The sequence below is a fragment of the Butyricimonas faecalis genome (assembly GCF_003991565.1).
Classification (GTDB): domain Bacteria; phylum Bacteroidota; class Bacteroidia; order Bacteroidales; family Marinifilaceae; genus Butyricimonas; species Butyricimonas faecalis.
The window spans coordinates 3682024-3797366 of record NZ_CP032819.1 but is presented as its reverse complement, the minus strand read 5'-3'; the positions used below and the strand labels follow the sequence as shown (position 1 = coordinate 3797366).

The 115343-nt window shown below is 50.9% G+C and carries 116 protein-coding genes and 1 riboswitch (2 of these 117 only partly in view); of the genes, 37 read left to right on the top strand and 79 right to left on the bottom strand.

Annotated features, from left to right (window positions below; genetic code table 11):
• From D8S85_RS16435 to D8S85_RS16220, 46 genes are all read right to left on the bottom strand, one after another.
• Window positions 1–211 carry the 5' portion of a glycoside hydrolase family 88 protein gene (locus D8S85_RS16435; protein ID WP_004293521.1) on the bottom strand. Its footprint begins 983 nt before the window's first position, so 211 of the gene's 1194 nt are visible here — the first part of the coding sequence; the start codon lies at window positions 209–211; its stop codon lies off the left edge, out of view.
• Between the two features lie 9 nt (window positions 212–220).
• The gene (locus D8S85_RS16430; protein ID WP_004293522.1) at window positions 221–709 is read right to left on the bottom strand and encodes a serine O-acetyltransferase; all 489 of its coding nucleotides are present in this window, start codon (window positions 707–709) and stop codon (window positions 221–223) included.
• Between the two features lie 11 nt (window positions 710–720).
• The gene (locus tag D8S85_RS16425) at window positions 721–1149 is read right to left on the bottom strand and encodes an acyltransferase (protein ID WP_004303995.1); all 429 of its coding nucleotides are present in this window, start codon (window positions 1147–1149) and stop codon (window positions 721–723) included.
• Window positions 1146–2228, bottom strand: coding sequence for a glycosyltransferase family 4 protein (locus D8S85_RS16420; protein ID WP_004293524.1), 1083 nt, complete (start codon window positions 2226–2228; stop codon window positions 1146–1148). The genes D8S85_RS16425 and D8S85_RS16420 overlap by 4 nt, the downstream gene beginning before the upstream one ends.
• A 122-nt stretch (window positions 2229–2350) precedes the next feature.
• Window positions 2351–3592, bottom strand: a complete 1242-nt coding sequence (locus D8S85_RS16415; protein ID WP_004293525.1) for a hypothetical protein — start codon at window positions 3590–3592, stop codon at window positions 2351–2353.
• Window positions 3576–4832 (bottom strand): oligosaccharide flippase family protein, encoded by a 1257-nt coding sequence (locus tag D8S85_RS16410; protein WP_004303994.1) that lies wholly within the window; start codon window positions 4830–4832, stop codon window positions 3576–3578. Before D8S85_RS16410 ends, D8S85_RS16415 begins: the two co-directional genes overlap by 17 nt.
• 96 nt (window positions 4833–4928) lie before the next feature.
• Window positions 4929–6134: a UDP-N-acetyl-D-mannosamine dehydrogenase gene (wecC, locus tag D8S85_RS16405; RefSeq protein ID WP_004293527.1), complete on the bottom strand. Its 1206-nt coding sequence runs from the start codon at window positions 6132–6134 to the stop codon at window positions 4929–4931.
• Complete coding sequence (locus D8S85_RS21590; RefSeq protein WP_004293528.1) at window positions 6131–6292, bottom strand: hypothetical protein; 162 nt, start codon at window positions 6290–6292, stop codon at window positions 6131–6133. The genes wecC and D8S85_RS21590 overlap by 4 nt, the downstream gene beginning before the upstream one ends.
• Window positions 6293–6355: 63 nt before the next feature.
• A complete protein-coding gene (locus D8S85_RS16400; protein WP_004293529.1) occupies window positions 6356–7051 on the bottom strand; it encodes a tyrosine-protein phosphatase in 696 nt (231 codons plus the stop codon).
• Window positions 7052–7140: 89 nt separating this feature from the next.
• Complete coding sequence (locus D8S85_RS16395; protein WP_004293530.1) at window positions 7141–7374, bottom strand: hypothetical protein; 234 nt, start codon at window positions 7372–7374, stop codon at window positions 7141–7143.
• A 79-nt stretch (window positions 7375–7453) separates the two neighbouring features.
• Complete coding sequence (locus D8S85_RS16390; RefSeq protein WP_004293531.1) at window positions 7454–9871, bottom strand: GumC family protein; 2418 nt, start codon at window positions 9869–9871, stop codon at window positions 7454–7456.
• A gap of 14 nt (window positions 9872–9885) precedes the next feature.
• On the bottom strand, window positions 9886–10677 hold the full coding sequence (locus D8S85_RS16385) for a polysaccharide biosynthesis/export family protein (protein WP_004293532.1): 792 nt from the start codon (window positions 10675–10677) through the stop codon (window positions 9886–9888).
• A 13-nt stretch (window positions 10678–10690) separates the two neighbouring features.
• Entirely contained in the window at window positions 10691–11812 is a 1122-nt protein-coding gene (locus tag D8S85_RS16380) for an MraY family glycosyltransferase (RefSeq protein WP_004293533.1), read from the bottom strand.
• 34 nt (window positions 11813–11846) lie between these two features.
• Window positions 11847–12242: a hypothetical protein gene (locus tag D8S85_RS16375; RefSeq protein WP_004293534.1), complete on the bottom strand. Its 396-nt coding sequence runs from the start codon at window positions 12240–12242 to the stop codon at window positions 11847–11849.
• Window positions 12243–12514: 272 nt separating this feature from the next.
• On the bottom strand, window positions 12515–13063 hold the full coding sequence (locus D8S85_RS16370; RefSeq protein ID WP_004293535.1) for a UpxY family transcription antiterminator: 549 nt from the start codon (window positions 13061–13063) through the stop codon (window positions 12515–12517).
• Between the two features lie 1236 nt (window positions 13064–14299).
• Window positions 14300–15052 (bottom strand): hypothetical protein, encoded by a 753-nt coding sequence (locus D8S85_RS16365; RefSeq protein ID WP_004303991.1) that lies wholly within the window; start codon window positions 15050–15052, stop codon window positions 14300–14302.
• Between the two features lie 128 nt (window positions 15053–15180).
• Entirely contained in the window at window positions 15181–15582 is a 402-nt protein-coding gene (locus tag D8S85_RS16360; protein ID WP_004293537.1) for a hypothetical protein, read from the bottom strand.
• 20 nt (window positions 15583–15602) lie between these two features.
• On the bottom strand, window positions 15603–16499 hold the full coding sequence (locus D8S85_RS16355) for a DUF5106 domain-containing protein (protein WP_120096608.1): 897 nt from the start codon (window positions 16497–16499) through the stop codon (window positions 15603–15605).
• Between the two features lie 71 nt (window positions 16500–16570).
• Entirely contained in the window at window positions 16571–19732 is a 3162-nt protein-coding gene (locus tag D8S85_RS16350) for a hypothetical protein (RefSeq protein WP_240648711.1), read from the bottom strand.
• A 14-nt stretch (window positions 19733–19746) separates the two neighbouring features.
• Window positions 19747–22104: a fimbrial tip adhesin FimD gene (fimD, locus tag D8S85_RS16345; protein ID WP_120096611.1), complete on the bottom strand. Its 2358-nt coding sequence runs from the start codon at window positions 22102–22104 to the stop codon at window positions 19747–19749.
• A gap of 6 nt (window positions 22105–22110) precedes the next feature.
• Window positions 22111–23676 carry a fimbrial protein gene (locus D8S85_RS16340; protein WP_120096614.1) on the bottom strand — a complete coding sequence of 522 codons (1566 nt, stop codon included), beginning with the start codon at window positions 23674–23676 and terminating at the stop codon, window positions 22111–22113.
• Window positions 23677–23694: 18 nt separating this feature from the next.
• Window positions 23695–24600 (bottom strand): FimB/Mfa2 family fimbrial subunit, encoded by a 906-nt coding sequence (locus tag D8S85_RS16335; RefSeq protein ID WP_007750260.1) that lies wholly within the window; start codon window positions 24598–24600, stop codon window positions 23695–23697.
• Between the two features lie 73 nt (window positions 24601–24673).
• Entirely contained in the window at window positions 24674–25840 is a 1167-nt protein-coding gene (locus tag D8S85_RS16330) for a hypothetical protein (RefSeq protein WP_118944680.1), read from the bottom strand.
• Between the two features lie 60 nt (window positions 25841–25900).
• Window positions 25901–27382, bottom strand: coding sequence for a DUF3868 domain-containing protein (locus tag D8S85_RS16325; RefSeq protein WP_008860763.1), 1482 nt, complete (start codon window positions 27380–27382; stop codon window positions 25901–25903).
• Between the two features lie 13 nt (window positions 27383–27395).
• Window positions 27396–27971, bottom strand: a complete 576-nt coding sequence (locus tag D8S85_RS16320) for a DUF3575 domain-containing protein (protein ID WP_008860764.1) — start codon at window positions 27969–27971, stop codon at window positions 27396–27398.
• An 843-nt stretch (window positions 27972–28814) separates the two neighbouring features.
• Window positions 28815–28967 (bottom strand): hypothetical protein, encoded by a 153-nt coding sequence (locus tag D8S85_RS21585; protein ID WP_172726529.1) that lies wholly within the window; start codon window positions 28965–28967, stop codon window positions 28815–28817.
• Window positions 28968–29032: 65 nt separating this feature from the next.
• A complete protein-coding gene (locus D8S85_RS16315) occupies window positions 29033–30241 on the bottom strand; it encodes a site-specific integrase (RefSeq protein ID WP_008860766.1) in 1209 nt (402 codons plus the stop codon).
• A gap of 153 nt (window positions 30242–30394) precedes the next feature.
• Complete coding sequence (locus D8S85_RS16310; RefSeq protein ID WP_118944683.1) at window positions 30395–30988, bottom strand: DUF6549 family protein; 594 nt, start codon at window positions 30986–30988, stop codon at window positions 30395–30397.
• A complete protein-coding gene (locus D8S85_RS16305; RefSeq protein ID WP_008860768.1) occupies window positions 30981–31187 on the bottom strand; it encodes a hypothetical protein in 207 nt (68 codons plus the stop codon). The genes D8S85_RS16310 and D8S85_RS16305 overlap by 8 nt, the downstream gene beginning before the upstream one ends.
• Before the next feature lie 22 nt (window positions 31188–31209).
• Window positions 31210–31509 (bottom strand): hypothetical protein, encoded by a 300-nt coding sequence (locus D8S85_RS16300; protein WP_004322861.1) that lies wholly within the window; start codon window positions 31507–31509, stop codon window positions 31210–31212.
• A gap of 3 nt (window positions 31510–31512) precedes the next feature.
• Window positions 31513–31671 carry a hypothetical protein gene (locus D8S85_RS21580; protein WP_165859739.1) on the bottom strand — a complete coding sequence of 53 codons (159 nt, stop codon included), beginning with the start codon at window positions 31669–31671 and terminating at the stop codon, window positions 31513–31515.
• A complete protein-coding gene (locus tag D8S85_RS16295) occupies window positions 31652–32173 on the bottom strand; it encodes a hypothetical protein (protein WP_127075386.1) in 522 nt (173 codons plus the stop codon). The genes D8S85_RS21580 and D8S85_RS16295 overlap by 20 nt, the downstream gene beginning before the upstream one ends.
• The gene (locus tag D8S85_RS16290; protein ID WP_009316565.1) at window positions 32142–32501 is read right to left on the bottom strand and encodes a hypothetical protein; all 360 of its coding nucleotides are present in this window, start codon (window positions 32499–32501) and stop codon (window positions 32142–32144) included. The genes D8S85_RS16295 and D8S85_RS16290 overlap by 32 nt, the downstream gene beginning before the upstream one ends.
• Window positions 32498–33265: a 3'-5' exonuclease gene (locus D8S85_RS16285; protein ID WP_127075384.1), complete on the bottom strand. Its 768-nt coding sequence runs from the start codon at window positions 33263–33265 to the stop codon at window positions 32498–32500. The genes D8S85_RS16290 and D8S85_RS16285 overlap by 4 nt, the downstream gene beginning before the upstream one ends.
• A gap of 6 nt (window positions 33266–33271) precedes the next feature.
• Window positions 33272–35449: a helix-hairpin-helix domain-containing protein gene (locus tag D8S85_RS16280; RefSeq protein ID WP_009316564.1), complete on the bottom strand. Its 2178-nt coding sequence runs from the start codon at window positions 35447–35449 to the stop codon at window positions 33272–33274.
• Window positions 35446–35988 (bottom strand): HNH endonuclease, encoded by a 543-nt coding sequence (locus D8S85_RS16275; protein ID WP_004322855.1) that lies wholly within the window; start codon window positions 35986–35988, stop codon window positions 35446–35448. Before D8S85_RS16275 ends, D8S85_RS16280 begins: the two co-directional genes overlap by 4 nt.
• Window positions 35981–36748 (bottom strand): DNA-methyltransferase, encoded by a 768-nt coding sequence (locus tag D8S85_RS16270; RefSeq protein WP_009316563.1) that lies wholly within the window; start codon window positions 36746–36748, stop codon window positions 35981–35983. The genes D8S85_RS16275 and D8S85_RS16270 overlap by 8 nt, the downstream gene beginning before the upstream one ends.
• Complete coding sequence (locus D8S85_RS16265) at window positions 36714–38285, bottom strand: PHP domain-containing protein (RefSeq protein ID WP_228423355.1); 1572 nt, start codon at window positions 38283–38285, stop codon at window positions 36714–36716. Before D8S85_RS16265 ends, D8S85_RS16270 begins: the two co-directional genes overlap by 35 nt.
• 182 nt (window positions 38286–38467) lie before the next feature.
• Complete coding sequence (locus D8S85_RS16260) at window positions 38468–39508, bottom strand: toprim domain-containing protein (protein ID WP_004293559.1); 1041 nt, start codon at window positions 39506–39508, stop codon at window positions 38468–38470.
• A gap of 634 nt (window positions 39509–40142) precedes the next feature.
• Window positions 40143–41498: a DnaB-like helicase C-terminal domain-containing protein gene (locus tag D8S85_RS16250; protein ID WP_004293560.1), complete on the bottom strand. Its 1356-nt coding sequence runs from the start codon at window positions 41496–41498 to the stop codon at window positions 40143–40145.
• Complete coding sequence (locus D8S85_RS16245; protein ID WP_008672745.1) at window positions 41495–42112, bottom strand: hypothetical protein; 618 nt, start codon at window positions 42110–42112, stop codon at window positions 41495–41497. The genes D8S85_RS16250 and D8S85_RS16245 overlap by 4 nt, the downstream gene beginning before the upstream one ends.
• On the bottom strand, window positions 42090–42707 hold the full coding sequence (locus D8S85_RS16240) for an RNA polymerase sigma factor (RefSeq protein ID WP_008672743.1): 618 nt from the start codon (window positions 42705–42707) through the stop codon (window positions 42090–42092). The genes D8S85_RS16245 and D8S85_RS16240 overlap by 23 nt, the downstream gene beginning before the upstream one ends.
• 129 nt (window positions 42708–42836) lie before the next feature.
• The gene (locus tag D8S85_RS16235) at window positions 42837–43322 is read right to left on the bottom strand and encodes a crossover junction endodeoxyribonuclease RuvC (protein WP_004293563.1); all 486 of its coding nucleotides are present in this window, start codon (window positions 43320–43322) and stop codon (window positions 42837–42839) included.
• Window positions 43297–45621 (bottom strand): AAA family ATPase, encoded by a 2325-nt coding sequence (locus D8S85_RS16230; protein WP_117974427.1) that lies wholly within the window; start codon window positions 45619–45621, stop codon window positions 43297–43299. The genes D8S85_RS16235 and D8S85_RS16230 overlap by 26 nt, the downstream gene beginning before the upstream one ends.
• Window positions 45609–46676 (bottom strand): metallophosphoesterase family protein, encoded by a 1068-nt coding sequence (locus tag D8S85_RS16225; RefSeq protein ID WP_127075382.1) that lies wholly within the window; start codon window positions 46674–46676, stop codon window positions 45609–45611. Before D8S85_RS16225 ends, D8S85_RS16230 begins: the two co-directional genes overlap by 13 nt.
• Before the next feature lie 74 nt (window positions 46677–46750).
• The gene (locus D8S85_RS16220; RefSeq protein WP_004293566.1) at window positions 46751–48010 is read right to left on the bottom strand and encodes a hypothetical protein; all 1260 of its coding nucleotides are present in this window, start codon (window positions 48008–48010) and stop codon (window positions 46751–46753) included.
• Window positions 48011–48024: 14 nt separating this feature from the next.
• Between D8S85_RS16220 and D8S85_RS21575 the strand changes: the two genes are divergently transcribed.
• Window positions 48025–48183, top strand: coding sequence for a hypothetical protein (locus D8S85_RS21575; protein ID WP_008672739.1), 159 nt, complete (start codon window positions 48025–48027; stop codon window positions 48181–48183).
• 108 nt (window positions 48184–48291) lie between these two features.
• Here the strand turns inward: D8S85_RS21575 and D8S85_RS22000 are convergent, their stop codons facing one another.
• From D8S85_RS22000 to D8S85_RS16175, 10 genes are all read right to left on the bottom strand, one after another.
• A complete protein-coding gene (locus tag D8S85_RS22000) occupies window positions 48292–48651 on the bottom strand; it encodes a hypothetical protein (RefSeq protein ID WP_224241394.1) in 360 nt (119 codons plus the stop codon).
• A gap of 34 nt (window positions 48652–48685) precedes the next feature.
• Window positions 48686–48898, bottom strand: a complete 213-nt coding sequence (locus tag D8S85_RS21995; RefSeq protein WP_191835317.1) for a hypothetical protein — start codon at window positions 48896–48898, stop codon at window positions 48686–48688.
• Between the two features lie 2 nt (window positions 48899–48900).
• On the bottom strand, window positions 48901–51483 hold the full coding sequence (locus tag D8S85_RS16210) for a hypothetical protein (protein ID WP_117974425.1): 2583 nt from the start codon (window positions 51481–51483) through the stop codon (window positions 48901–48903).
• 6 nt (window positions 51484–51489) lie between these two features.
• Window positions 51490–51948 carry a hypothetical protein gene (locus D8S85_RS16205; protein ID WP_240648709.1) on the bottom strand — a complete coding sequence of 153 codons (459 nt, stop codon included), beginning with the start codon at window positions 51946–51948 and terminating at the stop codon, window positions 51490–51492.
• Window positions 51949–52039: 91 nt separating this feature from the next.
• Window positions 52040–52933 carry a hypothetical protein gene (locus D8S85_RS16200; RefSeq protein WP_004293574.1) on the bottom strand — a complete coding sequence of 298 codons (894 nt, stop codon included), beginning with the start codon at window positions 52931–52933 and terminating at the stop codon, window positions 52040–52042.
• Entirely contained in the window at window positions 52930–53862 is a 933-nt protein-coding gene (locus D8S85_RS16195) for a hypothetical protein (protein ID WP_004293575.1), read from the bottom strand. The genes D8S85_RS16200 and D8S85_RS16195 overlap by 4 nt, the downstream gene beginning before the upstream one ends.
• Window positions 53855–54532, bottom strand: coding sequence for a hypothetical protein (locus D8S85_RS16190; RefSeq protein WP_004293576.1), 678 nt, complete (start codon window positions 54530–54532; stop codon window positions 53855–53857). The genes D8S85_RS16195 and D8S85_RS16190 overlap by 8 nt, the downstream gene beginning before the upstream one ends.
• A gap of 110 nt (window positions 54533–54642) precedes the next feature.
• Complete coding sequence (locus D8S85_RS16185; RefSeq protein WP_004293577.1) at window positions 54643–54966, bottom strand: hypothetical protein; 324 nt, start codon at window positions 54964–54966, stop codon at window positions 54643–54645.
• A gap of 5 nt (window positions 54967–54971) precedes the next feature.
• On the bottom strand, window positions 54972–55259 hold the full coding sequence (locus tag D8S85_RS16180) for a hypothetical protein (RefSeq protein WP_004293578.1): 288 nt from the start codon (window positions 55257–55259) through the stop codon (window positions 54972–54974).
• Window positions 55260–55310: 51 nt separating this feature from the next.
• Window positions 55311–60080: a hypothetical protein gene (locus D8S85_RS16175; RefSeq protein WP_004293579.1), complete on the bottom strand. Its 4770-nt coding sequence runs from the start codon at window positions 60078–60080 to the stop codon at window positions 55311–55313.
• 91 nt (window positions 60081–60171) lie between these two features.
• A riboswitch (cobalamin riboswitch) is annotated at window positions 60172–60359 on the top strand.
• A gap of 157 nt (window positions 60360–60516) precedes the next feature.
• Here D8S85_RS16175 and D8S85_RS16170 point away from each other — a divergent pair.
• The 9 genes from D8S85_RS16170 (at window position 60517) to D8S85_RS16130 (ending at window position 72065) form a co-directional block, all read left to right on the top strand.
• The gene (locus D8S85_RS16170; protein ID WP_004293580.1) at window positions 60517–61476 is read left to right on the top strand and encodes a DUF4465 domain-containing protein; all 960 of its coding nucleotides are present in this window, start codon (window positions 60517–60519) and stop codon (window positions 61474–61476) included.
• Between the two features lie 53 nt (window positions 61477–61529).
• Window positions 61530–63338 (top strand): PKD-like domain-containing protein, encoded by a 1809-nt coding sequence (locus D8S85_RS16165; RefSeq protein ID WP_004293581.1) that lies wholly within the window; start codon window positions 61530–61532, stop codon window positions 63336–63338.
• Window position 63339: 1 nt separating this feature from the next.
• A complete protein-coding gene (locus D8S85_RS16160) occupies window positions 63340–65466 on the top strand; it encodes a receptor L domain-containing protein (RefSeq protein WP_004303979.1) in 2127 nt (708 codons plus the stop codon).
• A gap of 71 nt (window positions 65467–65537) precedes the next feature.
• Window positions 65538–66608, top strand: coding sequence for a glutaminyl-peptide cyclotransferase (locus D8S85_RS16155; protein ID WP_004293583.1), 1071 nt, complete (start codon window positions 65538–65540; stop codon window positions 66606–66608).
• Window positions 66608–67105, top strand: coding sequence for a transposase (locus D8S85_RS16150; RefSeq protein WP_004303978.1), 498 nt, complete (start codon window positions 66608–66610; stop codon window positions 67103–67105). The genes D8S85_RS16155 and D8S85_RS16150 overlap by 1 nt, the downstream gene beginning before the upstream one ends.
• Window positions 67102–69159 (top strand): TonB-dependent receptor, encoded by a 2058-nt coding sequence (locus D8S85_RS16145; protein WP_004293585.1) that lies wholly within the window; start codon window positions 67102–67104, stop codon window positions 69157–69159. Before D8S85_RS16150 ends, D8S85_RS16145 begins: the two co-directional genes overlap by 4 nt.
• Before the next feature lie 24 nt (window positions 69160–69183).
• Window positions 69184–70323 carry an ABC transporter substrate-binding protein gene (locus D8S85_RS16140; protein WP_117974421.1) on the top strand — a complete coding sequence of 380 codons (1140 nt, stop codon included), beginning with the start codon at window positions 69184–69186 and terminating at the stop codon, window positions 70321–70323.
• On the top strand, window positions 70324–71304 hold the full coding sequence (locus D8S85_RS16135) for a FecCD family ABC transporter permease (protein WP_004293587.1): 981 nt from the start codon (window positions 70324–70326) through the stop codon (window positions 71302–71304). It abuts the gene before it with no gap.
• The gene (locus D8S85_RS16130) at window positions 71301–72065 is read left to right on the top strand and encodes an ABC transporter ATP-binding protein (RefSeq protein WP_004293588.1); all 765 of its coding nucleotides are present in this window, start codon (window positions 71301–71303) and stop codon (window positions 72063–72065) included. Before D8S85_RS16135 ends, D8S85_RS16130 begins: the two co-directional genes overlap by 4 nt.
• A gap of 85 nt (window positions 72066–72150) precedes the next feature.
• On the opposite strand, the gene D8S85_RS16125 is transcribed toward D8S85_RS16130, so the two are convergent.
• The 5 genes from D8S85_RS16125 to D8S85_RS16110 form a co-directional block, all read right to left on the bottom strand.
• On the bottom strand, window positions 72151–73461 hold the full coding sequence (locus D8S85_RS16125; protein ID WP_117974419.1) for a hypothetical protein: 1311 nt from the start codon (window positions 73459–73461) through the stop codon (window positions 72151–72153).
• Between the two features lie 4 nt (window positions 73462–73465).
• A complete protein-coding gene (locus D8S85_RS21990; protein ID WP_240648706.1) occupies window positions 73466–74881 on the bottom strand; it encodes a hypothetical protein in 1416 nt (471 codons plus the stop codon).
• A 329-nt stretch (window positions 74882–75210) separates the two neighbouring features.
• Window positions 75211–75414: a hypothetical protein gene (locus D8S85_RS21985; protein WP_240648703.1), complete on the bottom strand. Its 204-nt coding sequence runs from the start codon at window positions 75412–75414 to the stop codon at window positions 75211–75213.
• 325 nt (window positions 75415–75739) lie between these two features.
• Window positions 75740–77428, bottom strand: a complete 1689-nt coding sequence (locus D8S85_RS16115) for a hypothetical protein (protein ID WP_127075380.1) — start codon at window positions 77426–77428, stop codon at window positions 75740–75742.
• Window positions 77425–78315, bottom strand: coding sequence for a hypothetical protein (locus D8S85_RS16110; protein WP_117974413.1), 891 nt, complete (start codon window positions 78313–78315; stop codon window positions 77425–77427). The genes D8S85_RS16115 and D8S85_RS16110 overlap by 4 nt, the downstream gene beginning before the upstream one ends.
• Window positions 78316–78386: 71 nt before the next feature.
• On the opposite strand from D8S85_RS16110, the gene D8S85_RS16105 reads away from it, so the two are divergent.
• Window positions 78387–80177, top strand: a complete 1791-nt coding sequence (locus tag D8S85_RS16105; RefSeq protein WP_198418188.1) for a DUF262 domain-containing protein — start codon at window positions 78387–78389, stop codon at window positions 80175–80177.
• Window positions 80178–80381: 204 nt separating this feature from the next.
• Here D8S85_RS16105 and D8S85_RS16100 read toward each other — a convergent pair whose 3' ends face one another.
• The 5 genes from D8S85_RS16100 to D8S85_RS16080 form a co-directional block, all read right to left on the bottom strand.
• On the bottom strand, window positions 80382–81707 hold the full coding sequence (locus D8S85_RS16100; RefSeq protein ID WP_117974409.1) for a hypothetical protein: 1326 nt from the start codon (window positions 81705–81707) through the stop codon (window positions 80382–80384).
• A complete protein-coding gene (locus D8S85_RS16095; protein WP_004293595.1) occupies window positions 81698–82675 on the bottom strand; it encodes a DUF6046 domain-containing protein in 978 nt (325 codons plus the stop codon). Before D8S85_RS16095 ends, D8S85_RS16100 begins: the two co-directional genes overlap by 10 nt.
• Before the next feature lie 12 nt (window positions 82676–82687).
• Entirely contained in the window at window positions 82688–86530 is a 3843-nt protein-coding gene (locus D8S85_RS16090; protein ID WP_117974407.1) for a phage tail tape measure protein, read from the bottom strand.
• 93 nt (window positions 86531–86623) lie between these two features.
• Window positions 86624–86809: a hypothetical protein gene (locus D8S85_RS16085; RefSeq protein ID WP_004293597.1), complete on the bottom strand. Its 186-nt coding sequence runs from the start codon at window positions 86807–86809 to the stop codon at window positions 86624–86626.
• Window positions 86810–86820: 11 nt separating this feature from the next.
• The gene (locus D8S85_RS16080) at window positions 86821–87177 is read right to left on the bottom strand and encodes a hypothetical protein (protein ID WP_008860783.1); all 357 of its coding nucleotides are present in this window, start codon (window positions 87175–87177) and stop codon (window positions 86821–86823) included.
• 224 nt (window positions 87178–87401) lie between these two features.
• On the opposite strand from D8S85_RS16080, the gene D8S85_RS16075 reads away from it, so the two are divergent.
• From D8S85_RS16075 to D8S85_RS16065, 3 genes are read left to right on the top strand one after another with little or no spacing between them, the layout of a single operon-like run.
• Window positions 87402–88379 (top strand): hypothetical protein, encoded by a 978-nt coding sequence (locus D8S85_RS16075; RefSeq protein ID WP_004303975.1) that lies wholly within the window; start codon window positions 87402–87404, stop codon window positions 88377–88379.
• Window positions 88373–89155, top strand: coding sequence for a hypothetical protein (locus tag D8S85_RS16070; RefSeq protein ID WP_004293600.1), 783 nt, complete (start codon window positions 88373–88375; stop codon window positions 89153–89155). Before D8S85_RS16075 ends, D8S85_RS16070 begins: the two co-directional genes overlap by 7 nt.
• Window positions 89152–89916, top strand: coding sequence for a metallophosphoesterase (locus D8S85_RS16065; RefSeq protein ID WP_004293601.1), 765 nt, complete (start codon window positions 89152–89154; stop codon window positions 89914–89916). Before D8S85_RS16070 ends, D8S85_RS16065 begins: the two co-directional genes overlap by 4 nt.
• Before the next feature lie 84 nt (window positions 89917–90000).
• Here D8S85_RS16065 and D8S85_RS16060 read toward each other — a convergent pair whose 3' ends face one another.
• The 10 genes from D8S85_RS16060 to D8S85_RS16015 all read right to left on the bottom strand — a co-directional run bounded on the left by D8S85_RS16060 (window position 90001) and on the right by D8S85_RS16015 (window position 98873).
• Window positions 90001–90492 (bottom strand): DNA N-6-adenine-methyltransferase, encoded by a 492-nt coding sequence (locus D8S85_RS16060; protein ID WP_004293602.1) that lies wholly within the window; start codon window positions 90490–90492, stop codon window positions 90001–90003.
• 6 nt (window positions 90493–90498) lie between these two features.
• Complete coding sequence (locus D8S85_RS16055) at window positions 90499–90954, bottom strand: hypothetical protein (protein ID WP_004293603.1); 456 nt, start codon at window positions 90952–90954, stop codon at window positions 90499–90501.
• A 3-nt stretch (window positions 90955–90957) separates the two neighbouring features.
• Window positions 90958–92310, bottom strand: a complete 1353-nt coding sequence (locus D8S85_RS16050) for a DUF2586 family protein (protein WP_004303973.1) — start codon at window positions 92308–92310, stop codon at window positions 90958–90960.
• On the bottom strand, window positions 92310–92657 hold the full coding sequence (locus tag D8S85_RS16045; protein ID WP_004293605.1) for a hypothetical protein: 348 nt from the start codon (window positions 92655–92657) through the stop codon (window positions 92310–92312). Before D8S85_RS16045 ends, D8S85_RS16050 begins: the two co-directional genes overlap by 1 nt.
• A gap of 75 nt (window positions 92658–92732) precedes the next feature.
• Entirely contained in the window at window positions 92733–93782 is a 1050-nt protein-coding gene (locus tag D8S85_RS16040; protein WP_004293606.1) for a hypothetical protein, read from the bottom strand.
• Window positions 93783–93908: 126 nt separating this feature from the next.
• On the bottom strand, window positions 93909–95147 hold the full coding sequence (locus tag D8S85_RS16035) for a Clp protease ClpP (RefSeq protein ID WP_004293607.1): 1239 nt from the start codon (window positions 95145–95147) through the stop codon (window positions 93909–93911).
• A 283-nt stretch (window positions 95148–95430) separates the two neighbouring features.
• Window positions 95431–96135: a hypothetical protein gene (locus tag D8S85_RS16030; RefSeq protein ID WP_004293608.1), complete on the bottom strand. Its 705-nt coding sequence runs from the start codon at window positions 96133–96135 to the stop codon at window positions 95431–95433.
• A complete protein-coding gene (locus tag D8S85_RS16025) occupies window positions 96132–96710 on the bottom strand; it encodes a hypothetical protein (RefSeq protein ID WP_008860784.1) in 579 nt (192 codons plus the stop codon). Before D8S85_RS16025 ends, D8S85_RS16030 begins: the two co-directional genes overlap by 4 nt.
• Entirely contained in the window at window positions 96691–97326 is a 636-nt protein-coding gene (locus D8S85_RS16020) for a phage minor head protein (protein ID WP_008142943.1), read from the bottom strand. The genes D8S85_RS16025 and D8S85_RS16020 overlap by 20 nt, the downstream gene beginning before the upstream one ends.
• Before the next feature lie 224 nt (window positions 97327–97550).
• The gene (locus D8S85_RS16015) at window positions 97551–98873 is read right to left on the bottom strand and encodes a phage portal protein family protein (RefSeq protein WP_008142945.1); all 1323 of its coding nucleotides are present in this window, start codon (window positions 98871–98873) and stop codon (window positions 97551–97553) included.
• A gap of 288 nt (window positions 98874–99161) precedes the next feature.
• On the opposite strand from D8S85_RS16015, the gene D8S85_RS16010 reads away from it, so the two are divergent.
• From D8S85_RS16010 to D8S85_RS15985, 6 genes are all read left to right on the top strand, one after another.
• Window positions 99162–99614 carry a hypothetical protein gene (locus D8S85_RS16010; protein WP_004293612.1) on the top strand — a complete coding sequence of 151 codons (453 nt, stop codon included), beginning with the start codon at window positions 99162–99164 and terminating at the stop codon, window positions 99612–99614.
• A 10-nt stretch (window positions 99615–99624) separates the two neighbouring features.
• Entirely contained in the window at window positions 99625–99963 is a 339-nt protein-coding gene (locus tag D8S85_RS16005; RefSeq protein WP_004303967.1) for a hypothetical protein, read from the top strand.
• Window positions 99950–101083, top strand: a complete 1134-nt coding sequence (locus D8S85_RS16000; RefSeq protein ID WP_004303966.1) for a phage antirepressor KilAC domain-containing protein — start codon at window positions 99950–99952, stop codon at window positions 101081–101083. Before D8S85_RS16005 ends, D8S85_RS16000 begins: the two co-directional genes overlap by 14 nt.
• 2 nt (window positions 101084–101085) lie before the next feature.
• The gene (locus D8S85_RS22280; RefSeq protein WP_004293615.1) at window positions 101086–101523 is read left to right on the top strand and encodes a hypothetical protein; all 438 of its coding nucleotides are present in this window, start codon (window positions 101086–101088) and stop codon (window positions 101521–101523) included.
• Between the two features lie 156 nt (window positions 101524–101679).
• On the top strand, window positions 101680–101919 hold the full coding sequence (locus D8S85_RS15990) for a hypothetical protein (RefSeq protein ID WP_004293616.1): 240 nt from the start codon (window positions 101680–101682) through the stop codon (window positions 101917–101919).
• Window positions 101858–102349 carry a hypothetical protein gene (locus D8S85_RS15985; RefSeq protein ID WP_229032689.1) on the top strand — a complete coding sequence of 164 codons (492 nt, stop codon included), beginning with the start codon at window positions 101858–101860 and terminating at the stop codon, window positions 102347–102349. Before D8S85_RS15990 ends, D8S85_RS15985 begins: the two co-directional genes overlap by 62 nt.
• A 151-nt stretch (window positions 102350–102500) precedes the next feature.
• On the opposite strand, the gene D8S85_RS15980 is transcribed toward D8S85_RS15985, so the two are convergent.
• From D8S85_RS15980 to D8S85_RS15970, 3 genes are all read right to left on the bottom strand, one after another.
• Window positions 102501–103133 carry an RloB family protein gene (locus D8S85_RS15980; RefSeq protein ID WP_004293618.1) on the bottom strand — a complete coding sequence of 211 codons (633 nt, stop codon included), beginning with the start codon at window positions 103131–103133 and terminating at the stop codon, window positions 102501–102503.
• Window positions 103108–104355, bottom strand: a complete 1248-nt coding sequence (locus D8S85_RS15975) for an AAA family ATPase (protein ID WP_004293619.1) — start codon at window positions 104353–104355, stop codon at window positions 103108–103110. The genes D8S85_RS15980 and D8S85_RS15975 overlap by 26 nt, the downstream gene beginning before the upstream one ends.
• 534 nt (window positions 104356–104889) lie before the next feature.
• On the bottom strand, window positions 104890–105681 hold the full coding sequence (locus D8S85_RS15970) for a hypothetical protein (RefSeq protein WP_004293621.1): 792 nt from the start codon (window positions 105679–105681) through the stop codon (window positions 104890–104892).
• A gap of 1478 nt (window positions 105682–107159) precedes the next feature.
• Here D8S85_RS15970 and D8S85_RS15955 point away from each other — a divergent pair.
• From D8S85_RS15955 to D8S85_RS15875, 17 genes are all read left to right on the top strand, one after another.
• Complete coding sequence (locus D8S85_RS15955) at window positions 107160–107360, top strand: hypothetical protein (RefSeq protein WP_127075377.1); 201 nt, start codon at window positions 107160–107162, stop codon at window positions 107358–107360.
• Window positions 107361–107603: 243 nt separating this feature from the next.
• The gene (locus D8S85_RS15950; protein WP_117917425.1) at window positions 107604–108176 is read left to right on the top strand and encodes a hypothetical protein; all 573 of its coding nucleotides are present in this window, start codon (window positions 107604–107606) and stop codon (window positions 108174–108176) included.
• Window positions 108177–108343: 167 nt separating this feature from the next.
• Entirely contained in the window at window positions 108344–108613 is a 270-nt protein-coding gene (locus D8S85_RS15945) for a hypothetical protein (RefSeq protein WP_008143004.1), read from the top strand.
• Between the two features lie 270 nt (window positions 108614–108883).
• Window positions 108884–109276 carry a hypothetical protein gene (locus D8S85_RS15940; RefSeq protein ID WP_004303960.1) on the top strand — a complete coding sequence of 131 codons (393 nt, stop codon included), beginning with the start codon at window positions 108884–108886 and terminating at the stop codon, window positions 109274–109276.
• A 16-nt stretch (window positions 109277–109292) separates the two neighbouring features.
• Window positions 109293–109550, top strand: coding sequence for a hypothetical protein (locus D8S85_RS15935; protein ID WP_004303959.1), 258 nt, complete (start codon window positions 109293–109295; stop codon window positions 109548–109550).
• Window positions 109551–109699: 149 nt separating this feature from the next.
• Window positions 109700–109912: a hypothetical protein gene (locus tag D8S85_RS15930; protein ID WP_004293628.1), complete on the top strand. Its 213-nt coding sequence runs from the start codon at window positions 109700–109702 to the stop codon at window positions 109910–109912.
• Window positions 109913–109916: 4 nt separating this feature from the next.
• Window positions 109917–110156, top strand: a complete 240-nt coding sequence (locus tag D8S85_RS15925) for a hypothetical protein (protein WP_004293629.1) — start codon at window positions 109917–109919, stop codon at window positions 110154–110156.
• 5 nt (window positions 110157–110161) lie between these two features.
• Window positions 110162–110689 carry a hypothetical protein gene (locus D8S85_RS15920; RefSeq protein ID WP_117917424.1) on the top strand — a complete coding sequence of 176 codons (528 nt, stop codon included), beginning with the start codon at window positions 110162–110164 and terminating at the stop codon, window positions 110687–110689.
• A gap of 40 nt (window positions 110690–110729) precedes the next feature.
• Window positions 110730–111827, top strand: a complete 1098-nt coding sequence (locus tag D8S85_RS15915; protein WP_004293631.1) for a hypothetical protein — start codon at window positions 110730–110732, stop codon at window positions 111825–111827.
• 10 nt (window positions 111828–111837) lie between these two features.
• Entirely contained in the window at window positions 111838–112728 is an 891-nt protein-coding gene (locus tag D8S85_RS15910; protein ID WP_008860787.1) for a hypothetical protein, read from the top strand.
• Entirely contained in the window at window positions 112725–113183 is a 459-nt protein-coding gene (locus D8S85_RS15905) for a hypothetical protein (protein ID WP_004293633.1), read from the top strand. Before D8S85_RS15910 ends, D8S85_RS15905 begins: the two co-directional genes overlap by 4 nt.
• Before the next feature lie 15 nt (window positions 113184–113198).
• Window positions 113199–113474 (top strand): DUF3846 domain-containing protein, encoded by a 276-nt coding sequence (locus D8S85_RS15900; protein WP_008143017.1) that lies wholly within the window; start codon window positions 113199–113201, stop codon window positions 113472–113474.
• 4 nt (window positions 113475–113478) lie between these two features.
• A complete protein-coding gene (locus tag D8S85_RS15895) occupies window positions 113479–113958 on the top strand; it encodes a hypothetical protein (protein WP_004293635.1) in 480 nt (159 codons plus the stop codon).
• A gap of 5 nt (window positions 113959–113963) precedes the next feature.
• Complete coding sequence (locus D8S85_RS15890) at window positions 113964–114284, top strand: hypothetical protein (RefSeq protein ID WP_004303957.1); 321 nt, start codon at window positions 113964–113966, stop codon at window positions 114282–114284.
• Between the two features lie 10 nt (window positions 114285–114294).
• Window positions 114295–114474, top strand: coding sequence for a hypothetical protein (locus D8S85_RS15885; RefSeq protein WP_008143020.1), 180 nt, complete (start codon window positions 114295–114297; stop codon window positions 114472–114474).
• Between the two features lie 12 nt (window positions 114475–114486).
• On the top strand, window positions 114487–114732 hold the full coding sequence (locus D8S85_RS15880) for a hypothetical protein (RefSeq protein WP_004293638.1): 246 nt from the start codon (window positions 114487–114489) through the stop codon (window positions 114730–114732).
• Between the two features lie 28 nt (window positions 114733–114760).
• Window positions 114761–115343 carry the 5' portion of a hypothetical protein gene (locus tag D8S85_RS15875; protein WP_004293639.1) on the top strand. It continues 65 nt past the right edge of the window, so 583 of the gene's 648 nt are visible here — the first part of the coding sequence; the start codon lies at window positions 114761–114763; the stop codon falls past the right edge of the window.

Genomic DNA, 115343 nt, shown 5'->3' with positions numbered 1-115343 from the left:
ACTCTTTCGGAACGAAAGCCATCCGTCTCATATTGAAAGGGCAACGCTTGAAACCTTGTATGACCATCAATCTGCACAATACAGACTTTTTCAGCAGCGGAATTGCCTGAAAAATTTTAGAGTTGAGACCATCATACGGATCCCAACCCTTGAAATGTTCAGTCTCACAATAAATTTTTAGCTTATAAAAAGCATCTGCAATATCATTCATTGGTGTTATTCATTTTGTCAAGAATGGCATACGGCCATCTTTATACTTTGGGTTTGTCTCAATCGCATAATCAAGATTCTTTCTCCAGCCAATAATCTTTGCCGGACATCCTGCTACAATAGCACCTTTGGGAACACTTCGGTTGACAAATGAATTTCCAGCGATTACCACATCATCTTCTATTACAACAGGGCCAGCAATAATAACATTAGGTCCCACCCAAACATTATTCTTTAGACAAGGAACTTCTTTATATGGAAACTGCCGTACAGTAGAAAATCGCAATCCTAATACGCAATTTTCTCCGATTTCTGTTCCCGGTATTAAGACAGTGCTAATCCCTTTGCACACACAGTATGACCCTTTTCCTATTTTTGAATCAGCGGTTATTTTTGAATTGAAAATGAGAAAAATCAATAGTTGTACGATTTTGGGCAAAACCGGAATATGGCGTTCAAATAGCCAACGTTCTACCCTATAGAATGATATAATGTCCATATGAATTAATCCTACCGTTTTCTTATAAATTTTGCGGGATTTCCTGCCCAAACTTCATTGGCTGGTATATCTTTGGTCACAACAGAACCTGCTCCAATTATAGCTCGCTCTCCAATTGTTACAGGTTTTACCACCAAAGTATTCATTCCGAGATAGGCGCCTTTGCAGATATGAACCTTCCCCCTGTCGTAACTTCCAGTATTAGGATTCATGAAATGTGTTACTATTTTCACCCCCGATGTCAAACGAACACCTTCTTCGATAAAAATATCTTGTGGATAATTTGTGTCAAATATGACGCCCTCACCGATAAACGTTCTTTTGGGGCTGATTATCTGCACTCCACCCCATTTGCAAACTAATGGTCTCCATGCCCTTGATTTCATGGGTAGATGTTGGAGGTGTAAAAATATTAGCTTCTTGATTCTCAGAATATTCATAGCTCAATATATTTCTTTAGTGTATTTTCAAATTTTCGGACAACAACGGATGCAACAAAATGGGTTTTCGCATATTCGGAATTATATATTGATACACTCCTCATTTTAGCAGGATTCTCGATATATGGTTTCATTGCTTCTGCAAAAACTGCCGGATCTAACGAACTTGATATATATCCCATCTTTCCATTTTCAAAGAAATCTATTAGGCCACCCACTTTTCTGGTAAAAATAGGGAGTCCGAAAATCATTGCTTCCAAAACCACAGTTGGCATACCTTCCGTATAACTTAGAAACAAATACATATCGGCGTTAATGTATTCCTTTTTAAAATCTTCCCCACGTAACTCTCCAGTAAAACGGACATCCTTTATTTTCTTATTCTCAACATATTGTTTCAACATAGGAAGTTCTGAGCCATCACCGACAAAGGTCAATGTCAGATCCTTGTATTGTGACTTAAGTATTGAAAATGTATCGACTGTTTCATATACACCCTTGGCCTTTTCTATTCGCCCGCTATACATAATGTTTTCGGCTTTTCCTTGTCTCATCGAAAGGTCAAAACCTGAAATAAAATAATCGGGTACTTTTGTCGAAGTTAGATGTATATCAGATTTTATCCCCCTCCTTATCAATTCATTCTTGAAATCTTGGGATAACACAAAAATACACAAGGCCTTATTCAAATTGGCACTTATCCATTTCCAATCTGCATTTTTAGCATACTCGAAATTGAAACCATGAATAAATACGGATGTTTTCTTTCTGAAAAATCGGCAAATGTTTAAATATATAAAATCTCGTTTTAAGGCTTTATCTCCAAGCGATGGGTTAAGTAGTACTATATCAGGTTTAAAGCAAATCAATCGGATTATAAAACGGATAATTAAAAATGGATAAAATATATTACGCCAAGGCTTACGACCGAAATAAAAATATTCAATATTTTCTTTCCAATACTCTTTAATCCCTAAATAATAATTAGTTACTCCTCCATATCCGGATTTAGTGGGAACAGTTATTAATACCCTCATTGTTAGTGTTTCAATTGATATGATTAAAATAATTAAGAACATTGAACATCAACGGTTAATCTATTTTCGTTTTCTGATGTTATGCCTTTTTGGTTGTTCGTATTGGTAGCTATCCATAGACCATACATCAGCACGATGAGAAATTCAGATTACAAAATTTTTCATCATGAACATAGATTACTAAACCATAAGTTTAGTTGGAACAACATGTGCCTCTGTTCAACTAATGGTGTAACAATGAAATACAATACCGGTATAATTGTAACCATAGTTATTAGTAGCTGGGACTTAAAACTCAATTTGGATTGAATATCCATAACCCACATATATGTAAAAACATATAAGAATAGCACGGCAAGTTTGAAGAATCTATCATAAAAAGTCAAACTGACATATCCGAAATTGGCAAAAGACAATAGGAGAATACAGAACCCCCAGAATTTGACATTCTGCTCCCAAAATTCTTTCCCTATTTTTTTATATAGTATATAGATCACAGCCAAGACACCGAAAACGGCAATTGTTTCACGAAGCAAATAGAACTGATTACCATACTCGCGTATTTCCTCTGCATACTTTCCAACAGACTGTATGATATTTTGATTCCTAACGCTCTCTTTGACGTAGTTTTCAAATATGCCAAATTGTGCGATATTAGTGACAAACGCGATTTTCGCAAAGCGAACGATGAATGATACGATAAGAATTAAATAGTACACTTTAAACCTATATCGCAAGAGTAGGTTTAATACAGCCGCGACACATAAGGCGAGTAGTGAATAGTGAAAACAAATACATAACGCAGATAACCAAAGGTACTTAACGGCTCCTGAATTAAGGTATCTCAAATAGAAGCCAGTAAAAACAAATGCTCCGCTCCAAAAGCGAAAACCGAGAAACCAATAGTATTCTACAGTAAAAATCACTCCCAGGAAGAGTAGCCATGCAGGAATTGACATTTTCTGCATATATAATGGCTGGAGTGGTTTTACGACTCCAAATATAAATAGAGAAGTATATACCACACACGCACAAGCAGAGAAAAAATTCCGGTTATCAGCAATTAAACCAATGAAATATTTAAATAATACAGGATATATTTCTTTGCCATATTTTGATGTTCCAGAGTCCATCCATTGCTCAACCAATGATTTGTCGGCAATACGATGAAAATGCTCATAATGAACCAACAAATCCATTTGTGGCTCATAAAACCAACCAAAATAGAAAGAAAAGATAATAAATAGAATGGGGGCAAACCTTTGTCTGAAAAACATTAATGACAAACACAGTCCTACAAAAGGAATAAATGTCATTATTACAGACAAGATTACAATTAAGGCTAAAGAAATAGCCCAATGTCGAGAATTAGTATCTATATTGTATATCCTATTGTTTATCAACATTACCAACTCTTACTTTATTGGCTAAATATAGGCGCAAAACCAAACATCCCACGTTCGCTATAATCAAAGCCCAAATAACACTTCCTATGCTAATACTGTGAGTAAGAATCAAGACAAGGACAACAATGATGTATATGATTGCAGAATAAATGGTTGTCATATTTACCTCATTGATTTTTCCAAGTACGCCCAAATAAGGGAAACCGAACATGTCAGCTGGCACACTAATCGCCAATAAAAGCAAGAATAGGTTGAAATACGTGGTTATACTTGCTGTTTCAGTCTTAATAAAAATCGGTATAAGATACGGTGATAAGAAATATATACAAGCTAAAGCGATTGTATTGGCAATACATAAAAGCAATACCATCTTAGTCGCTCTACCCATATTTTTTATCCTTGTGAAATATGGGTAAAATATCTGAGATAAAAGCGGAGAAACAAATGATGAATACGCATTATGAAGTTTTTCCGCAGCTGTATATAATCCGACTGCAAAATCTCCAAGAATAAAGCCAAGCACTAAGGTATTCATTGTTTTATAGGCTCTCATCAAAAAAGTTGATGAGAAAAACGGAATACTATCCTTAAGATAAAATTTCACTTCTTGTGCCGAGACTATTTGAAGTTTGATCCCGTATCTTTTTTGGGCAATGAATAAAGCGACAATACCTGAAACAAATGTTTCAAGAGCATAGCACAACATCACCAATGCATAATCATCAGTAGACTTAACGATTAAAAAAATAGGCAATATACATAATAGCTTTATTGGCACGCTGATACGTGTTATATATTTAATGTCCTCCATTGAACGGAAAAGCCAATAGGGAGCAATGACAACCCCTATCAAACGAATAAAGGCTAATATATAAAGCGTGAGTTCATTCCTTAGTGAAGGAATCAACCCTACAACTAAAATATAAACAAATAGAGAACAGAGTATGAGAAAAAACTTACATTGCAGAATAGAAGAAACTATCCTTCCCAATTTTTCTTGATTGTCTCTATTATTGACGACATGCCTGACATTAGATAAATCGAAACCGAACTCATTGAATATCTGAAAGTAAAAGCTAAATATAATGGCAAAATTTACAAGACCGTATTTTTCTACTCCTATAACGTTCAACAAATATGGAATTAGTAGAATTGGTATAATGCTACTGAAACCATAAAGGAGAAACTGATTCCAAATATTTGACAACAATCTTGATTTGAAAACTTGGCTTAATGTCATCTTCTTAAAGCAATAGATTTTCTGTAAATCTGCAATCAGTATATGTGTACGTTTATTGGGAGGGTAAGTCTTGGTAAACTTAATGATTGTCTACCTCTATTGCTTAAATATTCCACAGAAATCAAGTATCACTTTATCATCTTTCCACGGTAGTTCTTTGAAAGGTGTATGGGCTGTAAGGAACACAACAATATCGGCTTTGTCATAAGCCTCTTTATAGTCTGTCAACTTGAACACGTTATGTTCTTTCACATTTGGCTCTACCACTAAAATGTTGGCATTATTACATCCTTGCATTACTTTAGTTGTGATATATTTTGCTGGAGATTCACGCAAATCGTCAATGTCCGGTTTGAATGCCAACCCCATCATTGCTACCACAGGCTTACAGTGATTTTTCAGTTCAAATTCAAACATGGCGTTCTTTACTTTTTCAGCACAATAGAACGATTTATAATTGTTGATTTCGCGTGCTGTAGAAATTATGCGACTTTCAACCGGAAAATCCGCTGTAATGAAATATGGATCGATAGCAATACAATGACCTCCGACTCCACAGCCAGGTTGCAGGATATTTACGCGCGGATGTTTGTTGGCAAGCCTGATAAGTTCCCAAACATTAATCCCTGCCTTGTCGCAAATCAATGAAAGTTCATTGGCAAAAGCTATCTGCACGTCACGACTGCTGTTCTCAGTCAGTTTGCACATTTCAGCGGTCTTGCAATTAGTCCGATGCAGCGTCCCCTGTACGAACTGCGAGTAGAACTCGATTGCTTTTGTTGTACTTTCTTCGTTCATACCGCCAATGACACGGTCGTTATGTACCAACTCATAAATCACATTGCCCGGAAGTACACGCTCGGGGCAATAGGCGATATAAATTTTACCTTCCAATTCAGGACGCTCAGCGAAAATTAAGTCACGCATTTTATCAGTCGTACCAACGGGTGATGTGCTTTCAATTACATATAAGTCACCTTCCTTGAGAAAAGGAAGTACAGCACGAGTTGCCGCCTCTACATACGAAATATCAGGCTCATGATTACCTTTGAACGGGGTGGGAACAACCATAAAGTAAGCGTCACTTGTCTCCGGCTTCGTGCTTGCGTGCAATGTCCCGTTTTTCACAACTTCTTGCAGCATTTCTTCCATCCCCGGTTCAATGATGTGGAGCTTACCTTGATTGGTCAGCTCTACAACTTTGGGGTTGATGTCAACACCCGTTACCTGTACTCCGTGCTTTGCTGCGATAATGGCTGTAGGCAATCCGATATAGCCCAAGCCCATAAAACATGCTTTCATAAAATTGAGTTTAATTGAAATTCTTTTGATTGGTCATTCATACTTTTGAACAGTTCATCCAGCTTTTTCACAAAATTGTCTTTTTGGCTATCGGAAAGTTCCTTATCTTTTAACTGCTCTATAATGGAATGATAAAGAGCCTTTTCTCCGCTTGTCATCTTGTTGTTTATTAATAGGAATTTTTGTTATAGCTTGGCTATCCATAGCCGCAATAATCTTGACTATAAATCAAGCAGTTTTTGTACGTTTCTTGTAACGCTTGTACAAATGAACTTTTGAAATATACTGTAACTGTGAATATCTGTCCCTATATAAGCAATAGCCTGTTCTCTCATAAGAAACATGGCCTTTTTCTTAATCCGGTTGCCATACATACCCGCTATTGATGGAAGATTAATCTGGAATTTCACACCCATGTCTTTTAGCTGTCGGTAATCCGATTCATCCATATAAGCATAACGCTCCGGATGGGCGAGAACAGGGTGGTATCCTTTAGATTTGATGCGAAGCAGGATATTTTTCAAGCCCATCGGAGGACTGAAATAAGAGGTTTCCACCAGCAGGTGGTCGCCATTCTCGCCTAAAGGTAGCAGGTCATTCTTTCCCAGCCGTTCCTCAAAGAGATTGTCAAGCATGTTTTCCGCTGCAAGGTGCAGTTGTACGCCACCTGTGTAAGCAGCCTGCAATTCTGCAAAACGGTCGCGAAGATGGGCAGTCGTATTGGGAATGTCTTCCATGATGTGCGGTGTGAGCCATACGGATTTGATCCCTTGCTCCTCATACAAACGTAGAATTTCCAAAGATTCGTCCATCGTTTGTACACCGTCATCCACGCCCGGAAGAATATGCGAATGATAGTCTGTAAAACCGATTAGCTTTATTATATTTTGTTTTTCCCTTTTTTTAAAAAACCACATATAATGACATAAAACTTTTTAATCATTCCCGATTCCACATGACATATATGCGGAATCCGGGAATGAATTGATTGTCCCGGTGATAAACTTCACCACCAGTTTCGCTTGCCGAAATGATTTATCAACCCGGCCCCAACACAAGCTAAACCGATACAGATAGCCGCAGGAGGACAGATAAATCCACCAGCCAATACTCCGGCTTTTGTTGCGGCAACCACTCCGACTCCTTTGGTAATCAATGCTGTTTTACCAAATACACCTACAGTAACCATACCCGCACCGAATAAGGTCGCTTTGTCTTCTGTAAAATCGTTCTGTGCCATAGTTGTGATTTTTAGTGAAACAATAGGGAAATCAAATTTACATTCTTACTCCGTATTTAATTGCTTGATAATCAACGATTTACTCTATATATTTTTCATCGGAACCATAGTGATATTCCGAACCGTAACCATAGTGATAACCATACCGATAGCCATAACGGTATCCGTAGCGACCACCGCTTCCCTCGGTTCCATTCAGGATCAGGGACATGTTCTTGTATTTTTTCTCCCCGTAGATTTTCTCCAGTTCAGCAAGCATACTCAGTTCAAGCAATCCTGCACGAACCACGAAAATAGTACGGTCAGCCAGCTTCTCGATTATCTGCGTGTCGGCCACCAGTTCGATGGGCGGACAGTCAATCAGCACATATTCGTATTGTTCCCTTACGGTATCTATTACCTGTTTCAGCCGGTCGTCGAACAACAGTTCGGTGGGGTTGGGAGGTATGGTGCCGACAGGAAGGATGTCCAGATATTTCTGTTTCGGATTGGTGACAATTATTTCATTGAGATTGTCAATCCTGCCGCCAAGATAGTCGCTCAACCCCTTGGTAGGAGAGTCGATATAGGATGACGCAGAGCCGTGACGCAGGTCACCGTCGATTACCAACACTTTCTTCCCTTTAATGGCAAAGCTCACGGCGATATTCATGGTCAGGAACGACTTGCCGCTGCCCGGATTGAACGAGGTCACGATGATGACATTCGATGCCTTATCCTTGCCAGTCATGAACTCCAAGTTGGTACGCAATACACGGAATGCCTCGTTGATGATGTCACGGCTGCCCTCCTTGACAACAATGGCCCTGACTTCCTGTGGTTTCTTTCTGAATATTCCTTTCTTCTTTCTTGTGAACAGCGGAATTTCACCGATGAACGGTACGGTTACGCTTTCCAGATCTTTTCTTCCCCGTACACGGGTATTCATGTTCTCACATATAAAGATAATGACTACCGGAATAAGCAGTCCCAAAGCACACGCGACCATTAAGATGTTTTTGCGCACGGGTGACATCGGCAACATGCTACCGTGGGGCGGGGCAACAATACGGGTATTGTAGGCCGTAAATGCCTGTGAGAGTTCGTTCTCCTCACGCTTTTGCAGTAAGAACAAATAAAGAGCCTCCTTTACCTTCTGCTGGCGTTCCACCGAGAGCAGGTATTTGGCTTGTGTAGGGTTAGCTGCTATACGTGATGTTGTCTGTTGCTCCGTCTGCCGCAAACTTTTTATCTGCGAATTCAAGGTTACTATCTGATTGTCGATAGACCTGATTATCGCCCCACGCATGGATGCCAGGGCCTGATCCATATCAACGACCAGCGGATTTTCCGTACTACTGTTCGCAACCAGGCTGTTGCGCTGCAACAGTTGTTTGTTGTATTCGGCAATCTGCGATTCAATATTGGCGCTTTCAATGCCGGAATTGGCCGGAAGCAGTTGGGTACGGTTGGCGTCATTGGACAAATAGTTCCGGATGTAGCGGGTCATGTAGAGCTGGTTGTTCAAAGCCAGAATCTGCGCATTCGTCTGGCTGCTCTGCGCCATATACATGCTCGAAGCCGCCTGCACGTCGGGTAACAGATGTTCGGACTTGTAGGATGAAATGTCCTCGTCCACGTTGCCCAGTTCCTGTTCGATTACGCCCAAACGCTCGTTGATGAACATCGAGGTGCTGATAGCGATCTGGTTCTTGTCCTTCACCCAGTTCTCATTATAAACGGAAATCAACATGCTCAATACATCCTCCGCCCGTTGTACAGAATTATCCCTGAATGACAGGTCGATAACTGACGCTTTCTCATTATTCAATGAAACGGACAGATTGGACGAGCAGGAGTTTACAGCATCATACAAACTGGATTTACCTACATACAATGTGTATGTCTCGCCTTTCACATAATTGGGGGTTGCATGGATAATGATTTTCCCTAATGGCGTAGTGATGGAGTCGAGCAAGCGGCCCTTTATATCCTTTCCGTCGAGCTCCGTCCCGTTACGTGTAAAGTCGGATAAGAGTAATGTGCTGTCTGGCTGTACTTCCAATGTAAACCCAGCCGATTCGTTTTCAGGAAAGTCACTTATCGTTACATCCACTGGTAATGTCAGTCCATAGGCCACCTGACGGTGGAATTTCCCCGGAACGAAGTAATTCATATCCAAACGAAATCGTTTAACTACCTCGGTCATTAAAGCCGGCGACTGAAAGGTGATGAGTTCGTTATTTACATTGGTGCTGGACTGGAACAACCCAAACTCCGAAAAGGATTCCAGATCCGGGGAGACCGACTTGCCTTTGGAATCCTCCTTGATCAACACCGAAGCAGTGCGTGTATATACGGCAGGGGTACACAGCAGATAGACAGCAGCAACACCTGTCGTTATCGCCAAAGACAGGACGAACCACTTCCACCTCGCGAGGCACAGGTACAACAGATCCTGTATCCGCAGGAAATCATCCGGCTGTCCCGGTTTTGTATTCTTTTGATTTACGGCCATATCAGATTCTATATTTATTTCACGATCAACACGGTAATGGTGGTCAGCAGCGAGGCCAACGATAACCAAAAAGAGGTAGACCGCACGTTGTTCCCATTGACTGTCGATTGTCTTGCCCTGACCGAGTTAGGTTCGACATAAACAATATCGTTCTGTTGCAGGTAGTACACGGGAGAAGCATAAAGGTCATATCCCGAATTCAGATTGACCCGGTACAGGGTCTTTTTGCCGTTTTCCTCCCGCTGTACCAGCACGTTCTCCCGTTTCCCGTAGACGGTAAGGTCCCCGGCCATGCTTAAAGCGTCCAGGAGCGTCAGCCTGTCCTTGTCGATATTGAAACGTCCGGGGTTGGCGACCTCACCCAACACGGAAACGGTCAGGTTCATGAATTCCACTGTTACTACCGGATCTTTTACGAGGTTTTTCGAGATCAACTCTTCTTTTATGCACAAGGCAATCTCCTCGCGTGTCATTCCCGCCACATGGATATGCCCCAGCACGGGAAAATCGATATTTCCATCCTTGTTTATCGTGTATCCTGACATTCCTTGATTGTTGGATGCTTCTGATCTTATACCGATTTGTCGGGATATAATCGGAAGGTTGAAAAGGTCCATCAACAAAGGGTCTTTGCTGTTGACCAATATGGAAATCTTGTCTTCGGGACGTACCCTGATTTCCAATGGATTAAGAACCTGCTCTGCCATACCCGGTTTCAGGTCCGTAAAATAAGCGACTTTCGGCGCGGCACATGATCCTAGCAGGGAAGCCACGGTCAATAAGAGTAAAATGTATCTGATTTTCATATTTCATTGATTTTTATTTGTTGGTTGCCTGTCTCGACTGAAGCTGTCCGATACGTTTCGTCAGTCGGATATTGGTGAAAGTCCATATCAGGATATCGACTAGTACGATCCAGTTTACATTCAGATAAAGGGAGAGAAGAATATTAAACAGTATGAATACGGTCGATACGGATATGACGATAATCATGACACTTCGCTGCTGCATTCCGACAGCAAGTAGTTTATGGTGGATATGGTTCTTATCCGGCAAGAACGGGTTCTTTCCGTTGCGTACCCGATGCAGATAAACCCGGACCACATCACAGCAAGGAATCAGCAGCGGGGAGAATGCCAGCACCATCGGATTTATATGTACCGTATTATCATCTGTCCCACACATAGTCAACTTGAGACTGAGAAGACAGAGCATCATGCCAACGGTCAGGCTGCCTGTGTCACCCATGAAAATCTTTTTTCCGTGCTCGGCATTCCCGAAAACATTGTAATAAAAGAACGGCACTAACACCCCTAATGTGGCGAACGCCAGCATGGCATATATATACTGGTGAAACATAAGAAAAGTCAACCCATAAAGCAAACAGGCAATACTGCATAGCCCGGAAGCCAGTCCGTCAATGCCATCGATCAGGTTGATGGCATTGATGATGAAGACCACGAACAGAATGGTCAGAGGATACCCCAGCCATAATGGAACCGAATGAATGCCTAGAATGCCGTACAGGTTATCGATATATATACCACCGGCGATAAGCATCATGCCGCACAGAATCTGGATAACGAACTTGGCTCGATAACGGATGCCGATCAAGTCATCGGCCATGCCAACCAGATACAGAACCATGATGGAGCAGAAGGCGAAAGCCAAGGGCCGAACATCGTTCTCGATTTCGGACAACATCTCCGAATGCCCCATAACCATATTGATCCCCAGCAACAAGGCTACGGTGAAAAACACTACCGGCTTGAATGCGATGCCGCCCAACCGGGGCACGGCACAATGATGAATCTTCCGTTCGTCGGGAAGGTCGAATAACCGCTTGCGGAAAGCGATCAACAAAATCTGGGGAATGATGATACCCGCACAGAACACACAGATCAGGAATGCAATACTGCAATTAACTATCCAAAAAATCATATTATGTCAGAATTTGTTCTTTACTTGTGCAAAGTCATGGAAGAGAAGAGAATTTCATCACCTCTTTTTTGTGCCATTCCTTGTACCGCTTCATCGAGATTCCTATCCCAACAAGTTCCCTGTACCCTGATACTTTCTTTCTGAAGATGTGATTTTTGCCGTAAGCCTGGAGTTCGTCATCCGAGATGCTGACCATTAAAACGGGAAATGGGTAAACTTTATGCCTGAGTACAGTTACATCGTGTGTCACGAACAGCTGACTCAATTGGTAGGCGGATTCTTCGAATGCGTGCCAATAGTCACCTGCTCCATACAGACGAATGAATCGTCCGGTTGTATCTTCTGTGTGAATGATGTCGAACAGGCATGTTTCGATGAGTTCCATCAATGGCATCCAGCAAGGCTCAGTTCCGGAATTGTAACCATTCATTACTTTCAAAAATGTTTCATCCGTTGTCGGGAATTAGCGTATATTCAATTTTACAAAGCCAGAAATGCAGGTTTTATCCTCATTGTAACATGCGCCGGGCTGTTCTGTACAGATGCATTTGTCAAAACAGATAACAGAAACCAGTACTCATCTTGTTCCGGAGCATAACCTTTAATATCCGCAGCTCGTCCGGCAGGTCATAATCAATGCACACCGCTTTAACTTTGGACCATATATCATCCAAAATAGAGTCGGGCTTACATATCATTATTTTATAATAGCCTGATATATTCGGGATTGACTTCCACCCCTACGGAAAAGAACTCGGGCAGCTCCACTAACAGACGTTTCGTTTTCGACCCGCGTACAGTCAGCAATTTTCCTTCATAACCGTCCAAAGGACCGCCTACAATACGGATGTGCCGTCCGCACATAGAGGGTGTCAATTCGCCAGGAAGATAATATTTCGGATTTTTCGACACACTTACAGCATGTATGAACCGCTCCATGTCCGCATCAGCGACAGTCATCGGATTTTTGTAACCACCTCCCTTCTGGAAACGATACTGTATCGTGGGATACTTTTCCACAAACGGATCAATAGCTTCCTGGGTATCATGAACAAAAAGCAAATCCTGGATAAAGGGAACTTCTTCCCGAGTCCGTTTGCCGCCATGAACACTCAACTGCTCTTTCATGGGAGTGAACACCTCGAAATGCTCGTTCAACAGTTGCTTGTATGCGGGCAACTTGGCATTGGCCCGTTTAAGGTCGCGCATCACGTACCAGCATGTCTGTTTTTCACCTTCCGAAGTAGCCATATTTTGGATTTAGGACAATTCTTCTAATCCTGCAAGATTGTAAATTATACTACATATCAAGCAGTTACAAACATTCTTTTCAAAAGCTGGAGAATAACTTCCCATGTCAGTATATCTGTTCATGTTTACACCATAAAAGATTCCGTTATCTCACACATGCACAAAATCTCTGAAGCCGTTTCCGGCTCCATCTTCTGCTACTTCTCTCCATAAGAGAAGTATTTGAATATAAAATTGGTTGTAATCAGCTAGTAAACAATATTTGTTTTATTTGCTTGGAAGACGATTCACTTAACAACTGTTGAGTAAAACCTATAACATCTGTTTGAAATGAGGCACTCGGTTGAAAATTATATCATTTTTATATTGTTATTTTCAGTGAATTGTATAATTTTGTATCCCAAATACTTCTCTTATGGAGAGAACGGAATTTTTGTCGAACAATCTCTCTATATAACTTACACTCAGACTTATTTGTAACAAAACCTTTTTTGCTTCATTATTGTTAGTCTGAACTTATCGGTCATACACTTCCCAATAATTAGACGTTTTCATACTATATATTATGTACCACTTTACAGCGCATGACGAGGATACTTGTTTTCATGCCAAATTTTTGTCACTTCATGCTAAGTAAGTCTAAACGGGTTTCAAATGGGCTACGTTCTGTAGATAAGGAGCAAGTTTTCTTTTACCCGCATTTAATTGCTTATTTCCTCTATAAACAGAGAAAAAATTTTTGTTTTCCCCAACAGATAGTAAGTAACTTAACTCTATCTGTTTATAGAGAAAGTATGGCGAAGTTGGAAGAAAGTTGGTTGACAGTAAATTGGTATATAGATTCCTTGTTTTTATAAATCAAGGTATAATGCTGGGTCCCCAATAACAGTATTTTGAGAGAAGATGTAGTATTTATCTGTATTTATCGCAACCGGATATTAAAAAATGTCCATGATGCTTGGGGGTTCCCCAAAAGTTGATAGTCGATTGAATAAGATTGTCAGCTGCGTTGAACCTAAATCGTTATCCGATATTATGCAACACTTAGGATTAAAAGACAGAAAAAAAATGCGATGAATGTCCATCTAACCTTGATGATTATTAGAGAGAGTGTATTGAAAAATGACAGAATCGGATAATCCTGCAAATCATTTTGATAGTAGGTATCCTAATTGAATTTTGTCAGACTGTCTATGACAGCTTATCTTCCGCAACGGAGCGGCATACGAAAGCCGGTTATTTATTTTGTTTTCCTTTTTTCTGGACGATTTCGTTGTGCTTTTCGACCAGTTCGGGGAAATTCCTTCTGATGAACTGCCCGAACGAGCAGTCGTTGAACCCGAACCGCCTGGCCAACGACTTCACGCTTTCGGTTGTCGTGCCGTACAGGTGCATGGCCTCGCTGTATTTCTCCATGCTGCGGCGGGACACCGCGCCGCCCGTATCCGTCCTGACCATTCCCTTCCGGGCATACAGTTCCGGCTCGTGTTCCTTCAGGTAGCTGCGGAACGCTTCGGGTTGCAGCCCGAACTCGGCGGCGACCTGTGCCGTCGGCAGCCCGCTTTCTTTCAGCCGGCGGATGGCTTCGGCATATTTGGCCTTTGTCGCGGGGTTGTATTTCCGGACTTTAGACCAGTCCACTAGCCGCCCTTCCTCGTAGGGGATATTCTTCCGCCTGCATACCAGGTCCAGATGCCACCTTTGCAGGTGCTCGTAGAATCCCTTCTTCGACACTCCCGTCTTCCCGGCTATCCGTGCGGCCGACATGGGTGTCGTGGCATACAGATGCACCGCTTCGGCATACTTCTCCACCAACTCCGGAGAGGGGGCGTGCACGGTACCCCGACCGGTGATTTCCCCTTTCCGCTGCCGTCGGAGAGCCTTCTTGCGTATCCTGATGCGCCGCTTCACCAGATCCTTATGGTAGAACAACAGGTGCTGTTCCAGTCCGGTATAGGAAAGCCCGCAGGAGTCGGCAACCTCCGGCACCGTGACATACGAGTTACCCTGCAAGAGCCTGACGGCCTCAGCATACTATTCCTTGCAGGAGCGGCGCGTGCCGCGCGGCAGCCCGTCACCGATACCCAGCCAATCGCGCACCTTCTCGCGCCATTCGATTATCTCGGGGTAGTGCGTACACGGCTGCCTGCCCAGATTCGTGCCTTCCAACCCGAATTTACGTGCAATCCGATATGCTCCATGCTCCCGCACGCCTCGATGGTATCCTTGTATTTGACACGGGTAGCGGGCAACTGTCCCCGGAGCTGTCCCAACTTAATCTGCCCGGCCTCTTCTTTGCTGCACAGTATAGCGTAACGGGCCAGCACGAGTTCACGGTGGTACTTGGTCAGGTAACACCGGAAACCCGATTCTGTCACTTCGCAGATACGGCATATCTCACAGCCGGAAAGCTCCGTGGAAGCGTACATCTCGATCGCTCGGCGGTATTTCTCCTCCGTCTCCGGCCTGATGCCCCTGAAACGGTTGCTCTCCTTACTGTCTTTTCCGGATGTCTTCATAGGCTTTCATGAGGCATCTTTCAGGACAACCGTTCTTCCACCTGCTCGAACGAAGCGTCCTTGAGTATCACCCGTTTTTCCGCATCGAGCAGGTAAAGGGTGGGCATCGCCTTGAGGTCGTACACCTGTTCGCGGGTAAGCCGCTGATCGGCATCATAACCATCTATCCAACCGGCGGGAAATTCCGCCTTTTCCCACGCGGGGGTCTTGCCCTCCACACACACGGAGAGGAGTTTCAGACGGCCGGACTCCAACAGGTCGTTCACAACCGGGGACAGGGTGAGCAATTCCTTCACCCGGCGGCAGTCCTCGCAATCGGGGTCGTTGAAATAGACGAGCACGTAACCGGCCTTTATGTCGGAAAGCCTTCTGCTTCTGCCGTCGCGGCAAACAACGGTGAAATCAGTTGCCACGTCTCCCGGGCGGTTTTTCAACGCCATTTCCAACAGGTGGCGGGGACGTATCCTGTCCGTCTCTTCCAGTCCGGGATGATTGACCAAGGCACGCAGAAAGAGGATATGCAGTTCCTCGTCGTGCATGGGAGAATTGGGTTCGTACAGGTACTTGTCGCCCAGCGAGATGAAATGATAGAGCATTTCCCTGTCGGCCAGGGCGCGGCGGAAAAGGGTATCGACCGCTTCCTGCGCCTTGGGAGTATAGGGCAGTATGCTGATGAAGTCCACAAACGCCTGCTCGGTGATTTCGGGGCGGGATATGAGTGACGTATCGGCAAAGTCGAAGTGGTCCCAGTAGTGAAGGGAAAGGTAGGCGGCACGGTCGCCGGGTGCCGTCAGCGTAACGGGCATGTCGGGCAAACGAAATTCCCTTGTCTTCTCCTGTTGCTTTTGGGCATACGCGCAGGATACGATTCCTGCACAGAAGAGACACGCGAAAAAGGTAAGGTTCAAAATTTTCATGTTTCGTATCGTGTTATGAAAAACTCCGGACGTGGAAGCGGCCGGAGTTTCCGTTTGTATTATTCAACCTGTCAGTTCCCCAATGTGAGTATCACGTCATCCTGACTTTTAAACAACTCAGACAAACTTTCGTATGTGCAGTGGTAAACCTTGCCGTTCAGTTTGTAATGGAACTGTACCGGATTGGTGTACCAGTCGAAGGTGTACTCCTTGCGCAGACGCAGTTCGTACCGACCATCGGCAGTCACGGTGACGGCACCGATACGGCTGCTGTTGCTGACACGCTCGAACGCGACAAACGCACTGGAAGGGATCGGTTGCAGGCTGCCGGATTCATCTTCGTAGTAGATGTTCCCGCCCATCGACTTGTTCGTCACGCGGAAGGTCTTGGAGTAGAACACGACCTTTTCCTCGTTGGAAGAGATGACGATGTCGCCCGCGCTCACGATGCTCTTCGTGGTGAAGTGCAAGGTCTTGCGTTCTCCCGACTGGTTCACGTTTTCACCGGGGGTATTATCCTCATTAATGACTTTCGAACCAGAGAAATAACTCCGTTCCGTCTCGCGGTCGGAATCCACCTTATAGACAAATCGTCCCGAACTTGCCTCGTAGAGTTTATCGTCCAAACCGGCATTGCTGCCCAATGCCAGCATGGGTGCATCGATATAGATTTCAAACTCCTCACCGAACGGGTCCACGGAATTGCCGTCCGAACCGGCAAAACTGGTTATGTCGATGGCGATGTCCACCGGTTTACCGGGTTCGTAGGTCCATTCCAACGGCGTAAGAAGCTCGGGCACTTCCTCGGTTTTTCCTTCCCTGTCCGGTTCTTTTCCTTGCTCACCTTCATTGTTATAGTTCAGCCTTGCCCCGAAGCGGAACGGGTTGTAATTTGCCAGCTCGAAGGTGACACTGCGGTAGGAATTGCCACCATATTCATTATTAACGCCATTATTATCTTCTGGTAACACCGCATTGGTTCCATTTATGTTAGAAGCTATGCATATGACCTCTGCACTTTTGGGGCGGTTGGATTTCATATAGATGGAGTACTTGCCAATACTACCGGTCGGTCTGTTGAGTATCTCCTTTTTCGGCTTGAACATCAGCATGCGTCCTCCGCTGGGGTTGTTGGTTTGCCACCACGCAGCCGATTCATCGGGATAGAATGTACAGTCGAACGCATCTACACCGGCCTGGCCTGTTTCATTATCTTCATAATAATCCAGATACCGCGAATAGAGCAGGAACTCATCCTTTTCTCCTGCATTGAATGGATCTCCTTTTTGGTGATCTTCCAAATCATCACCTGTTTTTTCCCGTAACTGCAAATCAAACTGTATGTTGGCATGTCTTTTCTGCGGCACCAGACGGTAAAGAATCAATTCATCATCGGGGTAACCCTCGATACCACCGCCCTGAGCATTGTAGGCTTTCAGCCCTTCCACCGTGATGGAGTTGCGGGTGTTGGAGTAAGTAAATACCCGTTTCATGGTCTCGAAGTGTTCCGCCTCGATATAGAGATGTCCCTGATAGTCCTCATTTTGAGACAGAATATTATGGAAATAAACACGCTGTACCCCGGGATGTTCTACGATGTAGAGATACTTGTAGTCCGGTTCCGGAGTGATGTCTCCGCTGCTGTACCAGTCTTTCTCGCCATCACGGACCACGGTAAGAGCCATGCCCGATTCCGGACGGATGTCAAGCCCGCCGACGGATATGTAAACCTTCAGCGGGAAGAGTTCCGCCGGGGCGGTCTCGGGGACGGTAAACATCACCGTCACGTGTGAGCGGTCCTTAGTCGGGTCTGACTGATCTATTTCGCCATAAATTTGTGTGTCCACCCACGAGGGGGCGAACGACTGTTCCTTCACCAGGATGACCTTTATCTTACGCTCCAACCGTCTGTGCTTCACGAGCAGGGTACCTTCCAGTTTTTCATTGGCACCCATTGAAAGCAGATTAATAATAATCGTGCCTCTGCCTACGCCATCGTCGCCAATTTTAAAAGTATTTGCAATTCCCTGCTGAGCCACGAGGTTGTCTATCCATGTCACCTCCGCCTTGTCAGCTTCTGTTATTTTTTTTCCGTCTTTGCCTTTGACGGTATATGAAAGCGTATATGCACTGCCGGCAAGCTCCGAGCCAAGCACGTAGTCGGTCTGTTCGACCGTGAGGATATATTCGCTGTCCTCCACCTCGTTCACGCGGTCGGAAATGGAGATCCACACGTTGTTCGTGGCAGCCGCCTCCAACGCTTCGGCAAAAGTAGTCTGCCCGAAAGAGAGTCTACCTGTAATATTCAACTGGTAATCATGGTTCCGCCTGATGAGTATCTGGTCTCCTTCCTCATCCACCAGCATCACGCGGTAATAGCGGTCTTCCGTATCTCCCGCATTGCGTCCATACAAGACGATGCTGACCGGATCGTCCGCACTGTTCTCACTCTCGAAAATATACTGTCCCATATTCGTGGTCACGTCCGTCACGTCGCTCAACTTGGCATCATTGGCAGGAATCGTGACGAAATCATCGTTCAGCCAGTCGGTTTCGGTGAAATTGAATCCTTTTTCAGGATGGTACGGAGCTACCGTACCGAACGCATTCGTATTATAGACCGCAAAGCCTTTCACTGTAAAATAGCCATTGTCTTCAGGGGCATTGACAGATACCTTGGCATGGTTGCGGAGCATTGTTATGCTGTTCCCTTTACCGCTCATCTGTTGGGCGATGGTCTGTTTCTTCAACTCATCGGTGGAATTGTCACAGGCGAAACGCGCCCAGTAGATCATGCGTCCGGACGAGCCTTCGAGCAATGCCATCACTTCCGCTTCCGACTTGCTGCGGAACTGATCCTGCTCGAAATCCGTCATCACCTGATTGGCGAGGAAATGCACGGTCCGGGTGTTCTCGGGCACTTGGGCCTGAAACGTACCGTTGCTAACATCCGTAGAAATGACCTCTGCCGTTACGGTCGTAATAAAGAGTCCGTAACTGTCGAAACAGAACAGCGTCATGTCCTGCACGCCGCCACCGTCGGGGTCCACCGCACGGGTGGCCACCTTCTCCATGGCCGGAACATCTGCGCTGAACCGGAGCGCCACATAGCCTTCGCGGGCTGCGGGTGACGGGTCGAACCACTCGTCCTCCCGGCAGGAGACCGACAGTACCGCTATGGCGGCCAAAGTCATGATCGCATGTATCCATCTTTGTATCATATTCTTATCCATATAAGTCCTCCTTTCTATTTACCGGTTTTCTTATCGTAGGCATCGCGTATGCAGCGGATAGCCCGGTCACTGGGGGATGATACTCCGGGTTTTGTTACAAGTCCGGAGGCGCTCCAATATCGGTCACCTGCAAGCACCTCGTCCATCACATCTGAAGCATTCTGGTATTTATAAATGATATTTATCTCCTCCCTTGTAGGCAAGCGCCAGTCATCATATACCGTTCCGTCTCGAGCCACCTCCACATATTGTTTGCAATGATCTGCAACAGCATCAAGTTCATCCTGAGCATTTTCATTTGAAATCCCAACTACAGCTCCCAACTGTGAGGCAAGCATGAATGACGGTGATACCAATACGGCATTGTCTGCACCGGGGTCAGTCTTGCCGTCGGTAATACGGGGGCGTCCCAAAGTGTATTCGCTTGAGGTGGCCGTAATGGTCACATGGTACATGCGGTGATTATTCAGACCAACAGATGCGGTTGATTCATTGTAAGTATATGTATAAGGTTGGTATCTGCTTCGGGTTTCTCTCCAACGCGCATATTCGATATCGGATAAACCGTCATCATCAACTGATACCACCACTTTAGAACTAAAGAATCCGGTTCCGTTCTTGCTGTAATTCCACCTATTATTCGAAGTGCTCCAAGAACACCCGCATATCCAAGCATTATCATTGTTATAAGGGACTTGTGCAGAACTATATTGTTGTCCCTTGTTTATTGCCTTTCCTGCCAACCGTTCCCAAGTAGTGACACCACGGGTTCCGTCTGAAGCAGTACTCACAAAATCATCGCGATAGGAATAATATCCTTCCACATTCGTGATATAGGTCAGCGGATACTGCGCCACCTTCACTTGACGCTTGATGCCTTCCTCGTTTTTAACTGTAAACTCGATGTATCTCACGGCGTTGTTTCCGGGTACGGTGCCATAGACATCAATTTTGCCGGTGATGTTTTTATCCGGCGTAATCCGGATTGTACATTCGTTTTTCCAGTTAGGTTGATAGCTACTACCGGTATTTTCGCCCCATACGTCCGGTTCTTGTCTTTCATTGATGATTTCCAAGTCCTTCTCCTGTCCGAACTTGTCGATATAATAGACTCTGTCAATAGTGGCTGTTACAGCCGATGAAGAGGCAAACTCCAGCGTCGTATTATCGTCGTCCATGTTGTGCATCTCTATCTCGTACTCGTTCAGCGTAAGATATGCCGGACGCTCGTCCTCGCCACCGACATTTACCTGCTTATTCTCCCAATCGTACACAGAATAGACTATGCCTGTCAAAGGAACCGGTTCCGACGGGTCGCTGCCTCCCGGGGCATCAACCGTCACCGTGACTTCATAGCAGGTGTTACGGTTCAGCATCTTGCTCTTGCTGACCGGAATCTGGTAATAGCTGCTCGGTAGGTATTCCTGCGCTTTTCCGGTAGGTTTACCTGCTGCATCACGGGGGGTATTGTACATCGGAATGTTTACGATGAGACGCACCTCCTTCTCCAGTGTAGAAGCATTTACCCACGTATGCGCATAGGCATACGCCGTCACGGTAATCAAATCCGGAGTCCAATCAAAATAATTGCCGCCGAGTAAATCGGGGGTTCTCAGCTTGGCAGTTTCCGCATCCATATTGTTGGAAGGTAACACGGAGGTGGAGTATGGCATGTTACGCAGGTAGTATCCCGGATTAGTAGTGATAGTGGCATCCGGTCCGTTATTATCAAATGTCACGTGCTCGCCGCTGCTTATCTTAACCACAATCTTGGCTGCGGCACGGCGCAGTGTCACCTGCAACTCCGTATCGTCAGCCCTTTCTCCGTTGTTCAGCTCGATGGCCGCAGCCGTTTCAGGTTCTGATTCCCCTTTCGGGTAGGCTATGCCGTCCATCAGGAATGTCTTCGGTGCATCGGTAACGTCCAGTCCGGTCACGTGGATACGTTCGTCTTCCTGCGTCATTCCCCGGAGTTGGATCAAATCGAAGTCTTCGGCATCGAACACATCTACCTCCGCCGTGCTGTTGGCTATCAGATATACCCAGTATGCCTCATTGGGGACGAAATCGCTTCTCTTGGCCGCCAAGGTGATTTTACCGCTGCCGCCCGCACTGCCACTTACCCGTTCGTGCCATTTTTTATTTCCGTTCTCCTCAAAAATCAGCACGTCGAGATGGCTGACTGTCACTTCCGCACCTGTGGCTTGGACGGTGGCGCGGCTCACGGGCAGCGATGCGGAGGCGAGGTCGAGTATGATACTGTTTCCGTCTCCTCCCACCCCGGTAACATGCAGTGTGTCATACTTGTCGCAGGCGGTAAAACCCACTGCCGCCAGACAACAGAAAACAATATGATATAATAGCTGTTTCATAGCTCATCAATTTTGAGTTTGAGGTACTTCTACTTGTCGGATCACAATCGTCTCGGCAAGCGTGCTGCCTTCCCATTTTAGGTTGCCGGTCAGCCCGTTAATCAGCAGCATGGAGGTTTCGTCATCACCAAGCCAACTCGGCCTATAACTGATACCCAGACTTACGGTTTCACCTACATTCTCGGCTGACAATGCCCTGACCCGTATTTCATAAGCCTCCGGGGAAGCCACCCACATGTCGGCATCTGTAATCTCCGTCTCGTTCTGGTAAACCGATACCTCGAATTTTCCGGGATTGTCGAGCAGCGTGGGAGTCCACTTCTGTCCGGCGGGAGCTGTCATCTTGAAGCTGAACGAGTAACTTCCGAGCGCGGAAGTCTTATCCGGATTATAATAAACTTCCGGTTGGGGATATTTACCTCCTTCGGGAAGCGAAGAGCCCACCCACGGTGCGATCGGATTGTCGTAACTCGGATAGTTAAATTCAATCGGGTATGTTTCGCCCTCCCAGTCTGCCACCGTGTATTCCACGGTTATTTTGCCGTCGTTGTGCATCAGGCAGCATACCGTGTAATAGTGGTTCCTCTCAATCGGGGGCAGGTAAACCAGCCCGGTGCGTGCAGCTCCGTCGTACTCGTATTCAATTTGAAGGACGTTGCCTTTCTCATCGCCCGGGACGTTCCAAGTGTTGCTGCCCCACGGGTTTTCAAACGGATAGTAAGGTGCGTTCAGCACGGGGGTATAGTTTTTCGGATCCTTCCGCTGCTCGTCGGTGATGTTGTTAGCCAACTCGGCAGTTACCGCATCCTCAATCACTTTCAAGGGAAAATCCCCGGAGATGCTCGTTATGTTCTTCAGCGTTTCATCGCTCTGCGGCATGAGGTAGTTGCGTGTAAGCGTACCGGAAGACAGCATGGTCAGTCCCGTTATCCGCAACTCGCCGGTCTCGCCTCGCGGCTTGGCGGCAAATACGCCGAGTTTCCCCATGGGGCGTTGCAGCTCGAACTTGATGTCGGACTCAATCAGGGTATGTCCGGCATGATTAGGATCAGTCGGGGTTTTATCGCTTACTTTCGTGAAGTCGAGTGTTGCCGACAGTTTACAGAACATCGGCAGGCCGTAGGTTGTTATGTCCCGCAATTCAGTGAACCAGAAGTCGTTCAACTGGTTTTCCGATGTTGTCTCAGACAACGATGCGGGGGCCTCCGAACCTTGAGTCCGCATGGCCCCTTCGTTTGCCACGACGTAAAAGTCCATCTGCTGTGTGGTAGTCGAATAGAAAGTGAGATCCATGAAGAACGTGTGCGGAAGGTCTGTCACGTTGTTTGTAAAGTAATGACCCGCAGGCCGACCGCCCACGAAAGCATAGACACGGAGCGTATGGATGGCAGACTCTGCACCGGCAGGCGTGCCGTCGGTTTCGCTGACGGCGCGTGTCCCCACGTTGAGGCGCACCGCCACGTCGTGCCGTTCGCCGAGCGAGGCGGCATCTTCCTTGACACACCCGAAAGGCAACAAGCCACAGCATACCGCTGTAACCGCCCAATATAATATTTTTCTTGTATTCAGCATATTCTTTTCGGTTCGGTCTTAAAACTCAGGTTTCACTTGTTCGATGTACCATTCGGGTACGCTTACCGTGATTTCTCCCGACTTGAACTCGAAGCGTATCGGGATGAGCACTTCGTGTTTGGAACAGTCGATAACGGGATTGTCGGCAAGGAACTTGGCGAGGTTGACTTCGGCCAGCGTCTCCCCATCAAGGGCGGCGCTCAGGCGGACGTTCACGTTCTCGTGGTCCTTGTGACGCATTATATTGGTACGGGCCGTGAGCAACGCTTTCCCGGCCTCGTATTCGGTTTCAAGCAAATAGTCGGTCGCTTCCCCGCAGGCCCGGTTCTCGAAATCGGTACAGGGCGAGACTCCGCATATCTCAAGCACAGGCATCGAGCCTGCGCGGTTTCCCGTGACGGGAACTCCGGCCACTTCCACCAACAGATCGTAGTGAGAGCTGGCGAACTCTATGATTTTGGTCTGGTCCTCCCCCTTGTGGGCGCTGTACGGCAGCACGGTATAGGAGGTGGAGGCATAATAAAGCGAATCATTGCCGGCAACCTGTTTCTCGTCGAAATAATCCCCGGCGGCAAAGAGCATCCGGTCGTAGTCGCCCGTAGCGATGCCATCGACCTTCGTGTGGTGGGTGTTCCCCAAGCAGACAATCCGGTAATCACCGTCAGCGAGCGGGGGAAGCGTAGCCGTGCGGCCCTTAACTTGTTCCTCTGGTAAGATACTCGAATTGACGCATCGATTCTCTGCATCGAATACGAACATTTCCACCCGGCAAATCTTGTCGGGGAATATCTCCGTGGTGCCGTCACCCTTGTAACTGAGCAACAACTTGTTCGTGCTCAGGCAGTCGTCCAGATCCTCACGGATGCAGGATGTGGCGGCTCCGGCGAGCAACGTCAGGCAGAAAACAATATTCGTCAATTTCATATTATATATGTGATTGAAGTGTTAAAGGATACAGAGGGCGGAACTTTCGCCCTCTGTATCGGGTTATCAATTGTTAAAATTCAGGAGTAACGGGAACTACTGTCCAGTTTGCTACCTTTACATTCAGTTCTACACAACGCTCGGGCTGATCGAAATCTTCATCCGAGAACGAGTAGAGAACCCGGTAAATCTTTCCGGAATTGAAAGCATCTGCAGATGTAAACAGACCGCGCAGGTAAATCGGCTCTACCGCTCCGCTTGCAGTTGTTCCATGCAATGTCAACAATAGTTCTGGATTGTTAGTTGCATTATTCACATGCGCCAACCCGTAGGTGATAATATTTTGGGCATTCTCACCGTTAGCGCCTTCTACCAAAGTATCACCGTTCGGATCCTTTGATTCGCCTGGATTCAGGCTCAACACGTCGGCTTCAGATGAAGACAATACGTCTGCCCATGGAGCTTGTGCGCCATTAACCCAAGTCCATATTTCAGAAGATGTGGGGTTGTCGAAAACCTTACCAGTCTCAGACGGTGCTTTCGTTACAAAGTCATACGCCGTGTAGTAGTGATTCAACGCTATTTTCTCCAACTTAACAGAAGTGTATTTGTTGGTAGCGGGGGCTTGTGCCATCTGGTACTTGAATCCGTAGATTTCGAAACGGGATACGCGCGGTTCCAGGGTTACACTTGCCTGATAGACATTCTGGTGGTCTGCGACGTCCGGAGCGCCACCTTCTACCAGGTCATCTTCCCCGTAGAGGGTATAGGTAGGATGTCCGGTTTCAGTATCATTCGGTACATCTTCAGATTTGTTTGCAAGGCTTGTGTATTCGATATTCCCTTGGTTACCAACTACAACAACCTTGACTGTTGTATAGGGCAAGAAGTGGTAGGTAAGGTCTTTACCAATTGCAGTTATATCCGCCCAATCTTGGTCATCAGTGCTGGAAAAATAAGTTTTTTGAACTGTCCCTGCCGGATATTCGGGAATGGTTACTTCTGTTCCGGAAGCATCCAAGAAGAATACCTTGAAGTTGGTCAATTCTACTTGTGAGTTATTCTCCATGGCATCACCTACAGAACGAACTTTCGGAGAAGGCGTGAGGTTTGGCAACTTGATTGTCACTCTCTTGAGCGACTTGTCCATAGGGGCATTGATCCCACTTTCGTTCTTGTCGCAAGAAACAAGAACCATTGAAGCTGCTAAAGCTGTCAATAAAAAACTCTTGATTTTCATCTTTTTGTTGTTTAAAAATTAATAAAATGGGTTTTATATCTTCTCGTTTATGGTTTTCGTCTATAACTGGTCAATGACCTGCCGCACCTCTTCGAGGTTATGCCGGGCCGTCTCGGAACCGGCCTCCGCGGCACGCCGGAAAGCGTCTTCGGCCTTGTCATACAGTCCCGCTTCGGCGTATGCCACGCCGAGCGTAGTCAGCAACCCGGCAGATTTCGCGGTGACTTCCGACTTTTCGAGCAGCTCCACCGCCCTGGCGTACTCCTCACGGGAGATGGCATTCACGGCATTCTCGTTGAGCGCGGCGGGCGATGTCGGAAAATAGCGTACTGCGGTGGCCATCACCTTGTCGTACTCGGGCGTGCCTTTCCCGTAGGAGCCGGCCACCTTGTACATTTCCGACAGGCTCAAGAGATCGGGACGCTCATCGACCATGCGGCGCGCCTCTTCGAGGTTGAAGTTGCGCACGTTATACTCGATGCGGTACTCGTTGCGGCGCAATGCGGGGTATATCTCGGTGAGCAGCCTGAGGTAAATGGTCGGCGGTACGAGTTTCTGGAGCTGTAACTCGCAGAAGTCCCGTTCGTCGGGATAGCGTTCGATGACCTCATATACCTCGTCGCGCTTGAGCAGGTTCGGGAAGTCGCCGAGCGTACGGATGAAGCCTTCCCAGTCCTCACCTTTCCAGTCCACGTGGAGCATGTCGGGCGATATGCCGTCGTGACGACGGATATAGTCGGCCAGTGCCTTGGCGCGGTTCTCGGAAAGGGTCATGTTGTGCGCCATGCTGCCCTCGGGAGAGGCGTAACCGGTGATGTAGATGCCGATAATCTTGACATCGGTATTCTTCTTTACCAGTTCGATGGAGTTGGAAACGGTGTCCAATTCGGCACGGTTATCCTTGAACCCGGGCAGTATCTTGTAACTGTCCTGCCGGAACTGCAACCGTGCGGTACGGGTCTCGGCACGTACCTTCACCGGTTCGGGTTCCGGGGCTATGGAATCGAGACGGTAATCCGGGATAAAGGTGGGCAGTATGCCACTCCACAGACCTTGCTCGGCCTTACCCTCGCCGCAGTTGGTGCAGCCGTGTACCTCCTCGCGGATCTCGACCCGTCCGTCGAGCATCCATCGCTCGTAGGGGACGGAGGCCGCATAGTCATACTGTTGGTTCTTGCCGCCGTGACGTATGATAACCTGTGATGAATCGTTGTGAAAAGGCGGGAGTTCCACGCTTTCGAGGCGTTGCGCCCTCAAATAGACCTTGTGGCGGGTCTTGCCGTCGATGACAATCGGGGGAAAGGCGATTTCCCGGTTGCCGTCCGCCGACACGAGCACGGGCGTCAGCGCCACGGTGTGCTGCGTGCGGATTTTGGCCTTGCTCAAATCCACGGACATCGTCAGCTCGACCGAGCGGTCCCGCTTGACGACACCTCCCTGACGGATTCCGATCGAGGGCAGGTAACTGGTTTCGTTCTCGGCATGCAGCATCACGGGGCTACCTGCCAGTATCAACAATAGTATGATATATAAGCGTCTCATAGTCGTTTCCTTGTTATTTGATTATGTATATCAGAGAGATGCCCGCCTTGGTCGGGCCAAAGTAGTGTTTATTCTGACTGCCCTTGAACTTTCCGCAGGTGGCGCACTCGTACTTGTCGTAATTCGTGTAGATGTAGCCCAGACCGATCGTGGCTTCGAGGTTCCAACGCTTGCCCAGAATCCACGAGTAGCCGTATGAAAGCCCGACGCCCGTGGCCCAGCCCTGGTAACGGTGGTCCTTGGTGGATTTGCTTTGGAAAGGGATTCTCACGCCGCTGATGTTGTAGAAGGCGTAGCCGCTGTGCAGACCGAAGAAGTGGCCGTTATAGCGTTCACAGAGCCAGTAGCGGAACTCCGGCATCACCAGCCAGTGCTTGATTTTCTTGTTCTTGTCCTTATTCAGCGTCCACGGGTTGTAGGCACCCGTGAGGTCGAGGGTTGTGCGTTGACCCAACCCAAATTCCAGACTCAAGTTGGGCGTTGTGGTTGACCAATACAGCAGATTGGTCTTTGCTGCTATATCCTGCGCGTTGGCGGTGCCTGTACACCAGCAGACGGCAAGGAAAACACCGAGGATCAGTTTTTTCATATTTTCCTTCTTCTTGTTATCTCATTTGAACCGGCAAAGCCGGCACTTTGTTATCAATCATGGGGACTGTGGTCCCGTGTTTTTTTTCATTTTTTAGAGGGAAATACCCCGCACACGATTTATATTTCTCTCTTTAAGAGAAATACAAAAGGTTGGTTCTGCTTGTAATTAGCTGATATTCAACTATTAATAATTTTAAGAGGAAAGGCAAAAGCTCAATGCTTGTTGTGGAAAAGAGATAAGATGCAAATAACTGAAAAAAAACATGGCTGATTTTATAGCCGTTTGAGGGATTTTTCGTATCTTCGAAGCGTAGTCATTTCTCTTAAAGAGAGAAACGTTTTTTCACTCAACACTTTTCATGTCGCTCAAGAGTCATTTGCACTTATTATTTCTTTCCATATTGCCTGCCTTTTTCTTTTAGCCAGTCATGACAAAGACTCTTTTTAACGGTTGTCTGTTCCAACTATTCGTCTTTGCCGATCAACCTGTCGCATTTCTCTTTTGAAGAGAAATTTATTTATACAATCATCTATATATCAGCGACGTACACTGAAAATAGCGTTAATTGGCTCAACATATTCTTCTTGTCGCACAACTTTTTTTGCACGACAAGGCAATTATTCCGGCTGCTTTCATTGTCATTCTCAATAATTTTCGTATTTTTGTAGTTGTTTAGAACTTCTCTTCAAAAGAAATCATCCGATTTTTTGTATGTATCTATCGCTTAACGGTGTAAAAAATTTGCGGGCGGGATTTGTCCGTTATCCGGTGATATCGCACAACATGGGTCTGTCCTGCCGGTACCTGTAGAAATGGAAGGGCCGTTCTGTCCGGGGCGTGTTATAACGGGATGACGCGTTTCCGGTGCAACCGGTCGTAAACGGAAACACCGCCGGAGAAATCAATCTGCCGGATCATACCCATCTGAATGATATATAAAAGGCTGAAAACAAAATTCTTGCACATGAATTTTAAAGATATAAGGTATGCCATAAACCGAACTTGGTCAAAGAACGGTTTAATGGCCATATAAACGGATGCACTTACGCGATTTTCTATTACAGTGATTTCAGAATCAAACTGTTCGCCTTGTCCACCACCGTAGTGTCGAGTGAAGCGAGATAGATACGGGTGGTGTTCTCGGAATCGTGTCCCATCGCCTCGCTGATGGTAGCGATAGGAATATTCTTGCTTTTGGCGATACTTGCCCAGCTATGGCGGGCCACATAGCTCGTCAGTGGTATGGCCAACCCCAAAAGTTTACCGATTTTCTTCAAACTCTGATTTTCCCGATGCGCCTCGCTCTTGTATTGTTTTCGGGCATCCTCTTTCATGTCCCGTATGATCGGCAACAGATAAGGAGTCCCGGACGTGTCGTACTTGTCGATGATCTCCTGCATGGGCTTCTCCCACCTGATAAAGAGCTGTTGTCCCGTCTTCTGGCGACGGTAGGCCAGAACTCCATTCTGTAAATCTTTCTTTTTCAGGTAAGCCATATCCACAAATGACATTCCCCTTGTATAGAAAGAGAAAAGGAACAGGTCTTTCGCGTAATCCAGCATGGGACTGAGTGTCAGGTCCAGATCCCGTATCTGGCGGATCACTTTCAGCGGAACGGCGCGTTTGACCGTTTTGTCCACGCCCGTGTAGACATGCCTGAACGGGTAACGCTGCACGGTCAGTTCCCGTTCCACCGCACGGTTGTAAATGGCACGCAGGTTACGCATGTAAAAAGAGGAGGAGTTCGGGCAAACGTCGCACCCTTTCAGAAAGGTCTCGTATTCCACCATCAGGTTGGAGTCCACCTCCCCGAACAGAAGGTCACGTTCGCCACGAAACCGCAGGAAACTGTTCAGCACGGTCGTATACGTCTCAGCCGTACGCCTTTTCCCTATCTGTTTCAACTCCTTTATGAGCTGCCGTGCAAAAGAGACAAACCCGCCGCAGTCAGCCGGGGAGGAAAACAGTTCCACCACCTTGTCGGCGGTATACATTACGTCGGAACGTTCGAGCCGTGCGATGATGCTTCTGAAACGGGACAAGTCATCTGCCAAGGCGGTCTTCACGGAGAGCAGGTAATTCCTGCGCCCCCCTTCCGTGCCGGAATCCATCACGATCTCGGAAATGCCGGCATCCCATTCCGAGGGAAAAAGCTTGTAGCCGGTATGCACTTGTCTTGCCAGACGGTTGTGAATCACTTGATAGTAGAGCGAGCCTTCCTTCATCTCGACGGAAGAGGCCCGGAATTTAACTTTTATTGTTGCCATGAATATATCTGTTATTTAATTTTTCACCTGAAAACTAATCCCGGGGAAACCATTGCATGAATATTCATCTGCCTTTAACACATTTAAAAGCAAAAAGTCCCTTGGCGCACCGACGTCACAGGAACTTTTCACATATAAAAGACACATGTTCTTTCACTGTATGCGTATATATTCCGAATACCTGATTTCCACATACGGGTTGTCACTGGAAATGGACTGATGGATAGCCTTTACACGCTTCCAGAACCACCATCCCTTGTATTCTACCCAAACCGCCTGATTGAGGGTTACCGGAACTTTGATGTCGCCTTTGAGCCGTTTGTTCTCGATCAACCCGGTAAGTTGGATATACGGTGTAACCATCTCCACCTTCTGCCGCAGCAGTGGAACGGTATCACGGATAATGAGCGTGTCGCGGATGGCGGCATCTATCGGGGCTTTCACTTCGACTTCATGCCGTGCAGCCGCTTCGAGGTTCCTGATTTTCACGCCTAGCCTTTCGATGGTCTCGGCATCCTTGGCACGGAACTCTTTATACTCATCTATAGTCAGCCGCAATGCCTTGGCATCGAGGACCATCGTCGCTGAATCGATCTGCATCCGCTTCACATCGGAAAGCAGTGCGGTGCTGTTCATGCGGAATCGGTCGCGTTCTTCCGTGAGGCGTATTGTCCTCCGGTGCTGCAGCCAGAGGATGCTACAGAGCAGCAACACCGTTGCCAGAAGTATTCTGTTTAATCTACTCATATGATACTGATTCTTCGGGGATGAACCACAGAAATTCATCCATATAGATTTCTTCCAACAATACAAGGCCGCCCCGGTTCTTTTTTCGGTTCTGCGGGAGGTCTTCAACGACCAGTCCACGGCGGCCGACCAGTTCGTCCAACCTCATTTCGGAGAGTTCAGGCGAAGCGATGATGGTAACGTATGCATTCTTTTTCATAACTGGTCTTTCCACGATGTTTTTACTTGTGCGTTCCCTGACATTTGAGAAGTTCACGGATATCGGCACGGATTTCGTGCAGGTCATTCTGTACCGTGTTGAGCTGCATCATGGTTGCCTCGAACACGGACTTGTCCAGCTTCATGGCGTTGATACGGTCATACTGGTTCTTGATTTCCACTTCCAAACCGATACATTTGGTTTCCAGTTCTGCAATTTGGGCGGTGTTGTTGACATGCTGTATGTACAGTGTCAGCGAGAACGAGAGTACCACGACAATGATCTTGAAGTACTTCATTACAAATTCTTTGAGTTGTTCCATATCTTATTCCATTAAAAGTGAGAATGCGTCCCTGATAGCCCTCAGCAGAGCCTCGGCTGCCGCACTATCCCGGAACCCATAGATGACAAGCGCGATCATCATCGCCAGATAGACCCACCAGGCGATTTCTTCCTTAGTGATTTTACGTTTCCGCTTCGCCATCTTTTACAGGATTTTGGGGTACGATTACATTGAAGATAACATTGCCGTCGCTGCCTTCGATACGCAGGCGGTTCTCCTCCTTGTGCCTGATGGGGAAGATATCCATCAGTGCCTTGGCGGCATTGACCGATACGGCCCTGAGCGGTGCCGGAGAGAGCGGCACTCCGAAACGGTCGGTATAGTCCGAAGTGGCCGTCTCGTCCATGACGGCCTTGAGGGTCTCGGTCACCTGCAACTTTACGGCCATCGTCTCCATCTCGAACCGTTCCGAGGAGAGTAATGCCTTGATATGTGCCAGCACATGCGGTTTGTTCATCAGGTAATTGGCTGAAGCATACGGATTCTTCACCGTATCCTTACCGAATACCTCCACAAAGCATTTTTTCGGCCGTCCGGCATATTCCAGCCCGCCGTTCACATAGAGGTTGCAGAATTGCAGCTCCTGTTCTGTGAGCGGTTTCTCTTCCGGCCTATCCTGCGTGTTCGTTATCTTGTCTGACATCGGTTCTTCCTTCCTTTTCTGAAAGAGTAGCGGGTTTGTATCCCGGAGGTTTTACAAAATCCGCCTTTTCATTGAGCAACTGCTCCATTAATGCGTCATAGAATACCTGGGCCAACGCATCGGCACACGCCTCCGCATCCGCTAGCGAGTTGATGAGCCGCAGGTTGAACTTGATTTCCAGGTCGTAGCCCGATATGAACGCCATCAGTTCGTTCCCGTCATAGCCCAGCGCCCCGTAGGTCATCCGGTCCGCCGTACGGAATGTAATGGTCTCGGGAATCTGTTCCCGGTCAATGCCTTGGGCTTCCTTATTCGTGTCCATACTCATATCTTGAAATATTTACGGGTTTTCTCTTTCTTCTGTGTAGCGATTGCCGCTCCTTCCGTCTGGCGCAGACGGGAGGTATAGACCCCCAGGATGTCAAGCGTGGCCGTCACATCCGCAGCCGCATCGTGGGCATCGTCCAGTTCCACCCCCAATTTTGAGGCTACCAGTTCCAGTTTATACGAAGTAACCTCCGGATCAGCGACAAAAGCCAACCGTCCCATGACAAGCGTGTCGATGTAGTGCGGCTGGAAGTTGCCGTAATAGTCCTTGGTACCGGAAAAGGTCTTTTCAAACTCGGCGGCCAGTCCGGCATAGTTCATCAGCTGTTGCAGGAATCCGATATCGAAAGCGATGTTCTGTCCGACCAGCACGGGCTTGCACTGATAGCCCTTCGAGAGGGTGCTGCGTTTGGCGAAGGCGATGACTTCTCCGGCGACTTTCTTCATGTCCACACCCTGTGTGCGCAGCATCTCCATGGTAATGGCGGAATAGTCCAATGCCGTCTGTTCGTACTTCATCGGGACATATTCCGGTTCTTTCGCCTGTTCATGGCGGGTACGCAACACCTTGCGTCGGGGAAGCCCCGCGTCCTGTTTCCCGTAGGGGGCGATATACGCCTGATAGCGGTCGAATACCTGCCATGTGTCGAAACGGACGGCTTGCAGGGCGATCTGTGTACAGGCGCATTCACGGCAGTCCAGCCCTCCGGTCTCGAAGTCCAGCCCGATGCCTACATATATCTTCTGTTCTGTCTTGGGTGCCATATCTTTTCAGGATTGAATGAATAACAATGAGTTCCTATAGGTCTGTAATGTATTGCATCCGTTGTAGTCGCTGTAACGGATGACGGCAGTGAGGATGACCACCCGGTCTTTGAGCGACTGGATCACGGTGTGGTGTTCCATGTAATAGTCGTTCCAGCATACACATTCCGCCAGACGGTTGTTCTGGGAGAGTGTCAGCTTGGCGAAACGCTTCCGGCTTCCCGTCTCCCTGTCCTTGTAGGTATGTTCGGTTACATCCACCACCGTGGCGCAGACAGTCGCACGCCTGCCGTCGTTCTCGTCCCGTGCCACCTCGTCCAGGGTCAGGTAAGAGGCTTTTCCCTTGACCTGCCTGCGGGCTTCCGAATTGTTGAAGATGCGGCGATAATCGATGCTGCCTATGCCCGACACGGCAATCTGCTGCTGCGACCAGAAGAAATGCCGCCCGCGCATGTCCTGCGGGAAGTCTTTTTCAGAAAGGGAGAATCCCAGTTCCCGTGCTGCGCGTTCGAGCAGCGCGCAGCGTTCGGTAACCGCCCCGACTTTTTCGATACGGTCGAAGCATCCGGCAAGGATCATGTGCTTGACATGCCGGGCGTTCACGGGGACTTTCACGGCCTCTTCCGCGTTGTCGGGGTCGTCCCAGTAACTGTATTTCTTGAGTTTGTAACGGAATATGCGGTGGATGAAGTTCTCGATACCGGTATATGCCCCGCCCCGGTCGCGTTCCGTGACGATGTATTCCACTGTCTTGACACCGACCTGTTTGATACGGGTAAGCGACCAGAAGATTTCATCGGTGGCATAGTCGGTGAAGAACTCCGTCCCGGAGCGGTTGATGTCCGGCGGCACGATCTTGGCCGACGAGCAGCGTTCCATCTCCGCCATCAACGAAGGAATCTCCTTGTCGTCCGCCCATTGCAATGCCACCGTGTAGAATGCCGAGGGGTAATTGGCCTTGAGCCATGCCCCGCAATAGGCTGTAAGGGCGTATGCCGCGGCATGGGAACGGTTGAACGAATATTTCCCGGCTACCTCTATCTTGTGCCAGATTTCCTCCGCCTCATAGTCCGGGCATCCGTTCCCGACGGCTCCGGCAATGAAATCCGCCTTCAGCGTGGCCATCAGGTCGGCTTTCTTCTTTCCTATGGCCTTGCGCAGATAGTCGGTCTTCCCGAGGTCGAATCCCCCGAGCGTATGAGCAACGGACATGAACTGCTCCTGGTAGACCATGATTCCGAAAGTGTTCTTCGTTGCTTCATAACAGCCGTAGTTATAGACCGGGGCCACTTCGCCACGCCTGAAACGGACATAATCATCGGTGGCACCGATGTCGAGTGTGGCGGGACGGTACAGGGCATTGATGGCGATCAGGTCCTCGATACACTCCGGCTGTACATCCTGGATAAACCGGGTAATGCCCGGCGAAGAGAACTGGAACACATTCTGCGTGTTGCCGTCCGAGAGCAGTCGGTAGGTCTTCCCGTCTTCCAGCATATCCTGCGTAATACGCCCGATAGTAAGTTCCTGCCCGAAATTCCGGTTGACCAACGCGATGACGGCACTCAGTTTGGCAAGTTCCTTTGTCGCCAGCACATCCTCCTTCAACAATCCGATCTCATCGACCGAATAGCCGTCGAACTCCGATACCAGTGCCCCGTCCATCTTACGGACCGGCAGGAAATCGAAGCATTCGGCGGGCCTGCCGTCCCGCGTGTCCGGTGTGACAACGATGGCCGAGGCGTGTATGGAGGCCGCTTTGGGCTGTCCGAGCAATCCTTGCACGTCCTCGATGACCAGCGGATAGGTCTGGATAAAGTCCCGAAGTTTTCTGTTGAAGGCAGCCTGTCTGAACAGTCCTGTCCAGTCCGTGCCGTCATCTATCATGGCGGTAATATAGTTCACGATGGAGTGAGGCACGCGGTGTACGCGTGCCACGTCCTTCAAGGCGGCTTTCAGTTTCATCGTGGTAAAGGTGCCGGCGGAAAAGACACGCTGGCGGCCGTCCGCGTTGTACCGTTCTTCCAGGTAATCCTTGATCTCCTGCCGCCGGTCGGAGGCATAGTCGACATCTATGTCCGGCAGCGAAGCGTGGCCGCCTTCTGTCAGTCCTTTGTCCACAAAGGCATCCATGACCGTCAGCGGTCCGTCTGCTTTCCTGATTCTTATATGTGTTACTTTCATCTGATATATTTCTTGTATCGTATTATCGCGCTTACCGTCTGGCGGCTGACACCGTACTGTTTTGCCAGGCTGTTCTGGGAAGCCTGGCCGGAGGAATACCTCACCCGTATCTCTTCCGCCTGCCCGTTGGTCAGTTTGGCGTTCACGCTTTTCTCGCCGTAATCCCGTTTGAGGCCACCCGCTATGGCATGTTCCATATTCCGCTGGTGCGTACACATTTCCAGGTTATCCGCACGGTTGTTGTCGCGGTTCCCGTCGATATGGTTCACCTCCAGTCCCGGATTCCAGTCGGGCAGGAAGTGCTGTGCCACCAGACGGTGCACGGAGAACTTCTTTCCGACACCGCCCTTGTAGAGTCGGACACAGTCATAGAGCGAAGTCGTCCCACACCAATGACACATGATACGTTCGGGTTGTGTCCAGGTGATACCGTCATGCGAAACTTGCCGTTCCAGACTCTTGACACGCCCGAGGTTGCTGATCTTGTACTTTCCTTCATAGTTCTTGATATCCACCCAGATTTCCCGGGTGTCAGCCATGGGTTATACGGTTTAGTGCTGTCTGAAAAATTCCCAGGTCTATCTCCACGCCGATGAACCGGCGTCCCGTATTCCGGCAGGCCACGGCTGTACTGCCGCTGCCCATCGCAAAGTCGAGGACGATGTCTCCTTCGTCGGTGTAGGTGCGTATCAGGTATTCCAGCAGGGCGACAGGTTTCTGTGTCGCGTGCAGGCAGGAGAGCTGCTTGTCCGTCTTGAATTTCAGCACACTGCGCGGATAGCGTTCCGTGGATATGTAATCCCGGAAATTATCGTGCTTCCGGTATATCTCGCCGGCATCGCATTTCCGCTGATGTTCGGCCATCACGACCTTGCGCTTGTGCCCGTCCGTCTTGATCGGATGATACTTCGGCAACCTGTCGTAAAAGACCAGAATGTCCTCGTGCGCCTTCATCGGCATACGCCTGGCGTTTAGGAAGCCTGTCGCCTGCGTCTTCTCCCATACCCAGGCATACCGCAGCCTGCGGAGATTGGAGCTGCCCAGCAGGCTCGTAAAAGGATGCTGGCAGAACAGCAGTACGGGAGTGTCAGGTCTGGATATGCCCTGTACAGCATTCCACATCCCGGGGATGTCTATCACGGCGTCCCATCGACAATGTGTCGTACCGTATGGAGGGTCTGACAATACCATGTCGGCAGTGATGCCTTCTTCAGCCAGCAGGGGCAGCACATCGAGTGCATCGCCCCGGTAAAGGTCGCAACCGTCATAGGGACGGTGGTGTTCGTAGGTCGGATTCATGGGTTTCGAGTTCCTTTAGGTTCCACAAGCAATCTCGGCGGTCAAAAAGGATTTCGTCGCCACACATCAATTCATCTGCGTATATCGTCCGCTCTTCTCCGTTACGGATTACCCGCATCCGGGCATCCGTGCACAGACGGTAAGTCTTGCCTTCAGATTCCATCTCCACATAGCGTTCGCCCTTGCCGAGTGTGATGTCCGGGGCAAGCACCGTCAGTTCGTCTTTCCAGCTGAGCCCGCAGCGTTCCGGCACGAGGAAGCGCGAGAAGATAAGGTCGTATTTCAGCGGGTCGATGGAGGTTATGCCAAGCAAGTAGGAAACCAGCGAGCCCCCGGCGGAACCGCGACCTATACCAGTTGCGATGCCTCTCCGGTGCGCCTCCCGCACCATATCCCACTGCACCAGGAAATAGTCCACATTGTCGGTCGATTCAATGATATAGACTTCCTCGTCCAGCCGTTCCCGATAGCGTTCCCGCTCCGGTTCCGGCACTTTCCGGTCCAGCCCGTCGTCAAGCAGTCGGAGGAACATCGTACGGCGGTCACCATACCGTTCCCGCTCTTCCGGTCGCATACGGTATTCCGGCATGAACATTCGCCCGGTCTCGAATGAGGCGTCCGCACGTCCGGCAATCTCCACCGTGGGACGGCACATGCGCCTAAACAGGGAATCGAAGTCCCATTGCCCGGAGAACAGAGGACGGAGCGTGTCATACAATTCATCCGCTGTCTTGAAATACTGGTCATCGCTCTGTTCATGGGCGGCTCCCGTGGCAATCTTGTTCACCACGATTCTGTACCCTGCATCGTCCTTGTCCATGTAGTAGCAGTCCGGAATCAGGACTGGTTCTACTGTAAATGAATCCGTGTCGGCATCATAACAGTTGCCGAAATAATATTTCAGGGCTTCTAGTTGCTCCCTGTCGATGCGGTCCGCCTTGTATTCGTTGGCGTCGACCTGGTAATAGACCGCTTCGGCACCTTTCCGGATACGCTTCACCTGTTTGGGGTGTCCGGCCATCCAGTAGACGGAACGGATGGCGAAAACCACCACACAACCTGCGGCATACATCAGCAGCTGTTCATAGCGGAGGGTGTTGTCTTCCGAATCGACCATGACGGCCCGTTGGATGCGCAGCAGATTATGCAGCCCCTCGTTATCCAAGGCATAAATCTTCAGCCCGACACGTTCTTCTTCGTGCATCATTGTCAGCGAGTAGCCGAATATATGTTTCAGCCCGGTATTGGCGCACTCCTTCTGAAGGTTCAGCGTGGCGGCCATTGTATTGCGGTCGCAGATGCCGACAGCCGTATGCCCGAGCCATTTCGCCTTGCGGCACAAATCTTCCGGCGAGCAGCAGGCGTTCAGCAGCTCGTAGGAGGTATGGATGCCGAGGTTCACGAAAGGTACATCATGTACCGGAGGCTTGGGCCGGCCGATATATTTCAGCAGGTTGAAACGGAATTCTTCCCGCAGGTCATAGTAGTACCAGTTCCTGCCGAACGGGAAGGCCACATGGAAGATTCCTTCTTCCATCAGCACATCCGGACTTTCCATCAGGTTGAACACGAGCTTGTCCCCGTCGCCGCGGAAGATGGATTCCACTCCCGACAGGTCGGCCGTGAAAAGCCGCCCGAAGCCGGGAATATCCACCACTTCCGTATCGACCGGGATATAGGTTATCCGTTGTGCATCGAGCCATGAGAAAAGTTCCTGTATCATCTTTCCTGTACTTTTTTGAGTTTGTATTCAAGGACGGACAGCAGGCGGCAGGCGAAAATCCCGTAGATTTCCGCTTCCGTGAGTTCGTCCCAGTCTTTGGCGGCATCAGCAATGTCCGCGATGAAAACCTCGAAATAGGGTTTCAGCCGTTCAGCCGTCCGCTTTACCGACTCGACGGCATCACCATCGTAACCGATGACTACGGTTCTGACGCCTTTCGATTGCAGCTTGTAGATCTGTACATCGGATATTTTCTTTCCGAAAGTGGCCACGGCTGCGACATGGGAATTGTCATAGAGTTCGAGTCTGCGGGTCAGGGCGATGACATCGAAAATACCTTCCGCGAGGATGACCGTATCGGTTTCATCCATACGGACGGCATCGTAGTTATAAAGGAGTCTGGAAAAGTCGTTTTCCGTGGAGTTCCGGTAACGCAGGATCTTGTACCCGCCGCTATGTCTGGTCTTGCGGTTGTGGGCGTCTATATCCTCTTTCGGCCAGGTATGGCGGGAGACATAGCCGACAACCGTACAGTCATCGATGACCGGAAAGACGACATAGTCCGCGTAGCGCGGATTGAGCCTGCCGGTTATCCCGACCGGGAAATACTCGTAATCGTCGAAACAGAAGCCGCGCCGCTGCAAATACGGATGCCGGAAAGTGCGCTTGTAAAAGTCCGGCAATTCGACCGGCACCAGTTCGTCGTCTATTTCTTCCGCCTCGTCCTTCTCCAGCAGGTGCAGGTTCAACGGTGCGGCAATGTCAGCTGTCTGCAAAACCATCAGGTCCATGCGACCGATAGCCGCCAGAAGTTGCTCCAATGTACGGGTGGATGCCCCGCAGGAGAAGCAGTGGGCCATGAAAGGCCGGCGGTGGGCAGTCGCCTTGCCGATGTAGATACCGAACTTACCGCCCGACTTTCCGCAGAACGGGCAGCGCGGAACGATAAGGTTCTTACCGCTCCCGTCCCGTTTGGCACCCGTCTCGCGGGTTATCTCCGAAACCAGATATTGATATTCCTGTACCGACAGTTCCATATTAAGGTATAGTCGTGACCGCTACAGGTTGGTTTGAAATGTTTGGAAAAAGAATCCGGATTAGCCCAATAAAAATAGACCGGCAGAATCATGGAAGGTCTTTCCACCCAAAGGAAAAGAGAAATTGTCTTCCCGGCTGGACAAAAAATGACTGCTTTTGTCTAATCGATAAAACAATATATAAATAAGGAGATTGATAATCAGCATTGGCTGATTATCAGGTGTAGAGATGTACTTTTCTAAAATGATCACTCTCTACATAAAAAAAGCGTATTTTTTGTGCAGTACAATAAACATACTGAATGAAAAGTATCGTTTTCCAATTACTACAAATAACGGATTTGTATTTGCGAGGTCATTCGAACTTTCCTCGAACAAAGGTCGTATGATATCTCGAACGCCAAGACCCGTGAGCGGAAACTGAAAGTCTTGGAGGCGGCAGAGGAATTGAAATGTGAAAACCTGCTGTTGATAACATGGGGAACGGACGATATGGCGGAATACAAAGGGCATACAATAAAAATCGTATCTGTCCGGAATTGGTTTTACGCATGTAAGCTGCCATATATTCTCAACATTCCAGTCGTTACAAGTCAAAAAGCCACCGACACGCCGCATCCGGATCGATGGCTTTTTATTCCCTGTTCAGATTCAGTGTCCTCTGCCCGTCATAGAACACCTCATTGTCGTAGTCGGTGGCAATCCTGATAGTGTCTCCTTTCTTGAAGAACCGGCTTTTGGCCACGTGCAGGCGCATAACGTTCTCCTTTCTTTCAGCCGATGACTGGTTGAGCGAAACAAGGTGCGTGCACGGGCGGGCCAGACCTTTGGCCTCCGAACAGTTGTACTCGGTCAGCACGTTCCGCTCGTCATTCAGCCACTCCCGGTCTTCGATGGTAGACTGGTAAGTCACCACCATCCATACCTTTTCGTCCGCCGCCAGGTCCTTCAGGTCATTAGCCACCGCGATACGCTTCGCCCGTTCATGGTCGGCTCCCCATGAACGGCGGTTGGCATCCGTCAGCAAGTCCATCGAATCCACAATCACGATGTCCGGATTATATCCTTTGAGCTTCCTGTATTCCGAAATGCCGTTCTTGATGTCGAGTGTCGAGACCTGGGCATTGAAACGCGGGTAACTGCGCACCGTGATGCTTCCGGCATACGAGGCGACCAGTTTTTCCAGATGTCTCATCTCCGTATCCGAAATCTTTCCCCGCTCGTAATAGTAGGCGTTCCTGGAAATCAGTCCGCCGGAATAGGCGTTCAACGCCTCTTCTTCCGAACCTTCCAGCTGGAAATGCAGCACATGCAGCCCGTCATCGATGTCCGCCCTGACACCGATCCATTTGGCGATGTGCGACTTTCCCACGCCTGTGCTGGCCAGGAAACAGGTCAGCTGACCTCGCAGGTTACGTCCGGCATTGAGCGCATCCAGATACGGGATGTAGAAGCGGGACACACGAGGGGCGGCCGAGCGTTCCTCTTCCTCCTCGCGCCGGCGGTTCCTCTCGAAACGCTCCTTGAAAGTCGCGGCCACATCGACGAACGAGGAACTCTTCAGCGTGAACCCTGCCAGCCACTCGGCATATTCCCGAAGAGTCTTCTCCGCCTTGTCCTGTTTGTTCTCGTTATACAGTTTCCCGACCTCCGCATAGACCGACTGCAACCGGACCCCCTTGATGTAGGACTCCAGCATGTCGGTCATCACCTCGGCACTCTGTCCCTCGTCATACTCCCGGAAAGTGTCTATCAGCTCGATGGCGTCGTAATCCTCATGGAAGGTCTGTGCCAGCACGGCATACGACGGCGGTGTCTTGTATGTCTTGAAGTGTACGGCTATCGCCTCCTGTACCTGCTGGAACGAACGGTCCGGCAGGTATTCCTTACGCATATGCCGGGCTAGGACAGCACACAACGGTTCCTGTCTGAGCGCCGTGGCATAGAGTTCATACAGGAACTCGGCACTGAGCGGATTGACGGCACTCATGGCTTCGCCTCCTTTTTCCGCCACGCCTCACAGCGGATACGGTACAGTTCCGGATAGCGCGCCTGTGTCCTTCTGCGGCATGGCTCCGCTTTCGCACATTTTGAGCATGACGGGGAGAAAGGCGTCCACATCAGCGTGGAGAGCGCACAGACGAGATATCCCGCTTCGGTGGAGAGCAGTCGCCGCTTGGTCGTCTCCTCGTATTCCGGATAAATAAAACGCCCGAACGGATGGCTGCGGCGGTCTTCCACTGCCCGCGCCAAATCATGCCGTGACAGCCCGAAACTCTTCAGCCACCGGTCCTCCCGGTAGCGGCGTTCCTTTCCCGAGCGGAGATAGCGGCCGATGGCTTTCTTTCCGAATGAATGGGAGACGTTCCATTTCCTGCGATACGCGGTATCATATCCGGAAATGGCATATGTCTGGCAGATACAGAAGTCGGACAGGCGTTCCGCACTGACGGAGACGACCTCCCGGCACAAGCCGTCGAAACACATCCCGAGCTGCCTGTCCGACTTGCCGCCGGTAGGGAACACAAAATCCGCCCACACCGTGGTGCGGACCAGCCGTGTAAAGAGCCTCCGGCATCCGTCAATCCATTCTTTTCTCTCCATCGCGTGTCAATAGTTTGCGCAGCTGCGTCTTGGCTAGGAAGATGCGGCTTTTTACCGTTTCTACGTTCCTGGTCTGCAAAGTACCGTTGTTATAGGTGATTTCCATGATTTCCCCGAGTTTGTAACCAGCCTGCTGCAAGAGCAGGGCTTCCCGGTAAATCGGTTTGAGCCGGTCCAGTGCCCAGAGGATGTCATCGTTATAGAACTCGCGGTAGTTGTCCATCCCCATGCTGTTTCCCGACGGTTCGTCCTCATCCGACAGCGAAGAGGATATTTCCGAAATGTCGATATTGTCGTCCGGGGGCATGCGGTTCCTGTTGCGGTTGTTCAGGTCCGCCACAAGCCGTTTGGTCACGGCATAGATCCAGGTCTTTACCGGACGGGCCGGGTCATAACTGTCCATATACTTGAAGAAGTTGGCCAACGCCTCGAGGTAGTTGTCCTCGATGTCCTCCTGGTTATAGGTATATTTGATACAAATGCTGTATATCAGATTCTTGTGCGGCATCACATATTTTCTGAGAAGTTCCGCCCTCTGTCTCGCGGATTCGTCTTCAGGCTGGAGAACCGCAATAAACACATCTTTCTTTTCCACGTTTCCACTGACTGAAAAGGTTGATAATGAATCTCATGTCCTAATCTGTCAGCTACCGTGAGCGTCAATTGAAAAAACGGGCGGCAGCATTACCGCCGCCCGGAAAAAATCCAAACCGTTGTCGGCTTGTCACAGCCTGTGCCTGCGGATGTAATAGTAGAAGAGGTGGCAGGCATCCGCCGCATTGTCATCCACCGGGACAATACCGTATCTGTCCTTGCAGGCCGCGACCATCTGCGTCTTGGTGGCGTGTCCGTCTCCCGTCGCCCATTTCTTGAGGACAGCCGGGTTGACGAACTCCGGTTCCGGGATATCCAGTTCATCGCACACTTCGAGCAGGATACCCCTGAGTTCCGAGAGCCGCCGCATGTCGTAGAAATGGCGGTTCACGCTCACATCCTCGGCCACGACGCGGCGGATGCCGTAACGACGGAGCAGCGAGAGCAGCGTAGTCCTGAAAGCGCCGTGCATCTTGTTGCCGTTGCGCCGTTTGCTTTCGGTGAAGTTCCATGTCCCGGCCTCATGCAGGGAGAAGTATCCGGTATGCGTGGCGATGTCCAGCGCCAGTACCTGCTCCCGGGTCAGTACGCTATTCTCCGAGTCTCGATTCGCCATTCTCTTTCACGATTACCAGTTTATGCGGATACCCTTCAGCCACATTCCCGTGCGAGACTACCAGCACGGTACCGCCGAGCGAGTTCAGCGCCTCGAACATGGAGGCCAGCCCCGCTTCATCGACCGCCTCGAGTATCTCGTCCAGCACGAGCAGATCCAGTCCCTTGTCCCCGTCGCAGTTGCTGTTCACGAGTTTCTGCATGGCAAGGATGGTCGCCAAATTCACACGGGCGGCTTCGCCTGCCGAAAACTTGCCGAACGAGCCGCAGTCCATGCCGTCGCGCAGCAGTGAGATGGAGATTTTCTCCCTTACCTTACCACTCTTGAGGACGGTATACCCGTCGAAGCGGATACGGATGTCGCTGCCGATGTCTTGCAGGAACTCGTTGGTGATACGGCTGAGCGCCTCGATTTTCGTGTTGGCCAGATAGGTCTTGAACTGCACGAACCGTTCCCGCTGTATCTCCAGGGCACGGACCCGGGCATCGACGGCCGTCTTGCGCCCTGCCGCCTCGCTGGACTTCCCGCGCGTTTCACGGAGAGTGTCCTTGAGCGATTGTATGAGGTCGGGTGAAGCCGCCTCATCCAGCTCCCGGATCGTGGCCTGCAAAGTGTCGATGGCGCAGGCCGCAGCCTGTATATCTTCCTTGCCTACCCGTATGCCGCGGTTCAGTGCGGCATTGCGCTCGTCTATGAATCCGAACACCTCGTCGAATACCTTGCGGCGGACACCTTCGATTTCACTTTGCAGGGCGGTAATTTCGGAAGCGATGCGTTTATGCCCGCTTTCCACCTCTTCCACGTGGCGGGTGGCATTCCTGATGGCCCGTTCGTGCCCGGCCAGCTGCTCCTCCCATCCGGTGCGTCTGCCTTCCAATATCCGGCGCTCATGGTTCAGCCGGTTCTGCTGCAACTCCACGGCATCCGTCTCCTCCTGCTTCTCATCGATACGGCCGTTGATTTCCGTGAGCTGCCGTTGACGGAGCTTCAGTTCCTTCATGCCGGCCTCGATGTCGAACTGTGGTTCTGCCACCAGAAACTCATGCCCGCAGAAAGGACAGGTGATGGAGCCGGCCAGTTTGTTCGAGAGGCCGTCAATACCGGCAGAAACGATACGCCGTTTATGACGCAGTTCCTCGATGCTGCCGGACAGGTCGCGCAGACGGATGTCGATTTCCCGCAGTCTCTCCGCAGTCGTATCGGACTGATCCCTGTATGCCTCACAGAATGCGGCATACTCCTTCTTGAACTGTTCCCAGCCGTCAGTCCTGTTTTTCAGTTCCTGTTCCGCCTGCTTCAAGATGGCATCGCAATCCTTCAGCCGCTCTGTGGCGGTCTGTAACCGTCCTTTCTTTTCGGCAATGACCTTGTCCCAGTCCGTCTGCCGGGCATCGGGAAAGAGGGACATCATTTCCGCTATCTTTTCCAGACATGCTTCCAATGCGGTATCTCCGGCTTCCAGTTCCTGCAAAGCCTCGTCCGCCCGCTGCACTCCGGCAAGCTGTTCCTCAAGCCTGTCCACGTTCTCGTGCCCGGTACGGATCTGCTCCCTCTTGGCCGCTATGGCCGTTTCCAGTCCCATGATACGTTCCACACGGGTACGCCCCCGCTCGGCTCCGGCTTCCTCCTCCTTGCGTATCTGCTCCTGTAACATCCCGATACGCCCGTCCAACCCGGCCAGTTCCAGTTCCACCTGCCGTTTCTTTTCAGAGAGCGGCACGATGTCTTCCTCCACTTTGGCGATGGCTTCATCCACCAGAATACCGTTGGAAAAGCGGTTGATGACCTCTTTCTTCTCCTTGTCCGATGACGAGAGGAAATCCTCATACCGGTATTTGGAAAGGATGAAATTGTTGAGCAGCTCGTCGCGTGTGATACCCAGTTTGTCAAGAATATACCGGTTATAGGCATCCACCGAAGGCTGTACCGCTTCATCGGTTACCACCTGCTTGCCGCCACGGTAAAGCGTACAGCTGACAGAGGAAGCCCCCTTGCGCGGGATACGGCGGTTGACGAGCAGTTCCTCGGCGGCGGAATCGTTGATGAAACGCAAAGCGATACGGCATTCTTCCGCTGCATCGTTGATAATCTCCTCCGAGCGTATCTTTCTAAGCGGGCTGCCCGTGATACCCACGGCAATGCATTCCAACAGGGCAGACTTGCCGGCCCCGTTCGACTGCTGGGACTCATTGTCCCGGTTATCGCCGAAAATCAATGTCGTCACGCCTTGCCGCAGCATGTAGGACAGCGAACGGAAGGCGCAGAGATTTTCGGCTTCTATCGTCTTTAATTTCCACATGATCTGTTTTCTATTCTAGATAAATACTCCAATCCCATCGACACATCCTCGATCTGTTTCTCCCGGCAGAAGTCCTCGTAGGTTTCCCGGATGCGGCGGCTGTCGAATTTCTCGAAGAGCGAAGAGGATACCGCCTCCGGCAGCTGCTCGTCATCGGCAACCAGTTCTACCTTCGCCGCTCCGGCTTCCAGCAAGGCGGCTTTGTCCACCGATTTCATCGCGGCGGCAGGTGCATGGACACGCACCTTGACCTTGTAGCGACCATCGGCCTCCATTTCACGCAGCTCGTCCATCAGGTGCAACCCGGCACGTTCCGCCGGCATATCCATGACACGGTACCGCATGTTCACGCGGTTCTTGACAAACTCGTACGTGCCGTCCGTATACAGCACCGTGTATCCTTTCTCCTCGTCCTCCCCGAAGTTATGCTGGCGCGAGGAACCGATATATTCGATTCCCGTCCCCGGAATGACGGTACGGTTGTGGTAATGGCCGACAAAGACCTTGTCGAAAGGAGAGAATATCCTGGCAGGCAGTTCCTTTTCCGAAGGCTGTGCCAATGCCCCGTTGATACCCTCATGGATGTAGAGGAAGTGCTCCGGTTCTCCAGAAAGCGCTTCCGCAGCCAATCGTCCGAGCCTTTCGGCAAAAGAGCCGTCTTCCGGAAAATAGCTCATTACATGGAGCGCGAACTTCCATTCCGGGCGGCACAGGGTCAGGTACTCATCCACGACAGTCACATTCGGATGCCGGTCGAAGACATGACAATATCCGCGCAGGGATTCCTGGTTCACCTTGTCGTGGTTCCCTTCCGCCAGCGTGACATGAATGTCATGGTCCGCGGCGGATACAAGCATATCCCTGACGGCCAGCAGGACATCGAGTGTCTGGGCGGCACGGGAAAAGAACAGGTCTCCTCCGACAACCACTTCCCGGATATCCCGTTCCCTGCAAATTCCCATGGCCTCCTGCCAGTTGGCCTGGAATGCAGGGATGTCGTCTTTCGAGATGTGGATGTCATTCAATAACAAAAGGCAGGGTTTGTTCTCTTTCATACTAAGTGATTGTGATTAGGACGGGAGGCCCGGATGCCTCCCGTCGGATTAGAATTCAAGAACTTGTGAAAGGCTTATCTGCGGTGGCGGGGACGCCCGGCACGCTCTTCCGTTTCCTCCGGCTGCTCTTCTTCCTCCCCGGGGACATCCTCCGGTTCGTCACTGGGCTTCGGACCCTCCATCTCGCTTTCGATCAGGTCGAGTAGTTCCCGGTTGCTCGTGGAGCGTGTAACACGCACGGAGAGCCCTTCCTGCTCGATGTAGCCGCGGATCATCGCACGCAGCTCCTGGCCTTCCTCGGTCTTCTCACCGAGTTCCTGCCGCTGAAGCTCGTCATAACGTTCGAAAAGGTCGTCCAGCGAGATGCCTCCACCTTCACGCCCGTTTTCTCTGTTATCTTTCGTACGGCGGTCGAACGAGAACGCGGATATATCCTCCTTGGGCAGTTCACCGTCCAGCGTGTCGATGACCGTCTTCATTTCATCCGTCTCCATGAGCGACATGCCGTAGATACCGTCGCACTGTTTGAGGAACTCGACGGTGGCTCCCAGATGATAACGGGTGTAGCGGTAGATGATTTCCGGGATACGCGGCGCACCCATCAGGGCGGTCAGCTCCTCCTTGGTCAACGGTACCGGTTCCGATTCGTTGTCAATGGAAATGACATACTCGGTCTTGGCTCCGTTCTTGCGCTTTTCAATCTCCACCGGATAGGCGTCATACACCGAGGAAATCGGGCACGGGTAAGACGGATTCTTGGCCAGTTTCTTGCTCCACAGCTTGAACTTCCTCTCATCCAGATCCTTGAACTGGGCATGGGAAAGGGTCATCATCTGCACGCCTTTGGCTCGTTCACCCAGGTCGAATACATAGAGACAGTGGCCGTAACTGTATTTCAGACCGCCTCCGAACGAGCCCCCGGCAATCTTTTCCGCCAGTTTGTCGTCCCCGTCCTCTTTTGCGGCTTCGACGGCCATGCGGCGGTAAGTCTCGATGGGATCAACGCTATATCCGGCATCGGTAGCGCGGGTGACAGTGACATACATCTTCTGGGGCTTGTTCCCCGTAGCGGGTTTCTCCAGCTCCAGAAGCAGCTGGTGGACGGGATACTCATAGCCCGGACGTGTCGGCGAGCCGTCCGGATTGGGAGCGATGGGCAGGATACGGAGACGGTAAGTCCCGAACTTGTCCATGCGGAAGAACTCCGTACGGGCGAACGCCCTGTTCTCCTCCTGGGCACGCAACTGTGCCTCCTGATAAGATTCCTGAACGCCGAGGAACATTTCCTCGACAGACATGCCTTCCATGCCGTTGTTCTTTTCTTCTTCTTGCATAAACGCTTTGTTTTATGGATTTAAAAATGCCCGAAGAATGCGACACGGTATACCCGCATCGCAAAGAAACTGGTAACAGGACGGACGGGTTCGGTTGCACCGTCCGCGTTCAACTGATAAAATTGGGAGAGGATGTCTCGCTGACCGTATCCCGAAAGAGGATACTCATTTGACAATATGGAAAGGTCTTGCAGCGACCGTGGAATACAAAATTAGGCAAATTACCCGGAACAGCCATACATGTACATGAATGTTTCTCACCGGCATTGTCCTTCAGCGCATTACCGTTTCATTTTAAGAATGCTTTTAATCTCCCCGAGCAGTCTGTCGCCGCCCGGCGCGTTCCGCGCTTCGGCAAGCAGCCTCCTGCGGTTCCGGCGGATATACTCTTCTCTCTTGCGGCGGCATATGCCTTCATAGTAGGCTTTGCGCTCCGGCGTGAGCCGTTTCCCGCGCCGGCAATAGACCCCGTCCCGGCGGTACTCGTCCAGGTAGCGGCGGAACTTCGCCTTGCCGCAGGAAGGGTCTTTCGATGCCTCCGCCACCGACCGTATGACCTGCCAGTCCGGCTCGAAGGGCTGCTGCGTGGCGCATAACCTGCGGAGCAGATGATAGACTACCGGCATCTCATACCGGAGCATGAAGCCTATCCGTGTCTCGTCGAAAGGAAAGCGCTTAAGCGTCCCCTGCGGTCTTCCGTCTTCTCGCTTTCGGGGCTTCTGCTGCCGGGGAGACGGTTTCTTCTGCGGCTGCCGCCTGATTTTCTTCTGTTTCATGATGTTGCGGTTGAATGGTTTGCTGTACGGTTTCACGGACGGGAACGTTCCTGCGCTCCGCAATCCTCCGGCGGCTTTCAATATCGCCGTTTACATTGAGTTTATGTTTCATGACTATACAAAATAGGTGAAGTTGAGTTCTACATTGACATTGTACATACCGCGCTCGTAAAGCTGTATCCTGCGCGAACCGCCGTAGATGGTGAACGAGGAGCCCCGGTTGTACTTGTGGTCATCGTTCCAGTCAGCGGCGCTGCAGCGCACGCTGTATCTCGGGGGCTGTATCTTGTTCGGGATGACGGCAACGATGCCGCCCCAGTTGCTGCCGTCCCTGCGTGCGGTATTGATATACCCCTGTATGGACACGATATTCCCGATCTGGCGGATAAACAGCCCCTGGGTATCTGTTCCCGAGCCGCTGTTCTCCATGTGCATCCATCCCGTATCCGCCAGCAGGGGCTGGTATTCTTCCGCATAGGCGGCTCCGATAGCGCGGCAGGCCTGCCGTTTCGCCTCCGCTGTCGGCAAGGACAGGTCGGAAAGTTTGCCGTCCTTGCGCAGGTAGTCCTTGACGATTTCGTCTTTGGACAGCACGTCCAACTTGTTCCGCAGGAGCTGCCGGGCTTCCATGGGGGATTTTCCTTGCCCGGTCAAAAAGTCGATGTAATCCTGGAACAGGTTTTCAAGCGCGGCGAAGCGGGCGTCCGCCCCGGCCTTGGTATACAGGTTCAGGTTGGTGGCGATGGTATCCTTTTCGGAAGCGTTGTAGCCGCCCATCAGCCGTTCCGCCTTTTTCTTGAGTTCCCTGACAACCTGCGAGGTCATCACGTATCCCTCGACCTGTGCGTGCGAAATGCCGCCTTCATCTATGTAGGCGAACGAACCGGTCTTGATTTCCAGCAGTTTGTCCCTGAGTTCGGGTGTGAAGACAATGCCCTCGTAAGCGGAGTCAGTCCCGAGCTTGCCGTCCATCATCCGGTCTATCTCGGCCGTGGAATAGACTTCGAGGTTCTTGCGTGCCTTGCCCTTGTCCGGAAGGTCGGACAGGTTCGAGGTCTTGGCCAGTTTCAGCTCCCCGGTACCTTTCTTTTCGGCATCGAGGGTATCCCTGACGGCCGCCTGCCGCTTTGCTTTCAGTTCGGCGGCTTCCTCTGCCGTCAGCCCGCTGATCTCGTCCGCCGTCAGGCGCACCAGCTCCTTCAATCCTTCGGAGATTTCCAGAAATACCTCCCCGGCTTCCGCTTTGGAATAGACATCGATATTCTTCCGGGCGGCAGCCTTGTCCATGACATCGGAAAGGTTCCCGTCGGCGGAGAGTTTCATTTTCAAAGCCGCCGCGACGGTTCCCGATGTGACATAACCTTCGTCGCCCTCCGTCAGTTCTCCGGTAGTGATAGCCGCCAGTTTCTTCCTGTATTCGGTCGTGAAGTCTTCGGTAGAGAGCTGTTTGCCTTCTACCACATCCACTTTCTTTCCCATCGCCTCCGTAAAGGCCCTGACGGTCACATAGGTGTCGGACACGGATTTTCCGTTGATTTTAAGCGTACCGAGCACATCCACCGCTCCCAAAGGGGCAAGCACGATGTCGCCCAGAGCGTTCCTCAGCGCAAAACGGAAACTGTCAGCGGTGTCGAAGCCGACGGTAGCGAGCAGCGCGGCGGCACTGTCGCGCCAGGTAATCAGGTTTGTCAGCCTGGCATTGTCTTTCGTATAGGCGGTATTCTGAATATCGATACCCCGTCCGGTGCTTTGCAGGGAGAGCAGTCCGCCGACCTGCAGGGTGGCGGTACGCCCGATGACTTTCAAAACAGGTGTGGTGCAGGCTTTTCCGTCATGCACGGCAAAGTCACGGTATTTTGTTCCGCCGCCCTCCGTGCCGTGGTAATTGATACGGATACAACCCTCATCCGTCACATCCGAGGTGTTATAGATGTCGTATCCCTTGATGCGGACAGCCCCGATCCGGGCGTTTTCATTCAGCGAAGTACCGCAGGATATGCCGTCTTCCGTAACCCTGGCCAGTTCCTTGCCTTGTTTCATGAAACTGAACGTGCCGTCCGTCCGGATGACAATCTCGTTGACAAGCAGACCGTGCAGGTAGGCACCGATGGCGGCATGGCCGTCCGCCTTGACGATGCCTTTGAGCATGTAGCCGTTCCCGCCGCTGACGGAGACGGCGGTCTTGGAGCTGATTTCTTTCTGCCCGGTGAACGTTCCGGCCAGCACCAGATCCTTCTTGACGGTCTGCCGGGCAAAAGGTGTATCGAGCAGGACAGCATAGCGGCCGAAGAACTTGTCGATGAACCGGGGTGCATAGCTCTCCGTCACCTCGATGGCCGCCGGCAGTTTGTCAGTAACCGGATCGACCGTATCCGGGACAGCCTTGGCTCCGGCACAGAGATAACAGGTACGCCCGCGCTTGTTGACCTCATTGGCGTAGACCACCGATTCATGCCGGTTGATTTCGTATATATAATAGGGATAGACAGCATCGGCGCAGCCGTCGAAACGGCGTACCTTTCCGCCGAGCCAGACATAACCCGGGGAGACGCGGGGACCCTCGATCTCGCATCCGGAGATGATGAAGTCCGAGCAGCCGTCGAAGATGGCACTCAGGCTCAGGGTAAGCTCCTGCAAGTTCAGGATGTCGTCCGAATAGGTATAACGTCCGCCGGTTTCGGCTACATATTCTTTCATCTTATTCTATGCATTGTGATTGGGTTCATATTCTTCACTATCGATTTTTATCAGATAGGTCTTGCCTGCAATCTTATAACGGTTCACCACGTACGACAGCATGTAGACGAACTCCCTCGCGGGTATCGCGACCGGCGGCACGCAGACCATGAAACTGACCTTGTTGATTGGTTTCTCTTCGGCGAGCCGGTAAAACGGACGCGGAAGTTCCGCCTCGTCCGTGGCCGTGATCTCCTCACCGTTATACCATACGGTACAGGGCCGCTGGTACTGGGCATACTCGTGGTAAAGATCCACGCCGATGCTTTCGCTCTCCCGGATGAAGATACGGTCTCTGTCGTCTTTGAGGTACTTTCCGAATTTGTAGTTCAAATACCACTCGAAGTAGATGACCTGCGAGGTCATGCGCGCCTCGATATGCCGTTCCCGTGCAAACGTACGGAACCGTTCGTTCAGGCTTTGCAAGGGATAGAGGCAGCTCTGCACGAAGAGGATGAACCGCCGTCCCGACAGGTAGTGCGGCACGAGCCGGTTCACCGAACGGTCTATGGGCAGCTTATATCTCATGGTTTTCGACTTTGAGCGTGATGGCTTCCCGGAAGGTCGGCAGTTCCGACTCCTCGTCCTTGCGCGAGGACTCTTTCAGGTAGCCCGAGGCGGTGTATGTCATGCGGCCGACACGTTGCAGGGGCTGGATTTGCCCGTCCGTATCGTGGCAAGCAATAAACACGCCCTGCTCGGGGATTGCCGTCTCGTCGATATAGACGTCTGTAACGTGTTCGGCACGGCGTATGGCATCCGTCAGGCGGGAGACATAGACCGCAGCGTCGAAGTCGATGCCCATAATGTAGTCCCGGATACGGGTCTCGATGCTGTCGTACATCTCCGCCTCGGGAACGGCACCATCGTAGAAGACCGTAAGACGCGGCACCAGCACGTCGCCTTTGGTCGAGATGACCTCGATGCGTGTGCCGGCGAATTTCAGCTTGCCGATATAGGCATTGATGGGCACCAGCTCCTCGGCGGGAATAGCTTCCAGATGTCCTTTCGTGCCGGTAGCGATTTTCAGTACCAGCTTGCTGTCGAGGTTGCTGTCGTCCGTGCTCTCCACATAGGAGACCTGCGTAATGATGCGTTTGGTCTCATCGACCTGGGCATACCCGAAAGCCAGTCCGTCCTCGCGGACGGTCAGCTCGTCGCCCTGCTGGTATTGCAGCAGCGCATTGGCGTAGTAGTCCGGCGTGCCGTTGATCCGGTTGTTGATGGCTTCCGAGATATCCACCGCGAAGACATCAAGCAGCGTCTCGAAACTGTAGATGACAGCGGCTACGGTCCATAGGATACCGTTCATGACAGACAGCTTCGAGTCGCTGGCGAACTCCGTCAGTTCCAGCCGCCGGTTGCGTTCCTGCACGGCTTCATTGTATATCTCCTTAATCGTCCGGCTCATTCCACTGTATAGGTTATATCGTCGATAATGAATTTCCACGCGCCACCCTCATTCCAGGCCTCCTCGTGCAGGATGACCCATACGGCTTCCATGCCCGAGGCGATACGGTAGCGCCCCGTTTCGGTATCCCGGTCCGGCTCCCGATAGGTTCCCGTCGGGGCTGTAGGTAAAATGACCGTGCAATTCCGTCGGTCGCCGTAATGTTCCACAAGGGTTGTCAGGTAATGATCTATGACTGTCGGTTTCAGTCGGGCGGCGGAGAGGTCGAGTGTCATCAGTTCCCGGCATTCGGCAAGCGGTGCAAGATCGGCCAACGCGCAATTCGACAGGTTCAGGCTGTAGGTTCCGGAAAGCAGCCGCAGGCTCTCCAAGGAGAGTGTGGCGTGCGTGAGCGTCAGCTCCTCCACCGGCAGTGTCTGCACCAGTACCAACGACCGCGGTTTGAGCCCGCTCCAGTCGATACTCCGGAAGCAGGCATCGGTAAACCAACGGATACGACGCCTGTCCCTGACTTTGTTGTCGAAGGTATGGGTGAGCAGCTGCGGCGTGTCCGCGAGGAGGACGGTCTCGGTGTCGCTGTTGTCGCCCCAGTCGATTTCCAGCTGTCCCGCACCGGAAACGGCACACTGCACGGTGATGATCCCGGCAGCGAGCGTGAGGACGACAGCAAGCGGCAAGGTGAACGTTTTGGGATAGACATGCCGTTCACCGTTAGCGGGGACGATGCCGTGCAACCCGTTATAGGCGACTACATCGGCGCGGATAACGAAATCGTCCGTGTAGACAAGTTCCCGGCCGGCAGTCAATGTCGTGGCGAAGGAGAGATCGGGGTTGTTGATGAGCAAATCCACGACTCCCTCGATGCTGCCGTACAGGTACAGGGCCACATCGTAGATATTCTGTCCGGCTACGACCCTGTACTTACCCATCGTTCTCCTCCTTTTCCTCGGTTTCTAAAAGCAGCTCTCCCGTGGCAGAATCCATATAGGCATTCTTGATGACGACCTTGTCCGACAGGAATTCCGACTGCAGTTTGGCGGCAAGACCGTTGTTTTCCAGACTCGAATGCAGGTAGTCGACGAGGCCGACACCTGTCGTAGAATGTTGGTAGAGATTTCCGGCTGAAGCTTTCAGCAGAAACGTCTCGTTCTGGGCTTTGGCGGCTCCTATTTCGAAGTCGGTCTCTGAGCCGCTGTACACGGCAAGGTAACCGTCCCGTGACAGCAGGTTGTAGACTCCCTTCTCATTGAGGGAGAAAAATGCGGCCAGGGCGATATCGGCCGTGCCGGCTTCCGTCTCCGCCACGACGGGAAACCAATGTTTGCCCGTCGCAGGATTTCTCAGGTACTCCGTGCCGCCCGAACCGCTTTCCATAACCAGACGGACCGTCAGGCGGCGCATGTCGGGCGTATAGGGAATCCTGACATGGAACCCTTTGCCGTCGTTATACGTGTACACGAAGCCGACGGGGACGGTAATCTCTCCGTAGCGGAAGGTGTCGTTGTCCGCACCCGCGACGGCATCGAGCAGGCGGAAGTCGTAGAAACTCTTGCCGGCGATATTGCCGGAAGTCTCCACCTCACCGTATTCGGCGTCCATTGTTATGTCCTGTCTTGCCATGAACGATACTTCAACAAAAAGCCCGACCATACATCAGAGTACGACCGGGCACTCTTTTCAAAAGAGTAGCGGCAGAAAGAAAGGATGGTTTACTTCTCCTGAATGAAATCGTAGATGCGCGACACGGTAGCCCACATATCGTCCGGAAGCTCCTCGTCCGAGATGCGTTCGCAGGCTTTCCGGAGATACTCCATCTCGTCCCCCGAGAACTCCACGGCAAGCGGTTTCTCCTTCTCCACATCCCATTCGATGCGCTTGTCCTCGGCATTCTCGTGAAGACCGATGGCTTTGCGCTCCTCGTCCGGAATGGCGATCTTGCGCAGAATCTCTTTTTTGAGGTTGAAGTCCTTGAAGTTGCCCCGTGCCGGCAAAAAGGACGGCAGGTAAAGGCGGTCTTTGACTGACAGTTCCATATTATTTATGCATTTTGTACGTTACTCTTTTTTATTTCGTCGATCATGGTATCGAAATCATGAAACAGGGGTGCAAGCGGCTCTCCCATAGGAATGTTGCATGAAATAACGCCTTGTTCCATGTAGATGATACCTATCTGCGGAGCGTTCCCCGAGCCATCCGTATCCTTCTTGCGGATGGAGGCGTGGACGCGGGTCAGCGCGTCATTGACGATGGAATATTCCAACTGGTAGTCGGCATTCTCCGTGCTCTCTTCGGCAACCTTGGTTACCGTTACGTTGGTGATGTTCATAATTCGCTTCTGTTTTTATTAAGTGTAGGGATATTCCCAGCAGAAAAGTTTTTAATAAGAGTGATTTAATATCTGGTAATGGAACGAGGGGTAATTGGCGCACAATACCGTAATGGAGTCTCCCTTGGCTAACGTGTAACTGGCAAGATCCCCGTTGTGGTTACGGATATTGGTGAATACAAGGCTATTCCCCCAGTTGTAGTTGTAAATTAGGGTAAATATGCAGGCGAAGTCCGACGGCAGAGTCGAGTAACCGAACATGGTGGCCACGGACGATGCCGACGGCAGGGTCACGCTGTACTTCTGGTTGGCATAAACGAAAAAGATGTTGAACTGCGAGAAATCGATCGTGTAACCGCTGCCTGTGAAATAGACATTCTTGATCTTGTTGCCGATGCAGGCAGGGGCTATAACAGAGGCATTGGACCATATTCCGTAGTTACGGTTACCGTTTTTGACATCGATATAAAGCCCGTAGTTGTTATTAAAGATGCTGTTCACCTTGTTGTTCACAATACGTCCGGTGGCACATGATCCGCCGGCGGATGCCGGTATGGTGTTGCTGCCGAACAGGACATACGAAATGGTGTCCCCCACGCGGAACAGGTCGTCGTAGATGGCAAGGCCGCCGCCTGAGCCGGTTCCTGTCGCCGTCGAGCCGATGCGCCCCTGACCGATGACGAATCCCCCGATGGTGCCGGCATTGGCGTTGATGGTGCCCGTCATCGTGACATTTCCCGAGGCGTCCCATTTGATATTCTGGTTGGCCAGATAACCCGATCCGTCATTGGCAAAGGAGATTTTCCCGCACCCGAACGTGGCGGAACCGTCCGTGTTCAGCGCCCAATAGTTTACTCCGGTGGAAGGGTTGTCGTGGTAAATATATCCTGAAGCCCCCATAACGATGCGGTGCCCCGAGGCCGGAGCCGAAGCGGTCAGGGCGCTTGTTCCGAGAATCCAGCCGCCGATCTTGCCGCTCACGGCCGTGATACCGTTCCTGTCCAGCGTGACCTTTACGCTATTGTTCGCATCCTTGACGGAGATGCTGCCGTTATAGCTGCTCCCTCCGACAGTCAGGGCGGAATCCACGATAATCTGGTTGGCGCGTACGGTTCCCGTGTAAATGCCGTTGGCATCGATGGTGGTCGTGTATTTCTCCGTGGAGGTAAGGTCGAAGACCGTGGCATAGGCCACATACCAGATGACAGGCGTATCGGAAGTCCCCTGCGTGCCGTCCACGTAGAAGAAATGGGTGCTGGAAAAATCGGCGGTGCCGCACACGACCTTGTAGACGTATTCTTTCCAGTCGCCCGTGCCGGCGTTCGACGTAAGCCACCGGTGCGAACCTCCCGTGCCGACGCTGTTCGTCGCCCAACAGAGATTTCTGCCGGCGGGGATCTTGGCGATAATGCGGGCGACGAGCACCTTGCGGTAACCGCATTTCGCCCCGAAATAGAAGCCTCCGTTGCGAGGGCTGGCACTGCCGCTGGTCTGGATTTTCAGGACATACTTGCTGTCATTGGGTGCCGTGGCATCCTGCTGCCGGGTAACGGTCACCATACCGTTCTGGGAGTTGTTGTAAACCACGACACCGTTGTTTCCGTTCCAGAAAGTCGGGTCGCGGTAGAGCATCTTCCCGAACGCCATGGCCGAAGCGAGTTCCTGCGCCGTCGTGATGCCCGTAGTCCACTGGGCGGATACGGATGCGGCAAAGGTAACCGTGCCGGCGGCATTCCATGAGATATTACCCGAGGCTATGTGCCCAGACCCGTCGTTGTTCAGACTCCATTTCGTGGAGTTGGCGATAGATCCGTCGCTGCCCAGCGAGATGTTGTTTTTCCAGATATGGTTGTGGTCGAAGGCCCACCCCGCGATACGGTTGTATACCTCCTTGCTGCCGCTTTTGGTATAGTTCACCGAGAGGCAGAAGTATTCCAGATTGTCCCATGACATCATCTGAAGACCTATGAATCCGGTCTTGACACTGTTGCCGGATGCCGCCACCTGCCCGAGGACGATATGCCCTGCATTGCTGCTCTGATACCACGTAAGGCATATACCCAGCGGCTTGTAGGCTCCCGTGTACCAGTAACCGCTGCCCGTGGAGGCGGAACGGATTTGCAACGGGATGGCACCCACAGCTCCGACGTTCCCTATGGTCATGTTGTCACTGCCGATGGAGAAACCGCCGATCTTGCCCTTCGTGAACGTGCAGCTGAGACCGTTGATGTAATCGGTATTGATAATGGACGACTTGATACCCACGGCATCGAGTTTCGAGGCGCTGATGCTGCCCGCGGCGATACGGTCTGCCGAAAGTGTTCCCGTCTTGATACTGCCGGCATCGATCGCCACGGCGTTGACCTGCGCCGCGGTAAGGGTGCCCGTGTAAATCCCTGTCGAGCCGATATAGGTCAGCGGGTGCGCCGCAAGCGTGCTGTCCGTGCTTTGCGCCAGAGCAATGAACCGATGGCGGCGGATCTCCTCCTCGACGGCAGCCGTGAGGGTGCGCGGCGCGGGGGCATAGGCTTGTGTGGAACCGCTCTGGAAGATAAGGTCGTTGCCGTAAGCGATTTGCGGAGCTGCCGGAATCGGCGAAGGACTATAACTGCTGCTCTCTATCGGCTGGTCGGAGTAGAGGTGGTACACGGCACCCGTATCGCCGCCGCCACGCAGGAAGACGGCGAACATGCAGTAGTTGCCGCACAGCTGCGCCCCGGCGAACATCCGGCAGTAGGTCTCGGAAAGGTCATAGATATCCCATGAATAGGCAATGCCACCCCAACCGCCGAAGTTGGTTTTGATAAGTACGATCAGACCTCCTTTGTGCGTGGATGTGTTCCACGAGACCGGAGCCTGCTCGGCATATCCCCGACGGACGAGAATGGTACGTTTGATGTTCTGGTCGCCACCTTTGAAAACGACTGGATAATAGGTCGCTTCGTCGCCGTTGATGATGAGTTTCTTGTAATATCGATAGCCGAAGTTCGTAACCTTGGCCGCTTCGATGTCGTTCTTCCATTGCAGCGATACGGAAGCCCCGAACGTAACGTTCCCGGCAGTGTCCCATGCAATGTTGCCCGAGGCGATCTGCCCCGAACCGTCGTTGTTCAGTTTCCATTTCGTGGAGTTGATGATCGAGCCGTCGCTGCCCAGCGACACGTTGCCCTTGCGAATGGAAGTCGTGTCGATCGTCCAGCCGGCTATGCTGTTGCTCGAACCCAGCTGTGCCACGCAGTACCCTGCACTGTCCGTGGTATAGAGCCCGAAGTCCGTGTCGCTGTTGTAGTAGAGCTGCACCCGCTGCCCGCTAGCGACACCCGAATTGGCCCCGTACACCGCGATGCGTCTGTTGCCGCTGTCTATCGAGATATGCGTGGCAGTGAGGGCCGAAGCCCCGATCATCCAGCCGCCGATTTTTCCTTTGGTGAAGGTACAGCTCAGGCCGTTGATATAGTCCGTGTTGATGATGGAGGACCTGATGCTGGCGGCATCGAGCTTCGAGGCCGCTATACTGCCTGCCGCTATGCGGTCGGCGGAGATGGTTCCTGCGGTAATCTGCGAGGCGGTGATACTGCCGGTATAGATTCCGTCGGCCGTGATCTTCGTCAGCTTGGGATAGCCGCTGCCGCCCAAAGCCGTGGTGAGGGAGCCGATAGGTGCCGTCCACAAGGCACTGACCGTCGAGGCGAACGTGACGTTGCCCGAAGCGTCCCACGCGATGTTGCCGCCCGCGACCGCTCCGGCTCCCGAGGCATCCAGCCGCCATTTATAGCCCCGGATACCGTTCGAGCCGAGCGTAATGCTACCTGCGGCAGAGGTGCAGCTCCCCACAGTGTTGTTCTTCGTACCCCGGTAAAGGGAGTCGGCATCCACCGTCCAGCCGCCGATTTTCCCTTTTGTAACGTTCAAGGTCAGAGCTTCGATGTTTCCGGCGGTAATCAAGGAGGCTTTCAACGCCGCCGTGTCGATGCGTGCCGCAGCGATAATCCCCGATGTGATCTGGGAAGCACTGATGGAAATCGTCTTAATCGTATCGGCCGAGAGTGTTCCGGTAAAGACGCCGTCCTTGTCGATGTAGGTCGCACCGACCCAGTTCAGACTCACTCCGCTGCCGAACTCGACCTTGCCTGTCGTGGCGTTATACCTGACATACTGGTCGCCATAACCCAACTGGGCGTTACCGCCGTTATCTACATAGAAGGTTTTGTAGCCATCCCTAAATCCATAGATGCCGTTTACCGCCTCTGCGGCGATCGTTCCCGAGGAGGTCTTCGTATTGAGTGTAAACGAGCCTATGGCTATCCCGGAGACGGTGCCGTCGCTGTTTTTCGTGCCCGCAAAGAGTTTGGGGGTGATGACCGTGTTGCCGTTGATGAGCGTCTTACCCGTATTCCACTCCTTGACCCAGTCGAGCATGTCGGCATCGACCCCGTCCTTGCCCGGGATACCCGCCTTGGCTTTCGACCAGACGAACGACAGATGATAGACAATACCGGAAATTGTCACGGGAATATCTATTGTTCCGTGGTCGGCGAGGGTCGTCGTACCGGCGGTGATAACGTAGGTTAAGGTCTTCGTGCCGTTATTGACGGTAACGGATGAGAATCCCGCCGGCTTACCCACCGCACCGATGGTAAAGGCCGTGAGTTCCTCGTCCCCGCACATCACCCGTACGGTCGAGGTGAGAGTGACGGACGAGAGAATCTTCCCCGTGTCATCCGCGGGGAACACGTATTCACCCAAAGACTGGGTTATGGTATACCCGTCCTTCTGGACATAGATGGTCGCCTGTCCCCGGGCGATGAGAATCTTTGCCATGAAACCTTTTTCTGAAAGTATAGTGCGGAATGATTCCGGCAGGTTGCGGATTTTTTTTCGTGTAAATGATATTATTATAAAAAATATTTGTATTTTTGTAATTGGAAATGGTTCCGGGCGGTTCGCCGCCACGGATGAAAAGGGAATCCGGTGAGAATCCGGGACAGTACCCGCTGCTGTAAGTCCCCTCAAGGTTGCCGCAACCTGCCACTGGTGTAATGCTGGGAAGGCGCGACGACTGGGACGAGTCAGAAGACCTGCCATGACCGGAAAAGGATTTACACCCGCGGGAGAAAATCGGGTTGCGATCAGATACGGAATGCCGTAGGAGTCATTCTCATATTTGAAGACAAACATAATCCCGTTCGTGTAAACCTGCGCGAACGGGATTTTTTGTGTTTGTTAAAAATATGTTTTATTAAAAAACAAGTAAGCTATGAAAAGAAATTTACGCTTTCTGGCGGGAGCTTTCCTGTTGACGGCAACCGCCCTGTTCACCGGCTGTAATTCAGACGATGACTTTTTGATGAATCCTCAAACTGATTCAGTAACTCCCGAAACCCGAGCCAACTTTAATGATGATGGCACTACAACCATTACATTCGATGACTTCGATGAAACATTCATGGCGGTTTCGCCTAAAGCAGAGAACTACTACACGCTTTATGGATATACTGCAGAGAACCAAATCAGGGAAATATACGATCCCGATTTTGTGTTTGTCTCCGACATGAATACTGTAACCAATTCTTATGGAGCGTATACTGAATTTTCCAGTGGTGCCATTGCGTTGTCGAAATACAATTATCGTTCTGATTCTGCTGCCGGCAAGACTTCTGGAACTAATTGGTGGTATACTTGGGAGAATCAATGTAGTGTCTATAATACAGCATCCACAGATGGGGCCAATACAGGGGCAGGTCACAGCGGTTCCAATTTTGCTGTTGTATACGGCTACTCTGATTTCGGAAATACGGAGTGGATGGCCAAACCTGAATTCTATTTTGACTCCCCTCGCAAATTCAAGGGTTTATGGTATTGTAACACAGCATATACCTATGGTGTGATTATAAATGGTAATCAGTTCGGAACATCGGGTGTTGCAACACCGTTGAGTAATCTGAAAGATTCTGACGGCAACAATATAGGATATTTCCAAGTCAACATCGAATGTTATGACGTAGATGGAAATTTGATCACCACTGTATCGAAATTGTTGGCCGACTACCGATATGATAAACCAACAGTGTCCCCCGTAACTACATGGACATATTGGGATATTAATGTAGCGGATGTGCAAAGTGTAAAATTCAATTTTGAAGGATCTGATGTCGATCCTATATATGGACTCAATACTCCGGCGTATCTTTGTATAGACGACGTTACAATAGAATAACAATTTAATATAGTTTGGCATAGAACTGATTTCAGTTCTATGCCCTTTTTATTATGAAGGCTTTCATATTTAGTATTCTTGTACTTTTGTTTTTTATTACAAGCTGTAATAAGAACGATGTAATTACTGAAGAAATAAAACAAGCTCCTATAATTGAACTCGATAGTGAGACTGGCATTTACACTATCAAAGTTGGGCGTGAACTGACAATTGCCCCGACATATAAATATGCGAATAATGCACTTTATGCATGGACAGTAGATGGAAAACTTCTTTCATCTGAATCAATATTGAAGTATACATGGAATCAGGAACAACATCTATATATCAAATTGCGAGTTGATACACCAGAGGGTTATGCGGAAGAAGAGTTAAAAGTAGAAGTATTGGAGTTAACTCCACCTACAATTTCAATCATAATCCCCTCTAAAGGATTAAAAGTGCCTCAAAACACGGATTATATTTTATCTCCAGATATTCAACATGACGATCTTGAAAATTTTAGAATTGAATGGGTACGCGATGGAGAAATCGTCGGAACAGAAAAAGCATATACGTTTCACGAAAAAGAACTCGGTACATATTCGATAACAATCCGGGCATCCAATATAGACGGAGAAACAATCCGTGATTTCGACGTAGAAGTTGTGGAAACAATGCCTTATTCCGTACGGTTTCCGACACCATCCTATACACAAACTTCTACGGATCGTTATACTTTTGCAGGGCGTCCTGTATATTTGCGGCCTTTGCTGGAATATTTCGATTATCCACAGTATCAATGGCAGGTCAATGGAAAAATTATGGAAGCCGCTACCGACAGGGTTTTTAAATTCACGCCGACGACTCCTGGAGAATATTTCGTTGCTGTTACTGTTACAGAAAAAATGCCCAACACACAGCCACTTTCACGTAACATAACACGTAGTAATACTTCAATTACAACGACAGTTAAGGTTATTTGTGAAGAAAAAACGGAACAAGAACGCTATCGGCAAGCGACAGCGACAAGTTCAGGTATTTGGGATAAGGTTTATGAATTCATTCCTGCTCCCGGACAGTTTATTAATGAGTTATCCCAAAATACCGGATTTATAGGAAATGAAACGACGCCCCAACAAGCCATAGAGTATGCAACGAAACGATTGAACAAAAAAGCGCATGTTTCACTGGGATCTTTCGGTGGTTATATCATCATCGGTTTTGACCATAGTATTGCTCCGAGTGGCCGAGAATACGATTTTGCAATACAAGGAAATGCTTTTAACAGTTCGAGCGGTGGCTCAAATGAGCCGGGCATTGTTTGGGTAATGCAAGATATAAATGGCAATGGCCAGCCAGACGATGAATGGTATGAATTAAAAGGATCTGAAACCGGCATCGATGGTACAATACAAGACTACGAAGTAACTTACTATAGACCTGCACCCAGAGCACATACTCCGTGGGTAGATAGTGAAGGTAATTCAGGTTCTGTCGATATGAATGCATACCATGGCCAAGAATATTATTATCCCAATTGGATTAAAGAAGATAGCTATACATTATATGGGACGCGTCTGACTCCTCGCAACAATCAAGATCCCGTTACAGGATATTGGGCGAATAACGCTTATGAGTGGGGGTATGTGGATAATATGGGTTCAGATAATCTGGTAGGAGGAAATGTCATTGATGGTAGCGGTCAGCGCAACGGATTCAAAATAGCCAATGCAATATATCATGACGGGACTCCAGTAAAATTGCAATATATAGACTTTATCAAAGTTCAGTGTGGAGTATTATCGAAAAGTGGTTGGCTTGGAGAGATATCCACAGAAGTATTTTCATTTGAAGACTTATCAATAACTAATAATCAATAATATGAGACAGTTTTGGCTTTTACTATTCATTGCCCCATTTCTTTTTTTATCATGTTCAGAAGATAATCAGACTCCAGAAAGTCCTGCTGATGCCGATGACAATTTTATCACATCAGTCGTGATGACTGTGGCAAGTCAATCCTATACAGCGGAAATAATTGACAATATAATTACCATAACAGTTCCATATACTGTTTCGTTAAATAATGCTCAAGTCGAATTCAAATACACATCCTCGGCAACAATTATTCCCGATCCGGCAAGCATTACTGACTGGGATACGGAACGAACGTTTCGTGTAACCTCTTACAATGGAGAAGCGAATGATTATACATATAAAGTCATTAAAGACGAGATTCGCTATGAAGGGGATGTGGAATTGAAGACAACAGCGGATGTTACGGCTTTCATTGATACGGACGTAACGGTTATCAAAGGTGATTTGATTATCGGGTCGGATGCTGAGGATGCAGAAGAATTGTCGGATATCGCCGCATTAAAAATATTGAAGGAAGTCGAAGGAAACATCATCATTCGGAAAAGTTATGTTGGACAAGATCTTACGGGACTTGATAATATCACTTCAATTGGAGGTTTGCAAATAGGAACTGAAACTGCCTTTGCGACCAACAGTAAATTGCAGATGGTCAGTATGAGATCTTTGCAGCATATTACTGGCGACATCGTTGTCTGCAACAATCAAGTAGCATATGTGCAATTCGACAACCTTGAAACGATTGATGGAAATATAATATTCAGGACTTCATCTCTACAAAGTTTTGAATTCCCTAAATTAACCACTGTCGTAAAGGATTTTGATCTCCAGTGTCTGACAAGTGACGGAGAACCAGGAGGAGAAATCACATCTTTGAGAATTCCTGAATTGACAAAAGTAAACGGTCGCTTAGGGGTTAATAATTTAGGCAAAATGATTTCTTTGGAATTTCCGAAATTACAAGAAGTTGGAAGTGTGGATTTTGCTTCTATACCGATTCCGTTAGAGACCCTTTCATTGCCGGAATTATCGGTAGTAAACGGCGACCTTAATCTCGTTTCCAGTTATATTGCGTCCGATGCTTTTACATCTACGGGAAATAATAAATTACAAGAAATAGATGGACTGTCTAACTTGTCGATTGTTAAAGGCACATTGACAATATCTAAATTCCAAGTCTTGAAAAAATTGCCGGATTGGAGTAAATTAGAACAACTCGGAGGACTGACCTTGCTGCGTTTATTGGAGTGTTCTGATCGAATTTTAGATTTGAGCAAAGTAAATTTTGTACCTTTTGAGGATAACGAACCTTTAATTTCTATTACAGACGGGACTATATTCTCAAAAATTATCACAAAAGAGGATATGTCGCAAGTTAGCATGTTTCTAGCTCCGAGCGGTATTACCGGTTCAAGTGTTGGAATAGATCCAGAATTGAATTTTAAGAGTATTAAGAATTTTAAGTATTCTAGCAATATGACAACAGATCCTGTATTCCAATTTGAACGAGTTTACGGGAATATGGAAATTATAAGAGGTTCAAAAAAAGGCGTTTCAGCCCCTAACTTGGTAAGTGTAGATGGATATTTAAGCATCGAAACTACAATGGCAAACAATATCTCGTTCCCGAAATTGGAAATTGTCGGAGGTCAGTTATGTATTATCGGTAATCTGAACGCTGTTTCTAACTATGATTATGATTTTACGAATTTAAAGTCAGTCGGTTGTTCAAGCAATCCTCAATATATCAAAGAAGGGGTGATTAATAATATTTTATATGGTTCTTTAGATTTTATGGCATCAAATAAAGATTTTACATTTCCGTCATTGGAACATGTCGGGGGTGTTGGTATGACTGTTCGTGCCGTAAAAACTATTTCATGCCCCAAATTGCAGGCCATTGATGGAACACTTTGTGCTGCAAATGCAGCATCGCTTACGACTTTCAATATGCCAACTTTAACAAAACTCTCAGGAGTTCGATTTATCCGGTTGACACGGTTTGTTGATTATACGTTCTTCAAATCTTTTGTAGAAGAAGAGCAAATCAAGAAAGAAGACTGGCTTGTAACCAATTGCGGTTATAACCCCACCTACGAGGATATGCAAGCCGGTCGCTATACCCAGCAGTAACACCCATTATTTTACAAGGGAACAGGGTACTGGCCGAAAGACCGGTACTCTTTCCCGTTTATAACAAGCCAATGAAACATCTGATACGACATATCATTCTTCTATGCGGGTTGCCGCTGTTGCTGGCGGGCTGCATGGAGTGGGACTACGGAGATGCGGTGGAAGATTTCAACGCTACCGGAGCCGGGTTGTTCATCACCAACGAGGGCAACTTCCAGTACGGCAATGCCACGTTGTCGTACTACGACCCCGAAACCCAACAGGTGCAGAATGAAGTGTTCTTCCGTGCCAACGGCATGAAGCTGGGCGACGTGGCGCAATCGATGTGCATCCACGACAATAAGGGCTGGGTCGTGGTGAACAATTCCCACGTGATTTTCGCCATCGACCTCAATACGTTCAAAGAGGTGGGCCGTATCACGAACCTGACTTCGCCGCGCTATATCCATTTCCTCAGCGACGAGAAAGCCTATGTCACCCAATTGTGGGACAACCGCATCTTCATCATCAACCCCAAGAAATATGAAATCACCGGTTACATCCAGGTGCCGGACATGACGATGGAAAGCGGCTCCACGGAGCAGATGGTGCAGTATGGCAAATATGTCTATTGCAACTGCTGGTCGTACCAAAACCGCATCATCAAGATCGATACCGAAACGGATCAGGTGGTAGAAGAACTGAAAGTCGGCATCCAGCCCACCTCGCTGGTAATGGACAAGAACCACAAGATGTGGACGATCACCGACGGTGGGTACGAGGGTTCGCCCTACGGCTACGAAGCCCCGTCTCTCTACCGCATCGATGCCGAGACGTTCACCGTAGAGAAGCAGTTCAAGTTCAAGATGGGCGACTGGCCTTCGGAGGTGCAGCTCAACGGTACGGGCGACAAGCTCTACTGGATCAACAAGGACATATGGTCGATGGACGTGGATGCGGAACGTGTTCCCGTGCGCCCGTTCCTCGAATACAGCGGTACGATTTATTACGGCCTGACCGTCGACCCCGTGCGTGGCGATGTCTACGTGGCCGATGCCATCGACTACCAGCAGCAGGGCATTGTCTACCGCTACTCGTCCGAAGGTGAACTGATCGATGAATTCTATGTCGGGATAATCCCCGGCGCATTTTGTTGGAAGTGATGGGCAGGATACGACACCTATACCATCTCATCTTCGTTACCAAAGGACGCAAGATGACGATTCCGACAACGGGAAAAGGATTGATGCTCGAGCGGATGACACGGATTTTTACAGGGAAAGGTTGCCGCGTACATGCCGCCAATGCCTTTCTCAACCACGTGCATGTACTTGTCGAGATTCCGAATTCCGGGGATTTCAGCAAGATCGTGAACAAGGTGAAAGGCGCCACGGGAACGGTATACCAGAAAACCCCAGAATATGCCGACTTCTCCGGTTGGGCTGCCGGATTCGACTCGTTCAGCGTGTCGTTCAGCGACCTTCACCGGCTCAGACGGCACATCGAGGAGCAGCATACAATCCATCAGGAGATCTCGTTCGAGGAAGAATACGGACAACTGCTTGAAGAGAATGGGTTCGACCCGCATCAAACGTCCGTGCCGGCATCCTCCACGGTACATTTTTCCGCGAATACCCACCCTAAAAACGGAATCAAATGATTTATACGAAATACATACTTTTCTCGCTACTGCTCGTCTGTCCGTCCGTATTGTCCGCGCAGGGAATCACACGACGCATCCACCAGATAGACGAGGTCACGGTGTGGGGCAAACGCCCGATGAAAGAAATCGGCGTGCAGAAGACGAAGTTCGACTCGCTCGCACTGAAAGAGAACATTGCCTTATCGATGGCCGACATTCTGACGTTCAATTCGTCCGTGTTCGTCAAGAGTTACGGACGCGCCACGCTCTCCACCGTTGCTTTCCGCGGCACGTCGCCCAGCCACACGCAGGTGACGTGGAACGGCATGCGCATCAACAATCCCATGCTGGGTATGACCGACTTTTCCACCATACCGTCCTACTTCATAGATCAGGCCTCGCTGCTTCATGGCACGTCGTCGGTGAATGAAACGGGCGGCGGACTCGGCGGACTTGTCAAACTCGGTACTACGCCGCAGGTCGGCGAGGGCTTCCATGCCCAATACGTGCAGGGCATCGGGTCGTTCCGCACGTTCGACGAGTTCGCCCGCTTCACCTACGGCAGCGACCGATGGCAGGTCTCGACCCGCGCGGTCTATTCGTCGTCGCCCAACGATTACAAGTACACCAACCACGACAAGAAGATAAATATCTACGACGAGGAGAAGAACATCATCGGACAGTATCATCCCAAGGAACGCAACCGATCGGGTTCGTTCAAGGACCTGCACCTGTTGCAGGAGGTATATTACAACACCCTGAAAGGCGACCGTTTCGGGTTGAACGCATGGTATATCAACTCCAACCGGGAACTGCCGATGCTCACGACCGATTACGGCGATGAGACCGCCTTCGAGAACCGCCAGCGGGAGCAGACGTTTCGTGGTGTCCTGTCATGGGACCATATCAAAGAGAAATGGAAAGTCGGCGTGAAAGGCGGTTATATCCATACGTGGATGGCCTACGACTACCGTCGTGAGGTGGCGCCGGACAACTGGGCCTCCATGACCCGTTCGCGGAGCAAGATAAACACGTTCTACGGACAGGCGGAAGCGGAATACTCGCCCGGCAGGAAATGGTTCTTCACCTCGAACGTATCCGTGTACCAGCATCTCGTGCGCAGCGAAGACAAGAACATCATCCTTCAGGATGGCAACAAAGCCGTCGTCGGATATGACAAGGGGCGTGTCGAGCTCTCCGGTTCTGTATCGGCCAAATGGCAGCCTGTCGAGCCGTTGGGCTTGTCGCTGGTCTTGCGCGAGGAGATGTCGGGCGACAAATGGGCTCCGCTCATCCCGGCATTCTTCATCGACGGACTGATTTCGCGCAAAGGGAACGTGATGGTGAAAGCCTCCGTATCGCGCAACTATCGTTTTCCGACTTTGAACGACCTCTACTTTCTGCCGGGCGGCAACCCCGACCTTAAAAACGAACACGGCTTCAGCTATGACGCCGGAGTGAGTTTCGATGTCGGCAAAAAGGGGGTATATAAACTGGGCGGCAGCGCAAGCTGGTTCGACTCCTACATCGACGACTGGATCATCTGGCTGCCGACGACCAAGGGGTTCTTCTCGCCGCGCAACGTGAAGAAAGTCCATGCCTACGGTGTCGAAGTGAAGGCCAACCTTGCCGTGCAGCCGGCAAAGGACTGGCTGATAGACCTGAACGGTTCCTATTCGTGGACCCCCTCCATCAACGAGGGCGAAAAGATGTCGCCCGCCGACCAGTCGGTGGGAAAACAACTGCCTTACGTGCCGGAGCACTCCGCCTCGCTGACAGGACGGCTGTCATGGCGGACGTGGGCGTTCCTCTACAAGTGGGCTTACTACTCGGAACGTTTCACCATGTCGAGCAACGATTACACGCTGACAGGCCACCTGCCCCGGTATTTCATGAGCAATATCTCACTGGAGAAAATGCTGTCGTTCAAACCGCTGGATGTACAGTTGAAACTTGCCGTCAATAACCTGTTCAACGAGGACTATCTCTCGGTGCTGTCGCGTCCTATGCCCGGCATCAACTTCGAGTTCTTCATCGGCATCACCCCGAAATTCGGGAAAAGCAGAAAATAATGTAAACGTAAATAAGGTAATGATATGAAAGTATTAAAGAATTTGAGCCTGATGGTGCTGCTTGCGCTGGCATTTGCAGGCTGTCGTGGCAAGAGTTCCCAACTTGCCGATTTCAACAAACAGCTTTACGCTCCCGAATATGCCTCGGGATTCAAGATTGAAAGAGCAGACGGCAGACAGAGCGTGCTGGTTTCCGTCATGAATCCGTGGCAGGGCGCGGATAGCGTCACCACCCGGTTGTTCATCTCCCGTAACGGGGAACCCGTTCCCGAGGGTTTCGACGGGCAGGTCCTCGAAGGGGATGCGCAGCGCATCGTGGCGATGTCCTCGACCCATATCGCCATGCTCGACGCCATCGGCGAGACGGCACGTGTGGTCGGCGTTTCGGGACTCGACTATATCTCCAATCCCGACATTCAGGCACGCCGCGACAGCATCGGCGACGTGGGTTACGAGGGAAATATCAATTATGAACTTCTGTTGTCGCTCGACCCTGACCTTGTGCTGCTTTTCGGCGTGAACGGGGCCAGTGCGATGGAGAGCAAACTCAAGGAGCTCGGCATCCCGTTCATGTATGTCGGCGATTATCTCGAAGAATCTCCGCTGGGCAAAGCCGAATGGCTGGTGGCGCTTTCGGAGGTCGTCGGGAAACGCGCGAAGGGCGAAAAGGTATTCGCGGATATTCCGATCCGATACAATGCGCTGAAACAGAAAGTGTCCGGTGCCGTTCTCGATGCCCCGTCGGTCATGCTCAATACGCCCTACGGCGATTCGTGGTTCATGCCCTCGACGGAAAACTATGCCGTGCGGCTGATTACCGACGCCGGAGGCGACTACATCTACAAGAAGAACACGGGCAACTCTTCGACGCCTATCGACTTGGAGGAGGCATACCTGCTCGCTTCGGAGGCCGATATGTGGCTGAACGTCGGCATGGCGAACACACTCGACGAACTGAAAGCCGCCTGCCCGAAGTTCGCCGATACCCGCTGCGTCCGAAACGGCTATGTCTATAACAACAACGCCCGCACCAATGCCGCCGGAGGCAACGACTACTACGAATCGGCCATCGTGAATCCCGACCTTCTTCTGCGCGACCTCGTGAAGATATTCCACCCCGAGTTGGTCGAAGAAGATTTCGTATACTACAAACAACTGAAATAGATGCGTTCACGCCCCGTCATCCTGTTCACCGCGTTGTCCGTGCTTACGGTCGGCCTCTTCCTGTTGGATTTGGCTGTGGGCGCGGTTCGCATTCCCGTCGGCGACGTATGGGCGGCCCTGACGGGCGGCGACTGCCCGCGGACTACGGCGAAAATCGTACTGAACATACGGCTGATAAAGGCGGTTGTGGCTCTGCTGGCCGGGGCGGCGCTATCGGTCAGCGGCTTGCAGATGCAGACATTGTTCCGCAATCCGCTGGCCGGCCCCTACGTGCTGGGCATCAGCTCGGGTGCAAGCCTCGGCGTGGCGCTCGTGGTGCTGGCAGGCGTCGGCTCGTCGATAGGCATCGCCGGAGCGGCTTGGCTGGGTGCGGCCGTCGTGCTGCTCGTAATCGCTGCCGTCGGACACCGCATAAAGGACATTATGGTGATATTGATTTTGGGTATGATGTTCTCGTCAGGCGTGAGCGCTGTCGTGCAGATATTGCAATATCTGAGCAAAGAGGAGGCGTTAAAGGCGTTCGTCATCTGGACGATGGGGTCGCTCGGCGACGTGACGGTGCCGCAGCTCGCCATCCTCCTTCCGTCGGTCATCGTCGGGTTGCTGCTGGCCGTATGGACGATCAAACCGCTCAACCTCCTGCTCTTCGGCGAGGAATATGCCGTAACGATGGGACTGAATATCCGCCGTTCGCGCGGTCTGCTGTTTCTCTCGACGACGCTGCTGGCCGGCACGGTAACGGCTTTCTGCGGCCCGATCGGCTTCATCGGTCTTGCCATGCCTCACGTCGCGCGGATGCTCTTCCGCGAGGCCGACCACCGCGTGCTCCTGCCGGGAACCCTTCTCTCGGGGGCGGCGGTATTGCTTCTTTGCGATATCGTTTCCAAAATGTTCACTTTGCCCGTAAATGCCATTACCGCACTGCTGGGAATCCCGATAGTCGTATGGGTGGTTTTACGCAATAAATCGATGACGGTATGATAGAACTGTGCGATTTTTCCATAGGCTACGCAGAGAAGAGGCTTCTCGATAAGGTCGATGCCTCTTTCAAAAGAGGACAGCTGACTGCCCTTATTGGCAGGAACGGCACGGGGAAATCTACACTTCTCCGTGCCATAGCCGGACTGAATCATAATTATTGCGGTAAAATCCTGCTCGACGGACATTGTATCGCAAACATGAGAACTCCGGAGAAGGCAAGGCAACTGGCATTTGTCACGACCGAGCGCACACGCATCGCCAACCTGCGGTGCGAGGATGTCGTGGCTATCGGCCGCGCCCCTTACACCAACTGGATCGGCCGCATGCAGCCTCAAGATAGGGAAATCGTCATGCGGTCGCTCTCTTCGGTCGGAATGGAGGCGTATGCCGGCCGCACGATGGATAAGATGTCGGACGGTGAATGCCAGCGCATTATGATAGCCCGTGCTCTGGCTCAGGAAACGCCCGTCATCCTGTTGGACGAGCCGACCTCGTTTCTTGACATGCCCAACCGTTACGAATTGTGTTCCCTGCTCGCACGGTTAGCGCATGCTGAGGGCAAATGCATTCTGTTCTCCACTCACGAACTGGATATAGCCCTCTCGCTGAGTGACAGAATAGCCCTTATCGATACGCCCGTCCTTCACTGTCTGCCGACCTCCGAAATGATCCGCAGCGGGCATATCGAGCGGCTGTTCAACAATGCCGCCGTACAATTCGACCCCGTGAGCGGGATCGTGAAATCCATGCCAAGAGACTGACTTTCCTGTCGGGAAACACGTCAGACGCAATGAGGGTGTCCCAAAAAGTATTTGGCACCCTCGTATTCGTTGTAAGACATGTCGTTTATTTCGATACCTCGCACATCAGCACGCCTTTCCCCGTCACATCGGCTTTCGAGACCGTGATGGATTTTCCCGTGTAGGTCTTCACGACGGAAGTCCCGGCAGAGTTCCACAGTTTCCATGTATAGGTATAAGCTGTCCCGCCCGTGTCGATTTCCTCACCGCCCCTGTATAACACGGCTTTGGCATCCACGTCATTGCCGTTGTTCTTGATGGTGAACCCCTTCTGGCTGACCAGATCAACCGTGATGGGGTCGGACATATCCGTGAAGGAGATGATGTCGCAGACGACCTTGTTCGCCGAGGCGTTGCCCGCCGAGGTGTCCGTATCCTTGATGGCGCACTTGAAGGTCTCGAAGTTGAGAACGGCATCTGCCGTAATCGTGATTTCGTTTGTCGTCCAGCCTGCCGTCACGCCCCGAGGATTGGTCGAGGTAAGGCATGCCCAGCCGGCACCCAGCATGGAGTTGTAGTAGGGACACGAAACGGCGGCTCCCGATGCGGCTGCGGCACTCAGTGCGGAGGTCAGCGTCACGACCTTCGTGGAGGCGTTGACTGCCGAAATGGTGTACTGTGCCGATCCTATGGTTATCCTGCCTCCCGCCTCCATGTTCATTACCGAAGCGACCGTTATGGTCGTGGCTCCGGCTGCCGCGGCAGCTGTCAGTGTCGTGCCCGCGAATACCGCCGAATCCTTGATGCCCCACGCGTAGGTGACGTTCGTCGTGTCGATAGAGGCTCCGCGCCACAGGTCGCAATGCGCCCTGAGCGTCGCCACCTCGTCGTTCTTGAATACGATGCCGTCGGGTGCATACGCCACGGCGGCGATCATCGCTCCGGCGTTCAGGTGCTGGGTGAACTGTACCTCCGCACGGAAAGGAATCTCCAGCCCGTTGGCATCGATGTAGATTGCCTCGAAAGTATACCGTACCTGCGGGGCGGAAACGGTCATGTGGTTGGCCTTGACGGTCAGGGCGTATTTGGCGGAAGCGGCGCCGATCGTACAGCTGTCCTGTCCGGAAGTTATGACCGTGCCGTCCTTGTACCATTTGGCGGAACCGCTCTTGACACCGGCTGTCAATGTCGCCGCGTTGCCGACGGATGAGATCTGGTCTACGGCCGCCTTGCCGCTGACAAACAGAGAAGGGGTCAATATCAGGTACGGGGATGCCGCCCACGAGGGGGCATACGCGCCGGTATCCTTGTTGAACACCTGGGTCAGCGGTTGCGAGGAACCGATAAACGCCTGTAAGGAGACAGCATCATTCTGGTCGATGATGGTGACTTGTCCGCGTGCTACTTTAATTGCCATATGCTTATTGTAATGTTGTTGATATATTCACTTCACAGTCGAAAACAGCTTTGCGCCACACGTCCCCGCCGGTTATCTCTATCTCCCTGCCGTAACGCGGTGCGGCGTTCCATATCCTGTCGTTCTCCGTATCGCGGCTCGTCCGTATCCAGCGGAAATTGCCGTCGGGAATGAGCGGCGTGATTTCTTCGCCTCCCCTGTATACCCTGGCACGGAGTACCGTCGAGACGATTCCGTTGCGGAATGTCGTGCCGTTTTCAGACTCCACATAAACAGTATAGGAGGGCAATCCGTCGTAAAGTTTGAAAAAGGTATGAGCCGCACTGATTTTTTCATTACGGTATGTTGCCGTGTAGCGGAGGGTCAGCACGTCGCGTCCTTCCCAGCCATGAAACAAGGGTGTCATTTCAAACACGGCGGCATTGCATCCGGCATCTTTCCATATGCCGTCAGCGGCAAGGTATTCCCACTGCCGGCTTTCCGGCTCGAAATTGTATTCGGTCGCCACAAGCGGGATATTCTCCGGCTCGCATGCGCCTGAAAGCTCGTCCTTGAAATGGAACGCCGTGCCGCCTGTCAGGGAGACGGAACGGGGCTTGAGCAGTTCCTGCGCCTCCTCATCGAGGTCTTCCCAACGGATGGTCACACCGCGCAGTTCGATGGTATCCTTGCCCCACTTGAACCGTCCCGAGGCGAAATGGCCCGTCCCGTCCGGATTGATGACGAAAGAACCGTCCCGTGAAGCGATCGAGCCGTCTTCGTTCAGCCGCAACAGGGGATTCTGTATGGTACCCCCGATACCTCCCTTGTTGAACCAGGCACCGTAATCGTCCGTGTAGGACAAGGCTTCATCGGTCGCCTGATAGGGGGTCACGTTCTTTCCGGCCTCCAATTGAGGGGCGGACAACGACAGGGGGACGGAAGCGGCAATGCCGAGATACATGACGGGGGAATCTGACCCGCGTATGAGGAACGGGACATTATAACGGACCCATCCTTTACCGGCAGCCACCGTCCGATCACCGACAAGGTGCTCATCTTGATAGAACCGGATGGCTGCCGTATCTTCCGCTTTTATCCAGACTGAGAAACAATAACAGACTCCTGTATGAGCCTCCCGCCAGGCGGCACTTTGCGCACCAAGAAGACTGTCTCCGGCTATCCGTACACACCGCCCGAGTCCGGCGGGAGATGTTTCATCCAGCTCTTCCGAATGGCTGAACCGGCAGGACAGGCTGTCGGGTATGACATTCTTGTGGATTTTGCCCACATAAAACGTGCTTGAAAAACCGTTCTCGTCTCCCGCGGTAAGCGTGCCGGCTATATTGACATTGCGTGTGGCATAGAGATTCTGGAAATAGGCCCCGTAACCATCCAACATGCCGAAGACCGGATCGATGATGCCGCTGACCTTTCCCACACGGGCCTTGCTCGCCTCGCTGAAAGCGGATACGGAGGCAAGACGGACAATGTTCAGGTCGGCGGCCTCGCACCAGTCCCCCTCGGAGGCCAGGCTTGATGTCAGCTCAAGAAACAGGCTCCGGCTGTACTGTGCCGGGTAATCCACGGTGATGACCCATAACTTGTACTTCCATTCCCGGCCGATGGAGATTTCATCTTCCGCATCCGTCTTTTCACGGTTCGTATAGCCGAACCGGATCGGTACGGAACCTGATGTTTTGGAAGACCTGACCTTGAACGATACCAGCAGGCGCTCCGGGTATCCGACCGGTTCTTCCAATGTCAGCATCAGCCCGAAGGAAGCGTTTCCTGCCGGTTCCGCATTGCGGATGATGCGGACAACGCGTGTCGCTTCCGAATCGGCATCCAGGTATTCCGTTTGCAGCATGCTGCCATAAACGGCGTATCTGGACTTGTCCGGCACTCCCGCCATGCCTCCGTCCATGACGGGATAGCACAGGGAGCGTTCGGTCGCCATGCCGTCGATGACATCCATATAGGGTGAATCGCTGTCAGAAGCCGTCAGGTACAAGGCTCCGCTGCGTGCCGTATCGAACAGGTTGGTAATCCGCACGAAGTCCAGCAGTTCACCGCCCTGCGGTTCGTCCCCGTCCAGCAATGCCCCGATGAAATAAGGAGCGTCCTTGTCTCCGACAAGCTCCGTTCCGGTTTCTGTCACGCACATCAGCGAATAGACGGTACGCTCCCGTTCGGCATATTGCCTGCGGATGATATCCCCGGCTTGCAGTCCCTGTGTCTTCTGCGAGTCGGGGGCGATACGGATCTTGTATGTCGGATAACGGAATACGGACATGGATTATGACAGTTTTTCCACGGTGTCTCCCGAACAGCTGTCGCTGATCCAGAAGGAACCGTTGGTTACCGAAGTCTTTTTGACCTCGAACTCATAGGCGCGGAACTTACGGCGGGCCACCACCTCGTCGAATGTGGCGGAGACGCCTCCTGTCGTCCGGTTCCGGCGGACAGCCCATCCGCTTCCGGAAAGGCCCGGGGAAAAGAACTCCGAAGAGAGCGCCCCGGTAAAGACGCTGTTTCCGTAATGCCGGATACCGTCCTCCACCGCTTGCAGGCGTAACGCCTCTGTCAAGTATAGGGTTCTGTCAGTAATCCGGGTGGGCGACGCATGGATTCCGATATGCCCGGCTGCTTCCAACGGAACGCCGACCGTAAGGAAATCGGCATCGGTGCAGATATGGAATGATTCGCTGTGACGGTTCTGCGGGGCATAACAGCTCACGGACGGACGGTGTGAAAAATCCGTGCTGTGAGGGATAGCCGTCCTTTTGCCTTCTTCCTCGTAGATTACCTCGGAAGAAAGCGATACGCGCTCCCTGTCGCCTGAGAGCATGAATCCCTCTGCCGTGCCCATTCGCAGGCGCTTGTGGATAACGATACCTTCATCGGAAGTGTCTACCCGGTATGAGGAGAGCAGGTCGGCGCCGTAGTTGTGGCGGACAGTCAGCGAGCCCGGAAAACACGCCTTTCCGTAAGGGGAAAGCATCAGGCACTCGCCGTCCACGTCCGATATGCCGGAGAACAGGCGTATCTTCGGGGTATGGTCGCCGCCTAAAAGAAGGTCACCGCCGATACTCCCGAACTGTATCTTGTCCTTGTCGGTACGGAGTAGTACGGGAACATCTCTGATCCGGATGCCGAACCCGTCCAGGAACGAGAGGAATCCGCCGAGCGCGACATCCTCTTCCGAAAACGAAAGCAGACATTTCCCTTTGTCGCCCAGTTCCACGCCTTGCAAGGCTTTCAGTCCGCCGTCCATGACCGTACTCCCTCGCACCGTCAGATTCCGTCTCACCATGCCGTCCCGCATCGTCCAATCCGCCGTGTCCGTATTGGCGTTGCCACGATGGTAGACATCCTGCCCGCCCACGGCCAGCCGTGTCGGGGAGATGAATATTCCTGTATCCTCGTCCCCGATAATCCATGCCCCTTTGGAATGTACCGTCGCATCCAGAAAGTCTATATGGGAGGCATTGATTGTAGCGGTGGCCTTGTCCGCGTCGTAACGGAGCAACTGCCTGCCGCCGATATGCAGGCTGTCACCCCCGACTTTCAGGTTGCCGGTAATCCTGATACCGTACTCGACGGCAGTTACCACACCTTCCGGATCGGTAATGTCCTGCGAATAGGTTTCCAGGATACGGGTGTTTCCAATGCCGGCTTCGAAACCGTAATTGGCACTGAGCCTGCCGGTCATGTCACCGCCCGATTTCTTCAGGTAATCCAACAGCAAACCGCCACTTCCGGAACCGCCCTCTCCCGCAACGGCTCCGGCAATGGCGGATGCAAAACCGTAAGCGGTATTCTTCAGTCTCAGACTGGTCTCGTCGCCTTCCTCGATGCCGTAAGGATGCTCGTCGTCCTTTTTCTGCTGGGCATTGAAAAAGTTATGGTACAGCTGTGCATAGATGGAATAGCACAGGCTCTCCTTGTCGAGGGTTTCTATATCGGGATGCAGTTGTACGCTCATTTGGTGTAGCTGGTCTTGGAAAGAAAATTCTGGATACGTGATGTCAGCGAGATGAAGTTCGGCATATTGATCGGCGACATCGTGCCCATCAGTGTGGGGGTCATGATTTTCGAACATTCTGTCAGGAAGTCGAGCATCAGCCGGGCAAGCTCATTACCTAGAACCAGCGGCTCGGTGGCATTTTCGTCACCGAGCGTCACCTTGTTGTCGGCAACGGCAACGGTCGTGGAATTGACCTTTTGTACCACTTTATCTGCTGTCTGTCTGACTTCAGACTTGTCCACCGTATGCGTGATGCTTTCCGCATCGATAACGGTTGTCGCTTCCTTGTCCTTGTCATTCCTGACGGTTGTTGTGACGGCAGTCGGCGTATAGCGGGTGGAGGTCTCGTTACCGGTGGTTTCCAGTTCGTCGTAGTCCGGGGAGGAGTCGTTTTCCGGATCCAGCTCCTCCATTTCGGTCACGCCGATGACGGTTTCCGTGCGGGCATTGAGCCGCAGGATATCCACATGGGAGAAGTTAACCACATAGGCATAGCGGGTGGCGGCATCCATGAAGATGGTCACGTCGGAAAAGAGTGCAGGTACGATCAGGAAGCCGCCTTCGCTGTTGGTGGCGGCCGAGAGCAGCACGCCTTTATGGATGACTGGTTCGGCGGAGGCCGTCTCGTCCGGGTACTCGCCGACATCAATGGTACCGCCGTAGTCGGAAAACTCCTCGTCCGAGGGGTTATCGTGTATCTTAGCGACATAGCCGTGTATCATGCGGGCCGTCCCGATACCGGACATGCCTCCGGGAGCCAGATTGATACGCTCCATACTCCGCCCCAAGGCTATCTTGCGGATAGCCTCACGGATAAGCAACTGATTCGACTTATCTGAAGACATTGATTTTTTTATAGAAGAATAGGTCGTTGGAATATATTCAGGTTTGCATTTTCCTTCTTCAAAAATTAAACATGAAATTAGAATTTTCTATCTTTGTAAAAAAACACTTGATTAGTAGTATGGCAGGTTTCCAATCACCAATAACGATAGCGCAGGCTATAGAACGTATCCACCGGAATGAATACCTATTGCCGGCTTTTCAGAGAGATTTTGTATGGTCGGCAGAACAGATAGAAAAGTTGTTTGATTCTCTGATGAAAGGCTATCCAATCAGTTCCATGTTGTTTTGGAAGGTAAAAGGAGGCACAAAAACAGATTTCCGGTTTTATAAGTTTCTATCAGCTTTCATACAGTATCATCGGATATGCAACGATCCGATTCCTACGGACAATATCAACGATTTTTATGCAATATTGGACGGACAACAGAGATTGACATCATTATATATCGGTCTGTGCGGCAGCTATGCGTACAAAGATTATAGGAAACGTTGGGATTATTCTGAATCTAATTTTCCTACCCGGCATCTATATCTCAATATATCCCGTAAATACACACAGGAGGAAAGTGACAGGGAGTTCATCTTTTCCTTTGTTGACAAGAACATATCCAAAGAAAAAGATTTATTTATTGACAAGTCTAGTGAAAAATGGTTCCGTGTAGGCAAGATTTTGGCTTTGCATCAGGATTACAATTATGGCATCGATGAATTTGCCGAGGACAATAACATAGACAAAGAATCCAAAAGACTACTGAGACTGTTGGACAATGTCATTCATACCAAGCTCAATATAAATTTTTACGAGGAGGATGAACAGAAACCTGACAAAGCTGTGAATATTTTTATTCGAATCAATTCCGGGGGTACTGCATTAAGTTTTTCGGATATTCTGATGTCCATCGCCATTGCCAATTGTAAACAGATGGACGCAAAGACAGAAATCAAGAATCTGGTTGAGCACATACGTTCTAAAGGATTTAATATATCTCACGATTTCATATTGAAATCGTTCCTGTACTTATATCATAAAGATGTGCGTTCCCTTATAACAAGTTTCAATCTGAGTTTTATTGAACTGGTGGAAAATAATTGGACTAGGATCAGGGATGCTGTTTCAAACCTGTTCGACTTGCTGAGATCTTTCGGACTGACGGATTTCACAATGACTTCATATAATGCCGCCATGCCCATACTATATTATCTTTACCACAAGGACATATATCAGGATTTTTACAAAAAGATGGGAAATAGAGAGGATTGTGAAATCATAAAAAAATGGTTGTTCTCAATTCTGCTCCGCAGGGCATTCGGAGCAAGTGCTGATTCCGTTCTTGCACAGTCAAGAAGGGCATATACTACAGACATCACCGGCTGTTATATAAAAGAAACCGTGACATTGTTCCCGGCAGCAGAAATAAACTCTGAAATCAAGAAACTGTCGGATGTAGGTGACGATTTTATAGAAGACTTGCTTTACAGCCAGAAAGACTCACGATATAGTTTCCCAATATTGGCCATGCTGTATCCGAATCTTGATTACAGGAACAATAATTTCCATCAGGACCACCTGCACCCAGCCTCTGCATACAATGATCTGGAAGAGAAAGACAAGGAAAAATATGGTTGGCAGGTCTACAATTCCATCCTAAACCTGCAGATGCTCGATGCCAATGAGAACGAGTCTAAAAACGCCAAGCCATTGGACAAGTGGGTTAGTGAACAGACCCGGAACAAGGACATGCAGAAATTCATGGAGGACCACCTTATTCCGGATACGGATCTTTCATTGTCTAATTTTTCTGATTTTGTAGAAAAACGAAAGACCATACTGGTTCAGAGAATCAAAAAGATGATTAACTGATTTATATCAAAGGTATTTGCAGATATTATTCTTCCTGCCGAAACGCCCCTGTTGTAAAATATTTTTAAAGACATGGATTTGTAAAAATGCAGTGGATTAATTATGAATAAAAAGCAGTGATGTTCCTTGGAGCGGCACGGAATGCCGTTTTTCCTTTTCGGGTATTTTCTGGAAGGAAAGAATGTCCATTAATAAACAATATGGTCATTTGCGAATCCTGTACGGAATGCCCAGCTGTTGTCTGTATCCACCCACTCCGAAAGTTGTCGTTACCTCCTCCACGAGGTATACGCCGTTCTTGGAAGGATTACGGTAGTCGATCAGTTCCACCTGTACGGCAGGAGACAGTCCGAAATCCCCGAATACTGTCACATTGCCGGTGATTCCGTTCAGATTGTAATTCCGAAAGTATTCCGTCGTCTCTTCTACAAGCCGGTCGGAATTGATTCCGACATGAGGTGACATATATGGTACGATGGTATATGTGGATAAATCCACCTTGGTCCTGGTCTTCGCTCCCGATGCCGTCGTGTTGCCAGTTACCTTGTGCGTCTTTTTTGAAATCTGCGTGGCATTGACCGTCTGAAACTCCTTGCTGCCCGGCATCTCCGGGTCGTATTCAGGATTCATGCGTACCGTCACCTCAAAGAATTTTTCATCCGTCCCGAGTGCCTTGCCCGTCACCGCCAAAAACTTCGGATCGGTCTTGACCACTTTCAGGTTGCTCTGCGCCACATGCTCGTTGAAGTATATCCTGTACGGTCCTGTCGATTCGTCCTCCGGGAATACCGGCTGAGCCTTGCTGGACGAATAAGGACGCCCGACGGCAATGGACGGCATGGCCCCGTCATCATCGGCATCGTATTTCAAAAAGCAGTAGACCTTGTACTTCGACCATTCGGAAAGGATATCCGCTACCGTGAAGTTGTCCGTGACCTTTACCTTGCCGATATGTATCTCAAACCGCTTCGTATCCGAGTGTATCCTGAAGCCGGTATCTTTCAGGATATTATACTTGCCTTCCAGCACCTCGTTCACCGTCGTCCCTTTCGCCGGGGTCTCGAAATGAGGTGCCTGTTTCAGTTTGAGTTTGTAGGCCATATTCTCACACTGGATTTCCAGCGTGCTGTCCGAATTGTATCCGGTAATGTATCCGTCGAACATATTTTTCAGCACGCCGTTGTAGCCCAGCTTGATATTGATGCGCTGTCCGACCTTGAATGTCGTCTCGTCAACCAGACGCTGCGCGCTGCGTTTCTCGATGATGACACCGTCCTGCATCACCTCCGTCGTTATCCTCGACACGTCCTTGCCCTCCAATGTCACGTTCCCGATAATCGTGGAGCGGCATACCGACCCTTTCGGGAATATCACTTTGGCCGTTCCGATCAGCTTCTTGTAACTCTCGTTGATTTCGAGCGACTGGACTTCCGTAATCTCCACGCCGTTCTGTATCCTCATCGGATTGGATGGGTCGGCATCCCCGATGGTGATGCGACAGCAGAGGATATCCATTGCAGCTATACCCATAAACGTGTCAGTTTAAGCAACGAGGCGGGGTCGATGACCTCCGTACCGAATTTAACATACTTGATCCACTTGTTCGTGTGCTTGATGGCCGTGTCCACCTTTTCCTGTTCCGCCAGTTTCAGTTCCACGGCTTCCGATGGCTCCACGGCGACACAGTTCAGCGAATACGGCTGCACGTTCCGGCAATCCGTAGGCTGTAAGGTATAGCCCTGTATAATCAACCGTGAAATGTTGAACTGGCGCAATACCGTGTTGTCGCAATCGATGACACCCTTGTATTGTACCAGCCTGATAAACTTGGACACTTCCGCCTCGGGATACACGTCCGGGTATTTGGAGGTGATCTTGCCGTTGATGGTAATCTCGAGGTCACCCCCGGATATATATTCCTTGCGGGTATAGTCCCGCCCCTGTACCCGGGTCAGCAGGATATTGTTCCGGCTGCTGACCTGTACCTGCGGTCCCAGGTCCACGAATGTCACCAGTCCATACCGGCTGTTCGGCAAAACCTTGCACTCGCTGTTGTCATAATACTTCCCCTCCTCTGATATGGACAGTTCCAGAAAATCCGCCACTGTCCGGCCGACGATGGAATCGATATGGTTTTTCTTCTGCGCCACCGCCTGCTGTTCCCTGATGAGCTGGTAGTACTGTCCGGTCTTGTTCGCAAGGCTGGACTGCGACTGTGTCTGAAGATATTTGTCCCGCACCTGCTGTTCCCAGTATTTGAGGTATCGGGGATAGGAACGTAGCAACCCGTAAGCCGTCTGCGAGGCAACCTGTATGGCTGCCCGTTTGAGCAGGTCATGGTGCCTGGAGAAGTAATGTACCTGCCCGTCCTGCAATTCGGCAAGCCCCATGCCCAACGCCAGACGCGTGGCGTTGCTGATGTATCCGCCAAGCGAACCGTGGTTGAGTATGCCTCCGCTCAACAAAGTCGAGGCCGCGATTTGTATCAGTCTTCCCATAATCCTTTCATTTTATGCGTTCCAGGAGGCATCGAAGTCATGCACGACATCGATGAGCGCCTGTGCCAGTTGTTCTTTCAGGTTCTGTATCTCTTCCGTCTGCCCCTCCTTCGACTTCATCAGGTCGATGGTCCTGACACTGAGCAGGCTCTCTATGTTCACGATGACCTGTTTAGGTGCCGCCGAGGACAACCGCCCCGTGCCGGAATAGTTGCCGCCGGCCCCTCCGTCATCCAGATGCGTGTTGGTAATCGGGTTGGCAGCAAACGGACGTGTATCGTTGGAATCCGGTTCGTTGCCGTACTGGTCGGGAGTGAAGCCCGCCACGCGGAGGATGTTCTCGGCTGCCTCCGCCGAACCTCCGAAAGTCTGCCGGAGCGATGAAAAGAACTTCACGAGTGTCGTATGTGCCAGCTTGCGATGCGCGATGTTGTCTATACGCTGCGCATCGGTGGCGTTCTGCCCCAGTGCCCGCTGTTTCCATAGCCCGTTTTCGTCCTGCTCGAATCCCCAGGCCCTGAACTGGTCAAAGTCGAACCCTCCCTTACGCATCAGCTCATGCGCATTGGCGGCACTCGATATGGCATTCCGATAAGCGGTGGCGGCACGCACAATCTCCGGAACGGTCTGCGTGTTCATGTACCGGGCATAGTCGTATGTGCGGGCGGCAACCGCTTCCGACCTGTCCCCGATATCATTCACATAGACGGCCTTGCCATCCTGCATACGCCACAAAGACTTGTCGAGATCCTTCTCCTGTTGCCCGAAACGCTCCTTTACCGTCTTGAGGAAAGCGTCCACTTCCAATACCGTACCCATCTTCCCGAACTCGGCGTACGCGGCATCGATACGTGTCTGGCTGTCGCGTTTGGCAAGGGTGACAAGCGCATCCCTTATGTCATCCTGACGGGCTTTGTCCATGTTATACACATGGTCTCGCGATACCATCCCCTCAGATGAAGCGATGGCAAATTCCCCCAAGAACCCGGCCCACCAGTTGGATGTGAAGGCTCCGATTTTATGTCCCGAAGCCTCTTCGATACTTTTGCCGGCAACGACCTCGTCCACGGCACGCTTTGTCTTGACAGCCATGTTATAGGTCTCGCTCAGGGAGGAGTAAAGTGCCTCTATGGACGGATAACGGTACTTGCGGTTCGATTCGATCTCTTCCAGTACGGCATCCTTCGCCTCCTTTATCTTCCAGGTCTTGTAAGCCACCCATCCCAAAGTCCCGACCAATGCGGCTATACCTGCCGTGGCGGCAACCGCGCCTGTACTGATGGCACTCAACGAGGCGGCAGCACCGGTCAGTCCGCTGCCGGTAGCCACCTGTGTGGCAAACAGCGACTGCAGGACTCCTTTGGCTCCGATGACACCGCCCCCGGCCATCAAGGCGCGGTTCATCGCTCCCCGTCCCGCCACGCCTGCGGACTGCATGGCCGACACGATGGCCCGCTTCTGGGCAAACGAAACCTTACCGATACCACCCGCCCCCAGCAGCCCCTGCACGGCACTGATTGATGTCGTGGCCGCAGACTGTTTGCCGATAAACCCCATGGCGATGCCGATATTCGTCAGGGCTCCCGCCACCTTGAACAGCCGGGTCGCGACAACGCCTGTAAAGACAAGCGGGTCTATCCAATGGAAATTGCGGGTCACCCATGCGCCGATATTGCCGATCACGGTGAAGATGTCCAACAAGGCATTCCCGATGGACACCAGGCCACGGGTAAATTCCGGAGCCTTGAACTTTGCCAGAAAAGTGCGGAGCACAGTGCGGATAGAGGGTTCCAACACCTCGTATGCCTGCATGAACCCTTCGGTCAGCTGGGAGGTCACCTGCGCCCACAATCCCTTGGTCGTATTCTGCTTTACCAATGCCAGTTCTGAGGAAACGCCCTGGGACCCCCGGTTATATGAAGTCAGTTCTCGTAGTTTGTCGTAGTTCTTCAGGAACATCATCGCCGCGTTACCGCCAATTTTCCCGAAGATTGCCTGGACATCCGCCATCGACGCGCCCTTCTTGTTCAATTCCTCGAAAATGTCCGCTATAGGACGGAGTTTCTCGACCTGCACCCCCTCGATGTCGCGCATTTCCGTGAACCGGATGCCCAGGCGGTCCAGAACTTCCTGTGCCTCCTTGGTAGGTTTGGCAAAACGTGTGGAAAGAGCACGCAACGAGGTTCCCGCCAGCGTTCCCTTCAGACCCATATTGCCCAAAAGACCGATGGCGGCACTGCTTTCCGTGAAGTCCACGCCCGCCATACGCAGGTAACCGGCAGCCATCTTGTATGACTCCGCCATCTCCACGATATTCACATTCGAGCGGGAAATGGTGGAGGAGATAATGTCCGCCACGCTGTCCATGCTGTCGTTATGGATATCATAACCGGCCATGATGTTCGTGGCCAGGTCGGCGATATACGACACGTCGTTGTCACCGATAAGTGCCAGGTTCGTGATCGGGCGGATGGACTTGTTGATTGTCTCGATATTCATGCCCGCCATCGACAGGTATTTGACGGCACCGGCAATCTCCACGGCTGTGTATTTCGTGTCGATGCCGATTTTACGGACATGACGGGCCATACTGTCAAAACGGGTCTCGAATGTCTTGAGGTCGCTGTCCGCCACACGGAGGATGGAATGTGCCGATTCCATGATGTTGGAATAGTCGATGGCCTTCGTCAGTTCCGAACGGATCAGGCTGTAACCCATATAGGCATTGAGCATCGAAGCGAACGGGAGGTTCCTGAGTGACGGCGCTTTCGAATACTGGATACGGTTGATGGCGGCACGGCGTTTACTGCGGTAGAGCGTACCGGCTGCAGTATGTTCCCGCTGCATGAGCCTGACGGACTGCATCGCATTGCGCTGTTCCTGCCGTCTTGCAGCCTGCTCGGCCTTTATACGTTCCGTTTCTGCCTTACGGCGTGCCTGTTCTGCCTGCCGGCGTATTTTCTCCGCAGCACGGGCGGCATTCTTGCACTCCCGTTCTTTAGCCCGCGCTTCATCGGCACGCCGCTTTTCCGCCGCGGCGGTTTCTGCCAGAGCCGCCTTACGGCGCTGGTCTGCGGTAAAGAGCTCCTCCGCGTGGACCAGTTTCTGGCGATGCAGCTGCTGTCCTGCATAAAGCCGTTCCATCAGTTTTTGCCGGGCCTTTTCGGGCATTACGAAGGCCTGCGGAGCATATGGCACCGGAACGGAAGGTGTGAGTCCTTCGGATGGTATGCCTCCCTGCATGTTGAAAGAAATGACAGAAGCACTTTTGATACGACCCAATAGGGAAAGTATCTGCTGCAACCTGTTTTCCGCCGTCCCGGTCTTGATTTGCAGTTCCCGGTCACGTTCCATGGAAACCAGGGCGGAGTTGATTTTCCCGATGGCTTTGGTAATGCGTTTCTGTGCGTCTGCCATCGTGCCAACGGACGAGGCGGCATTCTTTTCGATCTCCGCTTTGCGCATCTCGGCAGCCTTTTTCTCGTAAAGGCTTTTGGCGTTGGCCTTGATTTTCTTGCTGTCCAAAGCCTGACCGGCATTGATGGTCAGGCTGATGCCTTTGGAAAGCGTGGAAATATCCGTGAGTAACCCCTTGATACGTTCCAGCTTCTCTTCGCTTTTTTTCGTATCGATGGTCAGGCGGTAATCGAAATTACGTTTCTTGCCGTTCTTGGTGCGGAACACGCGGTCTATCTCGTCCATCATATTCTTGATGTTCGTGACGGCCGGAGTCAGGGACGCTTTCGCCTGTACCAGCTTGCCTACCGCCTCACCGAAGGCGATAACCTGCTTGGTGCCCTGAGAGGCATCCACGTTGATGGAGTAGTTGACCTGATAGTTCTGTTCCTGAGCCATGGTAATGGGTACTGCGTTAAAAGAATAGTCTTTCCGCAAGGGCGGAGATTATGAAACGAAGGCCGCCGCAAACCGGAAGCTTACGGCGGCAGGTCAAGGAGTCCTCTCCGGCAATGACATCGGAACGGGCATACGGCTGATGAGCATCTGCTCGTGCAGCCACAACGCCTCTTCGGAAAGCATCGCGAACTCCTCGTCGGAAATCGTGTCGAGGTTGACGCCGGGAAAGTAGTGGCGGACATAGATCATCCGCTGGCGGATGCGCTGCTCGTCGGTCACTACCCACCGGCTTATAAGTTTACCAGGACACTCTGGCGGGTGGTGATCAGCTCGGAAAGCTGTCCCATCAGACCGAACAGGAAGAGCGACTCGTCGTCCACGAGTTCCTTATCTCCGTCCACGAAGCAGTCGCGGGCCAACGTGCGCATGGCGATTACCTCGTCCTTTTTGGAAGCGGCCATGAATTTGCTGAACTGCGGAAAGCTCGGTTCGGACATGTAGGCCACATAAATCTCTTTCTCGCCGTTTGCGGTGTCTCCGAAAACGACCATCGGACAAATCTTGCGGAGTTTCTTCTCCTCTTTCAGTTTGAGGGCTTTTTCCTTGATCTTGATCTCCTGTTCCAATGAAAGCATTTTTTCGTCCATATCGAATTTGTTTTGATTCACCGAAAGAGTAGGACAAAGAATCGTGGAAAGGTTGAAGACACGGTTCTTATTCACTTGTAATCCATATGTTATACAAAAAACTTCTTTGCTCCTGATATTCCCAGATCAGTCTTTAAAGGAAATTTCGCTGAATATATTTCATATATTTCTTTGATATATAGTATATAATCGTTAATTTTGCATATTCTCAAACATAAATGATTATGTGCAAAATAGATGATTTTATAGATGTGACAAGCCGGTACATCGCTGAATTGCTTGATTTGAGGGCGGACATCAGGCCGGTCGAAAAGGATGTCTTGCATACATTCCCAGCCAATATTACTGCCGGTTATACATTTTGTACGGCTAACTTGTTGGGGCATGACGTAGTTCTTCTGTATAGTGCAGACAGTTCTGCATATACTCCGGGGCAGATGCGGAAACAAAAAGAACTGGTTGAGCGAAAAGCCCAATGCCCGGTAATATTTGTATTGCGTACAGTGGCGGCCTATAATGTACGGCGTCTTGTCAGACATCGTGTAAATTTCATCATACCGCAAAAGCAAATGTTCATACCGGATTTGTTGATAGATTTGAAACCGCATAAAAATAATATCGGGGGAGGTGAAGAAACGCAGATTCCTGCAATTGCCCAATGCATAATCCTTTATCATCTTGAAGTAAAGTCTCTCGAAGGGAAAGGAACTTATGATATTGCAGATCTTTTCAACGTGTCGTATGCCAATGTAAACCGGGCGGTCAGATGGCTGAAAGATAAAGAAGTTATCGCTTTATCCGGCGGCAAGACAAAGAGTATGATATTTCAGTTCAAAAAGCGTGAATTATGGGACAGGATGTTGCCGTTCCTGGCGAACCCCATCGAGCGGATTGTATATACCGATAGTCTGCCTGATGAAGTATTTTGTATTAGTGGAGTAAATGCCTTGTCGGAATATTCAATGCTGAACAAGGAAAAAAATGACACTTATGCCATTGCAAAAGAAGAAGCTCGACGGTTGCAAATCCGGACAGACAAGGAATATGGCGAGACCCGCATAGAGATATGGCGTTACAATCCATGTTTTTTCTCAAAAAACGGCATTGTAGACAAATTGTCTTTATTTCTGGCCATGAAGGATATGGATGATGAACGCATTCAAATAGAATTGGAAACTATGATAAATAATATGATATGGTAAGAGGAATTGATAAATTCAGGGAGTTTTTCACCGGATATGAAGGAAACTATGTCATCATAGGTGGTACTGCCTGTGAAATGCATGAAGAAATATATGCACAAACTCCAAGGGCGACCAAGGACATAGACATTATACTGATTGTGGAGGCGCTGTCTTCGGATTTTGCTGCAAAATTCTGGGAGTTTGTAAAAACCGCAGGGTACAGACAAAGGAATAAGGGAACCGGGAACGGGGAATGCAGGCATGAATATTACAGGTTCAAGGAACCGGGAAATCCGGATTTCCCGTATCAGATAGAACTCTTTTCACGAAATATCGGGGTTGTCAAATTCCCGGACGATGCCCACATTACCCCCATTCCGGTTGATGATGACCTGTCAAGTCTGTCAGCCATTTTGATGGATGATGACTATTATAATTATACCATTGAACACAGCACGTTGGAGGAGGGCGTACATATTGCGAACATTGAAAGTCTTATCTGTCTGAAATGCAGGGCCTATTTAGAAATGACCGAGCGGAAAAGCAATGGAGAACAAGTGGACAGCAAACATATCGTCAAGCACAAGAAAGATGTATTCCGGCTGGTTGCCATGCTTGCTCCTGCCGACACCTACGAAGTTCCTGATTCGCTTAAACAAGATGTTGACAGGTTTTGCCTGGCTGTCAAAGAAGAAGTGCCAAACTCTGATTTTTTCAAATCGGCAGGACTTAAAAGCATTTCCGGAGAACAGTTATTGGAACAACTTGAAGCCAATTTCATAACACAACAATGAGAATCCAATACGCATCCGACCTGCATCTCGAGTTTCGGGAGAACAGCAGTTTTTTGAAGCACAACCCGCTGGCTGTTGCCGGAGAAGTGCTTGTCCTTGCCGGAGATATAGGATATATCGGAGATGAGAACTACTCCAGACATCCGTTCTGGGACTGGGCTTCCGGAAATTACAGCCGGGTCATCGTGGTTCCCGGAAACCACGAGTTTTACAAGATGTTCGACATAGACAAGCTGTATAACGGCTGGTCGCTCAAAATCAGGGAAAACATCACCTGCCACTATAATGCCGTTATCCCATTGGGTAACGATATAGAATTGATCGCTACCACACTGTGGTCACATATCCTGTTGCAGGATGCCTATGAAACTGAGGCAGCCATCACAGATTTCCGCAGGATGCGTTACGGCAGCGAACCGCTGGACTGGACAAGGTTCAATGACGAACATTCGCGCTGTTTCCGTTTTCTGGAACAGAGCGTAAAACAAAGTACTGCCAGACATCTCATTGTCGCCACTCATCATGTACCGTCATTCGAACTGATGGCGCCGGAGTTCAAGGGCAGTCCGCTCAATGGGGCATTTACCGTGGAGCTTGGCGGTTTCATTGCAGACAGCCCGATTGAATACTGGATATATGGCCACTCGCACCGCAATATCAATAAGGTCATCGGAAACACCCGGTGCATATGCAACCAGTTGGGCTATGTGTTCAGTAACGAGCATACGTCATTCGATAAGGAAGCGCATATTTCGATTTAAGTCTGCCATACATAAATCCCGTCTGTCAGCCAAGGTCAATATCCGGCAAACAGACGGGTTATTATGTAACAAATTTATGGTTGACTATTGAAGTCGTGGCTTCACCAACTTCCCGTCGATACCGCATGTTTCCAGAACCGCGGTATTTTCTTTGTTGAAGGCGATCAGGCATGACGGCGCTCCGGCCGTACCACCCTGTTCCCCCGTAACATGGTAAAAACTGAGCCGTCCCTTGATAAAGAGTATTGAATCGGCGTTTGGGAATATCAGTTCGTGGAACAGGCGCGTGTCCGTGCGGGCAAAAGTGAGCGCGACGGCATTCCTGTGTTCGACACACCTGCGGATAAACCGGACAATCAGTGCAGTGTCATAGGGAGGATTGCAGAACACACGTCCGAACCAGGGTTGTTGCAGGCCGTCATCCTCAATGGTATAGTGATGTCGCGCCGTATCCCATGGGCGGTTTACGGGCGAACACGGATCCAAATCGAACGGCCCCAGCCTCCGAAGCAGGCAGGGAGGCGTGAGCCATTCGTTCTTTCCGGTAGAAGATTTCCCCTCGAAAGTTACATCCATGACAGCTTAGATTGTATCACCCGAGCCGATTTGGATATCGAACGGGTTGAGATCGAATTCATGGGTGATATTGGTATCATCCTGCTGTGACTCGAGACAATCCTCCGTGAAGATGCAACCTTTGAGCGTTACGGTCGTCGTTGTCCAGTCCTCGCCGGCCATCGGGTTGGCAAAGCTGATAATCAGGTCGAACTCGCCGATTTCGAGCAGCGAGCCGTACACCGAACGCAACAGCTGTTGCGTGGCATAGTCCATCGTGATGCTCGCCGTATAGGTAATGTTCCCGAACCCCCTCGACACCGGCCGTCCTCCCATGCCGTAGTTACTTTCGACCTTGCGCTTCTTCGACCATTTGATGGCCGACACGCCTTCAAGGGTCGTGGAACCTTCATCGATTCCCAGGGCGGTCGATGACAGGGTTATCATCGACCACGAGTATGCTACATTGTTGATTATTGCCATATGCTATGTCTTATTTGCGGTTAATGACAGTCCTTCCTCTACATAAATCTTCACGGCCACGCCCACCGGGACAAGGACATAGGAGATGCGCAGCGTGTCGTCCACCAACACGTTCTGGTTCGGGTCGATAGTGACGGCGTATCCTGAAATTTCCTGCGCCGCCTGCATCTTGGCCAGTATATCCCCGATGAGTGTCTTGAAAGCTGTAATCTTCGACGGGGCGAGGAACCCGGTTGAAGGATTGACCATCAGCGGTGAGTTCACATACGGCAGCAGGGCTGCACGCACGGCACGGCGGCTCTTGTTGATGGTGCGGTTCCGGGCAATGGTACGGAAATCCCCATGTGAGCATGTCTGGTCTTTCGAGATGTAGATCCCGTTCTCGCGGCCGGCATACTTGATGGGAAAAATATACCCCTTATCGTCGAGTTCGTCCAGCAGTGACGGGGAGAGTGACTCGTACCGGTTCAGGCTGAGGAAGTTCTCCTCTGCCTCGTCGAGGTTGATGTCCCCGAACCCCAACTCTATTTCCTGGAAATCGTCCGCGAAGAGATTGAACTGCTTGACCCATGCGATGGATTCGTGCACGTTGGCCTTTGCTATGGCTCCCATAACCGCTCCCAAAAATCCCACGGGCGTATGGTTCCTGTTGCACATCTGCATCGTGGAGATCTTTTCGTGATGCGCCTGGCCGAATATACAGCTGATACGGCTTGATTCACAGATGCATGAAGGTATTTTATTCAGGTCAATCTGACGCCCCTCAGTCGTATCCGCCCCCGTATTGGAAGGATTGGCGGAAAGGATGAGCGAGAGCGGCTGGTTCTGCTCCGCAAGCCCCACGGCCACGTCGTTGAGCCCCTTTACCAGATTGAGGTTGTATTGTTCCGATGCGCCGTTCGCTTTCCACAGCGGCTGTTCCGTCCATATGCCTATCTGGTTGATCATACCCCCGGCAGCACGCTGCATGATTTCCAGCGCATCCCAGTTCGCCGAACAGTCCGCGAACATCACGTAGAGTTTTCCTGAACCGCCCGGATTGCCGGACATGCGGAAAAATTCACGGATATGGTATGCCGGGATGCCGTGCAGGAAATTGACATTCATCTCCTCCTCGTCGGTTGCCTCCACACGTTCGATGATACCGAAGTCGTTCACGGCGGACTTGAACGAGGTGATGTAGCAGACATCGCCAGGCTTGAGCCTGGTCTCATTGGTTTTACCATACCCCTCCGTGAAAAGCGTCGGCTGGAGGGACACGTCGAACAGCAGTCCCGTCACCTTCTCGCCCGACGAGCCGGTATCGTAAGGAATATTGCCGTCCACATCCTTGATAAATACATTACCGAGTGCCATTATGATTTCTTTTTAAGTTCGTTGTAGAAAGGATTCCTGTAGAGTACGGCCTTGCCCCTGATGGCGGCCGCCGTGTCCGGCGCATAGGTTCCTCCGTGCGTGTCGATGTACAGCGACGGATATGCCGGGAACTTTTTCAACAGGGACAGGATGTGAGGCTCTGTCGTCTCCTCCGACCCTGCATTCCCTTTCCCCGCGGTCTTGGCCGGCAGCCTGTCTTCAGTCTCGCCGCCTGTCCCGAGGTTTTCCGATGCCGTTTCCGGAACGGGCACCGCCTGAGCCTCCGGTGCAGGAATATTATTGTTGTCTGTCTGCGGAGTTTCCTCCGTGTTGATTTTCTTTGCCATAACAGTAGAATGAAAATGGGGAACGGGGCCTTGCCTCCGCTCCCCGGGTGGATATTGAGAATGAAGAAAGGTGTGTTATTCGCTCTTCTTGTAGGCGGTATGGACCACGATCTCCGCCGGGCGGACGATGTTCACGTCCATTTTCATGCGCATCTGGAAAAAGAACAGCTCGGAGTTGGCCTGCAGACGGTCGATTTTCAGGATGTCCGTGTCGTTCGCGTAATCCACCCCCATCCACAGGTTGGAGTCCATGCCGGTGGAGAACTCGCCGAGCACCATCGTGTGTTCGGGGATTCCCACGACCGGGACGATGCGCTTGCCCTTGAAGCGATAGCGGTTGACCTCGGTATTCTCGGAATACTTGACCTGCTTGTCCGAGATATATTGGTCATACGCGTCCCAGGCGTCCCATCCGACCACAAAGGTCAGAGATGTCTTCTTTCGGATCTGCTTCGGACATTTCCTCCACATCGCATAGAGCGCCGCCTCCACCGCGGCCCCGTCCGTCAGCTCGGTCGTTCCCGAAATGATGCACTGCCCTCCGGCAACCACCTCGGCATCGGAGGAGTTCACATTGTCGAGGATCCGTTTGATGACCCCGTCAAAATATTTCTCCTTGTTGGCTCCGATTTTCGTGCAGCCTTCCGGTGCGGTAATCTTGGCCACCGTCTCTCCTCCGCGGGCGGAAGTCCAGATGGCGTTTCCGATATACTCGTTTTTCTTGTCCATAAGGAGACGGAGCATCGTCGCCTGGATTTTCGGGTCGAGCTCGCGGAACACGAGATTGCCTTCCGGCTGCGCGAAACGCCAGTACTTCTCGTAGTCCCTCGGGTTAAACTCGAGATAGACCATAAAATCGGACGGCTCAAGATGGCGTTCGGTGAACTGGTACTCGTTCGTGCCGTCATCGCCCTTGGCTCCGTGGATGGGTTGTGGGGTCGGCACGTTGTCCTGGATAATGTTGCCCAGCTTGATGGCAGGAAGCGTATAGCGGTGCTGGATGCCCGTCTTGATATGAATCAGTCCCTCGCGGACCGTATCATTGCCCTGCACGGTATAGGTCAGCAAGTCCTCAAGTACTTCGCCGCTATACCCGTTTTGAAGAAAGTTTACTGTATCAGCCATTGTCGTTTTAAGTTTTCCGTTGAAGAATGAAACTCGGCCGACTGGCGGATACCTGCTGTTTCCGCGCGAGACACTGCGGTCTCCGGCATGTCAGTTAAAATCGGGCGGACGCCCGCGGATAGTCTGTCAGAGCTTTCGGAACTTGAAATCCGCACCGACCACTTCCGCCACCTTCTCGGCCATCAGCTGTTCGGCGGTCTTTGTCGCTTCCGCCGTGGCCTGGATGTTGGCAGGGTCATCGGCGATTTCCTTCGAGATTTTCTCCCGCGCGGGAATGGAAGCCAGCGTGCTTTCCGCCAACTCGAAGTTGGAACCGGCCATCTCCACCCACTGCGTTTTCGCCTCACGGTCAATCTTGCCTTCTGCAATGGCATTCTCCACCAATGTCTCGATACGGGAAGCCTGCTCGTCCTTCTCTTTCTGCTCGTAGGCGGAAAGGCGTGCCGTCGCTGCGGCCAGGTCTGTCTGCAAGTTCCGGATGGAGGCGTCTTTTCCGGCGATGACGGTCTGCGCGTCGCTCAGTGATTTCTGTATTTCTCTGTATTTGGGTTCCATCGCGGCCAGTTCAGAGATACGTGCCATCACGTCCTTGACCTCACCGTCCTTCATGCCCAGCGAGGCTGCAATCGCCCCGTACTCAAAGCCTTGTGTCTTGTTTTCGTTTGCCATATCGTTTTCCGTTTCTGTAAGAGTAGGTTCAATGCCTTTGAAAGGTTTATTTCCCGCGCTGACACGGCTCATCAGTTCCTGGATGGCGGCCGTATCGGTCAATCCTTCTATCTCGTCATGCACTTTACGGCAAAGCTGCTTCGAGGTATGGATGACATGCTCCGCAGGTATGATGCCGGCCTTGACGGCAGCCTGTGCGTCGAAATAGGTCCCGTCCTTTCCTGCCTGTCCGTCCATGATGGCCCGCACATGCTCCGCTTTCAGGCCGAACCGTTTCCGGTAAATCGTCTCGATCTGTTTGGTAAAAGCCGTTACCATGTCCGACGGTTCCCCTCCGTCATCGTCCGGCAACATCGGGTTATGAATCATCAGTATGGCATAATCACGCATGAGAGAACGCTTGCCCGCCGCCCAGATGATGGAGGCCATCGATGCCGCGACCCCTTCGATGATACATTCCGTATCCACCGTGGCATTGGCGATGGTGGAATAGGTGGACATGCCGTAAAGGACACTGCCGCCCTCCGAGTTGATCAACACGCGGATACAGGAGGGACGGATGATATTTTCCAAAAAGTCGAACTCGTCATTGAAACGTGAGGTCGTCTCTTCCGTCACGCGACCGAAGAAACGGATAACAGCCGGCTGGCCTGCCTTCGCCTCTCCGACGACATATTGAAGTGTGTTCATATCCATATGCAAGGGTTATTTGAACAAGAGTAGGCGGTGGAAAAAGAAAAGGTTTTGCACTGCTATTTATGGAAGTGGAAATATGAGAATCCATCCATTTATGGAAATGCGATTATCTTTACAGTATAATAGATTGTTCAAATTACAGACCGGTTGCAACTATTTGTATCAAGACCGGCATGCTGAACATTCTAAATTCAGCAAGTACAGAAAATGTATCATGAGTCTTGTATTATCTGCTGATTCATGTCTGTTTATACGCAGTGCGGATAAATCTCCTGCATGGATTTCAATTTTCCGATCCGGTATCCGAAAAACCAGATACTTCGTCATGTTCCGGACGCGGATGGAAGCCGTGTCCGCCGCTGTCATGTTGCGGCGCATCGCTGTGTTGGGTGAACGGGGGCATGACCACATACCTTTTTACCCAGTCCCTGTATTTCCACGCGGAAGATTCCCTGAACCATACCTCGTAGTCTATCCAGTACGCCTGCAACATATTGGTTGAAAGCGGCATGTCGAAATAGGTCAGGTTGCACCGCTCGCTCAGCGCCGGCTCATGGTTCTTGGCATCCTGTATGGCTACATTGAGCCGCTGGAAGACCAGAAACGCCTCGCATTCCTTGTCTTCGTCCGCATTGTTGAGCGTATTCAAGATAAACCGCACGCGCATGGTGGCGCGTCCCTCACCGATACGCTGTTGCTGTACCAGGTACCTCACGTTGATAAAGTGGATGAACACGGCAGGGAACACAGTCTCATACTCCGTGTTATCGTCACGGACAATGCGGGCGAACTGGCCGTTGTCGATAGCGACGGTTTTGAACAGGGGCGGCGACAACGGGTCGTCCGGATTCTCCCGCAGGGTCAGGACAGCCCGCTTAACGGCCCGGTATATCTCCACGAAAGGGTTCGCGGAAACTTCTTCAGGCAGGCTCTCCGCCGGTGCCGACGGTTGTGCGGGCTGTGGTGCTGGGTGTTTGTCTTTTATCATAACGGCTGGTGTGGAAATCCTTTAAAAATCATATCTATGAAATGGGCGGCGATATAGTCGTCCGTCTTCGGTGAGAATCCGATGAACTGCCGGTGTACGGGACGGCGCGTGGAATACTGGTTTACCGTGTACAGCCCGAACTTCGGATCGGTATTGTGTATGGCGGCATAATGCCCGTAACGCTCCTTGCTGCGTCCCCGCTTGCCCTTGACTGGAAAGCTCTTTTCCGTAGTCCACATGCAATACCTGGCGCCTTTCCGGAAGATGCGCGTACGGTCCGAACGCCGTCCCACTATGTCTGTCCGGCCGGCTTCCGACTGTATGCTCCGGGCCAGAGTCCCCGTATCGTTCATGAGAGGATGGGTGAACCTCTTTCCCCATTTGGAGGTACGAGGCGCCCATTTGCTACCGTTGAATCCCCCCGAAGCGAATGAGGACACGAACTGCTGCCTGGTATAGTCACCGGCAGCAGTTGCGAAGTCGAATACGTTGAACTCCAGCCGGCTGGCCATGACGCGCGTACTGGTCCTGCTTACCCAGTGGCTGCAAAACTCATCAAGCGTTATCTTGGGCATAGGCGAACTTTCCTTTAATGCGTTTCACAATATCATTCATGTAACCCGGAAGCGGGACGGAGAAATAGCGGTGCGCATCGGAAAAGATACGCCCGCCGGTTGCCAGGCTCTCCCGGAAGACCGGATCCACCTTTTCCAGATAGTCTCCCTTATCCGGCAAAGCCGCCCGGACAGCGGCGAACCCCTCCGCGACCAGAAAGCAGCGGCATCCCCATTCGATCGGCGGTATCAGCTCCGGAGGAAACTCGGATTTGCGGAAGGAAATCCCTTCCAATGAAAGATGCCAGGCACGTACCCGTTCATCGCCTTGTGTCATGTAGGTAAGCACGGTATCCATATCCACCGCCATCCACCATGCGGCCATCGAGGCCGCGAAGAATACCTGGTTGTTCTCTTCCTCCGCATGGACGAGGTTATACCTGCGGCATATCTTTTCGTATGCTTCCATGTCCTGTTCATCCGCTGTCTCGGGCAGTTCCCCGAGCATGGCATACTCCTCTGCCGCGGCAAAATCCACCAGGTTGTCTATAGCTGCAATCAGGATGTCACGCTGCTGCCGTTCCCTCTCTGTTGTAAAGGAGTTGTGATTTTTCAGTATCTCCAATGCCCGGTCCATATCGATTCGCAGACCTGTCAGCGCACGGTCTATGAGGAAAGAGGCACGCAGGGTGATGATGTCCTCTATAATGTCGAGACGTTCCGCGCTGTTCTCCCAATAGAGGATCAGCCTGCGGAATGCATCGAAAATGACACGATACTCCTTTTCCGTATCGGATTCCGTGGTTGCAGATGCCCTGACAGCCCTGAACGGAGCGTTGTCCGGGAGCGGAAGACGGGCTTCTATTCCGCTCCCCGCAGAAAATTTCCGACCTTCGCCCCCCGGGGGCGTCCGTAACGCCGGAAATACTCCTCGTCCGACATGATGCCCCGGTCGTTGTGGCTGAGACCGGATGAGCCGCCTTCGGCTCCGAAACCTAATCCCGGGATAACATTGAGCTGCCGGCCCACATTGATACCGAACTCTTTCTCGATCTCATCGGCCGCCACTTCATATTTGTCCGTGATCAGCGAATAGAGCTTGATGCGGTCCTCGTTGCTCATCTCTATCCGGTTCGAATACCGGAACTCCAATCCTCCGGGGATATACCCGATAGCCACCAGGCGGGGGATTATCTCCTCGTTCATGACGTTTTCGATATACCGACGGTAGACTTCGATACGGTCGCGGAAAATGTCCTGGTGTGCTTTCGTGGAACCCACGTACGACTGCATCCCTCCGGCCATCGACTCGGAGCCGAGCACGAGGTTGGCAACTTCCTTGTTCACAAACTCGATAAGCCCGGTATATATCTTTTCCGAGTTGGACATGGTGAATGTCTTGATATCGACCTCGTCCTCAATGCCGGTAACCACCACCTTGTTCTGTGCCGCGTTGGCTATCTCGTTAGCCAGCCTCTTGCGGTCGGCGTTGCTCTCGCTGACCGTCTTTCCGTGGATAATCGGCTGTCCGTAAGTATGGGAAAAGTTCACATAGTTGGCCACCGTGAATTTCTTGGCCAGTATCAAAGGGGTCGTGGCGGAAAAAAGTCCCAAGTCGCCGGAGTTTACCAGTACATAACAACGGTAATATGCCGGGTCATGTAAATCCCAATGCGGCTCCCACAGTCCCTGCCGCTTCAGTACCGTTTTCTGGTCCGGCAACACATTACGCCGTTCGATGATGTTGACTTCCGCCAGCCTGCCCGTTCTGGGGTCAGTATGCGGCATGATTTCAAGCAGGGTGTACCCGTAGAGCTTGGATTCCACTATGCCCTTGATTATCTTGTCGAACTGCGAACCCTGTATCTTCAGGGAGTTCGCCACGTCCTTGATGTATTTTCCCTTTTCGTTTACACGGGCAAGCATATAGCGGTCGCCGAGAATCTGGCTTTCCAGTGTCTCGACAACGGAACGTATATGAGCGTCCTGTTGCAGGCAGGCTTCATACAGGTCAATGAGCCGGGCGCGGTCATCGAGAATATATCCCGAGCCGGTATCCTGACGGCATGAACGGTAGCGGTTGTTGCGCTCGATTTCGCGGACATACTCCTGAATTGTCTTTTTGGAGGTCTTAAAAATACTCTCCAAGAGTTCCCCGTTAAATGATTTGTCCGATGTAGCCATAATTTTTTTGTTTCTTGTTCAAAGAGTAGAGACAATCCTCAAGAGAGGTTTTTACGGCTAAAAGAATATATGGAGAACGGGACTCTTAATGCTTGATTTACAAACCGAAATATACAACTTAAATATATAGATATTTCGGTTTTATTTATGTTGTAAATATCTTATTATCAGTGATTAACAATTTATTAAAAGTGTAATTTATGTATATATTTATAGTGTATTTCATATTAAAAAGATATATCTTTGCACCACGTTAGATACAAATCCAAGAACAATGAAAAAGAGAACATGAAAGAAGAAAAGATTCCCTGCCGGATAATCCGGTACAGGGAGTTCCCCGATCTGCTTTTCGGAACGTTACGGGAAGACGGACCGGTCTATTTCGACGCGACACGCTTCATCCAGGCCAAAGGAGATGCACGCCGGCATAATGTCCGTGATTTCCGTGTCGCTTTCCATCACTGGGCAACGGCGTTGGCAGACGCCTACGGAATAGACAGGGAAAAGATGATCATCCGTGACGAGGCGTCGGGACACCTGTTAATTGATGAATGTCTGGCTCTATTATTTGTCGTTTACATCGATCCCGCGTTCGGTGTCTACCTTCTGGAGCGCGTGGACGAACTGCTGTCCGGTGGATTTACGGTTTCAGACACTTGGCTGGTACAGGCTGCCGGTCTTAGATTTACAAAGGAGGAATTAACGCAAATTTTAGAACAACATGAGACGCAGCACATTTAAACGACCCAAGATGGTGCTCATCTTCAACGGGGCACAGGTTCTTGTAGCGGTCACGCGCTCGCTGCACAGCGCGGCGGAATTGACAAAAGGCAACTTGCAGGCTATCTCATTCTGTTGCACGGGCAAGTATGTATGCAGCGGCGGACTCTATTTCAGGCATCTGCATCCGGATGTGGAAATCGAGCTGGCCGACCTCGGCACACTGATGCTGAAAGATTATGACGCCCTTTGCGGCGAGAAACGCACGTACTATCCGGTGCGCAAGATGGCACATAAGAGAGCCTTGCTTGAAAACAAACGTAAGTCTGATAACCAAAAGAAAGGAGGAAATACCTATGAGGGAAAATAGGAATGTTCCGTTCCGGGACTGGAACATAAGGGTTTCCCGGAACCATAACGGCCAGCTCCATATCTGCGCCGTGGATATATGCGATATACTCAAGCGGGACGAACTGCTTGAAAACGGCGCCATCGCCCGTGTTTGCCCGACGGCATTGAAAATCAGTTTCCGGAAAAACGGCAGGGAACAGTGGGGTTTCCGTCCCATCGATATGCGCCGGCTTTTACAACTGGTACGCAAGGAGACTATTATACCCCGTGACCTGCTTGATGAATTGGAAGTGTGGGGCAACAAGCTTCTGGAACTGGAAGCCGGGGAGCTGCACGCCGTCCCGCAGGACGACATCGTCATGCACTTCGAGGAAGGGTTCCCCGTCACGTTCCGGCGTGTCGGCGACAAGCTGATGGTCAACGCCACGCAGATCACGATGCACTTCGGGAAAATCCCGTCTGAATGGCTACGCATCGCTTCCACGGATATGCTCCGCAGGGAAATGGCCGGCAACGGACATACCGGGAAATACGAGTCGCAAGTCTTCACCACACGGGGGCGGGGGCACGGTGCGACCTGGTTGGAATCACCGCTTGTCATACCGTTGGCCAGATGGATCGCCCCTGACCTGTCTTTGGCGGAATGGTTGGGCGAGGCTATCGGCAAACTCTCCGTGAAACGAGGGAAGACAATCGTACGCGAACGCCCCAGGGTGGCGGCACCCGGTCTGCCCTGTATGGATTGTCCCATGCCGCAGGATATGGAATCGGCGACGAGACTGATTCTGGAACTGCGGAAGGTGGTGAGTGAATCCCTGCCGAAAATCGTATTCTACGAGGAGTTTATCGAGAACAGGGACTGGTTCAAGAGCACGCGCATCGCTGACGAACTCGGCATATCGCCGCGACAGTTGCACCAGTTCCTTGCCGAAGAGGGCATCTGCAAGTACGAGAAGCGGCAATGGGTGGTCTTTCCTTCCTGCCGGGCCTGGCAATGCGATGTGCCTTACACGTGGGAGAACAGCCGGGGCAAGGTATATACTTTCGGATCCACCAAACGATGGACACAGGCCGGACGGGAGTGTATCATAGAACTGTGGCGCAAGAGGAACCCTGAATACTGCCCACCGGGTGCATAGCGATGGAAACGGCATTACAGCGGATCATCCGCAAGACAGGAAGACGGCCGGTAGAGTGCCGTTGCCGTCTGTGCAGGCAGCAATGCCGGATACCGTGCCTCGGTACGCCGGAAGACATCCTCCGGTTGCTGAAAGCCGGATACAGGGAGCGTCTTGCACCCACTCGGTGGGCGGTAGGCCTGCTGTTAGGAAAAATCCCGTATATCGTGCCGATGGTACAGGCGAAACAGGAAGCAGGCGGGTGCACATTCTTTCAGGACGGACTGTGTGAACTGCACGCGGCAGGGCTCAAGCCCACTGAAGGCAGGTTGTCGCACCATACCATCACCATGGAGAACCTGAAGTTCGGAATGTCGCTCTCGTGGAACGTGGCCAAAGAATGGCTGGACGAGCGGAACTTCGACACGATACGGGAGATTGTCCGGATAATGGGAAAATAGATGAGGGACGGTTTCATGAATGAAGTATCAGTATAACCGGTTGATTCCTCCTTTGCCGATTTCATGGAACCGCCTCTTATTAATTCATACCATTTGCAAACAGTTCGTATTAGTCGCGGCTATCCTTTATCAGGAAAACATTTAAACGCGAATGATATGAAACTGAAAAGCAGAATGACCGTCGGGGAGATGTCGGAACACCTGACGGAACATACCGGCAAGTTCGCCAACCGCGTATCCGTGGGGCGTTACGCCAAAAAACTGGGATACGCCGTGTATAAACCGATGATAAACGGCAGGATATGCCAGTTCTATGTCAATCCGTCGATTAAGGATGACGGGGAAGCGGAAACATTACGGACGAACGAACGCGAAAACGGACATGAAAGGGAATGACGACAAAAGGCAACACGTGATACCGTTTATGAAATGCTTCACCGGGCTGGTCGGCGCGTTCACCCCGGAAGAGGTCATCTTCATGCTGTACATGGCAGACCGTACACGCCTGCGTGAAAAAGGTTACGACACCTTGCGCAGCAAGCGGTACTACATGGAGAACATGGAGATGGGTTCGCGGATTTTCGACAAGTGCGTGGAAAAGACAACGCGTATGGGATTGCTTGAACGGGTGCCGGTCAGCGGGATGTACGATTACCTGTGGCACATGGATTCCTACAACCGGCTTGTAGGGATATTGGCGGAACTTGGAAATCCTTTTTCTACCAGGGCATTCTGTCATCGGATGTTCGATGTGGAAAAAAGGACCGTGGCATCCGTCTCTGACGAAGAGGTCAGCCAATGGAAAGAGAGACACCGAAAAGTTTGAGCGTATCTGTCCACGGAACGTAAATGAATAAAAACAGACGGCATCGTTGTGATTTGCCGTCTGTTTTTGTGTTTTTGCGACATAAAATCCGATAAAACCGGAAGGAGGTGGTAGCCGGGTACAATATTATCCGGGCAAACGACAGAATATGCTAAATATACTTATTCAGTTCTTCCACAAGAAGATGCACCGTTGTCGAAGATTCCGCCTGTGCCGGCGGTATTCCCTCCATTCGGCGCAATACGGCTTTTGCGTTCGTGATGGCCTGAGCCTGTTTACCGCCCAGCTCCCTGAAAACACGACCGCCTGTACCGGCTTCCTTGTTGTAGGAGAAGCCCAACAAGCCGGATAGCTTTGTTTCATATTGATTTCTGTGCATCGGGCCTTGTACCAGGTTATAGTGCAGCAAGAACCAATACTCGAAAGCCTGGTTGCTGTATGCCACCCTCATGCCACCGGCTTCCGCCATACCGATAGCCCGGTTGAAATCCCGATCGGGAAAGTCATCCTTGTCAAATACCACCCAGCACTGGTCATACTCGCGTCCTTTCTTCCGCTCTTCTTCTTTCATCCGTAAAGCCTTTTGGACAAGACCTACCGTATTGAGTCCCTGGCCTACCGCTTTAATATTGGCGGAAGTCAGGCGAAATGCATTGAAATAATCCGGTTCCGTATTTACCCCCTCGCAGATGATCAGGAAGGATTGTTTGACCTCACGGACAAAACTGATACGCCTGAGTGTCCGTGCCGCGCGTGGATCACGCTTGTTCGTCCGTGCTGCCATATTCTTCCTCCCTCAGGTCAAATAACCGTTCAAACTGGCCGATGACAGGGATACCGCCATATTTCCCCATCAGGTACTCCTTTTCGAAAGGTGCACTGTTGCGAACCTTGTATTCCGCCAACGAATAGAGTTCCGAGGCTCCAAACGAATCTTTCTGTGTAAACCAGATCTGATCCCTGCGGAACAGGCTTGCATTAAGCAGGTTGGTGTCATGTGTCGTGAAAATCAACTGTGCATTCCTGGGATTTGTCACTCTGGAATTGAACAGCCCGATGATGCGACTGGTCAACAGAGGGTGCATTTTCGAGTCGAACTCGTCGACAACCAGCCTTTTGCCATGATCCAACGCGTCGATTATAGGATAAGCCAGCGAGAAGTATTTGATCGTACCCTCCGACTCGTTTACGCGGAACGGGAAAGTGACCGTCTTCGTGGCGTTGCCCTCCTCGTCATATTGCTGGTGTGAACTGATGACTGTATTGTCAACCTTGCGTATGTCGTCGATTCCGAAGTCTGCAAACCGGGCAAACTCCACAATACGCCTTTTCATGGACGGATCATCGATCTGGGCTATCGCCATTTCCCAAATCCGCTCGTCGCTGCTGCCAAGAACAATCGTGGTGTTGGCCAACCATCCCATGATTTCCACCGAGACGCTTTCGTTGAACTGTGCTGCCACGGAAAGAAGCAGCGCATTGTCGCGCACCATTTTTTTGGCGACAACCTCTTTGCCGACCGAAAATTTGGGATGCAGTTCATACTCATCGCCGTCACGCAGGAACAGTTCCACCTCCTTTGCCTTGCGCTTGTTGCCCTTTTGATAAAGCCACTCCCGGTGTACACGTTTTTCATCGACTTCGAACCCATAGCGGTATTGGACCGTTTCGTCGGCAAAGACCGCCTCAAAATAACTGGGCTCCTGTTCCGTCCTCCGGTTGAGACGGAAACTTTCCACCCGTATGCTTTCGCCGGACTGCACGCCTTTGGAGGAATTGATGACAAACCATTTGAAGAAATCGAGTGCTTTGACCAGATTCGATTTCCCGCTGGCATTGGCCCCGTAGATGACCGCACTCTTCAGCAAAGAGAGGTTCGTACCTTCAAGCTCAAAAACAATCTCATCGGACCGGGTCTGTTTTTCTTTCAGCGCGGAAGCAGCCAAAGACAAGGTCGCCGGCTCCTTGAACGAAAGGAAATTTTCGACTGTGAACTGAATAATCATATTATATCGCAGTTATATGTAAATTTTATGCAAATATAGGGGATATTTTTCATATATAGATGTTTTATCGGATCTCTTTTTGCGGTTATTTTCCTGCACGTGAAAATCAGACCGTTTTCGTTCTTGCAATGCTGCCCTGCAAAAGGCGACTGCAATTTTCCGAAGCGGCAACATCGGCTTGCGATTCATGCTCCCGATAGTGGAATTTGGGTGGAAAGACGCGAAATTCGCCACATCTTTCCCCTCAATGTGGTACAAATGTACCGTGTATCTGACAGGAGGGGTGTTACAAATGTAGCAACAATACTATAAGTAGTATTATACAAGAAGAAAGAAGAAAGATGTACTTTTTTCTTTGACGCAAAGAAAAAAGATACCAAAAAAGAAACAAATCATGACAGACGGCACGCCGTCTGTTTTTTTGTTTTTTTGAATCGGAAAGTGTTGAAAACGGATAAGATGAGGATTAAAGGACCACTTCCTCCCCAGATACAAGAGAGAGAAACAGAACGAATACCTTATACCGTCACCCTCTTACCGTCTGGCATCCTTGTCGCGGTTCAGCCTTACGACAGAGCGCACGCAGTCACGTACCAGTTCGGCATCCCTCCGCTCCATGAAATAGTTCCCGCATTCCAACCGTTTCCTGTCCGCCGGCCTGTTGTTGTCCCTGCATTCACGGATTTCCAGTATGTCATTCAGGTAATAGTACTTGTCACCGCGTCTGACACGTGTTGCCAGCCGTTCGAGTTCCTTCAGCCGTCCGTTCCATGCAAGCCCTTTCTGGCGTAGAGCATCGGAAAGCCTGCTACGGCCACTGGTTCCGATAGGCAGTATCTGGAGATTCACCGCGTACCCGACTGTTTCATGCAGGGAATAGCGCAGGCTCCCGTCTTCGTCCAGCAGGCAATACAGCACAACACGTCCTTTTGCGTCGATTTCCTTGAAAGCCCCCAGTATTACATGCTCATCCAGGATACTGAGTTTTACCAACTGTCCGTCTTTGGGAGCATAGAGAGATTCCGAACATACACCCCGGCGCTTGTCCCATGCAAGATGGCCTTCGTTCAGCAGGCGTTGGAGGGCAATCTTTTGCTCTGCGCTCGCTTCCCGGCAATCATTCAGAAACATGACCGCGTCATCGGTAACGAGTTCTCTGCCCGCAGTCATCCTTACCGGAACCGACACGCAATTACCCGTGACATCTCCCACAAGTCCGGTTTCCGATGTCCCACCGTTGAAGACGACCATTCCCTTGCGAATGGACGACCCACCCGTGCTGTCTTTCGGAATACTCCCGATTTTCTTCTTATGATATGATTCCATTCTTTCGATTCTTTATCCAGATATTTCCTGTAACAGCAAAATGCCATACTTCATACATAAGTGGATACAATACGGCAAATATACGTATAATTCACCAAAAAGGCAGGTGACTGAACCCCATTTCTTCTGCATTTCCACGGTTTCCTGTATAAAGTCACAAAAACCGTACAAATAAGTCGGAATCCATGTGGATAGCTTCGTTCTGTATATTCTATATGATTAAGGAACAAAACATTACAAGATTGTCCGATTGTGAAAAGCATATCCGAACATACTGAATGACAGGAATACACATCCTCCTTTTCCGTCGTCCAATCCGGTTAAGAACAGTCAATATACCGACGTGTCTCTATATATTTTTTGATGCGTTTTCAGCGTATCTAAAAAACAACTTCAAGCCGGAACCCGGAAATCGTGCAGAAAGTCTGTACACCCGTGAAAATTGAAAGGACAGGCATCCACAAATGAGAATATTTCAAAAATATGGGACATGGTGAACACCAGCACCTTAAGCAACCATGATAAATACAAGTACTTTACTGTATATTTTTTGATACCTGCTTACAGTTTCAATCCGAAAGCCGCATTTTGAGCCATTTTGGAAAACCGGACTTGAAAAAACGGCCCGAGGACAGAGACCGAATCCGCACCCGAGGGTACACCCTCCCTAATCTTTTTATTTTTATTACACCATTGAATATCAATAATTTATTAGGTTTACTTTTGTATAAAGTAAGCCTAAAAACGTCTTTTACATTATCTTTGCTTACAAATTGAAAGTAAAAAAATCTTTTCAGTCCTATTTTATCCATTTTAAGCAGCTAATAATCTGATAATCAATAGACAAAACTGATTTTGATTTTATACATACGTTGAAACGGGGCTTTTTTGATTTTTGCAAAGGAAAAATTTTTTTCAAAGAAAATCATTTTTCTATTTTATTGATATTCAGCTATTTACAAATTTACTTCGCGCGCGTGCGTTCCATATTCGCAAAAAGGCTGTTTTTGGAACGTTCCAAATTTTTTTTCTCAAAAAGTTTTGCAGTTCTGAAAAACGGTTTTATAATAGTCATGTACTCGAAAGCCAAACAAACGGCAAACAAGTACGGAGAAAAACGAATAAAAAAATAGATAGTAAAAAACAGAATTAAAAAACAGAAAAGCAAAGACCGCCGAGAGCGAGAAACAAAAACGGCGTTTACACGAAAGTGAGTTGTTGAGCCGTCAAAGGGTAACACCCGAAACAACACCGTGTGCGTTTAGGTACGCTTAAAGAGTGCGTTAAATAACCACGCTTCGCACGGGGCAATAATACCAGTATTGCCAACCTACGAAAGTAGGGAAATTTATGGAACGGGATAAATCGTATTTATTCCGAGTGCCGGAAATACGTCAAGACTTTTGCAAGTCGCTGGGAGTATTGAGAATACCGCCACTGAAAAGGACGTGCAAGAATAATGCCATAATTGCGCCCTTGTGCGCACGGAGATAAAATGCACGGTAGCGGAAAAACAGTCCGCACGGAGCTTGAGAAAAGAGCATTGCCAATGTTATGCCCATAATCACCAGCCGCCCACCGCCTTACTGTTAGCTGCCGGATTGGAAAAGATCCGGAACGTGCCAGAGAAGCGTCTTGCCGAAATTGGAGTAAAGCAGCGCAGAGCCACGACACGATGAGTAGAACTCGTGCAAAGATACGATATGCCGAAAATGCGCTCATTTGGATAGCTCTGCTATGGGGTACGTTTTAAGTGCGACAAAGTTACGAAAAATTTTGCCGTGCAGGGTGAAATGCACGGCAAATTTTTGGGCGCGTGGCAGGAAATGCCACACTTTGCGCTATGGTGCAGAGTTCGGGGTTCGACTCCCCGAGTGCCCGCAATGCGTGATTTTGCGCAGTGTTTCTAAAATTTTATCATTATGGCAACTTCTAAATTGAACAAGGAACAGTATGCAAACATCGGTTCGTTTGCAGGTATCATGTTGGTTTACAACTCTACCAACAAGGACGGTGAACTCGTGCAGACGGCACAGCACTTTTTCGGTGCGGACTTTGAGCCTGCCGACATGTCGGACAACGAGATTTTCCGTGTGATTAAAAACATGGTCGCAACTATGTGGCACACCATTGCGGAGGAAAAGAAACTGCGTGCCGATGCCGACGGCATACGCTCGAAATTCCGTGCCACAACCCCTGCGGAAATCATCATCTGCGAGAAGTCGGGAAATCGTATCAAGAAGTACGACCTTACCGACAGCGTTTGGGCGCGTATCGGTCTTGTGCCGACCAAAGTAGACCTCGAGAAGTCAAACCGTGATTTCCAAAAGACAATCCATGCCGCTGCAAAGGCTATCCGCAACGCCATGAATTTCGCCCCGAACCTCGCCAGCCTCGAAAAGCCTGCCGAGAAAACGACCAAGACCGGCAAGGCTGAAAAGGTGGCGGAACAGCCTGCCGGAACGGTTGCCGACGAAAGCAAAAAGGCGGCATAAGGGCAACGGAGTAACTGAAACCTGCCCGAAAAAGGCAAAAGGACGGCAGGCAGCCCGCTGAACGTGTGGGACTGCCTGCCCTTTTCGTATCTGCCGTCGTAAGCGCGTGTTCTTGTGACGTATGCCACGGATACGCGCTTTTCATTTCGGGCGAAAGCAACTGTAACGTGATAGGCGAAAAGAATTTCCCGGCAAAAAACGGTGCCGGGACTGTACCTCCGCCGCAGGACGGGGAGTACACCGTGGACGACCTGAAGACCGCTCTGGAAGAGTCCGAGCGGTCGCTGCATGATGCCGTCTTCATAGCCCGCCAAGTGTGGGAGAAGGACTGCGATGCCGTGAAGTTCGACATCGACGACCTTGTGCAGATAGAATCGGCATTGCAGGAGATATGCAACATCACCGCAGGAATTGACAGCGGGGACGATGGCGAGTGACATGACGCGCACACGTGCTGCGGAAACTGCGGGGCGTGCGCGCTTTTTCGGGCATTGATATACACTGTGTCAGGATTGCACCCTGAAATGCCCGCACTTTTCTAAAATTCCCTCCGATATGACTTCCTTGCGCCGTGAGGCGTTGTGCCTACCTTGTATATAACACGGTTAAGCACGGTCTGGCGTTCTGCGGAACCGCCTGCCGTGCTTCCGCTGTTATCCTGTGCGGGGAAGCGGAGAACGGATGTGCCAATAATAAAACGAATAAATATGATAGAAGTGTTTGACGCAAAGCGCACCCGCAGTTACGGGTGCTTTGCCAGTTTCAAGGCTGCCACCGATACGCTTGACAGCCTTGCCGCGACGGGACAGCTCGGAAGTGTGCCCGCTGTCAGCGTGGCGGCGTATTGCAGCGGCGTGTTACAACGGGAATATGAAGCGGTGTTTGTCGGTGGGAAATGGCGTGTGCCGAAATCTCCGAAAAGGCGGATGCCGGAAACGAGACCTGCCCGTGGGAGACGTCGGCGGAAATGGTGCAAGGAGTACGCTACGGCGGAGCTGATGTTCCGAGAAGGGTTTCCCGACCATTTGAACCGCAGTTATCCGCTCTCGGCGGACAGCCTGAGACGGTGCAACCGGAAATGCAGAATTTATATGCAATAATAAAAACGCAATGAGTATGAAAACATTAGCAGACGTGAAACGGAAAATGACGCTTGGCTCGAAGTGGCGGTGTGTCCGGCTGTTCGAGGGCGGAAAAGACCTCGGCGTGCGTGAGGTCGGGAAAGTGCAGGGTAATGCCGTGGCATTCCTCAAACCCGACGGGAAACTCTCGTGGCTATGGTGGCCAAAGGCAAAGGACGTGCAGGTGGAAGAAAACGCCTTCACCGTGCTCCAGAACGGAGTGCCCAAGCTCAAGTACATCTATGCCGGATAGGTGTTCCGGAAAAAATCATGCAAAATAATATGAATTAATAACAACTATGGGGGCGGAATGCCCCTATGCTTTTATAAACGGATAAAGAAAATGACAGAAATAACGAGAAAGCAGATATCTGGTCTGCGGGTAAAGATGTATTAACGGCTATGGGAGAGGAACATAGAATCAACGAGATAAAAGGTGTCATCATCAGCCGTGCCCTGCTCAAGGAATACGGGTATGATGGCGATATGCCCACCGACAAACAGATGCAGGTCATCGGCAACGGGTTACTTGAATACTGGGGCGTAAGCGACGGTTTCAAGGAAGCCCTCGCCAGTACAATGGAGAACATGTTCGGTGTAAAAGCAAAAGATTAGGTCTATGGAAACGAAAGAACTTACTACCCACCAGCGTGGTGTTATTCTACGCGGCATCTGCGGCGGGGCTGCATTGAAAGACAAGTCGCCGCAAATATCTGAAAACAATACCGTCATAACCTGCGCCGGAGGGTTGGAGATTTGGGACATCTGCTGCATCAGCAGTGATGCCGAAGCCTTCGGCCTGAAACCGTCCTTCGGTTATGACGGGCACACGAGAATCACTTTCACCCCCAAAGAATAAGCGGAATGAAATCATATTACTACTTGGACTACCTGCACCGTGAAATCTTCCTTGAAGAGGAGGATATTCAGACCGTTCCGGAATCAGGCAGGGCGGACGATGCCTGTTCCGCCATTGCCGAAAAGCCGTATGTCGTGGAGCAGTTCATGGCGGACTCTTTCCGGACACTCAAAGATGTGGCCAGCCGCCTGTGCGATTCCCCTGATATTAAAAGCCGCCACGATACGCTGATGTATATCGTGTGGAGGGTGGCACTGGACATCAAGGAGTGGCGGACTCTGAGCCATAGCGAAGCCGCCGTCAAGGTAACCCGTGAGGACGGTTTCGTGTGGCTGCTTGTATCGGCGGAAAATGCCCGGAAGCTATGGGAGGCAGACGTATTCTCCCTGTACAGGCTTTATGCCGATGATTCGGAATCCCTGATCGAAAGCGAGGCGGAGCTGGAATCGACCATCAAGGGCGGATACCAGATAGGTATCGAGGTGGGGTTCGCCTCTGTAATGGACCATGCCGCCCGGATGAAGCAACAATAAAAATCGGAAACAATCAAATAACGAAATCAAGAAGAAAGGTATGGAAACAACATTATTGACAAAGGAAAATGCCCATCGTGTGACCATGGTGCGGCGTGTGGATGCCCCGGAAAGCGAACCGGTAGCGTTTCTTTTCAGGGGAAAGAGACACGGGTATTGCAGCTATTCCCATCTTGTAGGGAATCCGGGCAAGGAAGAAATCCTCGCCCCGGCGGACTTTAAGGACTGGGAAGTTGTGGAAGTGGCGCACCCGGGCTATCTGGAAGAATATTTCAAGCAGGCGTGCAGCTCCTACAACCTCACCTCCTTCTCACCCGACGAGCGGGGTGAGTCAGACATCGCCTCGCACGAAAAGGAACTGCACGAGGATTTGCAGTCGATGCCCGAGCAGCAGCGGGAACGTTACATGGAAAACTACAAACGCTATTTCTCTGCCATGATCGCCGCCAACAGCCGTTGTGCCAGCGCGATGATTACGGGACCTGCACGCTTCAACACGGGCCGAAACGAAAAGGCCTGCAACAGCCACGCCAAGAGCGTCACGGCGTTCCGGGAATGGCGAGAACGTGCACTCGAAGCGATTCGCAAGGCTACCGAAGCGGCCAAGCCCGAAGAACAGCGTCTCGAGGAGGAGTGGCAGAAGGTCAAAGCCTTTATCGACGATGCCGCCTCGACCATTCACGGTATCGATACGGGTACGGCACGAGGCTATAGCCGGGCTCTCTTCGTCAGCAACCTCGCCGGGCGACTCTCCACCTATGTCAACCATGGCAACGTGGAAATCATCGACCGTGCCGTCGCTCGTCTGCGAGAGTGGAACGACAAAGTCAAGAAACCTGTCGTCACGGCACGCCATTCAATCTTCAAGTATCCCGAACTCGTCCGCAAGGTGCGGGAAAAGCAGCAGGAACGGGCAAGCCGTGAAAATCGTGAGATTCCGTTCGATGGCGGCAAGGTGGTCTACAACTTCGAAGAAGACCGCCTGCAAATCCTCTTCGACAAAATACCCGATACCGATATGCGTACAACCTTGAAGCGTAACGCTTTCAAGTGGGCGCCACGCAACCAGGCATGGCAGCGCCAGCTCACCCGCAATGCCGAATATGCCGCCGGTCAGGTGTTGAAAATAACCATTTAATCCAGTGCCCATGAGATACATCATCGATTCACGTTATTTCGACGGGACATGCCTCACGTCGATGTCGGATGACATGCACAGCGACTACGGCGGCGAGACGCTGGAAGCACTGCGCGAAAGGGAGAAGAACCCGTACCTGGTCGCTGTATCACCGGTACGCATGACACTGCTTGTGAAGCGTTATACCCGGGCACTTTGCAAGCCCTTCCATGAAATTACGGAGGAACGTTATTACGAACTGCTGGAATGCCTGCCTCCGGCCCGCATGCAGAGCGACTGGTTCTTTGTCGGGGAACCGTATTACCGAAACCTGTACGCGCTCTGTTTCGAGTCGGACGGCAGGTATTTCCGGGCGGAACGTCCCATACGTCTTTCCAATGCGGAAATCTACCGCCAGATTCGGGAACACATGGAGAAAGTAAACCTGCATCCCGCCATCGTCAAGAAGGCTTCCTTTGTCAAATATGTCAATTGGTACAAAAAGACGGTCACCTACATACCGTACTATTTCGAGTATGGAGGTAAAATATATTTCCTGAAGAACCTCGCCACTCGGACGGGATCCGAATTTGGCGACCGCCGGGAACGGAACGAGATGGCGGCATTGCTGAGGAACCTGCGCGGAAACCGCTACGAATACTGCACTTTCTACTCCCAAAAGAAGGACATCTTCGAGTTTTTTGACTGGCTACGGAAGAACAAATACACGCTGGAAATCCAGGGCGACTTGTTCGACTTTGCGGATGACCGCTCCCACGTGGACTTTCACGGCAATGTATGCGAGTATTCGGCTGTGTTCCATTACCGCATCTATTCACGCGAGCTTTTTGGCCATATCATTAACCAGCTACGCACCGTGAAACGGTATCACGCGTGGCATAAAAGGAGGGAAATACGATGAAAATCTCAAATGAACCTACCCCATACCTCCTGCTCAAGGCAGGAACTGACAGTGCATGGGATTGCTGCGACTTTGCAATCGTGTACCTGTCAAAAGAGTGGAGACAGACACAGTCCGGCAGGCTGGAAGCCGTCAAGCCATTCAAGGATGACATCAGTTTCCAGTCTTTGAACTTTTATGACATATCGGTTGGTTTTTACCAGCCGGACGAGGACGGGATACTGGGCAGCGAGGACTTGCCGGAAGACAATAACTGGTGCTTCGTGGAACTGACCGAAACGGAACTGGAAAGGTTGGTTCCGCCGGACAATGTGCTGGTCAGCCATATCTTGGCGGTATTTGCAAACGGGGAAGCCAGATACCGGGCGTACGGCAAACATACCGACGAGCGATTCTGGACTGAAAAATTCCCTTTGCAACAGATTTTGGATATACTGGCGAGTCATGAATCTTAAAATTTCAAAGCAACTATGACAGAAATCATCAAAACGGACGGAACACGCCAACCCGTGCAGCCAGCCAATGGCTCAGACTTCACGCTGGAGGAGATGCAGGCGATTGTCGGCGGCTACATCGAACTGGTGGAACTGGACGGGAGCACGACAATGGTCGTCAACGAGGAAGGCAAACTTATCCCTCTGTCCCTCAATCTTGAAGCGAGCAGGATATTCCGTGCTCATCACCCGGCGTCGAAAGACTTCATCGTTGGGGACGTACTTGTGTGCAATAACAATCAAATCAGATAAAATTATGGATAAAGAGAAAGCAAAAGCGCTCAGCAAGACCCTCGCATGCTACAAAGAATTACAAGAGAATAACAGTGTAAACCTGATCGAGTTCCATACCGCTGACGGGCAGAAACACGGTATCGGCAACCCGGAAGCCATCAAGCTGTTGCTTTCGGTGGCCGTCATCGAACTGGAACGCCAGCTCCGGACCGCACAGTTCGGTGATATTCCGGAAAGCCTGGAGAACAGCCGCGAGTACAAGGCGGCCAAACAGCTGGAATACGCCATGAACGATTTGGGATTCAAGTCCGAACGTTTCGCCCAGGCTCTTCCTTATTTCCACAAGACACTGGAACAGACATTCTTCAGAACGGTAAAGGCTTCCATTACCGCTATGGCAGGGCGTGATTCACGCTGCATTGACGACCGCAACCGTGCTTCATACGAGATGTGTCAAATGCTGGCCTCCATGCTGGAAGATACCCGTCTGCCCTTTATCTAAATGCCATGTTCATAGACGAGAGGACACAAAACCGCCTCCATGCCGTGCCGGGAGAGAGTATCTCCCACGGCACGATGCGCACGCAGGACCTGATTCCGGCGTTCTTGGACGTTATCCGTGACACACCGGAGTACGTGCAGGTGATGAATGCCATCCCCGCCCATGCCATGGAGGACAAAGAAGCAGACTGGTGGAACAGCGATGACGCGGCGGGATTGCTGGAATCGCTGTTCGACACGCTCGATAGTTACTCACCGGAGGGGTACTATTTCGGTGCTCATCTCGGTGACGGGTCCGATTACGGATTTTGGAAAATGGACAAGTGAATGTCGGAACATGGTACGGATTACAAAAGACAAGCGGCATGACATTCTCAAAGACGGGATTTGTATCGGGCAAATCTATCTTGCCCGTGCCGAAAGCAGGAAATTAAGATACTGGGCAATCTCTTGCATGAGTGGAATCGGCTTCAACACTTTCAATGAAGCCCGCAGTTATGCCAAGGATTTCCTTTAATAAAAGAATCGCATGAAAAATTGGATACAACAGATGCTTTTGTGGCGTAAAAAGACGGACAAGGGCAGAATGACACTCGGAAAGGTGCAGAAAGAGTATCGCGAGAATGACGTATGCATGGGAGAACTCCTTGATGCCCTTCCCGCCGACGGCCTTTCCATAGAGGAAGCGTTCGAGCTGGCTATCACCGCCAAGAAGTGGGCGGACGGAGACCGTTTCTACCGGAGTATCAACGATGGAGAACCGGAAGAATTGTAAGGTAAATAACAATAAACAATAATGACAAATGAGCAGATATGATTTTATAAGATTCGGCGGCTTTGTCAACTGGGCGGACGAGGACACGGACACGTTCCGGAAAATGAAAGTCTGCCTGCCGGTAAAGGAGCCTGTCGAAGATGACACGAAAATAGGACTGATTTCCACGGACGAGGACAATCCGGAAGAAATCGCGGTTTCTTATTCCGTCAGGGCAGCCGAACTCATCCCTTGGACGGACTCATTCCAGGAAGGATACTGGAAAGCCCTGATAGTGGCAGAGGCAAACGGAGCAGGCACGGACGTATTGCTGCCCATGCTCAAAGATGCCGGACTATGCCTGATGGAATGTGTCTTCCTGATGCTCCGGAGCGATGCCTGCAAACTGTTTCCGGTCCTGTGCCGGCTGTTCCCGGAAGTGGAGGAAATGTTTGAGATTATCACATGGAATGACAGGGAATATTTTGTCAGGGAACTGACGCTGTTCCGTGGAACGGGCGGGGAATACAAAACCCTGGTCTCTGTAACGGGTCTGCAAGACGTGCTGGTCGGCAAAGACGGCGCACCCATATCGGACGAGGCGGAGGCCGTGGACCGGAAAATCTGCTATT

Coding starts and splice junctions, on each gene's coding strand:
- D8S85_RS15925 (WP_004293629.1), top strand. CDS start 109,917: ATGGAAACGAAAGAACTTACTACCCACCAGCGTGGTGTTATTCTACGC.
- D8S85_RS16235 (WP_004293563.1), bottom strand. CDS start 43,322: ATGGCGAATCGAGACTCGGAGAATAGCGTACTGACCCGGGAGCAGGTA.
- D8S85_RS16095 (WP_004293595.1), bottom strand. CDS start 82,675: ATGGGAAGACTGATACAAATCGCGGCCTCGACTTTGTTGAGCGGAGGC.
- D8S85_RS16135 (WP_004293587.1), top strand. CDS start 70,324: ATGCGTTCACGCCCCGTCATCCTGTTCACCGCGTTGTCCGTGCTTACG.
- D8S85_RS15885 (WP_008143020.1), top strand. CDS start 114,295: ATGGTACGGATTACAAAAGACAAGCGGCATGACATTCTCAAAGACGGG.
- D8S85_RS16415 (WP_004293525.1), bottom strand. CDS start 3,592: ATGTTGATAAACAATAGGATATACAATATAGATACTAATTCTCGACAT.
- D8S85_RS16130 (WP_004293588.1), top strand. CDS start 71,301: ATGATAGAACTGTGCGATTTTTCCATAGGCTACGCAGAGAAGAGGCTT.
- D8S85_RS16355 (WP_120096608.1), bottom strand. CDS start 16,499: ATGAAAATTTTGAACCTTACCTTTTTCGCGTGTCTCTTCTGTGCAGGA.
- D8S85_RS16280 (WP_009316564.1), bottom strand. CDS start 35,449: ATGAAAGTAACACATATAAGAATCAGGAAAGCAGACGGACCGCTGACG.
- D8S85_RS15950 (WP_117917425.1), top strand. CDS start 107,604: ATGGCAACTTCTAAATTGAACAAGGAACAGTATGCAAACATCGGTTCG.
- D8S85_RS21985 (WP_240648703.1), bottom strand. CDS start 75,414: ATGTCATCGACGGCATGGCGACCGAACGCTCCCTGTGCTATCCCGTCA.
- D8S85_RS16395 (WP_004293530.1), bottom strand. CDS start 7,374: ATGGCACAGAACGATTTTACAGAAGACAAAGCGACCTTATTCGGTGCG.
- D8S85_RS16190 (WP_004293576.1), bottom strand. CDS start 54,532: ATGGACGCCGAATACGGTGAGGTGGAGACTTCCGGCAATATCGCCGGC.
- D8S85_RS15880 (WP_004293638.1), top strand. CDS start 114,487: ATGAAAAATTGGATACAACAGATGCTTTTGTGGCGTAAAAAGACGGAC.
- D8S85_RS16055 (WP_004293603.1), bottom strand. CDS start 90,954: ATGGCAATAATCAACAATGTAGCATACTCGTGGTCGATGATAACCCTG.
- D8S85_RS22280 (WP_004293615.1), top strand. CDS start 101,086: ATGGAAACGGCATTACAGCGGATCATCCGCAAGACAGGAAGACGGCCG.
- D8S85_RS16005 (WP_004303967.1), top strand. CDS start 99,625: ATGGTGCTCATCTTCAACGGGGCACAGGTTCTTGTAGCGGTCACGCGC.
- D8S85_RS16340 (WP_120096614.1), bottom strand. CDS start 23,676: ATGCTGAATACAAGAAAAATATTATATTGGGCGGTTACAGCGGTATGC.
- D8S85_RS16020 (WP_008142943.1), bottom strand. CDS start 97,326: ATGGACCGGGCATTGGAGATACTGAAAAATCACAACTCCTTTACAACA.
- D8S85_RS16310 (WP_118944683.1), bottom strand. CDS start 30,988: ATGAGTAGATTAAACAGAATACTTCTGGCAACGGTGTTGCTGCTCTGT.
- fimD (WP_120096611.1), bottom strand. CDS start 22,104: ATGAAACAGCTATTATATCATATTGTTTTCTGTTGTCTGGCGGCAGTG.
- D8S85_RS16320 (WP_008860764.1), bottom strand. CDS start 27,971: ATGAAAAAACTGATCCTCGGTGTTTTCCTTGCCGTCTGCTGGTGTACA.
- D8S85_RS16125 (WP_117974419.1), bottom strand. CDS start 73,461: ATGGCAATTAAAGTAGCACGCGGACAAGTCACCATCATCGACCAGAAT.
- D8S85_RS15915 (WP_004293631.1), top strand. CDS start 110,730: ATGGAAACAACATTATTGACAAAGGAAAATGCCCATCGTGTGACCATG.
- D8S85_RS16100 (WP_117974409.1), bottom strand. CDS start 81,707: ATGGGTATAGCTGCAATGGATATCCTCTGCTGTCGCATCACCATCGGG.
- D8S85_RS16385 (WP_004293532.1), bottom strand. CDS start 10,677: ATGAAAATCAGATACATTTTACTCTTATTGACCGTGGCTTCCCTGCTA.
- D8S85_RS16220 (WP_004293566.1), bottom strand. CDS start 48,010: ATGCAAGAAGAAGAAAAGAACAACGGCATGGAAGGCATGTCTGTCGAG.
- D8S85_RS16425 (WP_004303995.1), bottom strand. CDS start 1,149: ATGAATATTCTGAGAATCAAGAAGCTAATATTTTTACACCTCCAACAT.
- D8S85_RS16420 (WP_004293524.1), bottom strand. CDS start 2,228: ATGTTCTTAATTATTTTAATCATATCAATTGAAACACTAACAATGAGG.
- D8S85_RS16185 (WP_004293577.1), bottom strand. CDS start 54,966: ATGGAACTGTCAGTCAAAGACCGCCTTTACCTGCCGTCCTTTTTGCCG.
- D8S85_RS15905 (WP_004293633.1), top strand. CDS start 112,725: ATGAAAATCTCAAATGAACCTACCCCATACCTCCTGCTCAAGGCAGGA.
- D8S85_RS16065 (WP_004293601.1), top strand. CDS start 89,152: ATGAGAATCCAATACGCATCCGACCTGCATCTCGAGTTTCGGGAGAAC.
- D8S85_RS16295 (WP_127075386.1), bottom strand. CDS start 32,173: ATGTCAGACAAGATAACGAACACGCAGGATAGGCCGGAAGAGAAACCG.
- D8S85_RS16030 (WP_004293608.1), bottom strand. CDS start 96,135: ATGATAAAAGACAAACACCCAGCACCACAGCCCGCACAACCGTCGGCA.
- D8S85_RS15975 (WP_004293619.1), bottom strand. CDS start 104,355: ATGATTATTCAGTTCACAGTCGAAAATTTCCTTTCGTTCAAGGAGCCG.
- D8S85_RS16105 (WP_198418188.1), top strand. CDS start 78,387: ATGAAATTAGAATTTTCTATCTTTGTAAAAAAACACTTGATTAGTAGT.
- D8S85_RS16335 (WP_007750260.1), bottom strand. CDS start 24,600: ATGAAATTGACGAATATTGTTTTCTGCCTGACGTTGCTCGCCGGAGCC.
- D8S85_RS16260 (WP_004293559.1), bottom strand. CDS start 39,508: ATGGAACTGTCGGTACAGGAATATCAATATCTGGTTTCGGAGATAACC.
- D8S85_RS16230 (WP_117974427.1), bottom strand. CDS start 45,621: ATGTGGAAATTAAAGACGATAGAAGCCGAAAATCTCTGCGCCTTCCGT.
- D8S85_RS16400 (WP_004293529.1), bottom strand. CDS start 7,051: ATGTGGTTTTTTAAAAAAAGGGAAAAACAAAATATAATAAAGCTAATC.
- D8S85_RS16050 (WP_004303973.1), bottom strand. CDS start 92,310: ATGGCACTCGGTAATGTATTTATCAAGGATGTGGACGGCAATATTCCT.
- D8S85_RS16225 (WP_127075382.1), bottom strand. CDS start 46,676: ATGAAAGAGAACAAACCCTGCCTTTTGTTATTGAATGACATCCACATC.
- D8S85_RS16325 (WP_008860763.1), bottom strand. CDS start 27,382: ATGAGACGCTTATATATCATACTATTGTTGATACTGGCAGGTAGCCCC.
- D8S85_RS16025 (WP_008860784.1), bottom strand. CDS start 96,710: ATGCCCAAGATAACGCTTGATGAGTTTTGCAGCCACTGGGTAAGCAGG.
- D8S85_RS21580 (WP_165859739.1), bottom strand. CDS start 31,671: ATGGCGAAGCGGAAACGTAAAATCACTAAGGAAGAAATCGCCTGGTGG.
- D8S85_RS22000 (WP_224241394.1), bottom strand. CDS start 48,651: ATGCTCCGGTATGAGATGCCGGTAGTCTATCATCTGCTCCGCAGGTTA.
- D8S85_RS16300 (WP_004322861.1), bottom strand. CDS start 31,509: ATGGAACAACTCAAAGAATTTGTAATGAAGTACTTCAAGATCATTGTC.
- D8S85_RS16000 (WP_004303966.1), top strand. CDS start 99,950: ATGAGGGAAAATAGGAATGTTCCGTTCCGGGACTGGAACATAAGGGTT.
- D8S85_RS16200 (WP_004293574.1), bottom strand. CDS start 52,933: ATGAGCCGGACGATTAAGGAGATATACAATGAAGCCGTGCAGGAACGC.
- D8S85_RS21590 (WP_004293528.1), bottom strand. CDS start 6,292: ATGACAAGCGGAGAAAAGGCTCTTTATCATTCCATTATAGAGCAGTTA.
- D8S85_RS21575 (WP_008672739.1), top strand. CDS start 48,025: ATGGATTTAAAAATGCCCGAAGAATGCGACACGGTATACCCGCATCGC.
- D8S85_RS16250 (WP_004293560.1), bottom strand. CDS start 41,498: ATGAGTGCCGTCAATCCGCTCAGTGCCGAGTTCCTGTATGAACTCTAT.
- D8S85_RS16245 (WP_008672745.1), bottom strand. CDS start 42,112: ATGGAGAGAAAAGAATGGATTGACGGATGCCGGAGGCTCTTTACACGG.
- D8S85_RS16015 (WP_008142945.1), bottom strand. CDS start 98,873: ATGGCTACATCGGACAAATCATTTAACGGGGAACTCTTGGAGAGTATT.
- D8S85_RS16180 (WP_004293578.1), bottom strand. CDS start 55,259: ATGAACATCACCAACGTAACGGTAACCAAGGTTGCCGAAGAGAGCACG.
- D8S85_RS16115 (WP_127075380.1), bottom strand. CDS start 77,428: ATGAGCGTACAACTGCATCCCGATATAGAAACCCTCGACAAGGAGAGC.
- D8S85_RS16390 (WP_004293531.1), bottom strand. CDS start 9,871: ATGGCCGTAAATCAAAAGAATACAAAACCGGGACAGCCGGATGATTTC.
- D8S85_RS16350 (WP_240648711.1), bottom strand. CDS start 19,732: ATGGATAAGAATATGATACAAAGATGGATACATGCGATCATGACTTTG.
- D8S85_RS16165 (WP_004293581.1), top strand. CDS start 61,530: ATGAAGGCTTTCATATTTAGTATTCTTGTACTTTTGTTTTTTATTACA.
- D8S85_RS15920 (WP_117917424.1), top strand. CDS start 110,162: ATGAAATCATATTACTACTTGGACTACCTGCACCGTGAAATCTTCCTT.
- D8S85_RS15910 (WP_008860787.1), top strand. CDS start 111,838: ATGAGATACATCATCGATTCACGTTATTTCGACGGGACATGCCTCACG.
- D8S85_RS16110 (WP_117974413.1), bottom strand. CDS start 78,315: ATGTCTTCAGATAAGTCGAATCAGTTGCTTATCCGTGAGGCTATCCGC.
- D8S85_RS16075 (WP_004303975.1), top strand. CDS start 87,402: ATGTGCAAAATAGATGATTTTATAGATGTGACAAGCCGGTACATCGCT.
- wecC (WP_004293527.1), bottom strand. CDS start 6,134: ATGAAAGCATGTTTTATGGGCTTGGGCTATATCGGATTGCCTACAGCC.
- D8S85_RS16150 (WP_004303978.1), top strand. CDS start 66,608: ATGGGCAGGATACGACACCTATACCATCTCATCTTCGTTACCAAAGGA.
- D8S85_RS16140 (WP_117974421.1), top strand. CDS start 69,184: ATGAAAGTATTAAAGAATTTGAGCCTGATGGTGCTGCTTGCGCTGGCA.
- D8S85_RS15935 (WP_004303959.1), top strand. CDS start 109,293: ATGAAAACATTAGCAGACGTGAAACGGAAAATGACGCTTGGCTCGAAG.
- D8S85_RS16330 (WP_118944680.1), bottom strand. CDS start 25,840: ATGAAAATCAAGAGTTTTTTATTGACAGCTTTAGCAGCTTCAATGGTT.
- D8S85_RS16370 (WP_004293535.1), bottom strand. CDS start 13,063: ATGGCTACTTCGGAAGGTGAAAAACAGACATGCTGGTACGTGATGCGC.
- D8S85_RS15970 (WP_004293621.1), bottom strand. CDS start 105,681: ATGGAATCATATCATAAGAAGAAAATCGGGAGTATTCCGAAAGACAGC.
- D8S85_RS16375 (WP_004293534.1), bottom strand. CDS start 12,242: ATGAATGGTTACAATTCCGGAACTGAGCCTTGCTGGATGCCATTGATG.
- D8S85_RS16175 (WP_004293579.1), bottom strand. CDS start 60,080: ATGGCAAAGATTCTCATCGCCCGGGGACAGGCGACCATCTATGTCCAG.
- D8S85_RS21585 (WP_172726529.1), bottom strand. CDS start 28,967: ATGGCATACCTTATATCTTTAAAATTCATGTGCAAGAATTTTGTTTTC.
- D8S85_RS16210 (WP_117974425.1), bottom strand. CDS start 51,483: ATGAAAGAATATGTAGCCGAAACCGGCGGACGTTATACCTATTCGGAC.
- D8S85_RS16070 (WP_004293600.1), top strand. CDS start 88,373: ATGGTAAGAGGAATTGATAAATTCAGGGAGTTTTTCACCGGATATGAA.
- D8S85_RS16285 (WP_127075384.1), bottom strand. CDS start 33,265: ATGGCACCCAAGACAGAACAGAAGATATATGTAGGCATCGGGCTGGAC.
- D8S85_RS15990 (WP_004293616.1), top strand. CDS start 101,680: ATGAAACTGAAAAGCAGAATGACCGTCGGGGAGATGTCGGAACACCTG.
- D8S85_RS16410 (WP_004303994.1), bottom strand. CDS start 4,832: ATGACATTAAGCCAAGTTTTCAAATCAAGATTGTTGTCAAATATTTGG.
- D8S85_RS16270 (WP_009316563.1), bottom strand. CDS start 36,748: ATGAATCCGACCTACGAACACCACCGTCCCTATGACGGTTGCGACCTT.
- D8S85_RS16305 (WP_008860768.1), bottom strand. CDS start 31,187: ATGAAAAAGAATGCATACGTTACCATCATCGCTTCGCCTGAACTCTCC.
- D8S85_RS16195 (WP_004293575.1), bottom strand. CDS start 53,862: ATGGGTAAGTACAGGGTCGTAGCCGGACAGAATATCTACGATGTGGCC.
- D8S85_RS16035 (WP_004293607.1), bottom strand. CDS start 95,147: ATGGATATGAACACACTTCAATATGTCGTCGGAGAGGCGAAGGCAGGC.
- D8S85_RS16275 (WP_004322855.1), bottom strand. CDS start 35,988: ATGGCTGACACCCGGGAAATCTGGGTGGATATCAAGAACTATGAAGGA.
- D8S85_RS16430 (WP_004293522.1), bottom strand. CDS start 709: ATGGACATTATATCATTCTATAGGGTAGAACGTTGGCTATTTGAACGC.
- D8S85_RS15900 (WP_008143017.1), top strand. CDS start 113,199: ATGACAGAAATCATCAAAACGGACGGAACACGCCAACCCGTGCAGCCA.
- D8S85_RS16380 (WP_004293533.1), bottom strand. CDS start 11,812: ATGATTTTTTGGATAGTTAATTGCAGTATTGCATTCCTGATCTGTGTG.
- D8S85_RS15940 (WP_004303960.1), top strand. CDS start 108,884: ATGATAGAAGTGTTTGACGCAAAGCGCACCCGCAGTTACGGGTGCTTT.
- D8S85_RS15895 (WP_004293635.1), top strand. CDS start 113,479: ATGGATAAAGAGAAAGCAAAAGCGCTCAGCAAGACCCTCGCATGCTAC.
- D8S85_RS15930 (WP_004293628.1), top strand. CDS start 109,700: ATGGGAGAGGAACATAGAATCAACGAGATAAAAGGTGTCATCATCAGC.
- D8S85_RS16045 (WP_004293605.1), bottom strand. CDS start 92,657: ATGGCAAAGAAAATCAACACGGAGGAAACTCCGCAGACAGACAACAAT.
- D8S85_RS16080 (WP_008860783.1), bottom strand. CDS start 87,177: ATGGACGAAAAAATGCTTTCATTGGAACAGGAGATCAAGATCAAGGAA.
- D8S85_RS16145 (WP_004293585.1), top strand. CDS start 67,102: ATGATTTATACGAAATACATACTTTTCTCGCTACTGCTCGTCTGTCCG.
- D8S85_RS16360 (WP_004293537.1), bottom strand. CDS start 15,582: ATGAAGACATCCGGAAAAGACAGTAAGGAGAGCAACCGTTTCAGGGGC.
- D8S85_RS16315 (WP_008860766.1), bottom strand. CDS start 30,241: ATGGCAACAATAAAAGTTAAATTCCGGGCCTCTTCCGTCGAGATGAAG.
- D8S85_RS16040 (WP_004293606.1), bottom strand. CDS start 93,782: ATGGCTGATACAGTAAACTTTCTTCAAAACGGGTATAGCGGCGAAGTA.
- D8S85_RS16170 (WP_004293580.1), top strand. CDS start 60,517: ATGAAAAGAAATTTACGCTTTCTGGCGGGAGCTTTCCTGTTGACGGCA.
- D8S85_RS16155 (WP_004293583.1), top strand. CDS start 65,538: ATGAAACATCTGATACGACATATCATTCTTCTATGCGGGTTGCCGCTG.
- D8S85_RS16160 (WP_004303979.1), top strand. CDS start 63,340: ATGAGACAGTTTTGGCTTTTACTATTCATTGCCCCATTTCTTTTTTTA.
- D8S85_RS16090 (WP_117974407.1), bottom strand. CDS start 86,530: ATGGCTCAGGAACAGAACTATCAGGTCAACTACTCCATCAACGTGGAT.
- D8S85_RS16265 (WP_228423355.1), bottom strand. CDS start 38,285: ATGGAAGAAGGAATCTTCCATGTGGCCTTCCCGTTCGGCAGGAACTGG.
- D8S85_RS15890 (WP_004303957.1), top strand. CDS start 113,964: ATGTTCATAGACGAGAGGACACAAAACCGCCTCCATGCCGTGCCGGGA.
- D8S85_RS15985 (WP_229032689.1), top strand. CDS start 101,858: ATGACGGGGAAGCGGAAACATTACGGACGAACGAACGCGAAAACGGAC.
- D8S85_RS15980 (WP_004293618.1), bottom strand. CDS start 103,133: ATGGCAGCACGGACGAACAAGCGTGATCCACGCGCGGCACGGACACTC.
- D8S85_RS21995 (WP_191835317.1), bottom strand. CDS start 48,898: ATGAAACATAAACTCAATGTAAACGGCGATATTGAAAGCCGCCGGAGG.
- D8S85_RS16290 (WP_009316565.1), bottom strand. CDS start 32,501: ATGAGTATGGACACGAATAAGGAAGCCCAAGGCATTGACCGGGAACAG.
- D8S85_RS16010 (WP_004293612.1), top strand. CDS start 99,162: ATGAAAGAAGAAAAGATTCCCTGCCGGATAATCCGGTACAGGGAGTTC.
- D8S85_RS16060 (WP_004293602.1), bottom strand. CDS start 90,492: ATGGATGTAACTTTCGAGGGGAAATCTTCTACCGGAAAGAACGAATGG.